The organism is Pseudoalteromonas sp. HL-AS1 (assembly GCF_031198785.1).
In the GTDB taxonomy this organism is placed as follows: domain Bacteria; phylum Pseudomonadota; class Gammaproteobacteria; order Enterobacterales; family Alteromonadaceae; genus Pseudoalteromonas; species Pseudoalteromonas distincta.
In genome coordinates this window covers 115343-230685 of record NZ_CP133569.1, presented here as the reverse complement: position 1 = coordinate 230685, position 115343 = coordinate 115343, and the positions used below count along the sequence as shown (strand labels likewise).

The 115343-nt window shown below is 39.8% G+C and carries 101 protein-coding genes, 4 tRNA genes, 4 pseudogenes, 1 riboswitch and 1 other annotated feature (2 of these 111 running past the window's edge); of the genes and pseudogenes, 57 read left to right on the top strand and 52 right to left on the bottom strand.

The genetic code is table 11. The annotated features are described in order from the left end of the window. Positions 1 to 280: the 3' portion of an IS66 family transposase gene (locus RB214_RS01110; protein ID WP_002963282.1), read on the top strand. Its footprint begins 1202 nt before the window's first position; 280 of the gene's 1482 nt are visible here — the last part of the coding sequence; its start codon lies beyond the left edge, outside the window; the stop codon is at positions 278 to 280. Positions 281 to 461: 181 nt separating this feature from the next. Continuing rightward, positions 462 to 738: pseudogene (locus tag RB214_RS01105) on the top strand (integrase core domain-containing protein); the annotation flags it as partial. Between the two features lie 82 nt (positions 739 to 820). Here RB214_RS01105 and RB214_RS01100 read toward each other — a convergent pair. The 7 genes from RB214_RS01100 to RB214_RS01070 all read right to left on the bottom strand — a co-directional run bounded on the left by RB214_RS01100 (position 821) and on the right by RB214_RS01070 (position 7750). Beyond that, positions 821 to 1192 carry an MbcA/ParS/Xre antitoxin family protein gene (locus RB214_RS01100; protein WP_138578992.1) on the bottom strand — a complete coding sequence of 124 codons (372 nt, stop codon included), beginning with the start codon at positions 1190 to 1192 and terminating at the stop codon, positions 821 to 823. 55 nt (positions 1193 to 1247) lie between these two features. Then, on the bottom strand, positions 1248 to 3746 hold the full coding sequence (mobF, locus tag RB214_RS01095; protein ID WP_309168008.1) for a MobF family relaxase: 2499 nt from the start codon (positions 3744 to 3746) through the stop codon (positions 1248 to 1250). Beyond that, positions 3746 to 4027: a hypothetical protein gene (locus tag RB214_RS01090; RefSeq protein ID WP_138578987.1), complete on the bottom strand. Its 282-nt coding sequence runs from the start codon at positions 4025 to 4027 to the stop codon at positions 3746 to 3748. Before RB214_RS01090 ends, mobF begins: the two co-directional genes overlap by 1 nt. Positions 4028 to 4194: 167 nt before the next feature. Next, positions 4195 to 4401, bottom strand: coding sequence for an AlpA family transcriptional regulator (locus RB214_RS01085; protein WP_138578985.1), 207 nt, complete (start codon positions 4399 to 4401; stop codon positions 4195 to 4197). 953 nt (positions 4402 to 5354) lie between these two features. Further along, positions 5355 to 5768, bottom strand: coding sequence for a hypothetical protein (locus RB214_RS01080; protein ID WP_309168003.1), 414 nt, complete (start codon positions 5766 to 5768; stop codon positions 5355 to 5357). 351 nt (positions 5769 to 6119) lie between these two features. Continuing rightward, positions 6120 to 7076, bottom strand: a complete 957-nt coding sequence (locus RB214_RS01075) for a hypothetical protein (protein WP_309168001.1) — start codon at positions 7074 to 7076, stop codon at positions 6120 to 6122. A gap of 113 nt (positions 7077 to 7189) precedes the next feature. Further along, a complete protein-coding gene (locus RB214_RS01070) occupies positions 7190 to 7750 on the bottom strand; it encodes a hypothetical protein (protein ID WP_309168000.1) in 561 nt (186 codons plus the stop codon). A 314-nt stretch (positions 7751 to 8064) separates the two neighbouring features. On the opposite strand from RB214_RS01070, the gene RB214_RS01065 reads away from it, so the two are divergent. Beyond that, a complete protein-coding gene (locus RB214_RS01065) occupies positions 8065 to 8688 on the top strand; it encodes a tyrosine-type recombinase/integrase (protein ID WP_309167998.1) in 624 nt (207 codons plus the stop codon). A gap of 85 nt (positions 8689 to 8773) precedes the next feature. Here RB214_RS01065 and RB214_RS01060 read toward each other — a convergent pair whose 3' ends face one another. Further along, entirely contained in the window at positions 8774 to 9256 is a 483-nt protein-coding gene (locus RB214_RS01060; RefSeq protein ID WP_010552961.1) for a hypothetical protein, read from the bottom strand. Beyond that, on the bottom strand, positions 9256 to 9978 hold the full coding sequence (locus tag RB214_RS01055) for a hypothetical protein (protein WP_309167996.1): 723 nt from the start codon (positions 9976 to 9978) through the stop codon (positions 9256 to 9258). Before RB214_RS01055 ends, RB214_RS01060 begins: the two co-directional genes overlap by 1 nt. Positions 9979 to 10384: 406 nt before the next feature. Here RB214_RS01055 and RB214_RS01050 point away from each other — a divergent pair, with 406 nt between their 5' ends. Further along, positions 10385 to 11893 carry an ISNCY family transposase gene (locus RB214_RS01050; RefSeq protein ID WP_008467871.1) on the top strand — a complete coding sequence of 503 codons (1509 nt, stop codon included), beginning with the start codon at positions 10385 to 10387 and terminating at the stop codon, positions 11891 to 11893. Between the two features lie 137 nt (positions 11894 to 12030). Here the strand turns inward: RB214_RS01050 and RB214_RS01045 are convergent, their stop codons facing one another. Further along, positions 12031 to 12735: an HNH endonuclease gene (locus RB214_RS01045; protein WP_138578977.1), complete on the bottom strand. Its 705-nt coding sequence runs from the start codon at positions 12733 to 12735 to the stop codon at positions 12031 to 12033. 330 nt (positions 12736 to 13065) lie between these two features. On the opposite strand from RB214_RS01045, the gene RB214_RS01040 reads away from it, so the two are divergent. The 6 genes and pseudogenes from RB214_RS01040 (at position 13066) to RB214_RS01015 (ending at position 17951) form a co-directional block, all read left to right on the top strand. After that, complete coding sequence (locus tag RB214_RS01040) at positions 13066 to 13386, top strand: transposase (RefSeq protein WP_024604194.1); 321 nt, start codon at positions 13066 to 13068, stop codon at positions 13384 to 13386. Further along, positions 13344 to 13460 (top strand) — a sequence feature (AL1L pseudoknot). It overlaps the preceding gene by 43 nt. After that, on the top strand, positions 13446 to 13829 hold the full coding sequence (locus RB214_RS01035; RefSeq protein ID WP_225740975.1) for an IS3 family transposase: 384 nt from the start codon (positions 13446 to 13448) through the stop codon (positions 13827 to 13829). It overlaps the preceding feature by 15 nt. 639 nt (positions 13830 to 14468) lie before the next feature. Continuing rightward, entirely contained in the window at positions 14469 to 15992 is a 1524-nt protein-coding gene (gene ltrA, locus RB214_RS01030) for a group II intron reverse transcriptase/maturase (RefSeq protein ID WP_008109360.1), read from the top strand. A gap of 68 nt (positions 15993 to 16060) precedes the next feature. Then, positions 16061 to 16561, top strand: a pseudogene (locus RB214_RS01025) (IS3 family transposase); the annotation flags it as partial. Between the two features lie 344 nt (positions 16562 to 16905). Then, positions 16906 to 17319, top strand: coding sequence for a nucleoside diphosphate kinase regulator (gene rnk / locus RB214_RS01020; protein ID WP_024606506.1), 414 nt, complete (start codon positions 16906 to 16908; stop codon positions 17317 to 17319). A gap of 200 nt (positions 17320 to 17519) precedes the next feature. Continuing rightward, positions 17520 to 17951, top strand: coding sequence for a VOC family protein (locus RB214_RS01015; protein WP_024606507.1), 432 nt, complete (start codon positions 17520 to 17522; stop codon positions 17949 to 17951). Positions 17952 to 17973: 22 nt separating this feature from the next. On the opposite strand, the gene RB214_RS01010 is transcribed toward RB214_RS01015, so the two are convergent. Continuing rightward, positions 17974 to 19449, bottom strand: a complete 1476-nt coding sequence (locus RB214_RS01010) for a bifunctional ADP-dependent NAD(P)H-hydrate dehydratase/NAD(P)H-hydrate epimerase (RefSeq protein WP_024606508.1) — start codon at positions 19447 to 19449, stop codon at positions 17974 to 17976. Between the two features lie 239 nt (positions 19450 to 19688). Between RB214_RS01010 and gmk the strand changes: the two genes are divergently transcribed. The 5 genes from gmk to RB214_RS00985 all read left to right on the top strand — a co-directional run bounded on the left by gmk (position 19689) and on the right by RB214_RS00985 (position 25101). Further along, the gene (gmk, locus tag RB214_RS01005) at positions 19689 to 20309 is read left to right on the top strand and encodes a guanylate kinase (protein ID WP_024596677.1); all 621 of its coding nucleotides are present in this window, start codon (positions 19689 to 19691) and stop codon (positions 20307 to 20309) included. Positions 20310 to 20433: 124 nt separating this feature from the next. Further along, positions 20434 to 20709 (top strand): DNA-directed RNA polymerase subunit omega, encoded by a 276-nt coding sequence (rpoZ, locus tag RB214_RS01000; RefSeq protein ID WP_002958829.1) that lies wholly within the window; start codon positions 20434 to 20436, stop codon positions 20707 to 20709. A gap of 122 nt (positions 20710 to 20831) precedes the next feature. Next, positions 20832 to 22937 (top strand): bifunctional GTP diphosphokinase/guanosine-3',5'-bis pyrophosphate 3'-pyrophosphohydrolase, encoded by a 2106-nt coding sequence (spoT, locus tag RB214_RS00995; protein ID WP_309167987.1) that lies wholly within the window; start codon positions 20832 to 20834, stop codon positions 22935 to 22937. Between the two features lie 12 nt (positions 22938 to 22949). After that, positions 22950 to 23342 carry a RidA family protein gene (locus RB214_RS00990; RefSeq protein WP_002958826.1) on the top strand — a complete coding sequence of 131 codons (393 nt, stop codon included), beginning with the start codon at positions 22950 to 22952 and terminating at the stop codon, positions 23340 to 23342. Positions 23343 to 23493: 151 nt separating this feature from the next. Further along, entirely contained in the window at positions 23494 to 25101 is a 1608-nt protein-coding gene (locus RB214_RS00985) for a DUF342 domain-containing protein (protein ID WP_024606509.1), read from the top strand. A gap of 39 nt (positions 25102 to 25140) precedes the next feature. Here the strand turns inward: RB214_RS00985 and asnA are convergent, their stop codons facing one another. Continuing rightward, a complete protein-coding gene (asnA, locus tag RB214_RS00980; RefSeq protein WP_024606510.1) occupies positions 25141 to 26136 on the bottom strand; it encodes an aspartate--ammonia ligase in 996 nt (331 codons plus the stop codon). A gap of 197 nt (positions 26137 to 26333) precedes the next feature. On the opposite strand from asnA, the gene asnC reads away from it, so the two are divergent. From asnC to recG, 3 genes are read left to right on the top strand one after another with little or no spacing between them, the layout of a single operon-like run. Beyond that, positions 26334 to 26792 (top strand): transcriptional regulator AsnC, encoded by a 459-nt coding sequence (gene asnC, locus RB214_RS00975; RefSeq protein WP_002958822.1) that lies wholly within the window; start codon positions 26334 to 26336, stop codon positions 26790 to 26792. A gap of 41 nt (positions 26793 to 26833) precedes the next feature. Beyond that, complete coding sequence (gene trmH, locus RB214_RS00970; protein ID WP_007580009.1) at positions 26834 to 27520, top strand: tRNA (guanosine(18)-2'-O)-methyltransferase TrmH; 687 nt, start codon at positions 26834 to 26836, stop codon at positions 27518 to 27520. Between the two features lie 58 nt (positions 27521 to 27578). Further along, positions 27579 to 29660, top strand: a complete 2082-nt coding sequence (recG, locus tag RB214_RS00965; protein WP_290174762.1) for an ATP-dependent DNA helicase RecG — start codon at positions 27579 to 27581, stop codon at positions 29658 to 29660. Positions 29661 to 29856: 196 nt separating this feature from the next. Here the strand turns inward: recG and RB214_RS00960 are convergent. Both RB214_RS00960 and RB214_RS00955 read right to left on the bottom strand, forming a co-directional pair. Continuing rightward, positions 29857 to 31332: pseudogene (locus RB214_RS00960) on the bottom strand (alpha-galactosidase). Positions 31333 to 31549: 217 nt separating this feature from the next. Then, positions 31550 to 32494 carry an aldose epimerase family protein gene (locus RB214_RS00955; protein ID WP_309168934.1) on the bottom strand — a complete coding sequence of 315 codons (945 nt, stop codon included), beginning with the start codon at positions 32492 to 32494 and terminating at the stop codon, positions 31550 to 31552. A gap of 430 nt (positions 32495 to 32924) precedes the next feature. Here RB214_RS00955 and RB214_RS00950 point away from each other — a divergent pair, with 430 nt between their 5' ends. The 3 genes from RB214_RS00950 to RB214_RS00940 are packed head-to-tail and all read left to right on the top strand — an operon-like array spanning position 32925 to position 36559. Further along, complete coding sequence (locus RB214_RS00950; RefSeq protein WP_309167982.1) at positions 32925 to 33503, top strand: TonB-dependent receptor plug domain-containing protein; 579 nt, start codon at positions 32925 to 32927, stop codon at positions 33501 to 33503. Beyond that, the gene (locus RB214_RS00945; RefSeq protein ID WP_309168933.1) at positions 33431 to 35620 is read left to right on the top strand and encodes a TonB-dependent receptor; all 2190 of its coding nucleotides are present in this window, start codon (positions 33431 to 33433) and stop codon (positions 35618 to 35620) included. Before RB214_RS00950 ends, RB214_RS00945 begins: the two co-directional genes overlap by 73 nt. 54 nt (positions 35621 to 35674) lie before the next feature. Further along, positions 35675 to 36559 carry a metallophosphoesterase gene (locus RB214_RS00940; RefSeq protein ID WP_309167980.1) on the top strand — a complete coding sequence of 295 codons (885 nt, stop codon included), beginning with the start codon at positions 35675 to 35677 and terminating at the stop codon, positions 36557 to 36559. Positions 36560 to 36638: 79 nt separating this feature from the next. Here the strand turns inward: RB214_RS00940 and RB214_RS00935 are convergent, their stop codons facing one another. Together RB214_RS00935 and RB214_RS00930 are read right to left on the bottom strand one after the other, a co-directional pair. Continuing rightward, positions 36639 to 37154 carry a sigma-70 family RNA polymerase sigma factor gene (locus RB214_RS00935; protein WP_309167979.1) on the bottom strand — a complete coding sequence of 172 codons (516 nt, stop codon included), beginning with the start codon at positions 37152 to 37154 and terminating at the stop codon, positions 36639 to 36641. A gap of 144 nt (positions 37155 to 37298) precedes the next feature. Further along, positions 37299 to 37697, bottom strand: coding sequence for a thioesterase family protein (locus tag RB214_RS00930; protein WP_024593444.1), 399 nt, complete (start codon positions 37695 to 37697; stop codon positions 37299 to 37301). Between the two features lie 33 nt (positions 37698 to 37730). Between RB214_RS00930 and RB214_RS00925 the strand changes: the two genes are divergently transcribed. Beyond that, positions 37731 to 38435: a 2OG-Fe(II) oxygenase gene (locus RB214_RS00925; protein WP_165743502.1), complete on the top strand. Its 705-nt coding sequence runs from the start codon at positions 37731 to 37733 to the stop codon at positions 38433 to 38435. A gap of 20 nt (positions 38436 to 38455) precedes the next feature. Here the strand turns inward: RB214_RS00925 and RB214_RS00920 are convergent, their stop codons facing one another. The 6 genes from RB214_RS00920 to RB214_RS00895 all read right to left on the bottom strand — a co-directional run bounded on the left by RB214_RS00920 (position 38456) and on the right by RB214_RS00895 (position 46996). Continuing rightward, positions 38456 to 39691, bottom strand: a complete 1236-nt coding sequence (locus RB214_RS00920) for a cysteine desulfurase-like protein (protein ID WP_309167976.1) — start codon at positions 39689 to 39691, stop codon at positions 38456 to 38458. An 11-nt stretch (positions 39692 to 39702) separates the two neighbouring features. After that, the gene (locus RB214_RS00915) at positions 39703 to 40335 is read right to left on the bottom strand and encodes a 2OG-Fe dioxygenase family protein (RefSeq protein ID WP_002958808.1); all 633 of its coding nucleotides are present in this window, start codon (positions 40333 to 40335) and stop codon (positions 39703 to 39705) included. Positions 40336 to 40535: 200 nt separating this feature from the next. Beyond that, entirely contained in the window at positions 40536 to 43133 is a 2598-nt protein-coding gene (gene acnB, locus RB214_RS00910) for a bifunctional aconitate hydratase 2/2-methylisocitrate dehydratase (RefSeq protein WP_002958806.1), read from the bottom strand. Between the two features lie 292 nt (positions 43134 to 43425). Next, positions 43426 to 44490, bottom strand: coding sequence for an OmpA family protein (locus RB214_RS00905; RefSeq protein ID WP_309167973.1), 1065 nt, complete (start codon positions 44488 to 44490; stop codon positions 43426 to 43428). Between the two features lie 389 nt (positions 44491 to 44879). Further along, the gene (locus tag RB214_RS00900; protein WP_309167971.1) at positions 44880 to 46289 is read right to left on the bottom strand and encodes a protein adenylyltransferase SelO family protein; all 1410 of its coding nucleotides are present in this window, start codon (positions 46287 to 46289) and stop codon (positions 44880 to 44882) included. Between the two features lie 8 nt (positions 46290 to 46297). Next, the gene (locus RB214_RS00895) at positions 46298 to 46996 is read right to left on the bottom strand and encodes a DNA-3-methyladenine glycosylase I (RefSeq protein ID WP_309167970.1); all 699 of its coding nucleotides are present in this window, start codon (positions 46994 to 46996) and stop codon (positions 46298 to 46300) included. A 191-nt stretch (positions 46997 to 47187) separates the two neighbouring features. Continuing rightward, positions 47188 to 47388: riboswitch (Lysine riboswitch) on the top strand. 190 nt (positions 47389 to 47578) lie between these two features. Here RB214_RS00895 and dapA point away from each other — a divergent pair. The 5 genes from dapA to RB214_RS00870 all read left to right on the top strand — a co-directional run bounded on the left by dapA (position 47579) and on the right by RB214_RS00870 (position 52964). Continuing rightward, on the top strand, positions 47579 to 48463 hold the full coding sequence (dapA, locus tag RB214_RS00890; protein ID WP_309167969.1) for a 4-hydroxy-tetrahydrodipicolinate synthase: 885 nt from the start codon (positions 47579 to 47581) through the stop codon (positions 48461 to 48463). A gap of 15 nt (positions 48464 to 48478) precedes the next feature. After that, positions 48479 to 49219, top strand: a complete 741-nt coding sequence (locus RB214_RS00885; RefSeq protein WP_002958799.1) for a 2,3,4,5-tetrahydropyridine-2,6-dicarboxylate N-succinyltransferase — start codon at positions 48479 to 48481, stop codon at positions 49217 to 49219. Next, positions 49219 to 50424 (top strand): PLP-dependent decarboxylase, encoded by a 1206-nt coding sequence (locus RB214_RS00880; protein ID WP_165743511.1) that lies wholly within the window; start codon positions 49219 to 49221, stop codon positions 50422 to 50424. The genes RB214_RS00885 and RB214_RS00880 overlap by 1 nt, the downstream gene beginning before the upstream one ends. A gap of 5 nt (positions 50425 to 50429) precedes the next feature. Next, positions 50430 to 51551 (top strand): M14 family metallopeptidase, encoded by a 1122-nt coding sequence (locus RB214_RS00875; protein WP_309167967.1) that lies wholly within the window; start codon positions 50430 to 50432, stop codon positions 51549 to 51551. 378 nt (positions 51552 to 51929) lie between these two features. Beyond that, positions 51930 to 52964, top strand: a complete 1035-nt coding sequence (locus RB214_RS00870; RefSeq protein WP_165728327.1) for a phospholipase A — start codon at positions 51930 to 51932, stop codon at positions 52962 to 52964. A 72-nt stretch (positions 52965 to 53036) separates the two neighbouring features. Here the strand turns inward: RB214_RS00870 and RB214_RS00865 are convergent, their stop codons facing one another. Beyond that, positions 53037 to 53930, bottom strand: coding sequence for a bifunctional GNAT family N-acetyltransferase/hotdog fold thioesterase (locus RB214_RS00865; RefSeq protein WP_309167964.1), 894 nt, complete (start codon positions 53928 to 53930; stop codon positions 53037 to 53039). Positions 53931 to 54176: 246 nt separating this feature from the next. Between RB214_RS00865 and RB214_RS00860 the strand changes: the two genes are divergently transcribed. Further along, positions 54177 to 54884: a methyltransferase gene (locus tag RB214_RS00860; RefSeq protein ID WP_309167962.1), complete on the top strand. Its 708-nt coding sequence runs from the start codon at positions 54177 to 54179 to the stop codon at positions 54882 to 54884. On the opposite strand, the gene dtd is transcribed toward RB214_RS00860, so the two are convergent. Both dtd and RB214_RS00850 read right to left on the bottom strand, forming a co-directional pair. After that, the gene (dtd, locus tag RB214_RS00855) at positions 54881 to 55318 is read right to left on the bottom strand and encodes a D-aminoacyl-tRNA deacylase (RefSeq protein WP_002961132.1); all 438 of its coding nucleotides are present in this window, start codon (positions 55316 to 55318) and stop codon (positions 54881 to 54883) included. The genes RB214_RS00860 and dtd overlap by 4 nt on opposite strands. Continuing rightward, entirely contained in the window at positions 55319 to 56224 is a 906-nt protein-coding gene (locus tag RB214_RS00850) for a virulence factor BrkB family protein (RefSeq protein ID WP_002961130.1), read from the bottom strand. It lies immediately after the preceding gene. An 87-nt stretch (positions 56225 to 56311) separates the two neighbouring features. On the opposite strand from RB214_RS00850, the gene RB214_RS00845 reads away from it, so the two are divergent. The 3 genes and pseudogenes from RB214_RS00845 (at position 56312) to RB214_RS00835 (ending at position 58907) form a co-directional block, all read left to right on the top strand. Next, positions 56312 to 56968, top strand: a complete 657-nt coding sequence (locus RB214_RS00845; protein WP_149594446.1) for a DUF2959 domain-containing protein — start codon at positions 56312 to 56314, stop codon at positions 56966 to 56968. Positions 56969 to 57042: 74 nt separating this feature from the next. Continuing rightward, positions 57043 to 58111 (top strand): annotated as a pseudogene (locus RB214_RS00840) (MBL fold metallo-hydrolase). Between the two features lie 67 nt (positions 58112 to 58178). Further along, positions 58179 to 58907, top strand: coding sequence for a CBM9 family sugar-binding protein (locus RB214_RS00835; protein WP_165743520.1), 729 nt, complete (start codon positions 58179 to 58181; stop codon positions 58905 to 58907). A 161-nt stretch (positions 58908 to 59068) separates the two neighbouring features. Here RB214_RS00835 and RB214_RS00830 read toward each other — a convergent pair whose 3' ends face one another. Then, a complete protein-coding gene (locus RB214_RS00830) occupies positions 59069 to 59386 on the bottom strand; it encodes a hypothetical protein (protein ID WP_165743522.1) in 318 nt (105 codons plus the stop codon). A 214-nt stretch (positions 59387 to 59600) separates the two neighbouring features. After that, positions 59601 to 61424 (bottom strand): translational GTPase TypA, encoded by a 1824-nt coding sequence (typA, locus tag RB214_RS00825; RefSeq protein ID WP_002961123.1) that lies wholly within the window; start codon positions 61422 to 61424, stop codon positions 59601 to 59603. A 507-nt stretch (positions 61425 to 61931) separates the two neighbouring features. Between typA and glnA the strand changes: the two genes are divergently transcribed. From glnA to RB214_RS00800, 5 genes are all read left to right on the top strand, one after another. Then, positions 61932 to 63338, top strand: coding sequence for a glutamate--ammonia ligase (gene glnA / locus RB214_RS00820; RefSeq protein WP_024603879.1), 1407 nt, complete (start codon positions 61932 to 61934; stop codon positions 63336 to 63338). A gap of 113 nt (positions 63339 to 63451) precedes the next feature. Beyond that, entirely contained in the window at positions 63452 to 63973 is a 522-nt protein-coding gene (locus RB214_RS00815; RefSeq protein WP_138489940.1) for a DUF4124 domain-containing protein, read from the top strand. A gap of 82 nt (positions 63974 to 64055) precedes the next feature. Then, a complete protein-coding gene (gene glnL, locus RB214_RS00810) occupies positions 64056 to 65126 on the top strand; it encodes a nitrogen regulation protein NR(II) (protein ID WP_309167955.1) in 1071 nt (356 codons plus the stop codon). A gap of 14 nt (positions 65127 to 65140) precedes the next feature. Beyond that, on the top strand, positions 65141 to 66526 hold the full coding sequence (gene glnG, locus RB214_RS00805) for a nitrogen regulation protein NR(I) (protein WP_309167953.1): 1386 nt from the start codon (positions 65141 to 65143) through the stop codon (positions 66524 to 66526). A 29-nt stretch (positions 66527 to 66555) separates the two neighbouring features. Continuing rightward, positions 66556 to 67014: a cyclic nucleotide-binding domain-containing protein gene (locus tag RB214_RS00800; RefSeq protein ID WP_182674046.1), complete on the top strand. Its 459-nt coding sequence runs from the start codon at positions 66556 to 66558 to the stop codon at positions 67012 to 67014. A 145-nt stretch (positions 67015 to 67159) separates the two neighbouring features. Here RB214_RS00800 and RB214_RS00795 read toward each other — a convergent pair whose 3' ends face one another. Continuing rightward, on the bottom strand, positions 67160 to 67447 hold the full coding sequence (locus tag RB214_RS00795; protein WP_309167950.1) for a hypothetical protein: 288 nt from the start codon (positions 67445 to 67447) through the stop codon (positions 67160 to 67162). 245 nt (positions 67448 to 67692) lie between these two features. On the opposite strand from RB214_RS00795, the gene RB214_RS00790 reads away from it, so the two are divergent. The 4 genes from RB214_RS00790 to RB214_RS00775 all read left to right on the top strand — a co-directional run bounded on the left by RB214_RS00790 (position 67693) and on the right by RB214_RS00775 (position 71928). Then, complete coding sequence (locus RB214_RS00790) at positions 67693 to 68076, top strand: RNA-binding S4 domain-containing protein (protein ID WP_309167949.1); 384 nt, start codon at positions 67693 to 67695, stop codon at positions 68074 to 68076. Positions 68077 to 68174: 98 nt separating this feature from the next. Further along, positions 68175 to 68603: a hypothetical protein gene (locus tag RB214_RS00785; protein ID WP_182674042.1), complete on the top strand. Its 429-nt coding sequence runs from the start codon at positions 68175 to 68177 to the stop codon at positions 68601 to 68603. 205 nt (positions 68604 to 68808) lie between these two features. Beyond that, positions 68809 to 71553, top strand: a complete 2745-nt coding sequence (acnA, locus tag RB214_RS00780; protein ID WP_309167947.1) for an aconitate hydratase AcnA — start codon at positions 68809 to 68811, stop codon at positions 71551 to 71553. A gap of 120 nt (positions 71554 to 71673) precedes the next feature. After that, on the top strand, positions 71674 to 71928 hold the full coding sequence (locus tag RB214_RS00775; protein ID WP_309167945.1) for a hypothetical protein: 255 nt from the start codon (positions 71674 to 71676) through the stop codon (positions 71926 to 71928). Here RB214_RS00775 and RB214_RS00770 read toward each other — a convergent pair whose 3' ends face one another. The 5 genes from RB214_RS00770 to RB214_RS00750 all read right to left on the bottom strand — a co-directional run bounded on the left by RB214_RS00770 (position 71929) and on the right by RB214_RS00750 (position 78405). Continuing rightward, a complete protein-coding gene (locus tag RB214_RS00770) occupies positions 71929 to 72477 on the bottom strand; it encodes a DUF4124 domain-containing protein (RefSeq protein ID WP_309167943.1) in 549 nt (182 codons plus the stop codon). 118 nt (positions 72478 to 72595) lie between these two features. Beyond that, positions 72596 to 73906, bottom strand: coding sequence for an IS4 family transposase (locus tag RB214_RS00765; protein WP_309167426.1), 1311 nt, complete (start codon positions 73904 to 73906; stop codon positions 72596 to 72598). A 141-nt stretch (positions 73907 to 74047) separates the two neighbouring features. Then, positions 74048 to 74788: a phosphoadenylyl-sulfate reductase gene (locus RB214_RS00760; RefSeq protein ID WP_002961106.1), complete on the bottom strand. Its 741-nt coding sequence runs from the start codon at positions 74786 to 74788 to the stop codon at positions 74048 to 74050. 43 nt (positions 74789 to 74831) lie between these two features. Further along, a complete protein-coding gene (gene cysI, locus RB214_RS00755; RefSeq protein ID WP_309167942.1) occupies positions 74832 to 76529 on the bottom strand; it encodes an assimilatory sulfite reductase (NADPH) hemoprotein subunit in 1698 nt (565 codons plus the stop codon). A gap of 61 nt (positions 76530 to 76590) precedes the next feature. Further along, entirely contained in the window at positions 76591 to 78405 is a 1815-nt protein-coding gene (locus tag RB214_RS00750; protein ID WP_101216850.1) for an assimilatory sulfite reductase (NADPH) flavoprotein subunit, read from the bottom strand. A 303-nt stretch (positions 78406 to 78708) separates the two neighbouring features. Between RB214_RS00750 and RB214_RS00745 the strand changes: the two genes are divergently transcribed. Further along, on the top strand, positions 78709 to 80334 hold the full coding sequence (locus RB214_RS00745) for an endonuclease (protein WP_309167941.1): 1626 nt from the start codon (positions 78709 to 78711) through the stop codon (positions 80332 to 80334). Between the two features lie 88 nt (positions 80335 to 80422). Here the strand turns inward: RB214_RS00745 and RB214_RS00740 are convergent, their stop codons facing one another. Next, on the bottom strand, positions 80423 to 81409 hold the full coding sequence (locus RB214_RS00740; RefSeq protein WP_309167940.1) for a hypothetical protein: 987 nt from the start codon (positions 81407 to 81409) through the stop codon (positions 80423 to 80425). Between the two features lie 416 nt (positions 81410 to 81825). On the opposite strand from RB214_RS00740, the gene RB214_RS00735 reads away from it, so the two are divergent. Then, positions 81826 to 83325, top strand: a complete 1500-nt coding sequence (locus RB214_RS00735; RefSeq protein ID WP_039488646.1) for a DUF3360 family protein — start codon at positions 81826 to 81828, stop codon at positions 83323 to 83325. A 93-nt stretch (positions 83326 to 83418) separates the two neighbouring features. Here the strand turns inward: RB214_RS00735 and leuD are convergent, their stop codons facing one another. The 5 genes from leuD to fabR form a co-directional block, all read right to left on the bottom strand. Next, the gene (gene leuD, locus RB214_RS00730; RefSeq protein ID WP_010555450.1) at positions 83419 to 84018 is read right to left on the bottom strand and encodes a 3-isopropylmalate dehydratase small subunit; all 600 of its coding nucleotides are present in this window, start codon (positions 84016 to 84018) and stop codon (positions 83419 to 83421) included. Then, positions 84018 to 85418 (bottom strand): 3-isopropylmalate dehydratase large subunit, encoded by a 1401-nt coding sequence (leuC, locus tag RB214_RS00725; RefSeq protein ID WP_309167939.1) that lies wholly within the window; start codon positions 85416 to 85418, stop codon positions 84018 to 84020. Before leuC ends, leuD begins: the two co-directional genes overlap by 1 nt. A gap of 60 nt (positions 85419 to 85478) precedes the next feature. Then, entirely contained in the window at positions 85479 to 86555 is a 1077-nt protein-coding gene (leuB, locus tag RB214_RS00720; RefSeq protein WP_309167938.1) for a 3-isopropylmalate dehydrogenase, read from the bottom strand. Beyond that, positions 86552 to 88105 (bottom strand): 2-isopropylmalate synthase, encoded by a 1554-nt coding sequence (leuA, locus tag RB214_RS00715; protein ID WP_002961090.1) that lies wholly within the window; start codon positions 88103 to 88105, stop codon positions 86552 to 86554. The genes leuB and leuA overlap by 4 nt, the downstream gene beginning before the upstream one ends. A gap of 405 nt (positions 88106 to 88510) precedes the next feature. Then, entirely contained in the window at positions 88511 to 89134 is a 624-nt protein-coding gene (gene fabR, locus RB214_RS00710) for an HTH-type transcriptional repressor FabR (RefSeq protein WP_010555448.1), read from the bottom strand. A gap of 126 nt (positions 89135 to 89260) precedes the next feature. Here fabR and RB214_RS00705 point away from each other — a divergent pair, with 126 nt between their 5' ends. Together RB214_RS00705 and sthA are read left to right on the top strand one after the other, a co-directional pair. Beyond that, positions 89261 to 90394, top strand: a complete 1134-nt coding sequence (locus tag RB214_RS00705) for a fatty acid desaturase (RefSeq protein ID WP_008138662.1) — start codon at positions 89261 to 89263, stop codon at positions 90392 to 90394. A 13-nt stretch (positions 90395 to 90407) separates the two neighbouring features. Next, positions 90408 to 91838, top strand: coding sequence for a Si-specific NAD(P)(+) transhydrogenase (sthA, locus tag RB214_RS00700; RefSeq protein ID WP_024604169.1), 1431 nt, complete (start codon positions 90408 to 90410; stop codon positions 91836 to 91838). Between the two features lie 107 nt (positions 91839 to 91945). Here sthA and hemE read toward each other — a convergent pair whose 3' ends face one another. Further along, the gene (hemE, locus tag RB214_RS00695; RefSeq protein ID WP_002961084.1) at positions 91946 to 93010 is read right to left on the bottom strand and encodes a uroporphyrinogen decarboxylase; all 1065 of its coding nucleotides are present in this window, start codon (positions 93008 to 93010) and stop codon (positions 91946 to 91948) included. 530 nt (positions 93011 to 93540) lie between these two features. On the opposite strand from hemE, the gene rsd reads away from it, so the two are divergent. Continuing rightward, positions 93541 to 94011: a sigma D regulator gene (gene rsd / locus RB214_RS00690; protein ID WP_138489928.1), complete on the top strand. Its 471-nt coding sequence runs from the start codon at positions 93541 to 93543 to the stop codon at positions 94009 to 94011. 65 nt (positions 94012 to 94076) lie between these two features. On the opposite strand, the gene fkpA is transcribed toward rsd, so the two are convergent. Further along, a complete protein-coding gene (gene fkpA, locus RB214_RS00685; RefSeq protein WP_004335950.1) occupies positions 94077 to 94823 on the bottom strand; it encodes an FKBP-type peptidyl-prolyl cis-trans isomerase in 747 nt (248 codons plus the stop codon). A gap of 215 nt (positions 94824 to 95038) precedes the next feature. On the opposite strand from fkpA, the gene RB214_RS00680 reads away from it, so the two are divergent. Both RB214_RS00680 and RB214_RS00675 read left to right on the top strand, forming a co-directional pair. After that, positions 95039 to 96037: a hypothetical protein gene (locus RB214_RS00680; RefSeq protein ID WP_309167937.1), complete on the top strand. Its 999-nt coding sequence runs from the start codon at positions 95039 to 95041 to the stop codon at positions 96035 to 96037. Then, entirely contained in the window at positions 96024 to 96239 is a 216-nt protein-coding gene (locus RB214_RS00675) for a SlyX family protein (protein WP_004335946.1), read from the top strand. Before RB214_RS00680 ends, RB214_RS00675 begins: the two co-directional genes overlap by 14 nt. A gap of 32 nt (positions 96240 to 96271) precedes the next feature. Here the strand turns inward: RB214_RS00675 and RB214_RS00670 are convergent, their stop codons facing one another. Beyond that, positions 96272 to 96475, bottom strand: a complete 204-nt coding sequence (locus RB214_RS00670; RefSeq protein WP_007378899.1) for a YheV family putative zinc ribbon protein — start codon at positions 96473 to 96475, stop codon at positions 96272 to 96274. 132 nt (positions 96476 to 96607) lie between these two features. On the opposite strand from RB214_RS00670, the gene RB214_RS00665 reads away from it, so the two are divergent. The 6 genes from RB214_RS00665 to RB214_RS00640 all read left to right on the top strand — a co-directional run bounded on the left by RB214_RS00665 (position 96608) and on the right by RB214_RS00640 (position 103241). Next, entirely contained in the window at positions 96608 to 98530 is a 1923-nt protein-coding gene (locus tag RB214_RS00665) for an ATP-binding cassette domain-containing protein (RefSeq protein WP_309167936.1), read from the top strand. Then, complete coding sequence (locus tag RB214_RS00660) at positions 98514 to 98936, top strand: TIGR02444 family protein (RefSeq protein ID WP_309167935.1); 423 nt, start codon at positions 98514 to 98516, stop codon at positions 98934 to 98936. The genes RB214_RS00665 and RB214_RS00660 overlap by 17 nt, the downstream gene beginning before the upstream one ends. 714 nt (positions 98937 to 99650) lie before the next feature. Then, complete coding sequence (locus RB214_RS00655) at positions 99651 to 100640, top strand: hydrolase (protein WP_309167934.1); 990 nt, start codon at positions 99651 to 99653, stop codon at positions 100638 to 100640. Continuing rightward, positions 100640 to 100894, top strand: a complete 255-nt coding sequence (locus tag RB214_RS00650) for a YheU family protein (RefSeq protein WP_004335925.1) — start codon at positions 100640 to 100642, stop codon at positions 100892 to 100894. Before RB214_RS00655 ends, RB214_RS00650 begins: the two co-directional genes overlap by 1 nt. Before the next feature lie 64 nt (positions 100895 to 100958). Continuing rightward, complete coding sequence (locus RB214_RS00645; protein WP_309167933.1) at positions 100959 to 102155, top strand: dipeptidase; 1197 nt, start codon at positions 100959 to 100961, stop codon at positions 102153 to 102155. A gap of 174 nt (positions 102156 to 102329) precedes the next feature. Further along, on the top strand, positions 102330 to 103241 hold the full coding sequence (locus RB214_RS00640; RefSeq protein ID WP_165744994.1) for a hypothetical protein: 912 nt from the start codon (positions 102330 to 102332) through the stop codon (positions 103239 to 103241). Positions 103242 to 103454: 213 nt separating this feature from the next. Here the strand turns inward: RB214_RS00640 and tuf are convergent, their stop codons facing one another. The 8 genes from tuf to murB all read right to left on the bottom strand — a co-directional run bounded on the left by tuf (position 103455) and on the right by murB (position 108009). Beyond that, the gene (tuf, locus tag RB214_RS00635) at positions 103455 to 104639 is read right to left on the bottom strand and encodes an elongation factor Tu (RefSeq protein ID WP_309167932.1); all 1185 of its coding nucleotides are present in this window, start codon (positions 104637 to 104639) and stop codon (positions 103455 to 103457) included. Between the two features lie 129 nt (positions 104640 to 104768). Then, positions 104769 to 104844: transfer RNA gene (locus RB214_RS00630), tRNA-Thr, on the bottom strand. Positions 104845 to 104855: 11 nt separating this feature from the next. Beyond that, positions 104856 to 104930 (bottom strand) — tRNA-Gly (locus RB214_RS00625). A gap of 44 nt (positions 104931 to 104974) precedes the next feature. Then, positions 104975 to 105059 (bottom strand) — tRNA-Tyr (locus tag RB214_RS00620). 40 nt (positions 105060 to 105099) lie between these two features. Next, positions 105100 to 105175, bottom strand: a tRNA-Thr gene (locus tag RB214_RS00615). A 127-nt stretch (positions 105176 to 105302) separates the two neighbouring features. Then, positions 105303 to 106013 (bottom strand): type III pantothenate kinase, encoded by a 711-nt coding sequence (locus RB214_RS00610; RefSeq protein ID WP_197099251.1) that lies wholly within the window; start codon positions 106011 to 106013, stop codon positions 105303 to 105305. Beyond that, positions 106010 to 107002, bottom strand: coding sequence for a bifunctional biotin--[acetyl-CoA-carboxylase] ligase/biotin operon repressor BirA (gene birA, locus RB214_RS00605; RefSeq protein WP_309167931.1), 993 nt, complete (start codon positions 107000 to 107002; stop codon positions 106010 to 106012). Before birA ends, RB214_RS00610 begins: the two co-directional genes overlap by 4 nt. Further along, positions 107002 to 108009, bottom strand: a complete 1008-nt coding sequence (murB, locus tag RB214_RS00600) for a UDP-N-acetylmuramate dehydrogenase (RefSeq protein ID WP_182725058.1) — start codon at positions 108007 to 108009, stop codon at positions 107002 to 107004. Before murB ends, birA begins: the two co-directional genes overlap by 1 nt. A gap of 143 nt (positions 108010 to 108152) precedes the next feature. Between murB and RB214_RS00595 the strand changes: the two genes are divergently transcribed. Next, on the top strand, positions 108153 to 109994 hold the full coding sequence (locus RB214_RS00595; RefSeq protein ID WP_309168932.1) for a M1 family metallopeptidase: 1842 nt from the start codon (positions 108153 to 108155) through the stop codon (positions 109992 to 109994). Between the two features lie 58 nt (positions 109995 to 110052). On the opposite strand, the gene RB214_RS00590 is transcribed toward RB214_RS00595, so the two are convergent. Beyond that, complete coding sequence (locus tag RB214_RS00590) at positions 110053 to 110652, bottom strand: DUF2057 domain-containing protein (RefSeq protein WP_004334921.1); 600 nt, start codon at positions 110650 to 110652, stop codon at positions 110053 to 110055. A 92-nt stretch (positions 110653 to 110744) separates the two neighbouring features. Between RB214_RS00590 and RB214_RS00585 the strand changes: the two genes are divergently transcribed. The 3 genes from RB214_RS00585 (at position 110745) to RB214_RS00575 (ending at position 114312) form a co-directional block, all read left to right on the top strand. Next, a complete protein-coding gene (locus RB214_RS00585) occupies positions 110745 to 111113 on the top strand; it encodes a histidine triad nucleotide-binding protein (RefSeq protein ID WP_004334923.1) in 369 nt (122 codons plus the stop codon). Between the two features lie 219 nt (positions 111114 to 111332). Further along, positions 111333 to 111989: a response regulator transcription factor gene (locus RB214_RS00580; RefSeq protein ID WP_004334929.1), complete on the top strand. Its 657-nt coding sequence runs from the start codon at positions 111333 to 111335 to the stop codon at positions 111987 to 111989. A 166-nt stretch (positions 111990 to 112155) separates the two neighbouring features. After that, positions 112156 to 114312 (top strand): response regulator, encoded by a 2157-nt coding sequence (locus RB214_RS00575; RefSeq protein ID WP_024606307.1) that lies wholly within the window; start codon positions 112156 to 112158, stop codon positions 114310 to 114312. Positions 114313 to 114342: 30 nt separating this feature from the next. On the opposite strand, the gene RB214_RS00570 is transcribed toward RB214_RS00575, so the two are convergent. Next, a protein-coding gene (locus RB214_RS00570) for a mannose-1-phosphate guanylyltransferase/mannose-6-phosphate isomerase (protein ID WP_309167930.1) crosses the window boundary here: on the bottom strand, positions 114343 to 115343 show its 3' portion. It continues 415 nt past the right edge of the window; 1001 of the gene's 1416 nt are visible here — the last part of the coding sequence; its start codon lies beyond the right edge, outside the window; its stop codon occupies positions 114343 to 114345.

Below are 115343 nucleotides of genomic sequence, written 5' to 3'. Positions count from 1 at the left end.
TCAATGGCACAAGCTCATACGCTATGTTGATGATGGCCGACTTAGCATCGATAATAATAGAGCAGAACGCGCGGTAAAACCGTTTGTGATAGGCCGAAAGAATTGGTTATTTAGCCAAACGGCTAACGGTGCCCATGCTAGTGCCACCCTTTACAGCATTGTGGAAACCGCCAAGATAAATGGTCTAATCCCATTTAATTACATCTGTGCTTGCCTTGATGAACTGTGCCAGCCTGAGCCCGATATCGACAGCTTGTTACCCTGGAATTTTAAAACATAGGTGTAGTTCGCTAGACGCTCACAATGCAATTAGCTCATCGCACTATTTAAATATTTAGCTCACCATAGCAGCATTTCGTTTCTCAAAAAACGATAGATTATGTGCATCAATTTAAATGCAAGTATTGTAACAGCAGTTTGAAGATGCGTACTATTTTGAGTTAAAAACTGTCTAGTGAAAGCTGGTGAGTACAGATATCGATCACACAAAAACCAAAGCTATGTCACCAAAAACAAATGGTATCTGCGAACGCTTCCATAAAGTGATACTCATGAATTTTATCAAATTACATTCCGTAAAGCTCGTTAGGGGAATTACAAAAGGATCTGGACGAATCGATGATTTATTATAATAATGACCGAACTCATCAAGGAAAAATGTGCTGTGGCAGAACGCCATTGGAAACATTATTAGATGGGAAATCGATTTGGGCTGAGAAGAATTTAGCTCAAATCTAAAATGACAGTCACCGATTGAAAAACGGGTAACTATCAGATCAAGTCTGAGCTAGTACATCTGAATGTAGTTGTTGCAATTCACCTAAATGATATCTATTAAAGTACGCACATTCTTTAAACCCTCATCTACGTCATCAAGGATGTATTCAAGTGCCGATAATCCATCAAAGTGCTCATTAGGTTTATTTATCCAACTATCAGCTTGTAAGCGGTCATTAAATATTAAGCCTAGCCCTCTATAAATGCCGATGACGTAAGAGATTCTTATTAGTACGTCTTCACTGAGGCTTCCAGCACACCCTTGTTGCCACTGCTCATATATATGAGCACCTTTGGCACCTAGCAATGTTTTTTGCTTATAAGGCTCTATCTGCCAAGCTTTCATTATATTAAAAAAAGTTTTTAATGCCACTTGGGCCGTTCTTTGTAGGTCTTCTTGACGAACTTTATCCATATATATTATTACACCTTAAAAACTTGTTTCTTAATAATAAAAATTTATAACGATGTTAAGCTGTATTGTTCCAATACTCTAAAGCCATTACTTCTGAGCGTTCAGAACTCATATATTCAGCAAGCCTTTTTACTTTAATAGGGTTTTGGTTTTGGACTTTTTCGTTTACTGCATCTAAAGCATTCTGCACATCTAAACTATTACCATCTACAAACCAATGACAACGATCTTTGTGTCTTGAGCCTGCAACATAAGAGGCTGCCCTATCCATTGCTTTGTTATAAAATACAAAAGTGTCGCCATCGATCGTTCTTCCCTGACTACTGTATACCGTAAAAGCATATGCATGTACTAACTGAAGTGCGCCTTGCTCGTTAGAATATTCTGATTTTAAAAATGTAACTTCTTCACCAGAGTCTTTTTTTATAGTAAAAAGAATATCCGAATTGATAGCTTTAACCTCCTTAATAATGCCAAGTTGGCCATTTATCAGATTTCGTTCAGGCGTATTTTTAGTAAACCTGACACGATCGTGGCTTGAAAATTTTTGCAAAAAATACCTCTCAGAAACAACACAATTAGCCTTTATATCTTCTTCACCTAGCAAACCTCTTTGCTGTAATTCACTTCTAATAAATTCATTCAAAGGTTGAATATCTTTCCAGCTATAAGCTATAACTAACCAATCTTTTTTTGGATTCGTATCTACATAGATTGACCAACGTTTTATCAATCTCTCCAAAGCAAGCTCCCTAGTCTCGGCTATATGCAATAGTCCTTTTGCAATCATTATTTTAAGTGCTTTTATTGAGTCACCAGATCTCAATACTGTTACAAGACTTTTAGCCCAATTCTCACGCTGTCTATATATAGTTTGTAACTCTGTAAAGCCATATCTTTTGGACAAGTATAATAAACACCCTCCATGGTTAATAGCACGTAACTGCTCAACTTCGCCTACTAAAACCAATTTAGAACCAGATCTCTTTATTTCCTTTAATAGCGCTAATAAATCTAATGAAGGAACTAACCCAGCTTCATCAATTAATATTACCGTATTAGTAAATTTATTATTTTTATGTTTAATTTCAATCAATAGCTTTTCGAAGGTACAACTATTTATACCTGTTTCGGCTTCCAACTGAGTCGCTGCTGCTTTAGATACTGTAGCGCCCACTAATTTATATCCTGATAGTTCGTAAGCTATACGCAATGCCTTCATAGATGTAGATTTACCAGCTCCAGCCCTACCTTGTAAAATTTCTAATCCTGTGTTGGTAAGCTTCTGTATTGAGCAACTTTGCTCTAATGATAATTTGAACCCCTGCTCTAATTCTTGCTTGCTAATTGCTTGCTTGATAACATTTTCAGAAAGCCGATAGTTATTATTACCTCGCAATGAATCAGCCAAACCAACTAGCTCGTTTTCAAACCGCAACATAGGCATTGTTGTGTAAATTTCCTGTCCGGTTGAATTGATAACCGGCCCTAAAAGTCTTGTATTGTTGAGGATAGCCTCTACAGTATTCAAGATTTCGGATAAGTTCACATGAAAGAACTGAGCTTCAGTTGCTGCTATTTCATATATTTTGCGTATATCTACAATTGCATTTGATAGTGTCAGTTTTTTGATAATTAAAACTACAGGCAAGGCCTCTATAGTCGGTACGTTTTCTGTATTCAGATTTTTATATAGCTCTTCTTCAGTGTAACCTAGCTCGTTCAAAGCCATACGCCAAGTATTTATCTGACTAGTCAAAATCTTTTTTTGTTTTGGTTTTCTTGAATAAAGTGAAACTTTGTTTTTCACTTCAGGGCTACTATCTTCAAGACCCATCTCTTCTAGTTTATTATTAATGCCTTCACTTCGCTTAGAAAAAAGCCTACAAATATCAAGGTTGCTCCCTGAAAATGTAAAACAATCTGTTTCATCTACCCTAATTATTTTAAAGCCTAACTCTCTTAAGCCACTGGCTAATAAAGCTCTATAAACTTGTACAGCGGCTTTTTGCCAGCGGTATATAAGGTGTGAATGCAAACTAGCCCACTTACCATCTTCTCTCAAAGTTAACCGAGAAAGAAGTGCATGCGTATGTAAATGAAAATCCCCCTCCCTTGACTCGTAATGTTTAAACAACAATGCTGCAAAGCCCTTTGTTTTTTTTAGGTTTTTACCTCCCTGCCCAGTTCTAGTAAAAGACACTTTTAACTCCAGAAACTCTAGAGCCCCTAGGACAGCTTGAAACTGGGCTTCGTCTATACGTTTTTGAAATAGATCATCAACTCGTACAAAAGCTTTAGAGATAGGTTTCGGCGCGTTAAAAACTATATCCAATATTTCTACTTTTTTACTCTTTACGGAGCCAATGAGCTGCTTGCCATGGATATCACATCCTGAAAATATATTTTTTAATTCATTAAAATACATTTTTGGCTTAAAGTTCAACGCCTTTGAAACTGCCCCCGTATAAAGAATATCTAAAGGCTTCGTGTTGGTTTGATGATCCTTTTCAATGTAATAATCCAGCCGAGATTGCTTCGATATTGAAATCACTAAAGTTTAATTCCATTTTCAATTAGACGATCAATGGCCTCCTCTTTTTCATCTTCGTTCAAATTTAGCATTACAGAGATTACTTCTATCAAAAGTTGTCTTTGCCTTTGCTCCATTAGAGTTAAGTGGTTTTCTATTTTTTGTTGCTCAAAATAATTTAGGCAAGATTTGCGTATAATACTCGCTATTGTTGTCCCCTCATTTTCTGCTTTAAATTCTAATTTGCTGTAATCATCTCTTGTAAATCTTATAGTTACCGCTTTTTCTAATTTTTCACTCATAATTGAAAACCTTGATTTCTTCTTCTAAATTAATAACTTAAAACTTAATTTTAGTTATTATGTATTACATATCGGTTTTCTTATGTTGTTGTTAAGTTTAGCTTTTTTAATTTTATTTTTTGAAAAAATACAAACCGTGCATAATGTCTAGAGACAAATAGAACTGATTATTTAACTTGCCCCTTCTCAGTCATCTTTTTACGCGTAAGAAGCCACGTATCTACATCTTTTACAAAAAAGCCTACAGAGCGAGAGCCTAGTAAAATAGGTTTTGGAAAGTTAGGGTCTAGCCGCCAGCGCCATAAGGTACTTTTACTAACTTGTAGCTCCTCCCTTAATTCTTTCAAACGAATGATTTTATTTTTAAATTTCATAATTTAACCTTATAGATTAATAATTTACTCTTGCTGAAAACCAACAAGCCAAAGAATAATATAAGGTTTCAAAAGTGTTTACAGGAGATCATTTCAAAAGTGAGAGGTATCTCTCATCAATAGCTAGTCCACTAGATTAGGTGAGTTAATTTTAGATATGGCTAAATCATGCAGGGGCTATATGTATTAAAAGCAGCAGCAATTTAAGTGACGATTTTGAATAAACGACTTAAGTAATTTCAAAAGTAGGATTCAGCTATTCTTATAATTCAGAAGTAAGGTACTAAAGTCCAGCAATACTAATAGCAGGGTTAGTTACCCCCAAGAATAGGTTCAGCTCTAACTCTGGGGTAAACTCAGTTCACCCGGTAGTAAGAAGTAAGGCTAGATTTAAATATAAAAACAACCTCCCCCTTACCGAAGTTAACTATAGCATCCATATGATAAATTATTTTTAAAACGTGAATTAAAACCATATTTAAATATTACAGAAAGAATTCAATATGTTATAAATTAATATAACGATTATAAATAATTATAAAATTATAAATAAAAGTAATGTAGAGAATAAGCTCATTAGGTTTTTTAATAAAAAAACCAAAAAAGTAAAATACTTACGTGTCATGGATGACATGTAACTCGTCATGGATGACATGTAACTCGTCATGGTTGACACGTAACTCGTCATGGTTGACACGTAACTCGTCATGGTTGACACGTACCTCGTCATGGTTGACACGTACCTCGTCATGGTTGACTCGTAACTCATCATAATTAGCACCACTCCATAGATCTTTCAAAGTCAGATTATATAACTACATAACCACACAGTCTTTTTGAATAAGTATTAACTTTATCTGTCAGCTTTGACTGTTAGGACTTAATCAAATCTGACAGTCGCAGAAGTGCCATTTGCGGACTTTCGTAGCAGCACCGTCACTTGTAGATAATTTCTACTTACTAAATATATTTAAAATTTGATCCCAATTATTTAAGTAGCGTTCGGCAGACTCTGAATTTAATTTAAACAAAGGTACTTTAGAATTCCAATTTACTGATTCTTTTACATAGAGGCTAGGAACAATAAATAATTCTGGTTCACAATAGAGATCTTCCCATATGTTACAGAACACATAAAAGAAATGATTAGAAGCGCTAGGCTGTTTCTTTCCCACTATCCATTGGCGAGGCTGAGATTTACCTTGTGATGATTTAACCTGAATGCTAACTACATTTTCACCATCATCTGTGGCTAGAATATCAACTCCCTTTGCACCTGCATTCATTAATGCGGCAGCGATACCTCTTCGAGATAGACAGTACGAAACCAGATACTCTCCAGCGTCACCAATAAGATTGCTATTCATAATTTTCTCCTTCACTATAATTAACTTAACAGGTATATATGTGAGCACTTTGTCTATTAGTACACGTAAATGACCTTACTCGATGAGATGACATAAATAGCAAATAGTGGAAATAATCTCATAGTATAACTTTTGTAGAGTCAACTTAATTAACTAAAACCTTCATGTTTACTTCATCGCTCATCAAAGCCAGAGACATTCTTAAATTAAATAAATTGCTTGCACTAAGTGCCATTTCCGGACGTTCTTAATACCCAAACAACAGGCTAAGTAATGGTTGGCTAAATTAGGAACGAAGTGACGCAAGCCAAGCTTTTTGCGTCCTTTGTTGAGGCGCTTGTTAGCAGTACTTTATCCCGCCATTACTTTTGCCCACATATGTGCACAGTAGCCACATAAGTCACCGTCTGAAATTTCTTCAGGGGGAATGCTATCGCCACATCTTGAGCATTCATGCGTTGCTGAACCACCACATGCAACACATACACCTTCATGAAAAAGATAACTTCCCTCAAAACAAGAAGGGCAATCTATAACTGGGGTGTCGTCACCATCTTGATGAGATAGGTAAACATTATCAGTAAAATAATCATTGATGGCTTCATTTACTATATTTTCATAGTGAAACTCGCTGCCGCATGAGCGACATTTGAATGAAGTTTCCAAAGCTTGACCTGTATCGGATGTTGATTCTAATAACCCAGAACCACACTCAGTACAGTTATATGCTTGTAAAGCATGCAAAATTTCATTACTAAAATAGTCTAACTTTTCTAATGAAGAGTCACACTCTTTTTTTTCTTTTTCGTAAACTTCGTTTACATCGACCAATATTTTCCAATATTCATCGCCTAGTAATTCTTTCGGATCTTCTTCGAGTTCATCAACTATAAAGTTACGGATAATGATAAAAGAATCAGATATCAATTGTTGAACGGATTCGTTATTCATCGTGCTGTAATAATGCTCAATATCATTACGGTATTTATTAATTCTTTCTAATCTTTTCCACTCTACATTTATCCCGAGAGATTCAAAGCGATCCTTAATATTTTGAACATCAACAGTTTTTTTGCCTTTACCAATCCAGTTAACAGCGCCTGTTGCATCGAATGCGGGTAGTACTCTTTGTTTTATTAAAGCTTCATCGGAAGCCTCAGGGCTAAGCTCGCACAGTCTATGTTTAAATAGGAGCAATATTCCAGCAAATATATTTCTTGTCGAGGATACGATTCTTCTTTCGTCTGTAGATTCAAAATCTTCTAAACCAATAGCTATAGAATCAATCGCATTTTTCAGAATACTCATAGACTTCCTTGTACTGCTAACGCCGCAAATAAACGGCAAAAAATAGTTGGCTAAAATTTGTGAGGTACGAACAAAGCCAACTGTTTTTTGTCCGTACTTTTTAATTTGCCTTGTTAGGTATTGATGCCATAGATCTCTTTAAGCCTTGCTATTACCACTTTTCTCGGCTGCTCGGCCTTCTTGCTAAGGTTATCCATAGATCCGGACAGCTCTAATACTTCATAGTGTTTCAGGTCACCGCTACCAATTACATTGGACACGATGTCGAATAAAGGTCGATATGCGTCTTGCACCATAGTAATAATTTCGTCTTCAATATAAAGTCCTTCTTTGTGTAGAAGAGCGTTTATTTCAAGATATTTTTCAGCGAACTTGTTATTCCGATCTTCAATGCCCTTATAGTATTTCGATGCGACATTGAAATAGAGCGTTTTTAACTCAAAATCAGCTTCAGTCATCAATTCATTTAGCGTGGCACATATTTCGAGTTTTTTAGCATAGTTATGCGTTTGCTGAACAGAAGACTTAGCAACCTCTTTAGCTAGTTCACTTTTAAACTTCTCCAGCTTTTCGTTTAAGGATAAGCTCAGTCTTTTGTCGATCCAGAGCTTTAATAGAAAACCTAGCGCACCTAGCAAAAGCGCATTGGAGATTATAATTTCAGCTCCGTTCATTGTGATACCTAACCAATTTAATAGTGCGCTCGTCGCGCATATTTCTACCGACTCCACGCTCATTTATCTACTTTATATAGTTTTAACAAATTACCTAAGGCATTACTATCACTAAGTTTTCTAAATTTTTTAGGTAAAGTTAAACGAATCAATATGCGCGCAGCGCTCATTTTCATGAATATATGCGCAAAGAGCAGTTTAACCAATCAATTTACGACGATATTTAGCCAATCTCAATGACCGGTTATCGCTCATACCCGAATTGTTTTGTAGCGAGCTAAGCTTAAAACTCCATAAACACCGGAGTACAACTAATGCACCAGTTAACTATATATCAGCCTAAAGAGCCTTGGAATAAAAATAAGCTTGTAGGACAAAAGTTACCTCTAAAATTACAGCAAATATGGGCTATCCGAATACGACTGGAACTTTTTCATAAAATAAGAGATCTAGCGCTATTCAACCTAGCCATAGATAGCAAACTAAGAGGGTGTGATTTAGTATCACTAAAAGTTAATGACATTGCACATGGTAAAACAATCCAATCACGGGCAATAGTCGTTCAAAAAAAGACTGGTATGCCTGTTCAATTTGAAATTACTGGAAACACAAGGAAATCAATTATGGCGCTCATAGAGCAATTTACTCTCAGTTCTTATGATTACTTGTTTAAGTCACGAATTCATTCCTCTGAACACCTTTCAACCCGTCAATATGGACGCATAGTTGATTCTTGGGTCACCTCAATTGGGTTAGATAAGACTCAATATGGCACTCATTCTATGAGACGTACTAAACCATCGCTAATTTACAAAAAAACTAAAAATTTAAGAGCCTGTCAGCTTCTACTTGGCCATAGAAAACTAGAGAGCACTGTCAGATACTTGGGAATAGAAGTTGATGATGCGTTAGAAGTATCAGAACAGATCGATGCTTAAGTTTGAACCAATGCCAGACCTGAAGTAAGCGTCTGGCATTGGTTTCTAAAAAAATGTTAATCCACGCTACTTTGTTCTAAGAAAATTATAATGGAGCTGTATCAATATTGATTTGATAAGGCTTACTGACAAACTCAGCCATTTTTATACACTCCTTAACTGCAAATCCTCGTCCTTTGTAGTTTGCGAAAGCAATATGAGTATTATCAGTTAACACTGCATATAATCTATAGTCATGTGTGTAGCCTTTTCTAGGTATAGCTTTAAAGCCTTTAATATCTGATAGTTTATACACACGTTTAAAAATAGTATATAAACTACTCGACTTTAATTCCAAGGTTTGCTTTGCGAGATCAAAACGACATACATAGCCACCAAACAGACCACTCCACCCTAGCCAGCATATAAACCCAGATACCCATATCGGTAATGATTTTGCTTCATCAGAATTGAACACATTAATTAGTCCGATAAATAAAAAGAAACCACACAACAAAACTAGCAATAATCTAGTTAACCTTGGTTGTCGATAAATAGCTAGCTCACTAGATAGTTCTTTAAAATACATTACAGCACTCCGTATTTAACTAAGCCCGCAATGGCTGTAAAAACAAAAAATGGCAGGGATAGTTTTATTAGCGATTTGCGATCCCATATTTCAATGAAAACAGGATCTTCACTATTAAAATCTACATCTTCCAGATGAGATTTTGAATTAGCTTTTTTAGTACCATGAGTAATTTGAGGTGAGCTATATAATTCACTTTGAGCAAACTTTATCGGTGTTTTATTTGGCCAATCCGATATGGATTCAACAGCAGTAGTATTATATTTTGTATTTAAAAACGAAATGAACATCTTAGCATCTGTATACTGTTTAAATTCATATAACTGATCAACAAACTTAATTTGATAAGGGCCTTGCGCGCCTATACTACTCAATTCAAATGATAGTGTATCAAACGATGTAACAACTTTACTTCTTTGAAAGCAACCCCATAATGCGGTTTTTAAATTAAGCTGTTTTTCTGTCACGTTAAACTCTAAACGGCTCTTTCGACCAAAAAGCAATATAGATATACTTAAAAAGAAGCTTGCAGAAGTCGCGAAGAAAATACTTTCCCCTCCTTCGCTTGCAACTGTCATCACAATGCTGATAATTCCAGGAATAAGCATAATAAACGCAAAAATTTTGCTTGTCATTTCGCGTCTTGAGGGCATTGATGTATTACCACTTTGATCTGTTTTGAGGACTTTTTTTATAAGCTTGGATAGATTGTTATATTCCATTACTTCAACCTTAAAATTAATTATTACCTTATTTACATTAACATAAAGTAGCTAAGTAAACCTTATCTCACGATACTCATATCGCTCCTTATACAGGAGCAAAATTATTATTTACAAGACAACAGTTAATCCAAGTCAGGAAAACCTTAAATGCATTTGATATAAAAAGATGACCGTCCGGTTATCGCTCAAAGCCGCCTGTCAGGCGAAGTCTAAACTCGCTCTTTTAAACTGTAAGATCGGATATGAGCTACTACATCTCTTTATGTTAACACCAAGCGACTTTGTCGTATCTTAATTACCAAGCAATTCTGTCGTAATTGCTAATTACCAAGGGAAACTGTCGGTCTCTTTTTTACATGTTTGTTAGTGTTCTTGTTTTTGAATACTAGAAGGCATGTTGAGGATGATTGTGATGGATTCTAAAGCTCAACTAACCGTTGATATAATTGCCAAAGTGGTTGAAGGCAGAATAACAATTGCCAATGCTGCTAAGTTACTCAGTAAGTCTAGACGTTCAATAGAACGCTATGTGAAGAGATATCAGAAAGTCGGTATTCAGTTTGTTGTGCATGGTAACAGTGGCAAAGCCCCACCCAACAAAACGCCGGTATCAATAAAAAAAGCGGTTCAAAAATTGATTCAGGAAAAATATTACGATTTGAATCTGTTGCACTTGGCTGAACAATTAGCTACGAATGAGAACATTGTTATTAAGCGTGAAACCCTTCGCGGTTGGGCACATGATATTCATCACGTTAAACGAGCCAAACGAAGACGTAGCAATGTTCGAAAACGCAGAGAGCGTATGGCAGCGCCGGGCTTAATGATGCAGATGGATGGTAGTCCCCATCGTTGGTTTGGCGATAAGAAGCATTGTTTGATTGCGATGATTGATGATGCCACCAGTGAAGTACATGCAGAGTTCTTCCCATCTGAAACCACCGCTGGTTGTATGAAAGTCATGCGAGATTGCATCGAAACTAAGGGCGTGTTTAAAACGCTGTACGTGGATAGAGCGGGTATCTTCGGCGGCCCTAAGCGTTGCAACTTCTCACAAATGCAGCGTGCATGTGAAGAATTGGGTATTGAGATTATCTTCGCCAATTCGCCTCAAGGTAAAGGCCGTGTTGAACGTGCCTTTGATACATTTCAAGACCGTCTTGTACCTGAGCTAAGGCTTAACAATATTAAAGATATAGCCAGTGCTAATGCATACCTGAAACATGTATTCATCCCACAATTCTGGCAGTCTAGAATTCAAGTGAAATCAAAGCAAGCGCCTGAATTTACACCATTATCGAAACACACCAACCTTGATGATATCTGCGTCATTAAAGACCATCGTAAGATCCGCAATGACCACACCTTCAGCTACGGTAACAAGTTCTATTTGATTGATTCACCGCTAAAACATTCCATAGCTAATCAGAAAATTGAGATCCGAAACACCAGCAAGAAAGGCTTCACCGCACACTTCGCAGGGCGGCAACTCAAGGTATCTGAAGTAAATGAGCCAAGTAAGCTTGAATCAGAAGACTTAGCAGTACAAAAGAAACTAGAGGTGTTGGCATTAATCGAAAAGCTTGGAAGTATCAGTGCAGCTTCACGACAAAGTGGCGTCTCACGAGACACTATTCACCGACACTTAAGACTGGTTAAGCAAGGCGGTCCTGATGCCTTAAAACGCCAAGAAACTCCCGATATAAGACATAAAAACTGTGTAGATAAAGCCATCGAAGATGCAGTCGTAAAATTCTCCGTTGAGCATCCCCACCTTGGTCAACAGAAAGTGGCCATCAAGCTGACTGAAGCCCTCGGTATTGATATTAGCGCAGGCGGTGTGCGTAGCATGTGGTTAAGAAACAATTTGAATACCACTGCACTGAGAGTTGCAAGGTCGCAAGCGTTGTAAGAATAGGCATAAATCATAGCCAGTTTAACAACTGGCTGATATGCTATTTACGACAAAGTCGCTCGGTAATTAGACCGACACAATCCCTTGGTAATCACACTACTACATCTCTTTAGAGGCAAGAATTTAAATTACTATTAAACTTCTTCTCTATGATATTTGACTAAAGCTTGATCAATTTTATGTTCAGCTTGAACTGTCAATTTTATTTCTTTGCCTTGGGGGCATGTTATAAACTCCACTGTATAATCATCATGAATAACAATAGCTTTTTTATCAAAAAGCGCATGGTGATTTGGACAAAGGCACAATAGATTTTCTTTAGTATCTGGACCATGATGAGGAGAGCCTAATGGCTTTATATGTGCCCCTTCAGCATAAAACCCCTTTGGTGTTTCTAATACTTCGTCACATATCTGACATTTGTGACCATATAGTTCTTTTATATCTTCTGCGATCTGTGAGTTCCTAATGATTCGGTTAACGAATATTGGAGCTCTCTTTGGCTGTTCTGCAATTAATTCAGCAATGTCTTCAGGTACTTCGCTATCAACGCCAGAGTAAACAGAAAAGCCCAAACTTTCCAATATAGGTTTTATGGATCCTTTAACACCGCTAGTACTCGTATTTTCTAAATGTTTACCAAATTGATGAAAGTATGCACCTAGAAAAATAGGCTTACATTCATACAATAGACCTTCGTAGCAAACAAAGTAGGTAAAGCTGTTGGATGCTGTAGCTTTACCTCTATACTTCATAAGATACTCTTCACGCCCTAGTGACCTGTATTCCTGTATCGCATGTATAATAGCTTCATAACTATTAAAATCTTTATAACTCATAATGTAATATTTCCTTTTTAGATTATAGTGGCTACCCTAACTGCGGCTTAAACTGGCCATTAAATTGATACTCTTAAATAATCGCTCACTGCTTAAGTACACAGCTTCATATTATGAGGTCAGTACATATATAACACACGAAATTAATTAGTACCTTTAAATAATGCAGTCAATACTTTATTAAGAATACGCATTTTTGATATTTAGAACGCTAAGAGCTAATTATAATAATGGGGAATATCATTCTTTACTTCTCTCAGAAAAACTGATTTCATAGGTATGAATCGCCCCGTGTTTGCCAGAGACTCAATAACTTGAGAAACTGGAACTATGAAAAAATCAAATCGCTATACATCAGAATTTCGTGAACGTGCAATTAGGCTTGTTACCACACAACAGCATGAATACCCTTCTCTTTGGGCTGCGCTAGTATCGATTTCAGATAAACTGGGATGTACCCCAGAAACACTTAGAGCATGGGTCAAGAAATCTCAAGCTCAACCGTCTAAACCCTCTTCTAATACGCCATCAACTGAAGAACGCCTTGCCATCTTAGAGCGCGAGAATAAAGAGCTCAAGCGAACGAATGATATCCTGAGGCAAGCTGCCGCTTTTTTCGCCCAAGCGGAGCTCGACCGCAAACAGAAGTAATAGTGGATTTTATTGATGCTTGCAGAGAGCATTACGGTGTCGAGTCAATTTGCAAGGAATTGCCGATTGCACCATCAACGTATTATTCTCATAAACAGATACAAAGAGAGCCTGAGCGACTGTCTAACCGCAAAAAGCGTGATGCTGAGCTGATAATACTCATTCGCGAAGTGTGGGAGGATAATATGTCAGTTTATGGTGCAAGAAAAATATGGAAGCAGCTACAGCTTGACGACCATCAAGTCGCCCGCTGTACAGTCGAACGATTGATGCGAGTTATGGGAATTCAAGGTGTTCGTCGGGGTAAAGCACATAAGACAACGATACCTGACGAGCAACAAGATAAGCCACTTGATTTAGTTAATCGTCAATTTACTGCTGAGCAGCCAAATCAACTTTGGGTAGCTGACATCACCTATGGTGTGCCCGGAGTTCAGCACTAGCAAGGAATGCTTTAATGAACCACGAGTCTATCTGAAATACATGAGCAATACGGTAGGAGCCAAATTGTTTATGGCACTATCTGGTTGTGCAGATAGTTGAGTCTGAGCGGCAGTGACTTATCGTATGCTGATAAGGTGATGGAACTCGCTGACAACGGGGAGTGAGGCGAATTCGTTACGCCAAGATGCTCTTCTAGACTAAGTATTGGACGGATGAAGTACATGAACCGATTAACCCGCATCTATGGGCTGAAACGTCGCCATTGCCTACACGAATTAACAGGCAATATGATGCTGCAATAATACTAAATGTATGAGTATTATTGCCGACTTGATAAATCACACGTAGGTATTTATCAATGGATAAACGCTAAATCACAATTCAGCGTTTAAGTATTATCACCTTACAGCACGATAAGGTTAAAGACTGCGATCGGCATCCACCCCAATATGTTCGAGTTCAGATAGGTAAACCGGGGAAGGTTTGTTTGAATGCTAAGGGAGCACGACCCCGATGACAAACAAGCTGGCGGAGCGTTCGTAGTAGTCTGAGATGGGGAAAGCCCATTACATGGCGAAGGGGCGCAGTTTAATTGATTTGCGCAAGCAAATTACCTGACCTTAATGAGGTGAAGACCTGTGATAATCAGCGAACTGCAACGTAAATTAGCAACATGGACAGCAACAGATAAAGCGCGTCGCGTTAATCGATTACTGCGCCTTATCAGTCACCCACAATGGCTTTGCCAAGCGGCTGAAGTAACGCTTTCTTCAAAAGGTGCCAAAACACCTGGCGTTGATGGAATAACTAAAATTCACTTACAGGATAAGCTGACTGATTACTTAGATGGGATCAGAAATGATTTACTCTCGGGTAATTATCAACCAATGCCTGCCAGACGAATTTATATTCCTAAAGCGAATGGAAAGCAACGCCCTTTAGGCATACCCACCTTAAGAGACAGAATAGTGCAACGTGCCATGCTCATGGCAATGGAGCCGATATGGGAAAATGATTTTCATTCACTATCCTATGGTTTTAGACCTGAACGCAGTGTCCATCACGCCATTAGAACTGTTAAGTTACAAATGACAGGCTCAAGTGAACCACGTGGGCGCTGGGTAATTGAAGGGGATTTATCAAGTTATTTTGATACAGTCCACCATCAATTACTGATGACATGTGTGCGTAAGCGTATCAATTGTCGACGATTTAATGAATTGCTCTGGCGGTTCATCAAAGCAGGACATATTGAACGTAATCTATTCTGTGCAACAAGCGAAGGCGTACCACAAGGTGGTGTCATTTCTCCATTATTGTCAAATATCATGCTCAACGAATTTGATCAGTATTTGGATAAATGCTACTTGAGCAAGAAAGCACGTAAAGATCGCTGGTACTGGAATCGTACAATCCAAGATAAGCGTACCATTGCACTAGAGGAAAATAGACAATGGAAACCTGGGGTTGCTTATTGTCGTTATGCCGATGACTTTCTTGTGATTGTCAAAGGTAACAAACAACAAGCAGAAGCCATTCGTGATCAGTGTCGAAATTTTCTTGAAGGTAAACTTAAACTCACACTTAACATGGAGAAAACCCATATTACGCATGTGAATGATGGATTTATCTTCCTTGGTCATAGGATCATAAGGAAACGTGGTCCTAAAGGGAATATGCGTGTGGTGTCTGGTATTCCACATGGTAAGGCTAAAGCATTTTCTCATTCCTTGAGCCAAGCTTTATCCAGTGATCACAGTTGTAGCAAGATAGACAAAGTTGAACAACTCAGCCGCAAGCTTAAAGGCTGGGCGCAATTTTATCGTCATACTGATTATACCGCTAAAGTTTACAGTAAAATTGATCGTATAGTTTTCTGGAAATTAGCAAAATGGCTAGCGCGGAAATATCGTTGCTCCGTTAAGTCATTAATGATGAAGTGGATAAAACGACCGACGCCAAATCAGGCCAAGACTTGGGTATTATTTGGTAAAAGCAATCGAGGTAATTTATGTAGCGCTTCACTATATCGACTGGTGAGCAGTCCTAAGTTGCCCTTCCGTTGGCGATTACCTGAATCAAACCCTTATCTTAGAGATGAAATGAGAAATACTGTCACATCTCGCTACAGCGATGTTGTAATGGCTGTAAGCCACAATTAAGCGGAGAGCTGTATGCGCTGAAAGGTGCACGTACGGTTCGGAGAGGAGAGGCAGAAAAATAGTTCGACTACGTTCTGCCTCTTACTCTACTTGCCACATGGAGTGGGTTTGTTTATGTCGCTTTCGTGATAGATGTTTTTTCACGATACATTGTAGGTTGGCGTGTATCAACGACAATGCACACAGAGCTTATTCTTGATGCGTTAGAGCAAGCTATTTGGCATCGTGGCAACCCCGAAGGGTTAATTCACCACAGCGACAGAGGCAGCCAATATTTGTCTATACGATACACTGAGCGACTTGCTGAAGCTGGAATTCAAGCGTCTGTAGGCAGTGTGGGTGACTCTTATGACAATGCATTGGCTGAAACAATAAATGGATTATTTAAAACAGAGATTATTCGCAGAAATGGCCCGTGGAAGAATGTTGATGCTGTTGAATACGCAACGTTAGAGTGGGTCAATTGGTTTAATAATCAACGCTTATTATCTTCAATTGGGTATATTTCACCAGCTCAATATGAAACAGACTACTATGATAATTTAAACGAGTCAGGTAAAGTGGCCTGACTTAAACAAACTGGTCTCCGATGAACTCGGGGCGATTCAGTATGAACTTACAACAATGCACCCATACAAAAAGTGGGGTATAAGTTGGGGTATATTTTAGAAATTAAGCTTTCACCCCTTTAAAAACAAGCTAATGGGCGGCATGATGTGATCATCCCCTAAACACCTAGCTCAAATAAAAACCCAGCTTCGGCTGGGTTTTTAGCTATTGGGCACAAATAAAGTAAAAGCCACAGGTGTGGCTAATTAATAAAATGACTTCGCGTATCCCTTTGCTTCTTAAATGCATGCCAAGCCATACTCAGAGTTAATTTTATTTATTAAAAATTATTAAGGATATTAAGATGAATAAAAAACCTGAACTAATCATCTCATCACTCGATGCAGATAGATTGTATGACTTAATGGAATCATTGCCTGCAGGTAGCTTTGCTAATAAAGAAGAATTGGAAGCTGAACTGGCACGAGCGGCAATAGTCGAACCTAAAGATATGCCATCGTCAGTTGTAACAATGAACTCAACTGTAAACTTTATTGTTGAGTCTTCTAAAGAAGAATTTACGTTAACCTTAGTGTACCCAAAAAACAGTGACTCTAGCGGCGATAAAATATCGATATTATCCCCCGTTGGTAGCGCATTACTTGGGCTAAACCAAGGCGATGAAATTGAGTGGCCTAAACCGAGTGGCGGCTTAATAAAGGTAAAAATAAAAGAAGTAACCTATCAACCAGAACGTACTGGCGAATTACACAGATAAACATTTTATGCATTTAACGCTAAAACTCGACTTAAAGTAAACCCAGCCTCGGCTGGGTTTTGCTTTTTATTATAAACCAGATTGTTACTGTTTAATTTATACCTATAAATAAGCTACATACTGCGAGCATATACCCTACTTGATCGTTTACTAAATATGATAAAAAGTACATTTATTTAATAGTACGGAGTAAACCAAACATGACTAACGTTCAACAGCATATAAGCGGCATTGCATTAGTTGTTAAGGACTACGACGATGCCATTGAGTTTTATACTCAAAAGCTCAACTTTGAGTTAGTCGAGGATACTGATTTAGGAGATGGTAAACGCTGGGTATTAATTTCACCTCCAAATTCAAACGGGGCTTGTTCAAACAGAGCTAATTCGAGCAGGACTAATCTACTGCTTGCTAAAGCCACAACGCCCAAACAAATTAGCGCTATTGGTAATCAAACGGGTGGTCGCGTGTTTTTATTTTTGCATACTAATGATTTCTGGCGAGATTATAATTTAATGCTTTCTAAAGGTGTTACATTTAACGAAGAGCCTAGAGTAGAACCCTATGGCACCGTAGTGGTTTTTGAAGACCTATATGGTACAAAATGGGATTTACTGCAGCTTAATAATTAGTTATGTAAAGTGACGCTTAAACTCACGTCACTTTATTAACTAACTCTCTTACAATTGCGAATAAATCACTGGGTAGCATTCCTCTTTGCCCATCTTGCTCACTTGCGGTATCACCAGCTTTAGCGTGCAGTGTTACACCATAACGTGCTGCTTCATCAATAGTTAAACCTTGAGCAAGTAATGCCCCAATAATACCAGTGAGTACGTCGCCACTGCCGCCAACTGCCAGTGCTGGGTTGCCATCTTCACATACCCACGTGTGCTGGGCATTATCTATTAATGTTCCAGCGCCTTTTAATACACAAGTCGCGTTATAGCGCTTGGCGCAAAGGCGGGCATAATTAAAGCGGTCTGATTCTATGTCGCTGGTACTAACACTTAGCAGTCGCGAAGCTTCGCCTGGATGTGGCGTAAGTACGCATTGCTCTAACATATACGATGAGGCTTGCTTAGCGAGTAAATTAAGGGCGTCTGCATCTATAACCAATGGCATTTTATTGTTTTGGCAATATTGCATTACTTCATCGAATGTTTGTTGTGCCCACTCGTCTTGCCCAAGCCCTGGGCCAATAACAACACAGCTTGCCCACTCTAGCGCTTGATGTAGGTTATTACTGCTTACCATAAGCTCTGGTCTGCCAATACTAATAGGTGTTATTGAGCTTTCGTGTGTATACACCCTTACCATGCCAGCACCCGTTCTAAGAGCTGCTTCACTACTTAACCTAATTGCACCTGCAGTACCTTGATTACCACCAACACATAAAAGCTTGCCATGGCTGCCTTTGTGACTATTGATTGCCCGCGTGGCTATTCCTTTAAAGCTATTAATATTTATCAAGGTTCCTGATGACTGAGCTATACAAGTAAACGCATCACCAATTGCTAAATCATCAAAAACTAACTTACCGCTATGTTGTTTACCTGCCGTCGTTGTGAGCCCTTGCTTTATACCTACAAAAGTAACGGTTGAAGTAGCTTGTACTGCGCACCCTAAAGGCTGTCCTGTATTTGCTTCAATGCCTGATGGAATATCAATGCTTATTACGGGCTTACCACTGTTATTTACAGCGTTAATTATATTCGCAAAATTATCGCGCACGGCGCTATTAAGCCCAGTACCAAGGAGCGCATCAATAACGATATCGCACTCATTAAGAGCATCTTTTGTAAAATGAGAAACCACCCCACCCGCTTCTATCCATAGCTGCTGCGCTTTTGCAGCATCACCGTTTAATGCTTTATCAGGTTCAGCAGCGCATACTGTTACCTTTTTACCTGCTTGCATAATAAGCCTAGCTACAACGTAACCGTCTCCAGCGTTGTTACCATGGCCAACAATGACTAATGTATGCTGTACATCAAATAACTGCCATTGCTTATATACAGCCTCGCCTGCTCGCTGCATTAGGGTAAATAAATCGCAATGACTATTTTTAGCCGCTAAAGCTTCATTATCTCTTACTTGTTGTGCGGTAAATAAGGTTTTATTAAGCATAAAGGCTCCTTTAATAGGTGATACTTCACCTTATCAAATACTTATATCTAGCGGCTAGTTCTGTTGGCAATTTTAAATTGCAATTTTATTTAAAGTCTAACACTCCCACTTCAATTTGGGCATGGCTCACTTGAGCACGTCTAACTTGAGCAAGGTGAGCTAATTAAAGTACAATGCAGTTAATTAAAGGCTTGGTTTACTTGTAATCCAAGCCTGTTTATTTTTAGGTAGAGAAAAGCATGGCACAAACTCGCGGTAACTTATTTATTTTATCAGCCCCTTCAGGTGCTGGTAAATCAAGCTTAATCAATGCGTTATTAAAAAAACACGCTGATATGAAAGTATCTGTATCACATACAACTCGCGCCCCTCGCCCAGGCGAAGAAAATGGTGTGCATTATCACTTTGCATCTACAGATGAGTTTAAAGCGCTTATTGCCAAAGATGACTTTTTTGAATGGGCCCAAGTGTTTGACAATTACTACGGCACATCAAAGCAGGCTATTGAGTCGCAACTTGATGCGGGTATTGATGTGTTTTTAGATATTGATTGGCAAGGCGCGCAACAAGTGCGCGAAATAATGCCAAGCGTAAAAACTATTTTTATACTACCTCCTTCAAAAGAAGAGTTAGAGCAACGCTTAAATAATCGTGGCCAAGATTCGGCTGAGGTTATTGCCTCTCGTATGGCAAAAGCACAATCTGAAACATCACATTATAACGAATACGACTATGTAATTGTTAATGATGACTTTGAGAGCGCGCTTGGCGACATAGAAATGATTGTAATGGCTCAGCGCTTAACCCTAAAAGCGCAAGAAGAACGCCATCAAGTTTTACTAAATAGCCTGCTTAAATAATTTAAGTCTATTTAAATCAGGCTTAGACAAGTAAAACTGATAAAAATTGAACACTGGCTATTGGCGAAAGTGGCTGCTTGCAGTAAACTACGTCTTTGATTTAAATTATTTTTGGAGTGCTGTGATGGCCCGCGTAACAGTTGAAGATGCAGTAGATGCAGTTGGTAATCGTTTTGACTTAATTTTAGTTGCGGCTCGTCGTGCCCGCCAAATTGCTGTTGGTGGTAAAACTCCACTAGTAGACCCTGAAAACGATAAGCCAACGGTAGTTGCTTTACGTGAAATTGAACTAGGTTTAGTTGATAGCTCTTCAATGGACTTAATTGACCGTGAAGAACAACAACACCAAGAAGCAGCTGAATTAGCTGCTGTTGCTGCTATTGTTGGTGGCAACCAATAATCGACCTCCCGGTCTGATTTAGCCAACGGCGCAGTATTTCTACTATAGCCGTTGGCAATCCTCTCTTTTCATCGTATATTCGTAACTTACCTAATTTGCTTCACTAGAACATTGGAGTGTGAATGTATCTTTTTGAAGGTCTTAAAAAGAAAATCTCAGAATACTTGCCCGCTGCTGATGTAGAGCTGGTTCAAAAATCTTACGTGGTAGCCCGAGAGGCCCATGAAGGACAAACTCGCTCGAGTGGCGAACCTTACATAACGCACCCAGTAGAAGTAACCCAAATTCTTGCAGGCATGCATCTTGACCATGAAACGCTCATGGCCGCGCTAATGCATGATGTAATTGAAGATACTGATTTTAGTCAGCAAGATTTAGCCGAGATATTTGGCGAAACTGTTGCAGAGCTAGTTGAAGGTGTGAGTAAGCTCGATAAGCTTAGCTTTAAAAATAAAAAAGAATTCCAAGCTGAGAACTACCGCAAAATGATTATGGCAATGACTCAGGATATTCGAGTCATTTTAATCAAGCTTGCTGATAGAACACACAATATGCGTACTTTAGGCGCATTGCGCCCAGATAAGCGCCGCAGAATAGCACGTGAAACACTAGAAATTTACGCACCAATTGCAAACCGTTTAGGTATTCACGATATTAAAAATGAGCTTGAAGACTTAGGTTTTCAAGCGTTATATCCTATGCGTCATCGCGCACTTAAATCGGAAGTTGCTAAAGCACGCGGTAATCGCAAAGAAGTTATTACTAATATCCAGCATGAAATAGAAGCACGTCTTGAAGAATCAGGCATTAAAGCAACTGTGTCTGGCCGTGAAAAACATTTATATAGTATTTATAAAAAAATGCTTAATAAAGAACTGCTATTTAACGAAGTTATGGATATTTACGCGTTTAGAATTGCAGTTGACTCTATGGATACGTGTTATCGTGTATTAGGTGTAGCTCATAGTCTTTATAAACCTATTGAAACACGCTTTAAAGATTATATTGCAGTACCAAAAACAAACGGTTACCAATCGCTTCATACTTCATTAGTTGGTCCACACGGTATACCTGTTGAAATTCAAATTCGTACTCACGATATGGATCATATGGCCGACAAAGGTGTAGCGGCGCATTGGATGTATAAAAAAGCAGGTGATGGTGCAGGTAATACTTCGCAGCAACGTGCTCGCCAGTGGATGCAGAGCTTATTAGAGCTTCAGCAAAGTGCGGGTTCATCATTTGAATTTATTGAAAATGTAAAAACTGAGCTATTCCCAGAAGAAATTTACGTATTTACACCAGATGGGCGTATTGTTGAGCTACCGATGGGTGCTACCGCAGTCGATTTTGCCTATGCCGTGCATACAGATGTAGGCAACACCTGTGTAGGCGCGCGCGTTAATCGCAAGCCGCACCCTTTAAGTAGGCCCTTAGATACAGGGCAAACTATAGAGATAATAACAAGCTCAGGTGCCCACCCTAATGCAACATGGCTAAACTTTATTGTTACTGGTAAAGCGCGTTTGGGCGTTCGTAATTACCTTAGAAGCCAGCATCATGAAGAAGCTATGCTTTTAGGGCGCCGCTTACTTGATTCAGCGTTAGGTGAAAACAAACTAGATAGCATTGCTGATGAAAATATAGCGAGAGTACTTGAGGAGCACGAACTAACAACGCTCCTTGAATTACTTGTAGAAATTGGCTCTGGTAACCTAATGAGCATGTTAATTGCCAAACGCCTATTACAAAATGACAGTGACGACTTAACTGATATTACCAGCCAAGCCAAAGCGACCATTATTGGTACTGAGGGCATGCTAGTTAATTACTCTAAGTGTTGCCGACCTGTACCTGGCGACGCTATTACAGCTCATGTAAGCCAAGGTAAGGGCCTGACCGTTCACCGCCAAGAATGTAAAAACATCCGTGGCTGGGAAAATGAGCGCTCTAAATACTTAGTTGTAAAATGGGACGACAACCCAGAGAAAGAATATATTGCAGCTCTGAGAGTTGAAATTATTAATCATCAGGGGGCTCTGGCTAAATTAACCAATGTTGTTACTACAACCCAAGCCAATATTGTAGAAATTACCACCGATGAAAAAGAAAGTAATTTATACGTGATAGATTTAGGGGTTACCGTTAAAAACCGTATCCACGTTGCTAACATCATGCGCCGCATTCGCGTTATGCCTGATGTACAAAAAGTCTATCGTAAAAAGTAAAATAGGAAACACATGAATAAAGCATTTATCTCTACCGACAAAGCACCTGCTGCCATTGGCACTTACAGCCAAGCAGTTAAAGTAGGCACTGCTGTTTATTTATCTGGTCAAATTCCATTAGTGCCAGAAACGATGGAAATGATTTCAGAAGACTTTAGTGAGCAAACGCATCAGGTATTTAAAAATATCACTGCGGTATGTGAAGAGGCAGGCGGGCAAATTCAAGATTTAGTGAAAATAAATATTTATCTAACTGATTTATCTAACTTTGCTACTGTAAATGAAGTGATGAGCCAATACTTTAAGCAACCTTACCCAGCGAGAGCTGCATTAGGTGTTCGTGCACTTCCAAAAGGTGCACAAGTTGAAATAGATGGAATAATGGAACTTCCTTCTACCAATTAAGTATTACAGGCTATAGAGCCTCTCTATAGCCTTTCTTTCCCTCTTAGCACTTCGTTCTCTGTGACCTCTTGACTCAAATGTAAATTTCTAGCAATCTGTAGTTGTGTTTTAAAAAACAAACTTAACTTAAGTAGTAAAAAAGGATTAACTCGTGTTTAAGCTTGCCAACAATGGAAATGTTTTACTTGATGTAAAAGAACATATTCCTCCCAGCGCTGCATTTATTTTAGAGGCTCTCGAAAAGTCAGCTTTTTACGACTGCAAAATAGATCATGACGCTATTAATGATTTTTTTAAAAACGAAAACACACAACACACTCTGGTTGTAGCAACAAAACACAATGCCACTTTAAATGTAACAATTAGCGACGATAAAATGTTGGCCATTGGCGAGCTAACCCTTGCCCAAGGCGGAAAATTATTAAGTTTAGAAGATGCAAAAAAACAACTCGTTAAAGCAGGAATTGTGCGTGGCTATAAGCAAGCATTTTTAGAGTTGCTACTGCAAAAACAGTTTGAGCATACAGCGGGTTCTGTCGTTAAGGGAGTATTAGCTAAAGGCAGACTCCCAAGTGATGGTTTGGCCACTAAACTAATAACAACCGTAGAGACTTTAAAAGACCGTTTAAAAACCCCCAAGCTCAAAGAAGATGGCAGCGTGGATATGCGCGACTTTGGCAAGCTTGCAAGCGTAGAGCCAGGCTCTGTGCTTATTCGCCAACAACCAGCAACCCCTGGTAAAGAAGGCTTCACCGTAATAGGTGACATACTGCCCGCAAAACCCGGAGAAAATAAACAATTAGTGGCAGGCGAAGGCACCGAAATATCAAAGCTGAATCCGCTTGAACTAGTCTCTACTATTGCAGGTGTTCCGGTTGAAATTAATAATGGTATGCGTGTCGACGATATTTTTACCATTTCAGATGTAAACGTAAAAAGCGGCCACATAGACTTTCAAGGCAGTGTTATTGTTACCCGCAATATAGACCCTGGAATGAAAGTAACAGCCAAAGGCGATATTACTATATTTGGCACTGTTGAATCAGGAGAGCTTACCGCAGGCGGAAACATCACCGTTAAACAAGGCATTATTGGCCATCAAAAAGCCGACGAACAATCACTGTCTTGTAAGCTTATTGCACGAGGTGATATTCACGTATCCCATTCACAGTATTGCTACCTAGAAGCAAATAATATTTTTATTGATCGCCAAACAAGCCACTGTGTAATGAAAGCTAAACGCTTACTGCAAGTTGGTCAATCCGACTTACCTAAGGGTAAAATATTTGGTGGCGAAATACTTGATGCAACGACCCTCATTGCTGGCGAAATAGGGAATGAATCAGGTGCTAAAGTGATTATTAACCTAGCTGCTTCTGGCGCCGAAATAACAGCAGATACTGATAATTGCTTTAAAGACTTAGCTAAAACAGATGCACAGCTAGACACGTTGCAAGCAGCACTAGAAAAAACTGATTTAGTGAAAGATGCCGAAAAGAAAAAACTATTAATTACTAAAATTGGTGCTACTCAAAAGCATTATTGTGAGCAGGCAGAGCAATTAGAAAAACGTCTTTCAAACTTAGATCACGACTTACACGATTTACTTAACGACGCTAATTTAGCGGTAAATTCTGTTTTGCATTCAGGTGTAGAGATTCATATTTTTGATAAAGTACTTAAAACAATCCGCAATTACCCTCCGTGCAACGTTAAGCTTTTGAATAACAAAATTGAAATAGAGTTCAAAACAAGCTAATAACTGAGTGCTCTATTGAGCACTCAAATTTATTCACATTTAAAGTAAACCGCTTACCTCAGCATGTGTTTGCTGCGGCCATACACCCACTTGTACTTGACCAATATGCTGCTTTTGTAGCAAGAGCATAGCCAAGCGCGACTGCCCTATTCCACCGCCAATTGTTTGCGGAAATTTACTTTGTAGTAGCGCTTTATGCCAATCAAACTCTAAGCGGTCTTCATCTCCAGTAACCCTTAACTGCGCTTTTAAAACTTCAGGACTTACGCGTATACCCATTGATGAAATTTCAAAAGCGTCTTCAAGTACTGGATTCCATACTAAAATATCACCATTTAAACCCGTGTATTGCTCGCATGTCGGCGTAGACCAATCATCGTAATCTGGGGCTCTTACATCATGGATTTTGCCATCACCAAGCGCGCCACCAATACCAATTAAAAATACAGCACCATATTCTTGTGCAATGGCTTTTTCGCGTTGTTTAGCGCTAAAGTCAGGGTACATTTTACGTAGCTCTTCACTGTGCACAAACTTAATGTCGTCCGGTAAAAAAGGCGTCAAACCATAAGACTCACTTACAAAAGCTTCCGTCTCTTTTATCCCTTTATAAATAGATTGAACAGTTTGCTTTAGTGTTGCCAGCGAACGCTCTGTGGTTTCGTTAATTACTTTTTCCCAATCCCATTGATCAACATATACAGAATGAATAGGACTTAATGAATCTTCATCTGGGCGCAAAGCTTTCATTTGAGTGTAAATACCCTCACCAACACCAAAGCCATAAGTTGCGAGTGTTTTACGTTTCCACTTAGCTAATGAATGCACCACTTCGTAGCGACTATCTGTAATCGCTTTTACATTTACAGCAACTGCGTTTTCATGGCCGCTTAAGTTATCTTGCGTGCCGTCACCTACTTTAGCCAAAATAGGGGCTTGAACCTCAACCAGCCCAAGTTGGGTTTCTAGTTGCTGTGAAAAAAATTGCTTAACTTTACTTATTTGCTGCTGTTGCTGCACATAGTGTGAACTCATAATAATTGGCCTCATTCCCAGTTATTGTTACTTGCTTAATTGATAAAAAGCGCCCTAATGAGCGCCTTTAATGAGGTTAATGTAACGATTTGATTAATTAATTCAATATCCCACAATAAAAATAGCTTTAAGATATTAAAACCATCAATTAAGTGGTATAAAAATCATATATTCGATAATTTTATAAGAAAAATATAATGGAAAATTATTTAATCGATAATCTCGATAAACAGATACTTCATGCATTAATGGCAAATGCCCGTACTGCGTACGCCGAATTAGCAAAAAGATTTAATGTAAGCGCAGGGACGATTCACGTAAGAATTGAAAAAATGAAGCAAGCAGGGATCATTACAGGCACCCAATTAACGATTAATACTAAACAGCTAGGCTACGATGTGTGTTGCTTTATAGGTATTAATTTAAATAACGCACGTGATTACCCACAAACACTTATAAAGCTAGAAGCATTGGAGGAAGTGGTAGAGGCTTATTACACAACAGGTAACTACAGTATATTTATAAAGGTAATGACAAAGTCCATTGATCACTTACAAGATGTGCTGATTAATAAGATACAAGCAATAGAAGCCATTCAATCAACAGAAACACTGATTTCTCTACAAAATCCAATTAGCCGTACGGTAATGCCTTAACTGCAAAAATCTCGTATAATTGCCGAAAAAAGAGGATAACCATGCAGCAAACTCGCTACCAAAGAATCGAAGACGTACTTTCGCGCCGTCAAACAGACTTAACCGTGTGCTTAGAAGACGTGCACAAACACCATAACTTATCTGCAATAGTACGAAGTGCTGATGCGGTTGGTTGTCATCACGTACATGCTGTATGGCCTGAAAAGCAAAAATGGCTAACAAATAATACCTCAGGTGGCAGTAAAAACTGGCTAGAGACGCACTTACATAGAAATATTGATGATGCTGTTACTGCAATGCGTGAACGCAATCCAGAAATACAAATATTAGCGACTCACTTATCAGAAGATGCCGTTGATTTTAGAGAAGTAGATTACACCAAGCCAACGGCTATTATTGTTGGACAAGAAAAAACGGGGATCTCAGAAAAAGCCCTAGAATATGCCGATCAAAATATTATTATTCCAATGCAAGGCATGGTGCAATCACTAAATGTTTCAGTCGCTGCTGCGCTAATATTGTTTGAAGCACAGCGCCAACGCGAGCTGGCTGGTTTATATAATAGAGATATGTTGAGCGCCGAAGTTAAACATCCACTTTACTTTGAAGGCTGCCACCCTATTATCGCAAGGCAGTGTAAACAAAAAAAATTACCCTACCCCGCACTTGATGAAAACGGCGAAATAGTCGCTGACGAGCAATTTTGGCAAGCTTTAAAACATACTTGATGGACTAAAGCTCTGTAAGTACACTTAACTTATTCACAAATAATAAGATTGATATAATTTGTCTAAACCTAGCTTAAATCAATACCCAATTACAGAGCTCAAAGGGGTCGGCCCAAAAATGGCTGAGCGTTTGTTAAAGCTAGGTATTTTAACTGTGCAAGATATGCTTTTTCATTTGCCACTTCGCTATGAAGATCGCACTCGCTTATACGCGATTAATGAGTTGTCACTACATAGCCACGTGAGTGTTGAAGCAACAATTGAAACAAGCCAAATTACGTTTGGTAAAAGGCGCATGCTTGTTTGCCAAATCAATGATGGTACTGGCAGGCTAACACTACGATTTTTTAATTTTACCGCTGCACAAAAAAACGCATTTAGCGCTGGTAAAATAATACGTTGCTTTGGTGAAGTGCGCCGTGGCCGTGTTGGCTTTGAAATGAGTCATCCTGAATACAGCATCAGCGATACCTCTAACGAGCAGCCGGTAGCGACAACATTAACGCCCGTTTATTCAACTACCGAAGGTTTAAAGCAACTATCGATTAGAGCTTTAAGCGAACAGGCTATTGATTTACTAAATAAATACTCAGTAGAAGAACTACTGCCTTCACAGTGGCAGCCATCAAATATGCCACTAAGTGACGCCTTATTATTACTGCACCGCCCACCAAATGATGTTGATGTAACTGCATTAGAGCAAGGTACTCACCCTGCTCAACAGCGCCTTGTATTCGAGGAGTTACTTGCTCAAAACCTCAGCTTATTAAAAGTGCGAGAGCAAGGGCAACAAGTTAAAGCCGTGGCATTAAATCCGGTAAACACATTAGAAAGCCAATTTTTAGAGCAACTTCCTTTTGCACCCACAAATGCGCAAAGCCGCGTAGTTGCTGAAATTAAAGGTGACATGCAACACGCGTATCCCATGATGCGTTTAGTACAAGGCGATGTAGGCTCAGGTAAAACCCTAGTAGCAGCACTTAGTGCACTAACAGCCATTGCTCAGGGCTTTCAAGTCGCTTTAATGGCTCCTACTGAAATTTTATCAGAGCAACATGGTGTTAATTTTACAACGTGGTTTAATCAACTAGGCATAACAGTTGCGTGGCTTGGCGGTAAAACAAAGGGCAAAGAGCGCGTAGCAACACTTGAAAAAATTGCCTCTGGTGAGGCGCAAATGATTGTAGGTACTCACGCTTTATTCCAAGATGAAGTTAAGTTTAATAACTTAGTGCTCATCGTTATTGACGAACAACACCGCTTTGGTGTCCACCAGCGTTTATCACTACGCGAAAAGGGTAAGTTTGGTGATTGCTACCCCCATCAACTAGTTATGACCGCAACACCTATCCCACGTACACTCGCTATGACCGCCTACGCCGACTTAGAAACTTCTGTGATTGACGAGCTGCCACCAGGGCGTACGCCAATCACAACAGTGGCACTTCCTGATACTCGCAGAGACGATATTATTGCTCGCGTTAAATTAGCGTGTAACGAGCAAGGCCGCCAAGTTTATTGGGTGTGTACACTTATTGATGAATCTGAAGTACTGCAGTGCCAGGCAGCGGAGGACAGCGCACTGCAGTTAAAAGAAGCGCTACCAGAGCTAAACGTAGGCTTAGTACATGGCCGAATGAAATCAGCTGAAAAACAAGCCATTATGAGTGAGTTTAAAGCAGGTAATATACATGTTTTAGTTGCCACTACGGTTATTGAAGTTGGTGTAGATGTCCCCAATGCGAGCTTAATCATTATAGAAAACCCCGAGCGCTTAGGCTTAGCACAATTACATCAATTACGTGGGCGAGTTGGCCGTGGCGCTACGGCATCGCATTGCGTGCTTTTATACCACGCACCGTTGTCTCACACCGCTCAAAAGCGATTAGGAGTACTACGCGATAGTAACGATGGTTTTGTGATAGCTGAGCGCGATTTAGAAATTCGTGGCCCTGGTGAAGTACTTGGTACAAAACAAACAGGGTTAGCCGAGTTTAAAATTGCAGATCTTACCCGTGATAAGCACATACTTAATCAAGTTAGGCCGATTGCACAGCAAATGCTTAAGCAACACCCTGAAGCTGTTGACCCACTAATTCAACGTTGGTTGGGTAATAAGCAAAATTACGCGCAAGCGTAACCACTCTATTTTCGATACTTTGAGTTTACTAAGTTAATTTACTAAATTAGCTTACTAAGTTAGGGATGCTAAATTTATTTGTTAGCATTTACAAAGGATATAAAAAAGTCAGCTCTAAACAATATAGAGCTGACTACTGATATCTAAGCTAAGCAGCATAAAAGCGATTAGCGCCTTTTACTGCTCTTAGTTAAATTTAAGCTTTGTTAAGCTCAAATATAAGCGATGTTTGCGGGAATGATATTGGCATTTGTAAACCAAACTGCATTAGCGCTTCACCTGTAAATGTTTGACCATTTACCGCAGCAATAGAAGATGGGCGATACTCTTCAAATTTTACCGGCCACACTAAATTAAGTGTGTACTGCGCATCGCCATCTAGGCCAACAAAACGTAATTTATTAGGCGCTGTACGCGGTGTTTCACGAACGCTGTTATACGCAAATAACGCTTTTGTTTTTTGCTCATCGATTAAACCAAAGTTAATTGATAAATCGTCGCTATCTAAGCGGTATAAATCGGCGCTATGAATAAACTCACGATGCTCTTTATGAAGTGCTATTGCCGCTTTAAGTGCATTGTATTCGTGATCGTTCAGTTCACGTGGGTCCATTTCAATGCCCATGTGGCCAAACATTGATACCGCAGCACGCATTTCAATACTTACATTACGCCCTGTGATATGACAATCGCGTGGGCCTACGTGTGCACCCATAACCGACGATGGGAAAAAGAACGAACATCCACGCTGTATTTCAAGGCGGTCAAGCGCATCGTTTGAATCTGACGTCCATACACGGTCTGTGTGTGCAAGTACGCCGTAATCTACACGTGCACCACCTGACGAACAGCTTTCTATTTCAAGCCCTGGGTGCGCCGCTTTAATACGGTCAATTAAACGATAGAGTGCTAATGTTTGCTGGTGCACTGCTGGCTTACCATCAAAATTACCCGCATGGTTAATATCGCGGTTCATGTCCCATTTAATGTACTTAATAGTTGGGTATTCAACTAAAATATCGTCGATGGCTTTGTATAGGTACTCAACAACCTCAGAGCGCGTTAGATCAAGTACTAGCTGATTTCTAAAGCTTAACTGTTCGTTGTTTTCAGATCCTAAAACATGTAAACCGCCAAAATCAAAAGGACGTGCTGTAGTTACGTTAACCGTACCACCAATGCCGCCTTCTTGAAGCGTTGCTGTATTACTTTTATAAATATCAGCACCGGTGATTTGATCTGCCGCTAATACATCAAAATTGAATTCACGACCTGCACTGTCTGTCGCAATTTGACGACCATTAACAAGTACAGTATTAAATTGTGGACCAAAACCACGAATAGTTACCGCTTGGCCTTCACCACCACTACGGTCAATTGCTACACCTGTAATACGTTACAGAGACTCTGCTACGTTTAAATCAGGAAATTTACCAAGATCTTCTGCTTTAATCCCGTCTGTAACAACATTAGATGCTTTTTTATCTAACATTGATGAACGTAAGCTGCTGCGGATACCCGTTACTGCGATAACTTCAACATCTTCATTTACTACTGTAGGCGTATTGCCTTCAGCGCCTTGAGCTGCAACGCTTCCGCTTGCCAATATACCAGTGATAGCAATACTGAGCGCGGTTTTCTTGTTGAACGATAACTTATTGTTAATTATCATTTTTTAAAAACTCCTGATTGTGTGTAGTCGTTGTGCCGTTGTGGTAGTGCATATAGTTTCAAATACTATTTATATTATAAATACTTTAAACCAGCAAAAAGTGCAACCTTTTCCTGAATTATGGATAGCATTTAATCACTATATTTTTGCTTTTAATTTTCTTTAAATTAACATTAGAATACTGTATTCACTTAGAAAAAGAGTAAATAATAACCTGTTAGTAATCCTCTCCCGGCAATAAATTAGCTTTTGGAAAATTTTCACGATTTGGCGCATCTGGCCAATTTTGCGCTTCAAAACACAAAGCTTGCCGTGCTTTAAAAGGCGCACCTACAAAGTTAGCGGTGTATAACTGCATACCAGGTTGAGTGCTCTTAAGGGTTAAATTAACCTTCGTGTGTGGCGAAGTTAATGTAGCCATCGTCTTTAAACTGCTGTCATCATTAAAAATATAGCAGTGATCAAAGCCATTTCCAGCTTCTAGTTGAGGATGAACGGCGCTTAATGCCTTACCAACTTGAGCTGGCTTAGTAAAGTCAAAGCAGGTACCGCAAACTAAAGCGGGTTCATTAAGTGGAATACTTGTTGTATTGATAGGAAGGTAACGATCGGTATTAATTTGAACAAGATGCTCATTAATTGATTCACTGCCATCAAGATTAAAGTAGCAATGGTTAGTAAAGTTAACGAGCGTTTCTTTATTCGTTATCGCTTTAAAGTGCAGAGTAAGCTCGCCGTTTTTAGCGCTAATCGTTTGCCAAACCTGCAACTCCCCAGGAAAACCTTGTTCGCCGTCGGGCGAGCAATAATAAAGCTCAACTTCACTTTCAGTTTGTTTACTTACTTGCCAAAGTACTTTATTAAAGCCTTTAACGCCGCCGTGCAGGCTATTAGGACCGTTATTCGCCTCTAGTTGATACTGCGTACCAGATAAGCTAAAACGCCCCTTTGCAATGCGATTAGCGTATCGACCTACTGTAGCACCTAAGTAAAATGGATTTTCAAGATAGTATTGAGGGTCATCGACGCTAAGGGTCATTTCTTGTTTTTTAAATTTAATACTTTTTATTATTGCGCCAAATGGCAAAATTTCAGCTGTTAAATTTTCACCATCACTGAGCTGAATAACTTGTAAAGGTTGGTTATTGCCAATAGATGTCACACGCATTCTCCAATCAAATTACCGAATTAACATTTCCTGTTATAACGGCGCAACAATATATAATATAAATAACATATAATTGAGGCCTGTAACTCAATCTAAATGCGTTAAAAAATCACGACAAAAATTTACAGCTGCCATTATTTATTTACACAAGGCGAGTAAATTAAATACTTATTTTTTAATCCTCTAAAAATCACACCTAATTAACTAACACGTAAAAATAAACAAAAAGATCAATATAATTAAATATTTAAGAACACCCAACCAATCGGCATATGTTAAAGTTTTATTAAAACACTCTTTTATTTGGAAAATTTTCAGTCTTACTTTGTTTAGTTGATGTCTGCACCATTTAATCCAGCTTAATCGCTGCGCGTGCACTTTGTTTTTAGTATTTATAAACATTAACTGAGAGAAGAAAGGAATTATGATCCCATTTAAACTTAATAAACTGAGCATATTAGTTAGCGCTGTATCTGGCACATTCATATTAGCAAGCAGCCCTATACATGCAGCTCAAAGTGATAAAGTTCAGCAGGAAATGGAAGCGATCACGGTAACAGGCTACCGTTCTAACCTAGCCCGTAGTAAGGAACTCAAAAAAAATGCCATTGGCTCGCAAGACAGCATATTAGCTGAAGACATTGGCGAATTCCCTGATGCCAACTTAGCTGAGTCATTACAGCGTGTACCAGGTGTATCTATTTCGCGTGACTCAGGTGAGGGTCGTCAAATATCGCTACGTGGCTTGGGTCCTAATTTTACACGCACACGCTTAAATGGCATGGAAGCACTTTTTACAAGCGATTCAGGTATTGACCAACGTGGTGGTGCATCTCGCTCTCGAGATTTTGATTTCAGTATTTTTGCCTCAGAACTATTTAATCGCGTAGATGTGTACAAATCGTATGATGCGTCATTAGATGAAGGGGTATTGCCGGTACTGTTGATTTACATACTGCAAAACCTTTTGATAATTCTGAAGAAGGACTACAAGGTACTGTAAGTGTAAAAGGTATTTATAATGATAGAACAGAGCATTCAGACCCTCGCTTTGCTGGTTTGTTATCAAATACTTGGGGGAATTTTGGTGCGCTCGTATCGGTTGCTTATTCTGAAGTAGATACAATTGAAGAAGGCTATCATGTGTGGTCTTGGAAACAAGCGAGCTTTGGTGATGATAATGTTGCAGATTCAGTTGATGGCGATATCAAAAACCGTTTAGTTAACGCCACGGGCAATGACCGAGTGTTTGTATCTCGCGCTAATAATATTGCATCTTGGGCTAATACACGTAAACGTACCGGTATTACCGCTGCACTTCAGTGGCAACCTTCTGATGCAATGTCTTTTGATTTAGATATTTTATACGGAAAACTATCTAACGATCGCATTGAAAATCAATTATCAACAGCGGGCACAAACGCATTTACTGGCGATGTGACAGCAAATCAGTTACTCGTTGATGCAGCTATTGAAGGTGACGATTTAGTATACGCCTCATTTGAAGGTCTTGATTTACGTACCGAGTCAAAAGTAAGTTTTGGCGAAACTGATTTTCACCAAATATCACTCAGTGGTAATTTTGAACTAACCGATAAACTATACATGACAACCATGTTTGGTTTATCAAAATCTACTTTTGAGCAACCTATAAACGATAAAGTTTTTAGTGAATCTGTCGATCATGCGTTTTCTGTTGATTGGCGCAATGCTAAATATGGTCAAAATACTTACGACTTCGATATTACCGACATCGACCAGTGGGCATTAATGCGGACTGATGTCCGCGAAGATGAAATAAGCAATGAATATAACACGTATCAAGTTGATTTTAATTACGAACTCAATGATGTGCATTCATTTAAGTTTGGTCTTCAGTCTAAAAACTATCAATCAGATGGCTTTGAACGCAGAGACCGTGTCGATTGGGAAAATGACCCAAATTCACCTGAAGCTGTTTTTCAAATAACTAGTATTCCAACTTTGCATGACTATGTTATTGCAGATAACCAAGCTACTTTTGAGCGTGTTGTTGCGACAGGTTTAATTTCTCGCGAGTTAAACGCCTCTCATAATCGCCCTGGTACTGTATATCAAATTGAAGAAGATACTATTGGGGTTTATGCACAGTATGTATGGAACACCGAAATAAGCAACTTCCCAATTAGAGGTAATTTAGGCTTACGTTGGTACGAAACTGAACAAACATCGAGCGGGGAAGTTAATACTGGATCAGGTTTTGAGCAAATAGAATTTAGTAAAACCTATTCCGATTTACTACCAAGCTTAAATGTTGTTGCTGATATTTCTGATAATTGGTTAGTACGCTTTGGTGCAAATCGCAATATTTCTCGACCTAATTTAAATCAATTAAAAGCGGCTGGGCAAGTGGGTGTTGCAGATCAATTTATCAGTGCTGGTAACCCTAATTTAGAGCGTTTTGTCGCTGATTCATTCGAAACATCATTTGAGTTTTATGGTGATTCGTCAAGCTTGGCTATTGCATTATTCCATAAAGATATGGAGTCATTTATTGTCCAGCAATCAGTGACCCTACCTTATGAGCAAACGGGTTACCCTCTAGAGTTTTTAGATTTTGACCCGCGCGTAAATGCGCAATCTGAGTTTACCGTTTCACAACCTATAAATGGTGATTCTACAGATGTCACTGGTTTAGAAATTGCGTTTCAAATGGACTTTGATTTTTTACCAGAGCCATTCAATTACTTAGGAATGCTCGGTAATGTAACCATTGCTGATGGCGAAACTATTTTATTTAACGAAGGTGAGCGCATCAGCGTTACTCCTCCTGGCTTATCTGAATTGTCTCACAATTTTACCCTTTATTACGAAACGCCGCGTTGGGGCATGCGGGTATCGAGCTCTTATCGTGATGAATATATTACAGGGGAAGGCTCAGAGCAAAACATTGTTGCAGGATACGATGAAACAACGTTTGTTGATTTTAAATCGTTCATGAATATTACAGAGCAAGTAAAAATAACCTTTGAAGCAACAAATTTAACGGATGAAGTAATTCGCCAATTCCTTGATCACAGAACTCAATCTTACTCACAAAGTGGTCGTAACTTTGCGTTAGGTATGTCGTATAAATTTTAGCTCTCACTTCTAAACTGGCTGCTTTTGCAGCCAGTTACTTTAAGGAAAAAAGTTATGCAAAAATACACTGTTTCATTCTTCATTAATTTATTATTGCTTTTAGTTTGCTGCCCATCAATTGCTGCAAATGACTCATTTACTTTAGGTGTTATTGCCGATTGCCAATATGCAGAACAAGCCAATAAAGGTACTCGACACTATACATCTTGCCCTCAAAAGTTCAGCACTGCCGTTGAGCAATTTAATCAACTGCCTTTATCGGGTGTATTACATTTAGGCGACTTTATCGACCGTGAATTTAAAAGTTTTACTCCGTTAAATACAATATCGTCATCGCTTAACGCTCCCCTTTATCATGTATTAGGAAATCATGAGTTTTCGGTAGATGATAAGTTTAAAATGCACATAACTAACACATTAAATATGCCCGCGCGGTACTACAACTTTGAAGTAAACGGCTGGCTTTTTATTGCTTTAGATGGCAACGATGTGAGCACTTACGCATGGCCTAAAAATAGTAAAAAACATCAACAAAATATGGCCTTGTTTAACTCTCAATATAAAGGGCATGAAGATTGGAATGGCGCAATTGGTACAAAACAACTTAAGTGGTTAGAAGAAAAACTAAAAGTAGCGCAAGTAAAAGAGCAACCTGTTGTGCTACTGAGCCATTTCCCTATTTTTCCTGAGAACAACCATAACCTTTGGAACGCGCAAGAAGTGCTAGCCCTTATTAGCCAGTATTCAGCCGTAAAAGCATGGTTTAATGGTCATAACCATGTAGGTAATTACGCAAAAAAAGACGGTATTCACTTTGTGACTTTTCATGCAATGCTTGATACCGACACAACTGCATTTAGCACTCTTGAATTTTCGCCAACCCAACTTAAAATTAATGGTCAAGGGAGACAGCCTTCAATGATTCTTCCCATTAAATAGCCGTAATAACACTAAGATAACCTATAACTTTATATAATAACGCGCACAAGGTAGGAATTAGCGTGACTATGGAACTTAGTTACGCATTTCTAGCACTTATATAACTATGCAATTGCTCAATAGCACTTTGTATTTGGCGGCTTCTATCGCCTAGGCTAAACCCTGTTGCCACTTTAATTTGTTGATATGTTTCACCATGAATACGACTACGTACTATAAGGTCTCGCTGCTTAGCTGTAAGCGTATTCATCGCATCTGAAATATATTCAATTCGTAAATTCATGCTACATAGATCCTCAGGGCTACCTTGTGTACATAGTAGTTCATCAATATTATCGAGGGTGTCGTCTGACAAATACTGGGGATTTTTAAAACGAGAACGATAATTTAAACCAATGTTAATAGCTGAACGAAGCAGATAAGCTTTCGGAAACTCTATTTTATCAATATGCTGGTGCGACAACATATTACTAAATGCCTCCTGCACTAAATCTTCATGATCGCTAAGGCTTGCCCCAAAAAAATCACGGACTCTACGGTTTAGTTCACTATTGTGCTCGGTATATAATTTTTCAAAAAATGATTCGACAATCATAAAATTGCTTTAACAACCTCTTAGTTCAAAAAGTAAAAACAACTGTATTAGTCGTTATATTTAAGAGGATTAATCTAGCATTCAATTATGCTAAGAATATGACAAACCAAGCGTTTGTCACTAAAAGGTCATTTATTAGCTAAGTTATGACTCAGCAGTAATGTGCTCGTTAAGCGCTGCTTTTTCGTCAATGCTAAGCGCTTGCTTTGATTTAGCAATAAAGTCGTATCTCACCATCACAGCTTTGCCTATTGCGCAGCATTTATCGTGTTGCCATGCTTCTTGCCTAAGCGTAAAAGAACTAGTCCCTATATGCTCTACAGAGGTTTTAACTGTCACTTCGTGGCCATAAAATAATTCGCCTACAAACGACACTTCAACTTTGGCGATAATCAATTTCCAATCATGTGGATTTAAGTCCGGTGTAAAAAACTTAAAAATAGGTCCACGCGCGACTTCAAACCATACAGGGAGTACGGTATTGTTAATGTGTCCGAGTGCATCTGTTTCGCTAAAGCGCGGCATCACTTTTTCAATAAACATAAAAATCCAATAATAATTATATAAAGGTAAACCATGACGGACTTTATACGCGTTATTGATAACGCATTAAGCGATGAGTTTTGCGATGAATTTATTTCCACATTCGCGCAAAGCCCGCATGTAAGACAAGGGGTAACATCGGGCGGTGTCGACTTAAAGAAAAAAGACAGCCACGACCTACACTTAAATAATCACCCCGAATATGCACAACAATTAAAACATATACAACAAACGACTGCACAGCATGTTTTTAAGTATGTTGAAGAGCATATTTTTATGATGATTGGGGCATTTGGCTTAAAGGTTTATCATCCAAAAACAGGTGATGTAGTCGATTTAACCCAAGAGAATTTTGAAGAAGTGGGTAAACCGCAGTTACCCGTTTTAGTTCAGCAAATTTTTAGACTCGGTAACATTCAAGCGCAAAAATACGAAGTAAACAAAGGTGGCTACCCTTACTGGCACAGTGAAGTTTATCCGCAGCTACAGCACAATGAAGCTTTGCATCGCGTGTTGTTATTTATGTTTTACTTAAACGATGTAGAAGAAGGTGGTGAAACAGAGTTTTATTATCAAAACCGTAAAATCGCCCCTAAAAAAGGCACTATGGTAATAGCACCTGGCTACTTTACACATACTCATAGAGGCAATAAGCCAGTATCAAACGATAAGTATATTTTAACCTCGTGGGTATTGTTTAACCGTGCAGAACAAATATATGGTGCGCCTAAGAGTTAGCGCACCAAAATCAGTATTATTTAACCGAGCAGTTCATCAAATAAATTAAACAACTGATCTAGCTCTTCAATGGTGTTGTAGTGCATACAACCAATGCGCACTACGCCGCCTTTATCAAGCACATCTAATTGCTTGCACAACCCTTGCGCGTAAAAATTACCATCCCACACGCAAATATGCTGCTTACCTAGAAATTCTGAAACGGCGCGTGGCTCAAGCCCTTCAAAAATTAAAGCAAAAGTAGGTGTACGCTCATTAAGGCGATCAAAATCATCAATACCAAATAACTTAATACGTGGATAATTAACTAAGCGCGTTAAAAAGTGTTCGCTAAGCGCCATTTCGTGCTGCTTAGTTTTAGCAAAAGCAACGCTTAACTTTTCGCGGCGTGAATGGCTATCGTCAAGTTCGCTAATCGCTGCAATGTAATCAACAGCAGCGATAAAACCAGCCATTGCTTCAAAGCTTTGCGTGCCGGTTTCCCAGCGACCTGGTGCTACGTCTTTAGCTGGCTCAACTTTATAAGGTGTAAACCCGTCTAAATGTTCTTTTTTACCGTAAACCATACCTAAATGCGGGCCAAAAAACTTATACGCAGAGCACGCTAAGAAGTCGCAATCAAGTGATTGCACGTCAACAAGTTCATGCGGTGCATAATGTACGGCATCAACATAAACAAGTGCGCCTACAGCGTGAGCAAGCTCAACAATACGTTTAATATTGTTAATTGAACCTGTGGTATTTGAAGCGTAAGTGACCGCTACAAGCTTAGTGTTGCTGTTTAATAGGCTTTCAAATTGCACCATATCTAAGCTGCAATCAGCTTCGTTAATTAAAGCCGTATTAACTTTAACGCCTTTATCTTCTGCAGCTTGTTGCCACGACGATACATTCGAGAAGTGATCGGCATTGGTTACAATTATTTCATCGCCAGCCTGCCAGTCGCGTGAAATTGCACGACTAAAACTAAACGTAAGGCTGGTCATGTTTGGACCAAACACAATTTGTTGTGAGCTAGGTGCATTTAGTAAATCAGCTGCAGCTTGGCGCGCATTCGCCATCAACTCAACCGTTTTATCACTTGAAAAAAACGCGCCACCTAAGTTCGAATTATAATGACCTAAATAAGCAGTCATCGCAGTAAGCACCGATGTTGGTACCTGCGAGCCACCTGGTCCGTCTAAAAATATTGGCGATTTACCATCAACGTTCTGCATTAATGCTGGAAACTGCTCACGTAATTGCGTTATGTTCATGCCTAACTTCCTTAAGACGTTAATACAAAACAATCCAGGTAACCTGGTTTGCTAGCATCAATTTTGTTCATAGGTGTTGCGTTATGCCACACTTGACGGTCGTTTATTAATGCAAACATGCCGTCTTTTATTTCCATTTTAAAACAAGGCTCAGCTTGCTTGTTTTCGTATACAAGCAGTTCGCCACCTTCTAAATTCTCGTGAGAAACACCGCATATACATACATGGTCAAAACCATCTTGATGCACGCCTTCTGGCGCTGCAGGTGTATCGCTATCGATGGCAAGCATACGGAACTGATGAATTTCAATATCACGCTGCTCATCAATACCGGTAAGTTGGCGAAACTCATTTACAATGCTTTTCATGCCCTCTGACTCAAGTAAACTTTGCTCTAAATTTTCGTAAGTACGCTCTACATTACCTTGAAAAGTATTAATTGAATCATCTTGAACAAATGCTTTGGCTTGCTGTAGCTTTATTTCACCATTTTGCATTTTTACTACTGAATAACGACGTTTACGAAAGGCACCATCTGCATAAAGGTTTGCAGGAAGGTTATCAAAAGAAGGTTTAACCAAATCAATATTTGCTTGGTTAACAAAACGTAGTTGCAATAAATTCTGGTTGTTTAATGCTGTCATAAAATCTCGCCTAAAATAATGAGAATATTGATAAGGATTTTAATGCATTTTGATAGGAATTTTTGCGCGATTAATTACTTTAAAAGCAATTTAAGACTAGAGTTAATACAATAATACAAAAAAAGAAGCATGAACTATCTAATATTTGTTTTAACCAATAAAAAACCCGCCGAAGCGGGTTTTTAAACAAACTCTAAAAGTTATACAGCTTGTTGAATAATCACGTTGTCTGCTTTTTTAGTGTAAGCAGGCATACGGTGGAAGTTTAAGTAACGGTAAGTATCTGCAGCCGTTGCATTAATCTTCGCTGCGTATTCTTGGTACTCAGCTGGAGTAGGTAGTTTACCTAAAATAGCCGCTACTGCAGCAAGTTCTGCTGAAGCTAAGAATACGTTCGCGCCATTACCTAAACGGTTAGGGAAGTTACGTGTAGAGGTAGACACAACCGTTGCTTTGTCTGCAACACGTGCTTGGTTACCCATACATAGTGAACAACCTGGAGTTTCGATACGTGCACCTACACGACCAAAGATACCGTAGTAACCTTCGTCTGTAAGCTGATCTTTATCCATCTTAGTTGGCGGGGCAACCCAAAGCTGAGTTGGGATACGACCTTTAAAGCCATCTAGTAACTTACCTGCTGCGCGGAAGTGACCGATGTTAGTCATACAAGAACCGATGAATACTTCGTCGATTTTCTCGCCAGTAACATCAGACAATAAACGTGCATCATCTGGGTCATTTGGAGCACAAAGGATTGGCTCTTTAATGTCTGCTAAATCGATTTCAAGTACATGTTTGTACTCTGCATCAGCGTCAGCTTCCATTAGTTCTGGGTTAGCTAACCAATCTTGCATTGCAGTAATACGACGCTCAATAGTACGTACATCGCCGTAACCTTCAGAGATCATCCATTTAAGCATAACAATGTTTGATTCTAGGTATTCTGCGATAGACTCTTTAGAAAGTTTAACCGCACAACCTGCTGCAGAACGCTCTGCAGATGCATCTGATAGTTCAAACGCTTGCTCAACAGTTAGGTGTTCAACGCCTTCAATTTCTAGTACACGACCAGAGAATTCGTTAATTTTACCTTTTTTCTCAACTGTTAATAAACCTTCTTTAATACCGAAGTAAGGGATTGCATGTACAAGGTCACGTAAAGTGATACCTGGTTGCATTTCACCTTTAAAGCGAACCAAAATTGACTCAGGCATATCAAGAGGCATAACACCTGTAGCTGCTGCGAATGCTACTGCACCCGAACCTGCTGGGAATGAAATACCTAATGGGAAACGTGTATGTGAATCACCACCAGTACCTACAGTATCTGGTAATAACATACGGTTTAACCATGAGTGAATTACACCATCACCTGGGCGAAGTGACACACCGCCACGGTTCATGATGAAATCAGGAAGCGTATGGTGAGTGTTTACATCGATTGGTTTAGGGTAAGCCGACGTATGACAGAAAGACTGCATTGTTAAATCTGCAGAAAAACCTAAACATGCTAAGTCTTTAAGTTCGTCACGTGTCATAGGACCTGTTGTATCTTGCGAGCCAACAGTTGTCATTTTAGGTTCACAGTATTGGCCTGGGCGAATACCTGGAACGTTACACGCTTTACCAACCATTTTTTGCGCTAGTGTGAAGCCTTTTTCAGAAACTTCTGTCACTGTTGGTACTTTAAATACATCAGTTGGACCTAGGCCAAGTGATGTACGTGCTTTATCAGTTAAACCACGACCAATGATAAGTGGTATACGACCACCAGCACGAACTTCATCTAAAATTACATCAGATTTAAGTTCAAAAGTTGAGATTACTTTGTCAGTACCGTGGCTCTTAACAACACCTTCGTACGGGTAAATATCGATTTGCTCACCCATGTTAAGCTCATCAACATTTAATTCGATTGGTAATGCACCTGAATCTTCCATTGTATTGAAGAAGATTGGAGCAATTTTATTACCTAGACATACACCGCCAACACGCTTGTTTGGTACGAATGGGATATCATCGCCCATGAACCAAAGTACAGAGTTAGTTGCAGACTTACGAGAAGAACCAGTACCAACAACGTCACCTACATATGCAAGTGGTAAGCCTTTAGTTTTTAATTCTTCAAGCTGAGAGATTGGACCTACTTCGCCTGGCTTGTCTGGTGTAATTCCATCACGTTCAATTTTTAGCATTGCTAAAGCATGAAGTGGGATATCTGGACGAGACCATGCATCTGGTGCTGGTGATAAGTCATCAGTATTTGTCTCGCCAGTTACTTTAAATACAGTAACTGAGATCTTTTCAGCAACAGCTGGCTTATTAGTAAACCACTGCGCATTTGCCCAAGACTCAATAATTTGCTTAGCGAATGTATTACCCGCTTTTGCTTTTTCTTCAACATCGTAGAACGCATCAAACATAAGTAATGTATTTGAAAGGCCTTTAACTACGATTGGTGCAAGTGTTTCGTCATCAAGTAGGTCAATCATTGGCGCGATATTGTAACCGCCCAGCATTGTACCTAATAATTCTGCCGCTTTTTCTTTAGAAACAAGTGGAGAATTAGCTTCACCTTTAGCTACAGCTGCTAAAAATCCCGCTTTAATATAAGCAGCATCATCAACACCAGCTGGTATACGCTGAATGAACAAATCTAAAATGAATTCTTCTTCACCTGCAGGTGGGTTTTTTATTAATTCAATAAGATCAGCAGTTTGCTGAGCATCTAATGGCGCTGGTACGATACCTAACGCGGCACGTTCTTCTACGTGTTTACGATATTCTTGTAGCACAATATTGCCCTCTTGGTGACGTGAAAGTATCCGGTAGCGCTTTGGGCGCAAATAAGTTACCCAATACTTATAGTATTCTAACGCGTAATTATAAAGCTTTTATGGATAGATGAAAATCCATCCAGTTGCGCAACTGATTATACCGATTATAAATACTATGAATAGTGGTTGTGGTAAAAACTATTTTCATGAATACTTGTTAAGTAAGAATCATTACCATTAACTAATATTATTTTATTACAGGCATAAAAAAACCCAGCACTTGGCTGGGTTTTTATTACAAACTACTTAATTAACGTAAAACTTTAACGTTTTTGATAGTTTTGATATGCGCTTCTACACGACGGTTTTCTGCGTTTGCAGCTTTAGTGTTTGCATCATTTTTAAGACGCTCTTCACCTAAACCAACTGTAGTAATACGGTCTTCAGCAATGCCATCAGCAACAAGTTGCTTAGCTACAGCGTCAGCACGTTTTTTAGATAACCACTTGTTGTAAGATGCTTTACCTACAGCAGAAGTATGACCTTCTAAAAGAACAGTTGTATCTGGGTACTCTTTTAAGAACTCAGCTACTTTATCGATATCGTTTAAGTACTGTGTAGATACTGCAGATGTATTATTAGGGAAAGTCACTAATAAGCTTACAGTTACTTCTTTATCTTCGTATAAAGTACAACCTGTGCCATCAACTGCATCTGTCATTGGTGTGTTAGGACACTTATCATCTGCATCTGGAATGTTATCGTTGTCGCTATCTACTGGTGCAACTTCAACAATTACTGGCTCTGGAGCTGGTTGAACTGGCTCTTCTGCTACTGAACTTTGACCAAATAAGTAGTTAATACCTAGTTTAGCGTTCACATCGGTATAACCACGGTCAAGACCTTGATAAACAGATGTTTCTGCGTTAACAAATAAGCCGTCTGTAATGAAGTGCTGGTAACCAACACCTGCGTTTAAGAAAGTATTATCTGTTGCTACTTTTACTTCTTTAATACCAAATAAACCATAGAAAGGACCGCCACCAAAGTGGTAAAGTGCATCAACACCAAAACGCTCGCCGTCTACGTCGTTACGATTACCATTAGGAATCGGATTTTTAAGAAATGCATTAAAGTCCATATCTGCATACTCAAGACGTGCACTCCAGTAATCACTGAAACGGTAGCCAACTTCAGCACCCCAACTTGCAGATTCATTAACTTCCAAGTTTTGGTGCATGTTTAAGTTTTTCCAAGATGCATCGTAATAGTCACCGAACACACCAATGTAAAAACCTTCAGTTTTTTCTGCTGCAAATGCCGATGCGCTAGTTGCAGCTAACGCGATTGCGATTGTAAGTGATTTTAATTTCATTGTTTTCTTCCCATTTTAACAATTAAAAAATATAGCTAATTCGTTCTAGCTCAACCAGTTTTATATAGACTAACTGAGCCTTTGTTAATCAATACTTAACGAAAAATAAAGTTTATTACTTTTTTCTATGCCTTGTCACAACACACATCCACTTACTATAGGCGAAATTAAAACTTTATTGAAAAATAAATATAGTAGTTTTTGTAAATTAGTACTTAGCAAGGAAAGTAAGAGCAATTAAATTGAATGCACTTATAAATGCAAAGAAATATTGCTTGCTTTATATTGTGTGCATAATACCACCAGAATTAGCATTCCCCTAGGTATATGCGCATGTTTGATTAAAAAATGACTCTTTTTAATCATGCGGTTATATTTAAAGTTAAGTATTAAGTACCACAAAAAGTCTGGTAGTCATTATCATTAGTCGGTGGAGAGCAAAATTCTGATAATTCTTCACTGTTAGAATATGGATTGCCGGCTATTTTTATAAAGCGCTGTAGCAACTCACTAGACCCAGTAGCGTTATATTGTTCAATTATTTCTTCGATCACATGATTACGCGGTATAACACGAGGATTTGCCGCTCTCATTACTTTATAACTATTATCGTCAGTTAAGCTTACCCACTTAGCTCTCCATTCAATTAGCGACTCAGGTACGCTTTTTTCTCCTTTTAAGGATTCAGTAAGCGCATCAAAGGTGTTGGTGTAGTCGAGCTGATTATCTTTTAATAGCGTTAACAACTCTGCTATTAACTCACCACTACTATCGCTAGATTCATTTAAACCCAGTTTTTGTGCCCACATAGCCGTAAACTCAGCATTAAACTGCTCAGCAAAACTATTAATAAATGGCGTCATTAATAAAACTGCTTGCTCGTCATCATCGCTAATAAGCGGCATTAAACTCTCAGCTAAGCGTGCGCAGTTCCAGTTAGCTATATTAGGTTGATTACCGAATGCATAGCGGCCTTGTTTGTCTATAGAGCTAAATACAGTATCAAAATCAAAGCTATTCATCATGGCACACGGGCCGTAATCAATAGTCTCTCCGCTAACTAGCGTATTATCTGTATTCATTACTCCGTGAATAAAGCCAACACGCATCCAGCTCACAACTAGCTTAACTTGGTTTTTAATCACAGCGCCTAAAAATGCTAAATAGCGCTGCGATCCTGTATCTGTTATTTCTGCGTAGTGTCGCTCTATAGCTAAATCGGCTAAATTTTTAAGCCCTTCAACATCGCCTTGCGTCGCTAAATATTGAAATGAACCAACACGAATATGGCTCGTTGCTACACGCGTAACGATAGCCCCTGCTTGTGGCGGATTACGATAAACCGTTTCGCCACTGCCAACAACCGCTAAGCAGCGTGTGGTTTTAACTCCCAGCGCATGCATTGCCTCGCTCATTACGTATTCACGAATAGCAGGACCAAGTGCACAACGCCCATCTCCCCCTCTTGAGTAAGGAGTAGCACCAGAGCCTTTTAATTGAATATCCCATAACTGGTTTTCATCATCACTAATAGCGCCCAGTAAGTGCGCTCGTCCATCGCCTAAGCGGGGTGAAAAATGTCCAAATTGGTGCCCAGAGTAACCAAGTGCTACTGCAGGAATCGCCTGTTTTTCGTTACCGCTAAAAGTGCTGGCACGCAAATCAGCCGCAACGTTAATATTAAATTGTTTTGCTAAGCTCTCATTCCACAGTAATAGCTGAGGAGAGGCGACACTTGCAGGGAAATCTTCTATTGCGAAGTTTTCCGCAATATCTGTGTATCTTGGCACTAATTTCATGGTAATTCCTATTGTTGCTGACTTATACCAACACGGTTGTCACCTACGCCATAAGCAACAATTAAGCTTAACTCTTGCATACTTAAGCCGCTTTGCTTTTGCATTTCGTTAAAAAAAGCTTGGGCTGCATTTAGTGACTTTTTAGTTTGTAAGCCGCCGTCTATAATTTTATGGGCACGCAAATAATTCTCTACATCGCGTGATAGTAAAAATGTATCTTTACCAAGTGCTCGCAGCGCATAAGGCCCTGTATTTCCGCCTAAACGCGAACCATGTTTTTTTAAATACGCCCACAAACCAATAATATCCTCTGTTGGCCAATTAGCGATAAACTGACTAAAACTGCCATGTTCCCCTGCTATTTCGTGGATCATGTAAGCATTTTCGGTAATTGTTTTTACTTTTTTATAGTTACGAACAATGCGCTCATCCGTTGCTTTTTGTTCCAGCATATCGGGTGGCATCATTAATAACTTGTCAACGCTAAAATCCCAAAAAACCTCTCTAAAGCCCGGCCACTTATTATTTATGACTGACCAATAAAAGCCGCTTTGAAATACTTTTCGAGTAAATTCTTCAAGCCAATCGTCGTCACTTAACGTGCTTAGTTGTTTTTTAGATAGCGGTTTTGCAAGTAATAATTTAAGCATTTTTTCAGAGCCTTTTCGCTCTACCGCTCGCTTATAAATATCGCTAAATTTTTCCATACTAATTAAATACCTCACTACTTATATTGCTAGTGTACGAGAAAAGCACCTAATACGTAACCACCCCTCTTTTCGATGAATTAATCTGTATTTAGTCGCTTGACACCTAGACGGCTAAAATGCTTTAATCGCCGTAATTACCCTATTTAAATTGCACAGGTTTGTAAGTTTTACTCTACAAACAGGTGCAAAGGGCTAGAAGAGGTGCGTTATTCAGGTAGCGTATGTTAGGAGCGCAAACTCCAGTAAGCATACGTGAGGGGAATTAACGCCGAGAAGTAACCACTTTTGCGAGGTGTTTATTTCGGGCGACTAGGTTGAACCCTAGCGACTGTCACCAATAGCTGCTTATAAAAAGCAGCTTGTTAGTTTGGTGGAGAGCTTCTGGTCTTAAATATTAAGGCCGTGCGCCCTATTATTTTAAGCCCATTCGCTCTTCGAATTATTAGTTCGAATGACGTTAATGCGGCTCCTTCCATAAAGCTTTTTAACTCTTCGAATAATACCAATTACATTAAATTAGTTATCGCTAAAATGATCACGTTTTTAATAAAATTGGTACAAATTATAAGTTCGTGAGAGATGATCAACAACTTCAATTTAAACGACTACTCACTGTGGACCGCACTCGTTACGCCATTTGATCAACACGGCGATGTTGACTACAACACGTTAACTAAGTTGGTTAGCGATCAAGAAGCGGTACATAACGGTATTTTGCTACTTGGCAGTACGGGCGAAGGTTTAGCACTAACGCTAAAAGAGCACCAAGCCATTGTTGAGCACGTATGCCAGCTAAAACCAACAGTACCACTCATGATAGCTGTGGGCGGTAGTAACTTAAAGCAACAAATTGAGTGGGTTAACTACTGTAATACACTACCAATTCATAGCTTTTTACTTGGCTCACCGCTTTATGCAAAGCCTGGTGCTATAGGTCAAACTCATTGGTTTGAAAGCCTACTAAATGCAAGCGCTCACCCATGTATGCTTTATAACGTACCGGGTCGAAGCGCTGTTAGCATCCCAGCGGCAACAATTCAAAACTTACAAAACAATAAAAATTTATGGGCGTTAAAAGAAGCGAGCGGCAGTATTGCTCAGTTTGAAGCTTACCGCCAAGCGGCGCCTAATTTAGCTATTTTTAGTGGCGACGATGCGCTAATGCCTTATTTTGCTCAAGCTGGCGCAAAAGGTTTGGTGTCGGTAGCTGCAAATGCATGGCCTGGACAAACTCACGAGTTTGTTAAGCGCAGTTTAAGTGGTCAACACCCTAACTTATTTGCCCAGTGGTCAAGCGCTATTAATAGCCTATTTGCTGTCGCAAACCCTATTCCCGTAAAGGTACTGATGCATTTGCAAGGCCGCTTAAGCAGCCCGCAACTTCGTCCACCTTTAACACATCTTGAGTTAACTCAAACCGATTGCATCACAACTGCAAACAACACCATTTTATCTTGGCATTAAATACAGGTTTTTATAATGAGCTGGTTAGAACTATTAAATAATTTAGAATCGGGCGCAGTACGCGCAGCATCACAAAACGAAAGCGGCCAATGGCAAGCTAACGTAGAAGTAAAGCAAGGCATTTTAGAAGCCTTTAAAAATGGCACTAATACTGAGTTTGCAGGCGGCTTTGTTGATAAACATAACCTAGCTCCGCAAGAATTTAGTACTGATGATGGCGTTCGTATGGTACCAGGTGGCTCAAGTGTTCGCCGTGGTGCTTATGTTGCTAAAGGCACGATTATTATGCCACCAGCGTATGTAAACATTGGCGCATATATCGACGAAGGCACAATGGTAGATAGCCACGCATTAGTTGGCTCGTGTGCACAAGTAGGTAAAAACGTACATTTAAGCGCTGCAGTTCAGCTTGGTGGTGTACTTGAGCCAATTGGTGCCAGCCCAGTAGTGGTTGAAGATGATGCATTTATTGGTGCTGGCTGTATTATTGTTGAAGGCGTAGTCATTAAAAAAGGCGCAGTACTTGCCCCAGGCGTGCGTTTATCAGCAACTATTCCGGTATACGACTGCGTAAACGAGCGCCAACTAGATAAAGGCGAGCCAATCCCAGAGTACGCGATTGTAATACCGGGCTCTCGCCCTGCGTCAAACGAATGGGCGCGCGAGCAAGGCCTAAGCATGTCGTGTGCGTTAATAGTTAAATACCGCGACGAGAAAAGCGATGCATCGTTATTGCTTGAAGAGGTTTTACGATAATGAGCTTTTTGAGCACGCCTATCAAAACCGCTGTAAATACAATTACACAACAACTTGATACCCCTTTTTTTGTTTACGATTTAGATCAACTAAACACGCATCTTGCGCGTTTAGTTGCGCAAACCGATGTAAAACTGTGGTACGCGGTAAAAGCAAACCCACTGTCTAAAATTATTCAAAGCTTAGACAGTGCTGGCTTTAATTTTGACGTAGCAAGTAAAGGTGAGCTTGAGCAAGTACTCGCACAAGGTATTAGCTCGCAGCGCGTGCTCAACACAGGGCCTGCAAAAAGCCCTAAACAAATTAAACACTTTATTGAGCGCGGCGTGCGTATATTCGTAGCAGAAAGCCTCAATCAAGTACGTTGGTTAAACCAACAAGCACAACTACAAAACACGCAGTTACAAGTATTACTGCGAGTGCAATTACGTTGGCCTGAAGGTGAAAAAAACCCTCTGGGCGGCGATAGCCTTACGCCGTTTGGTATGGGTTGTGATGAGTGGCAAGCACTCAATGTAGCTGACTACCCTGCACTTAAATTTGACGGCCTGCATATTTTTCAGTGGGGCAACATGCTTAGCACGCAAAAGCTAAGCGATTTGTGGTCACAAATGATTGCACCTCTTAGCCAACTTGCCAGCGATTTAAATATTAGCCTTAAGATTTTAGATTTAGGTGGTGGTTTAGGTATTCCTTATACACAAAACGAAGCAACACTTGATTGGGATGACTTAATTGCTGCGCTCGCTAAAATTAAAAATGATGCGGGTGTAGAAGAATTATGGATGGAACTTGGTCGCTATGCCGTTGGCGAATGCGGTCATTACGCAAACCCAGTAGTAGAGCGCAAACAAAACTACAATCAAGAACAAGTAATTTTAAGCGGCGGTATAAATCACTTATTACGCCCTGCTGTTACCAGCCAAGACTTTCCTGCTGCATTACTGCGTGAATCCAGTGCTAAAACTCAAGCGGTCACTTTATACGGCCCACTTTGTACAGCGCTTGATTGCTTGGGTGAACATAACTTACCAAGCGATTTAAATGAGCACGACTGGCTAGTGTTTAGCCAATGCGGTGCTTACGGCTTTACCGAAAGTATGCCGTATTTTTTATGCCATGAGCTAGCTGCTGAGTACACCTTGCAAAACGGTACACTTACCTGTGTTCGCCAAGCCGAAAATGCCAGCCATTATTTAAGGTAACAAGTATGAGTAATACAACACACATTAGCCAAGAGAACATTGTAGTAGGGGAAGTTGCAAACGGCTTACCGCTTACAATTCCTGTGTATCGTTTAAAAGGCAATGGCACAGGGCCAAGTGTTTACATTCAGGCCAATATGCATGGCGCTGAAGTGCAAGGTAACGCAGTTATTTTTCAGCTGCTTGAGCAATTAAAACACCTTAACCTTAGTGGCGATATTACCCTTGTACCTTATGCCAATCCGATTGGTTGTAATCAAAAATCTGGCGAGTTTACCCTTGGCAGGTTCGATCCGATTACGGGCACTAATTGGAATCGCATGTATCACTACAATAAAAATTTAGTGGCACAGTTTGCACAAAATCATACTCAGTATGACGACGCTACATTAAAAAGTAACTTCAAACAGGCACTTATTGACGAAGTAGACAGCAAACTTAACGGCCCTGCTTATTTACTCAATACGGGTAAACGCATTGCGCTTAACTTACAAAAGCTCGCTCATCAGGCTGATATAGTACTCGATTTACACACAGGCCCTATTTCAAGCAAGCATCTGTACTGCCCAAGCTATGCAACCGACAGCGCACGTTACTTTAATATTGAACATGTATTGCTTATTCCTAGTGATTTTGACGGCGCTATGGATGAAGCTAACTTTTGCCCATGGTGGCATTTAAGTGATGCACTTAGCGGACAAGGTCGCGAATTATCAATACCTGTAGAAGCATTTACTGTAGAGCTAGGCAGCCAAGAAAAAATAGACTTAAAAGAAGCATTAAACGATGCAAACAGCATTTTAAGTTACTTAAATCACAAAGGCGTATTACAAAACGCACCGCATACGCCAGCTAATATCACTCGTTATGCATGTAATTTAGATGACTACTTTGCCTATTACGCCCCTATTGGCGGCATGGTTGAATACTTAGCCCCACTTGGCGGGCACATTAAAGCTGGTGAGCCTATTGCCAATATTTTACGCATAGAGCGCTACTTAAGCGAGCAGCCACTGCAAACACTCACTCTTGATTGCGATGCAATTGCTATTTTGCACTTTGCCTCAGCGAGTGTTAACCAAGGTACTGAGCTTTATAAGTTTTTTACTAACATATTTGAGCTTTAGCTCACCCTTCTCATTGCGTGAGAGTAATACCAATTGCATTAAATTAGTGATCTATTATAGCGATAAGGAAATAGCTTAATAACAAGGCTAAAATTATGGTACATAGTTGTTCTATATAAATAATTTTTAACGTAGTTAGTGAGTTATTTAATACGCTAGAATGATCATGTTTTTAATAAAATTGGTATAAATTAACTAAAATAGTTAATTTGCATTAGAAAAGCGGCTTAGGCCGCTTTTCTTTTGATCTATACTTACTTTGTATACGTATAGACCTTGTTATAAATGCAAATTCAGTAAAAGTTCACCGTTACATATGTAAAAAGACGTTATAATTAAATTAACGCATACAACAACCCAAACTCACAAGGAATTACAATGAGCTGGCGCCACTGGATAACTCTTTCTGCTTTAATTAGTACCGCTACCTTCGCACAAGAAGAAGTTGCTACAAATGAGCAAGACAACGACATCGAACTTGTAAAGCAGTGTATTTTAAATGAGGTAATTGGCGGAGATGGTAAACAAACATTAGACGATCTTCGTAAAAAGTGTTCAGCTCTTGAAGAAAACAAACAACTTACCGCGCTTGATAAACGCCAAGCTCGTGAAGAAGTAGGTAAAAAAAATAGAAATGTAATTACGCCACATAAGCGTAACTATATTTTGCCTCTTTCGTACGTGTCACACCCAAACGATCGCCCATTTGATGGCTTTGATGCACTAACAGACGATAACGACGGTGAACCGCTCGACAACCTAGAAGCAAAATATCAGCTATCGATAAAAGTGCCTCTTTACGATGATTTTTCGGATAAAGACCAAGCCATATTTTTTGGCTTTACACTGCAATCGTATTGGCAGCTTTATAACTCAGAAATTTCTTCTCCATTTCGTGAGACCAACTACGAACCAGAGATATTTTGGATAAATTATCTCGACCCAGAAAACGTATTATGGGGCGACGAAATGGCAATTGCTTTAGGTATTTCGCATCAGTCAAATGGTCGAAGCCAACCAAACTCACGTTCGTGGAACCGTATTTATGCAGACTTTATCTGGGAAAACAGAGGCTTTGTTTTTAGCTTTAAACCTTGGTACCGAATAGCTGAGGACGAAAAAGAAGATATTTTAGAAGCCAATGGCGACGACAACCCAGACATATATAAATACATGGGTTACTTTGAGTTTAGCGGCGCGTATCGTTTTCATGACCATGAATTTAGCTTTATGACGCGTAACAATTTAAATTCAGATAATCGTGGTGCAATTCAACTCGACTGGTCGTTTCCTTTATGGGGCCGCGTTCGTGGTTATGCGCAATACTTTAACGGTTATGGCGAAAGCTTAATTGATTACAATGCGGATGTAGAACGTATTGGTGTAGGTATATTATTAACCGATCTGCTGTGATACTTCTCTAAGTTTTACGCACAAAAAAGCCAAGCATCGCTTGGCTTTTTTGTGTATTGAACAGCTAAACAGTTATTTTTTTACTACAAACTGCCCTTCAAACTCTGCAACCACGTTATCACCATCGTAAACAGTTACTGGCACTACGTAACTTGCTTTACCGTCGGTTTCTAAATCGCTTAACTTGCCCTTACAGGTTTGTATATCAACACAACCACGTGGGTCGGTAGTAAGCGGTTTTAAGTACTTAATGTTAGCATCGGCTAATACAATATTACCTTCAAGCCCAGCTTCTTTAAGTGCTAAGTACGTAGCCCCCCAACCTGTTAGCGTGGCCAAGCTATAAATAGACCCTGCAAACATAGTGTTATGTAGGTTTAAGTTAGCGTCTAGGTCAGCGCTGGTTGTAAATTGCCAATCAGTATAGCTTTCTACCTTAATACCCATCGCGTCACTAATTGGAATAGACTCACGCCACGTATTTTGTAGTACTTGCGTCCAATTAGGGTGACGAAACCAACCTGGCTCAGACGGTTTTTGCTTTACCATTTTAAAGTGTTGAACATCGCCATACGCTAAATGCGCTTTTTCTTTTAATTCGTAACCGTGGCGTTTATAAAACTCAAGCGCTCGTTCGCGTGCAAACAAAACCAGTTCATCGGCATTTTGTGTCCATGCTATTTTTTCAAGCTCGTGAAGTAATCGGCTACCAATATGCTGATTACGGTTCCCCTCTGCAACTGCCATGTAGCGCACTTGTGCTTGCTCATGACTGTTAAAATGCAAACGTGCTACACCTAGCACTTCGCCTTCTTTATTTTTTATAAAGCGGTGCTCAGAGTCTTGTTCCATATCGTCTTGTTCAGAGCCACGTGGCTCGCCCCAAGGCGCGCGTAATACCTGCCAACGCAATTGGTAATACGCTTGCCAATCTTCGCTACTTTGTGGGGTGCTTACCTGAAACATACATACTCCTGTTATTATATAAGCCGTAAATAAAAGTCAAAAAAGGCTACGGCGCTATACTAATAGTATTGATTATCTACCAAACTAAAAAGCTTAAATAATTAAGTCCGTTGGTATTATTTATGGCAAATACCATACTCCATCTTAAAAAAACTGCAAATACGACTTTGGTGATGGCTGTAAAATAACGTAAAAAATAATGGCAAAGGCCATTGCGCTTTAACGTTGCTAGTTTATGCTGAGAATATGATGGAAAAAATCAATTATATAAATTCACTGACGGGTTTGCTGGGCGATCAATTTATTGAAAATAGCCACAGCATTGGTCAGTTAATCTATTGGCATAAATGCAGTGGCGATCACATTCAAGTACGTGAGCACGAGCCGTTACGCTGGTTACTGATTAACGACACTCTTCAATCTGTTATTGATTTAAATAACCCGGATTTATTACTTTTTCCACATTTATTATGCCTAGGTAAGCATTGGCAGGCTCTTAAGCCGCCACAAAAAGTGTTAGAACTCGGCCTCGGCGGCGGAGCAATTCGTAATTATTTACAACACAAATACCCTAAAGCACAAATAACATCGGTTGAAAAAAACGCCGATATTATTGATTGCTATACCCAATTTTTTTCGTCAAATAAAAATGAGCAACTGCTTTGCGCCGATGCGCAACAGATTTTAAAAAGTGCGCAAAATATTGATTGGATTATTTTAGATTTGTTTAGCCAGATAGATGCACCTCGATTTTTATTTGAAGAGGCATTTTATAAAAAAATTTACTCGGCTTTAAATAACAACGGTGTGCTATTTATTAACTTTTTATCGCAGCATGAGTCGCAATTAAAACAACTTCAACAGCTATTACTCGATGTATTTGGTTGTAACATTAGCCCGCAAAAAATTACGGGCTATGTAAATCATATTGTCGTGGTTACTAAAAAAGTTTAAACAGATAAGTTAAACGTCACGGGCCCATCGTTACACAAGCTTACTTGCATATCGGCACCAAACTCACCTGTGGCTATTGTAAGCCCCAACTCTTTAGCTTGAGCAACAAAGTACTCGTAAAGCTCATTAGCTTGGCTTGGGGTTGCCGCAGATGAAAAGCTAGGGCGCATACCCTTTTTAGTATCAGCCGCTAGCGTAAATTGCGAAACCACCAGTAACTCACCTTTAATATCTTTAAGGCTTAAGTTCATTTTGTCGTTTTCGTCAGTAAAAATACGATAATTACTTACCTTGTGTAAAAGCTTATCGGCCGTTTGCGTATCGTCGTGCTTTTCAACGCCCAGTAACAACAATATACCTTGGCTAATTTCGCCTACCACGTGGTTGTTAATTTCTACTTTGGCATGCTTTACGCGTTGTATTAAACCTTGCATTTAAACTGTGTCCTTTACTGCTGGTTCATCATCTTCTAGTTCAAGTTCTGGTGTTTCTGGAATATCATTTGGGCTAATACACGCAGTAAATTCAGCGCCAAGCAAAACAACTACCCACGATAAATACACCCATACAAACAAAATAGGAATGGTTGCTACTGCCCCGTAAATAACTTCGTACGACGGAAAATGACTAATATAAAGTGCAAACCCTTTTTTAGTCAGCTCAAACAAAAGTGCCGCAAAAAAAGCGCCAGGTATTGCTGCTCTGAAAGATACACGCGTATTAGGCACTAAGGTGTAGAGCATAATAAAGCCCACCATCGAAATCCCATACGGCAATAACTTTAACAAAAACCCGCTAAACCCAGGAATACCCTGATCAGCAAACGATACCAAAGATACAATATAAGAGGTAACCCCAATACTCGCTCCGAGTAATACAGGCCCTAAGCTCAAAACCATCCAATACACAGCAAATGAGATCATCATCGGGCGTTTTTTCTTAATTCGCCAAATTCGATTTAGTGTGGCATCTACATTACGTATTAACAGCAAGGCTATTGCAGCTAAAAAGCCAATACCTACCGCCGTCATTTGATTAGCGTTACCGGCAAAGGAGCTAATGTGCTCTCTAATAACATCGGTAGAGGTAGGGACAAAGTTGGTAAACAAAAAGCTCTCAATTTCCATGCGAGTAGATTCAAAGCCCGGAAAAGCTGAAAATATAGCAACACCCACCGCAATTAATGGCACTAACGAAAGAAGGGTTACGTAAGCAAGGTAACCTGCATTAACCGTTATTTGATCGTCTATACACCGATTAAAATACTGCATCCACCAACCAGGCTGCTGGCGTATAAAGGACTTAACTTGCTGTTTGTAATGTGAGAGCTTATCATTCATACAATTGACTTGTGCTTATTTAGTTTTGATTATAATAACAATCAGCGCCATAATTTACAGCACTAACGCTCGTAAACAGGAATTCAAATGAAAAAACAAACATTACTCAGTGTTTCAATGCTTGTAGTAACACTTACTTTAACTGGCTGCCAATCAGCTTATTATTCTGCGATGGAAAAAGTGGGTGTTCACAAACGCGATATTCTTATTGACCGCGTAGAAGAAACCAAAGACTCTCAGCAAGAGTCACAAGAAGAATTTAAATCGGCACTAGAGCGCTTAACGACTCTAATCGATTTTAATGGTGGCGAACTACAAGACACTTATAATCAGTTAAACGACGATTACGAGTCGAGCTTAAATGCCGCTAACGAAGTGTCAACTAACATCAATAAAGTAGAAGACGTGGCAGAAGCCCTGTTTGATGAGTGGGGCGATGAGCTAGAGCAATACAAAAGCGCGTCACTTAAGCGTGAAAGCAGCAAAAAGCTAACCGCGACTAAGCGTCAATTTGATCAGCTATTACGCTCAATGCGCAGCGCAGAGAGTAAAATGGAGCCAGTATTAACCTCGCTTCATGATAACGTTTTATACTTAAAGCATAACTTAAATGCACAAGCGGTATCGGCTATTAAAGGTGAATTCACTAACCTTAAGCGCGATATTCAATTGTTGATGAACGACATGAACAAGTCGATTGCCGATTCAAATAAATTTATTGAACAAATGAATAGCGCTGGCTAATCATTTGTTACTTTAACAAGCCTGCTTAATTGCAGGCTTTTTTATGTTAAAGGGAATGCTAAAAAGGATTTACAATGAAACGCTTTTTAATCGCAGCAATGCTCTTATGTATATTAACGGCCTGCGGTGCACCTAATAATAGTAATCGTATTACCAGCTCTGACTCAGTTGTTGTTATTAATGATAAGAACGGCCGTTATAAAAATTTATACATAGGTGAAAAAACATATCCCACCACCTGTACTGAAAACTGCTACCCAGCCCACCCAGACTTACTATGCAAAACCGGCAGCGAAAACTGCCAGTACCAAGGCCAGCAAACTAAACCACAACTTAGCACTGGCTATACAGTACGCTGGCTTGGTCACGCTAGTTTTGTAATTAACACCCCAAATGGTCAAAATGTGCTGTTTGATCCGGTAAAAAATCAGTTTGATTCTCCAGTCGCACTTGGCTTTAAACTCAGCGGTGGCACTTATCGTAAAGCAGGCGCTTGGCCTAGTGAGCAAGAACTGGAAAATATTGATGCGGTAATGTATTCGCATATTCATTACGATCATTTTAATAAAGCCGACATACAAAGCATTGGCAATAAACCTCGCTATTTAACACCACTCGGGATGGCCGACAACTTCCCTACCGGCGGTTTTAATATTAGCGAAATGCCGTGGTACTCAACAACCAACATTGACGACTTAGTTATTAACGCCCTGCCAGCTCATCATTTTAGCGCTCGCGTATTAGTGCCCTTTCTTTACGAAGATAACAATAAAGACTTATGGAATGGCTGGCTGCTTGAACAAAACGGTAGCACCTTATTTTTTGCAGGCGATACAGGCTACTCAAAACACTTTAAAGACATATGGCGATATAGATGTATGCTTAATCCCAATCGCTTCTTACTACAGTAAAGACGATCCTAACTGGTACCGTTACGTGCACACCACACCTGAAGACGCGCTCAACGCAGCACAAGAGCTTAATTGTAAAGTAATGATACCGTGGGGATACGGTAACTCAAGTTGGAAAATGGGCGACCACAGCAGTCATTCAGCCTTACTTCGCTTATTGCATATGTACAATAAAATGGATTCAAAAGTACCGCTGTATATTTTAAACGAAGGCGAAAGTATTTCACTGTAACTATTTACTTAGCTGTTTTAAGATTGTTATTACATTAAGACAAATCGACAATAAAATTGAGAGATTAATGAAGAAATTAGCACTCGCCTTAAGCTTTTTATTAAGCACGCCAGCAATGGCTATTGATGTTGAACATACATCAACCCCAATTACTATTGATGGCGTATCAGAAAGCGCATGGGATAAAGCCGCTTGGCACGACATGCCTTATCTAATGGATGGCACACTGCCATCAAACGATGCCGACTTTAAAGGGCGTTATCGCTTATTGTGGGATCAAAACTATTTATACCTACAAGCCGATATTGTGGATGATGTTCTAATAGATAAACACGCAGATCCAACCTATAAATATTGGGATGACGATGCGCTTGAAGTGTTTATAGACAGCGACGCATCGGGCGGAAACCACCAATTTAATCACACCGCTTTGGCGTACCACATTGGCCTTGATAACCAAGCCGCCGATTACGGCCCTGATAAACAAGCCCACTTGTATACCGACCACCTAACAAGTAACTGGAAGCGCAATACCACCGCACCTTTTAACATTACGTGGGAAGTAGCAATAAAACTCTACCCTAATGATTATAAAGAAGGTGCTAAAAACACCCCAATTACACTTAGCGAAAAGCAAGTAATAGGCTTTATGTTAGCGTATTGCGATAACGATGGCAGTGACGTGCGCGAGCACTTTATGGGCTCACACGAAGTACAACCAATAAATGGCGACAGAAACCGTGGTTTTATAGATGCCGACGTATTTGGCAAAATAACCCTACTTCCTAAAAAGTAAGCCACCCCCATCAAGAAGAGATACAAGGTTGGGTTGAGCGCAGCGAAACCCAACGACCCCACCACCAACAAACACAGATACTTTGCATTATCGATTATTTAATTCTCAAGCACGTTTTTGCTTAGACAAAGAGCGCGCTGCGCCCTAATATAAAGCTAATTTCAGCCACCCTTTTGCTCATGTTTAATAATTTTAAGAAGCAAATCAATTCTGCGATTTGTTTTTTTGGTTTGCTCCCTAATCATTCCCTGCACCACAGCTGAAGCAAGGAAAATAAAACATATTATTTGAAATAATTCAGTTTCAATATCATAGAAGCTATTAGCAATTGATAACAAAACAAACGGTAAAAAAATTAATATGAGATCTTTCAAGCCCCAATCATTTTTTCCTAACGTTTCAAATTCATCTTTATATTTTTGCAGTTCAGCAATATGTTCTATCTCTAGTTTTGCCTTAATTACATTTTCGGTATTCACACTAGCTTACTCGCACATATTAAATATAGCTTTGATAATAACTTAATACCTTTTTTAGGTTCAATATTAAAAACTGCTTAACAGTATCGAACCAACCGCGATGTTCTTCCAACCTGAGAGCTTACAGCTCTTCTCTCGCTAACTATTGTTCACAAAAAAGCCGCTGTATTTTTCAATACAGCGGCTTTTAAAATCATTATTCTAAATTAATAGATTATGACTTAGGTGCACGACCCGCACGTTTACGTTCGTTTTCTGTAAGGTGTTTCTTACGGATACGAATGTTTAGTGGAGTAACTTCAACTAGCTCGTCATCATCGATGAACTCAAGCGCTTGCTCAAGTGAGTAGTTAAGGTGTGGAGAAAGCGTTTGCGCTTCATCAGTACCAGATGCACGTACGTTAGTTAACTGCTTGCCTTTAAGGGCGTTAACTGTAAGGTCGTTATCACGGTTATGAATACCGATAACCATACCTTCGTATACTTCAACACCGTGACCGATGAATAAACGGCCGCGCTCTTGTAAGTTGAATAATGCGTTAGTAAGTGCTTTACCAGTTGCGTTTGCAATCATTACGCCGTTCTTACGAACACCGATAGCGCCACCTTTATGAGGACCATAATGATCGAACGTATGGTACATAAGACCAGAACCCGAAGTAAGCGTCATAAAATCAGTTTGGAAACCAATTAAACCACGGCTTGGGATCATGAAGTCTAAACGCATACGGCCTTTGCCATCTGGAGTCATGTTAGTAAGTTCACCTTTACGTAGGCCAACTTGTTCCATAACAGAACCTTGATGCTCTTCTTGACAGTCAATAGTCACTGTTTCAAACGGTTCTTCTAGAACGCCATCTACAGTACGTAAGATAACTTCTGGACGAGAAACTGAAAGCTCGTAACCTTCACGACGCATGTTTTCGATTAAGATACCTAGGTGTAATTCACCACGACCAGAAACACGGAAGCTATCTGGGCTTGCAGTATCTTCAACGCGAAGTGCTACGTTGTGTACTAATTCTTTGTCTAAACGCTCACGGATATTACGTGACGTTACAAACTTACCTTCTTTACCACAGAAAGGTGAGTTATTTACAGAGAATGTCATTGTTACAGTTGGCTCATCAACACTTAGTGGTGGTAATGCTTCAACGTTTCCTGGGAAACAAACTGTATCAGAAATCTTAAGCTCACCAATACCTGTTACAGTTACGATGTTACCAGCGTAAGCTCTATCAGTTTCGATACGCTCAAGACCTAGGTAGCTTTGTACTGCACCAATTTTACCATTACGTGTAGTGCCATCAGCACTGATAATAGTAACTTGTTGGTTAGGAGCAACAGAACCACGTTTTATACGACCAATACCAACTACACCAACATAAGAGTTGTAATCTAGTTGAGAAATTTGCATTTGGAAGTCACCTTCAGGATCTGCATCCGGTGGTGATACTTCTTCAACGATCATCTTGAACATAGGTTCCATGTTGTCTGATGGTTCGTCTAAATCTAGTGTTGCCCAACCGTTGATTGCTGAAGCGTAGATTACTTTAAAGTCTAACTGTTCGTCAGTCGCGCCAAGGTTGTCGAATAAATCAAAGATTTGATCCATAACCCAATCTGGACGAGCGCCTGGCTTATCAATTTTATTGATAACGACGATTGGCTTTAAGCCTTGCGCGAATGCTTTTTGCGTAACGAAACGCGTTTGCGGCATTGGACCTTCTTGAGCATCAACAAGTAATAATACTGAGTCAGCCATCGAAAGTACGCGTTCAACTTCACCACCGAAATCGGCGTGTCCCGGGGTATCTACGATATTGATATGGTAGTCATTCCAAGAAATGGCTGTGTTTTTAGCCAAAATGGTAATACCACGTTCTTTCTCAATGTCGTTTGAGTCCATCACGCGCTCTTCGTTACCGCCGCGTGTTTCTAATGTACCTGATTGCTCAAGTAGTTTGTCAACCAGTGTTGTTTTACCATGGTCAACGTGCGCGATAATCGCTATATTTCTTAACTGTTCGATGCTCATATATTTACTCAGAGAAATTAAATTCTCATTGATCCTGCAAGATCTACGCACTCATCCACGCTTTCGCGAGATGTCCCAGCATAGGATTTAAAAGGGCGCATATTATCCCTCATTAATGACATGGATGAAAGTTTATCCAATATAAATTTCAAAACTTTCTCAATACTTTTACTAAGTATCTGTTTTATATATGACAATTATATGAATTAAATTTCAAATTTTTTTTGAAAAACAGCCTTTTTGGCTATTTTGCTGATCTTTTTGGTACTCTTTTGCATTTAGGTTATGCTATTTCCGAGCGATTAAATTAGCAGCAAATTGTGCCCTGTAAATTTTGCACCAAAAAGGAAAATTTACGCACCAATATAGTGCATTTGTACATTCCATTTTGATGCAACGATATTTTTTTAATTTATAAACAGCTAGTTATAAAAATGGCACAAAATCAGCTTAGTAAATCCCAAAGCAATTATGCAGTAATAACAAAACCCAATAGTTGGAGGACACATGTCACAATCGGTTTTAGATTTTATTAAAGAAAATGACGTCAAGTTCATTGATTTACGCTTTACTGACACTAAGGGTAAAGAACAACATATATCTATTCCTCATCACCAAGTTGATGAAGACTTTTTTGAAGACGGTAAAATGTTTGACGGTTCTTCAATTGCAGGCTGGAAAGGCATAAACGAATCAGACATGGTATTAATGCCAGTTGCTGAATCAATCAAACTAGACCCTTTCACTGAAGAATCAACATTAATCGTACGTTGTGACGTAGTAGAGCCTTCAACACTTCAAGGTTATGAGCGCGACCCGCGTTCTGTTGCTAAGCGTGCTGAAGATTACATGCGCTCTACAGGTATTGCAGATACAGTTTTATTTGGCCCTGAGCCAGAGTTTTTCGTATTTGACGACGTTAAATACAAATCAGATATGTCTGGTTCTATGTACAAAATTGATTCTAAGCAAGCTGCTTGGAACTCAGATAAAGAATATGCAGATGGCAACACAGGTCACCGTCCAGGTATTAAAGGCGGTTACTTCCCAGTTGCTCCTGTTGATGACTTCCAAGATTGGCGTTCAGCTACGTGTCTAGTTCTAGAAGAAATGGGTCAAGTAGTAGAAGCACATCACCACGAAGTTGCAACAGCAGGTCAAAACGAGATTGCTACTCGCTTTAATACAATGGTATTAAAAGCGGATGAAATCCAAGAAATGAAATATGTTATCCATAACATGGCTCACTTATACGGTAAAACAGCAACGTTTATGCCTAAGCCAGTTGTTGGTGATAACGGTTCTGGTATGCATTGTCACCAGTCACTTGCTAAAGATGGTGTAAACCTTTTTGCTGGTGATAAGTACGGCGGCCTTTCTGAAGATGCGCTTTACTACATTGGCGGTATCATCAAGCATGCTAAAGCAATTAACGCTTTTGCAAATGCCTCTACTAACTCGTACAAGCGTTTAGTACCAGGTTTTGAAGCACCAGTTATGCTTGCATACTCTGCACGTAACCGTTCTGCATCAATCCGTATCCCAGTGGTTCCATCTGAAAAAGGTCGTCGTATTGAAGTACGCTTCCCAGATCCAACAGCTAACCCATACCTTGCTTTCTCAGCAATGCTTATGGCTGGCCTTGATGGTATCAAAAACAAGATCCACCCTGGCGATGCTATGGATAAAGATTTATATGACTTACCAGCTGAAGAAGCAGCAGAAATCCCAACTGTTGCAGCATCACTTGACGAAGCACTATCTGCACTTAGCGCAGACCGTGAATTCTTAACTCAAGGTGGCGTATTCACTGATGACTTAATCGATGCTTACATCGAACTTAAATCTAAAGAAGTTGAAAAGCTTAACATGACAACTCACCCAGTTGAGTTTGAAATGTACTACAGCTGTTAATTAAGCTGTATAAAATATGTGTGTTCTCAAGCCCGCTTTGCGGGCTTTTTTAATGGTAAAATTAATCAATCTCCACTAAAGTTAAGTTACCGACAAAAATGCAGGGCTGCAGAGTGAACAACAAGATATTATTACTATTAATTGCTTTAGGATTAAGCAATTATGGTTACGCTGGTGAAACAAAGATATACGCTTGGAAAGATAAAAATGGCGTATTAGTGTTCTCTGACACCCCTCATAAAGGTGCTAAAGAGGTAAAGCTTACCAGCCAAGATCTTAATATGCCTGCAACAAATACTGACATTTTTGACGAGCAACCCCAGCCTCAACAAGCGGGCTTTAGTATTGCCATTTCCTCACCTGATCATAACCAGACTATTCGTGAAAATACCGGCACTGTTTATGTTACTAGCCGAATAAAACCACGCTTTGAAACTGGTTTTACTATACAACTTTTTATTGATGGCAAAGCACATGGCCCAGCCAGTGACAGTTCAACCTTTGCAATAAGAGATGTAGAACGTGGTGAGCACACACTACAATTAAAGCTTTTTAATAGTAAAAACCAAGTTATTGCTATAAGTGAGCCCTGCATATTTTTTATGCACCGAAAAGGGCTAAACCTAAGTAACTAAATTGGGGCATTACTAAACGTGCAGCAGTGTATTTTACTATATAACTTGCTTGTAAATATCAACGCACTAAAATGGTGCAGCTATGATTAATAATAAAAACTTTAGCCCTGAGCTACTCGATGCTATTTGGCAAAATCAAACAACCGCTATCATGTTGCTTGATAAAAACTTCACCGTTGTCTATGCCAATACCAGTACTAGCGAACTGTTTGGCCTTGGTAACAAGCGCCTATTAGATCAGCCTTTCGACAGTCTTTTTAATTACCATTCAATCGATTTGCAGCGTATAGAACAATACTCATTAGTTGAAGGTGTAGATTGCCAGCAGCACAGAGCTGACGTGGTTTTTAGCGATTCTCGCCATGCAAAAGTAGCCGTAAGTACACGACAAATTAAGTTTGATGGCTCACTTTATATTTTATTTGAGTGGCGCCAAACTGATGACGAAATTAAGCACGACCAAGCGTCTAATCAAATGCATCAATACCAAGCAGCCCGAAATCTAATAAGAGGCTTAGCTCACGAAATTAAAAATCCTTTAGGTGGAATTCGCGGAGCGGCGCAGTTATTGCAGTATGAGGTTGATCAACAAGAAAGAGACCAATGTGCTGAACTTATCATTGAGCAAGCCGACCGATTACGTGAATTAGTAGATAGGCTTTTAGGGCCAAATCAGCTTCCGCAAAAATCGTATGGCAATATACATCAATCACTTGAATCAGTTGCACGACTAAGTACGTTAGATAATTGTTCTAACATTAGCTTGGTTAAGGATTACGACCCAAGCATTCCTGATGTATACATTGATCAAGGTAAAATTCAGCAAGTAGTATTAAACATTGTTCGAAATGCTCAACAGGCGCTTGTAGATGGCGGTGAAATAACAATAAAAACCCGCATTAATCATCAGCATCGTCGCCCAGGTAAAGCACCTAAAAAAGCCTTGTTGATCCAAATATCTGATAACGGACCAGGTATTGATCCCAGTGTACGTGAAACACTGTTCTACCCTATGATCACCAATAAAGAAGATGGCTCAGGGTTAGGACTCTCAATAGCGCAAACGCTGATAGATCAACATGATGGCTATATAGAATGTGATAGCTGGCCTGGACATACTGAATTTAATATCTATCTGCCCTTTGCAGATTAATGTTTGGAGTTTGCATGAAAACAGTTTGGCTTGTAGATGATGATGCTTCTATTCGATTTGTACTTGAAAAAGCACTAACCCGTGCAGGGTTTAACGCAGAAAGCTTTGATAATGCGCAAGATGTATTAAGCGCATTAAAGTTTAGTCAACCTACTGTTTTAGTTTCGGACGTACGAATGCCTGGTATGGATGGCATGGCGTTGCTTGAGCTTATAGCAGAGCAAAACCCTGGGCTGCCAGTTATTATAATGACTGCCCACTCAGATTTGGACTCTGCAGTTAATGCATTTCAAAAAGGTGCTTTTGAATACCTAGCTAAGCCGTTTGATTTAAACGAAGCAGTGGCGCTAGTCGAGAGCGCATGCAGAGCAAACTCCACTAAAAAAACTAAGCGAAAGCAAGCTCCACCAAAAAGTGCCCACATTATTGGTGAAGCACCCGCTATGCAAGAAGTGTTTAGAGCGATAGGTAAACTATCGGCCTCAAGCATGAGCGTATTAATAAATGGTGAATCTGGCACAGGTAAAGAACTTGTCGCCAGCGCCCTGCACAACCATAGCCCACGTAAAGAAAATCAATTTATTGCACTTAACATGGCGGCCATTCCAAAAGAGCTTGTTGAGTCAGAGTTATTTGGCCACGAAAAAGGCGCATTTACGGGCGCCGATAGCGTACGTAAAGGCCGCTTTGAGCAAGCCAATGGCGGTACACTATTTTTAGATGAAATTGGTGATATGCCACTTGATGTGCAAACACGTTTATTACGCGTTCTTGCCGATGGTGAGTTTTATCGCGTTGGTGGCCATCAAAGTATAAAAGTGGACGTACGCATTATTGCAGCTACGCACCAAAACCTTGAAGATTTAGTTAAACAAGGCAAGTTTAGGGATGATTTATTTCATCGTCTTAATGTTGTGCGCCTACGTTTACCCGCTCTTCGAGAGCGTACTGAAGATATAGAAAGCTTATCGCAACACTTTTTACATAAAAGCGCTAAAGAGCTACAAGTAGAAAGTAAAGTACTGAGCCCTAAAGCGACTGAGCAATTACGTTTATTTAATTGGCCAGGTAATGTACGCCAATTAGAAAATACGTGTCGTTGGCTGACAGTTATGGCACCGGGTGAGCTTGTAAGCGAGCAAGATTTACCGCCGGAGATTCTGGATGCTTCACCAACCCAAGAAGAAGGTGATTGGCTCGATTCATTCCAACAATGGCTTAATCAAGAGCTAAAAAAAGGCAAAGAAAATATTTGGCCTGACATTCAAGCTCAACTAGAGACTCGCTTAATAAAAACAGCCCTGGCTAATTGCTCTGGTCATAAGCAAGATGCTGCTATAAAAATTGGTTGGGGACGCAACACGTTGACCCGAAAATTAAAAGAGCGCAATATTAGCTGATTAAACGCTTTTAACACATTTGGTTATTGATGAAGCTAATCGAACATATTCCATTATTCAAACAAATGGAAATTATAAACAGGCTGCACTTTTTTAAAGAATTTACGCTCAGCGAGCGCCAAGTCTTATTGGAGTCGTTCGGCCTGTTATATTTAGTAAGTCAGCATCAATTTTTATTTAAGCAATACGATAACGACAAGCGCTTGTACATTGTACTTAGCGGCGCATTATTAGTATTTAAGCATAACCATTTACTAGAACTTGGCACTATAGAGCCCGGTGAATTTATAGGTGAAGGTGCCTTTATAAATAACCGAGAGCGCAGTACCAGTGCTCGCGCTAAAACCGACACCATAGTACTTGCCATTACCCCTGAAGCACTCACCCGCTTACCTAATGTTATCCGCGAAAAAATTAAAGACCGAATTATTGAAGGTATGAGCCTGCGCATTGCCAAATTAAGCGAGCATATAGAAATCCACGGTTAGAGACTGTTTATATCCCCAAGTTGATTCTAGCTGCTACTTTTGAGTTGCACTCAACGTTTATGTATAAATATACGCAGTCGGTTACTGACACGTACTTAATAAAATGGCTAAGCACACTAAAACTATATTTTTGATAAATAGCAAATCACCTAATTTGGCTATCTAACCAAGCATCAACACTTTTGCGAGTATATAAAACTTCTTTAAATAAACGATGACGTTCAAATTCAAGTTTTGTTTTTCTCGTGGCATCACCACTAGCTAAACGGCTATGGGTATCATTGAATTTTGAAATTACAGAAAAACCGCGCTCATCTTGATCAGCTTGCTTTTTTACAGAATTAGCAAGGTGCTCTCTAACATCGTCAGCAGTTAACATACCTGAATTATCTAATCCCATTAGCTCTTTTTTCATTGCTAATCTTACGCCCATTTCCTACTCCATTTAATGAAAAATATTTATTCCGCCAAAGTTTTAGCAATTAGCAGGCCATACGTAAAATTAACTGCTGCAAAGATTACTCTTCAATTGCTTCAGTTTTTTTAAAGACAGATAAAATACATAAAAACTTTCGTCGTTATTTCCCTATTACAATTAGCTAAAGTTACTTGCTTTGGTGCAAAAGTAGCTGCAAGCCTTTATACTACAGCTTGTGCGTTACCCCACCGAGAGCAAATATGAACGAAGAATACATAGAAATAGAATTAGAAGAAGAGCCGATTGAGCTCTGTAAATTATTAAAAGTACTAAACTTAGTTGAAGGTGGCGGCCAAGCTAAAAACCTAATTACTGAAGGCTATGTGGGTGTTAACCATGAAATTTGTACAATTAAACGGAAAAAATTATACAGTGGTGATGTACTAGAGTTTGATGGTGAGTTTTTTAAACTCTCACTAAGTGAAGATGCAATCCCTGTAGAAAAACCTACGGTACAAACTCAAGCAGAGTCAAAGCTAGCTACACCACAACCAACAAATCAACCAGCTAAAAGTAAGCGTAAGCGAACTAAAAAACCAAAAGTAGATGATAAAACAGGTCGTCGTCCTATTTCATTTGGTTAAGCATTTAAAAGCACTCTTTTTATATAAAAAGGCCAACTTGTATAGTTGGCCTTTTTACTCTTTAATAACCTAATTAATAATAAAAACAAGGTTATAAAATGTCTGTAAACACACCTAAAAATTGGTTTAAACCCGTTGTATGGGCGGCACTCGTATGGAACTTACTTGGCGTTATTGCATTTGCTATGCACATGATGATGACACCAGAAATGATAGGTAAACTTCCTTTAGATCAACAAGCTGCCTACTCTAACATCCCTCTTTGGTCCACCATTGCATTTGCTGTAGCTGTATTTGGAAGCACTTTGGGTTGTCTGTTTTTACTTGCTAAAAACGCGCTGGCAACACCTACTTTTGCGCTATCGCTCGGCGCTATTTTAATTCAGCAATATTATAATTTTGTGGTCATAAATAGTATTGAGCTACTTGGCGCAAGTGCGGTATTTATGCCTATTTTTGTAATCATTATTGCCATCGCTTTACTTTGCTTGAGTATTAAAGGTAAGCAACAAGGCTGGTTACAGTAATTAATAAGGGTCGAAATAACTTTTGACCCTATCTCTTCTTTTAAATCATCTCTTGAAATTAAATTTTTCAGCATCATCTCTACTATAATAACTGTATAAAATTCGTTCTCTAAACGCGATTTTTTACACTGGTATGTACTTTGCAACTCGAACACTACAGAGGTCACTCTTCAAAACATTTTTATAATTCATAAAGGGGCAAATAATGAATAATAGTTTCGATACCCAACATCAGCTCACAATAAATGGTGAGCAATATCATATTCATTCTCTAAAAGGACTTGGCGACAAAGCGAAACGATTGCCCTTTTCCTTAAAAGTACTACTTGAAAACCTTCTTCGTAACGAAGATGGCGTAAATATAAAAGAACAAGACATTCAAGCCCTCCTTAATTGGGATCCTCAAGCAAAGCCTGCATCTGAAGTTGCCTTTACTCCCGCCCGCGTTGTTATGCAAGACTTTACCGGCGTACCCGCTATTGTAGATTTAGCCGCGATGCGTGACGCAATGGAAAAGCTAGGTGGGGATCCTGCAAAAATAAACCCGTTATCGCCTGCTGAACTTGTTATTGACCATTCGGTGCAAGTAGATGGCTACGGAGACGATGGTGCATTTGATTTAAATGCAAAACTTGAATACGACCGAAATAAAGAACGTTACGAATTTTTACGTTGGGGACAAACCGCTTTTGATAATTTAAAAGTAGTGCCACCAGCAACCGGTATTGTCCACCAAGTAAACCTAGAATACTTAGCGCGCGTTGTTTTTAATGAAGAGCGCGACGGCAAAAAATTCGCTTACCCAGATACGCTTGTAGGGACTGACTCTCACACCACAATGATTAATGGCTTAGGTGTGCTTGGTTGGGGTGTTGGCGGCATTGAAGCTGAAGCAGCCATGCTTGGGCAGCCAATTAGCTTACTCATTCCACAAGTAGTAGGTATGAAGCTAAGCGGGCGTTTACCTGAAGGCACTACCGCAACCGATTTAGTGTTAACAGTAACCGAAATACTGCGTAATCATGGCGTAGTGGGTAAATTTGTAGAATTTTATGGTGACGGCCTTGCCGACCTACCACTTGCAGACAGAGCTACCATAGCGAATATGGCACCAGAGTACGGTGCTACATGTGGTATTTTCCCAATTGATGATGAAACTATTAACTACCTTCGCTTAACAAACCGCGACGAAAAGCAGCTAAAAGTAATTGAAGATTATGCTAAGCATCAAGGCTTATGGCGTAACGATGGCGACGAAGCTAGCTACACCGATACACTTGAACTTAAATTAGATGATGTTGTACCGAGCCTTGCAGGCCCTAAACGTCCACAAGATAGAATTGCCCTAAACGAAGCTGGCAAAGTTATTGGCGATCATTTAAAAGGCTTTCAGGATGAGCGTATGGCTCGTCGTGATAAAAGCGATGAAGAACAAGCTCGTATTGAGAGTGAAGGGCCGACAACAAATCCAGATGAACCAGTTAACGAAGCGCAGTTTATGGGTGCCGCTAAGGTTAAATTTAAAGGCCAAGAGTTTGAGCTAAACGATGGCGCTTGTGTTATTGCCGCGATTACCAGCTGTACCAACACCTCTAATCCAAGTGTTATTTTAGCTGCTGGTTTGGTTGCTAAAAAAGCGAAACAGTTAGGCATTAATGTAAAACCTTGGGTTAAAACATCACTTGCTCCAGGCTCAAAAGTAGTTACCGACTACCTAGAAAAAGCAGGCCTGATGGATGACCTAGAAAGTCTTGGCTTTAACTTAGTTGGCTACGGCTGTACTACGTGTATTGGTAATTCAGGGCCACTTGCAACTGAAATATCAGACGCGATTCAAAAACATAAATTAGTAGTGAGCTCTATTTTATCGGGTAACCGTAACTTTGAAGGGCGTATTCACCAAGATGTTAAAATGAACTTTTTAGCCTCTCCTCCGCTTGTTGTAGCTTATGCCATTGCAGGTAGAACCGATATTGACGTATACAACGAACCCCTTGCTCAAGATGCTAACGGTAACGATATTTACCTTAAAAACATTTGGCCAAGCGTTAAAGAAGTAAGTGACTTAGTTAAAGAAACCGTAACTAAAGAAATGTTTGAAAAAAGCTACGCTAACGTTTACGAAGGTGATAGCCGTTGGCAGCAAATTAAAATACCGGATGGCAAACTTTACGATTGGGATGATGCATCTACCTACATTAAAAAAGCACCCTTTTTTGATGGTATGAAAGTAGAACCACCGGGCATTCCTTCTATTGAAGGTGCACGCTGTTTAGCTAAACTTGGAGATTCAGTAACCACTGACCATATTTCTCCAGCGGGTGCTATTAAAGCAGAAGCGCCAGCAGGTTTATACTTGCAAGAGAAAGGTGTAGACAAAGCGCAATTTAACTCGTACGGCTCACGCCGTGGTAATCACGAAGTAATGATGCGTGGAACGTTCGCTAATGTGCGTCTTAAAAACTTACTAGCTCCTGGTACAGAGGGCGGCGTAACACGTACTCAACCCGGCGATACGCTAGAGAGCATTTATGATGCAGCAATGGAGTATCAAAAAAATAATACTCCACTCATTATTTTAGCGGGCAAAGAATATGGCACGGGTTCATCTCGTGACTGGGCTGCTAAAGGTTCACTTTTATTAGGCGTTAAAGCCGTTGTAGCACAAAGCTATGAACGTATTCATCGCTCTAACTTAATTGGTATGGGTGTATTACCTCTGCAATTTAAAGAAGGTGAAAGCTACGAGTCACACGGGTTAACAGGGCAAGAACAATTTGATATTGATGGCCTGTACGATAAAACCGATGAAGTTACCGTTATTGCTACAAATGCCGAAGGTAAAAAAGTAACCTTGAGTGCAGACGTACGTATTGATACCCCTAAAGAGTGGGATTACTACAAACACGGCGGCATTTTACAATATGTACTGCGTAATATGCTCGACTAACAAAGACAGTAGTTAATACATCTAAAAGCCCAGTTTAGTAATAAGCTGGGCTTTTTTATATTTGCTGTTTGTTGTCTTAAATCAATGCTAAGCATTTAAAGCGTGCCTACTGAGGTAACTATGTCGCAAACAATGATAATTAGGCTGCTTAAAACATCAATAGTGCTTGGGTTGTGCCATATCGTGACTGGCCATACGTTAATTGTGTCGAACTACTTTACTGTCGAGCATGGTATTAAAGGAATAACTATAGCGGCGGCATGCATTGCTGTAGGCGTGCTGCTGTCGCTTCCCACTAAAATATATTTAACAGTATTATTGATGGAAGCCGAAAAACGTTATTTAAAAAACCATAAAAGCACTCACTCTAAATAATTAAAGTGCACTTAAATTATTAATTTCTTTATTACGTTTTTCTAGTTTGTCTTTTACATTTTCGGCGTCATTAAATAGCTTTTTAACCGAATCTGGGTTCAAAATACTGATCCCCTCTGGTGCAGCCGACATTGTGTTTGGAGTTGAAGAGGTATTTAAAATAGACGTGTCTTCTGCAGCAATAACAGTAATATCTTTAGGATCGAGTTTTACTTCAATACTTTTTGCATGTGGGTTAGGTGTATCAGAAAAGTGCCATTGGCCTGTTTCGTCTTGCCACTTAAAAATTTTACCACTTGAGGTAGCATTTGCAGCAATTGGTTCATCAGAAATACTGCTCGCAATTTTATCGCCAGCTTGCTGAACGCCCTGCACTGCTTGGTCCAAAGTACTGCTAGATAGCGCGACCATTCTTTCTTTAATTTGCTGAGATTCACTGCTAATTGATGATGCAGAAAGCCATGTTTGACCATCGGGCTTTTTTAAATAAAACAAAGAGATGACTGCAATAGCCATAATTGATATAGCTAAGTAGGTAAAGTATTTCATAGCGTTCCTGCTTTAATTAATCCTTTAATGCCTTGAGTCTAATAAAAAATACTTAATTAGGCAATTTTTTGTACCCGAATAAAAGAAAATAAAAACGCAGCCGAAGCTGTAATGCCGTTCACTTAAGGTGAGCGGCTTTTTTATTTCTAGCGTACCGCTGTGGTCTTGGCTTGACTGCACGAGGAAAACCTCGATCCCTTCGAGGCTCTAGAATTAGGCTTTCTGCCATCGCATAAAAGTATTTTAATTGACGTGGTATGGCTCCAGGTGTTGAATAAGGTAATCCAACAAGCAACCTCATTATTTGAGCTAAACTACCATTGAAACTCAGTTGGTACGGTAAATAATCACCTTTTAATGTGTGGCACATTTTTACCATCTGATATCGCACCATATTATAAGTAAGCAACACTCCCCACAGCTCTTGCTTTACAAGCGCTGGTAAGCGACTTCTTAATGTTAATCGATTGCCCAGCATATATTGCTTTTGTTCCCGATAACCAAGCTCTATCTCCCAGCGGTGACTGTACAAATCACCTATATCGGCTGATAGATATCGCATCGGATCTGTCATAGATGTCATCACACTATATGATTTCCCCTTTATTTTTCGAGTCACTAACCTCGCGATTAAGGTGTTAGGCAGCGTTGGCCACATCTTTCTTGCTCTTGGGTTGCTGCTAAGTTGGACTAATTTATCATTACGCCCTAATGTTTGAATAACTTCATATTGCACATTTTTTTTCAGGGGGATTAGCCAATGGCGTTCACTGCCAGTTGTTTGCCATTTATGTAAAAGCCCTAAAGAATAGAAACCTTTGTCGAATAAAGTGAGACTGTTATCGGGTGTGGTTTCTATAAGCTTTTCAGCCAGCACCATTTCATTGACCTTGTAATCATCAAAAGCACTCCCCGTGATTAGGTGGCTGCTTAGCTCCATTTGACACACCATTCTGACCTGTGGGTATTGTGTATTAGTCGGTTTTGTAAAGGCTTCATTGTTTTGGGGTGAGTCATCCGTACGCCAAACGACACCATCGACACCAAGCAAGGTAAGCCCATTCCAATGAGGATGATTAGCGTCATTATTCCAATGCCTTTGGGTGCATTCAAATAAGGCTTTCATGGCGGCTTCACCTAGGTTTTTACGACGCTGAGTTAAAGCACTTGGCGCAACAAATGGCTTACCATCGCGGTCAACAATGTCGAGCATATTAACGACATCGGCCATCGATTTGTCATTATAAATAACCATCCCGATCAACAACCAAGCCATCGATTCTAGGGTTAGTTTTCTTTTTCGTAGTGTAACGGTTTCGGTCAGTGCATAGGCTTCTTCGATAAGAGATAAAGGGAGTAAGTCTGCGAGTGTTTCAACGTCATTAGGTTTGATGTTGTTAATAATATCGAGAGCATTAGAAAGTTGCATAAAAAAATCCGAATTCTACAAAAGAATTCGGATTCTTACATACCTAGAAGATCGTTCAAGTGCTATTAACTAATTCTTAAATGATCGGCATTACAGCCGAAGCTGCGTTTTTATTTGCGATTTAACTACATCGTAGTGACGTTAAATACCGTCACCATCCATGTGTAGTCCACATTCTCGGTTTAAACCAAAAAAGCGAGTTTCTTCCTCTGTCATTCCTGGTTCTAACTTACGTGTTGTATGTACGTCACCCATCGACACATAACCTTGTTCCCATAATGGGTGATAAGGTAAATCGTGCTTAGTCAGGTATTGATACACGTCGCGGTTAGACCATTCAATAATCGGGTACACTTTAACGGTACCACGGCTTATTTCTACAAACTGTTTATCAGCACGTGTAGATGATTGATCGCGACGCAAACCACTAAACCACGTGCCCGCTTCTATCTCTTTAAGTGCGCGGGTCATCGGCTCAACTTTATTAAGCTGGTTATATTGCTTAATGCCGTCCTCGCCTTGCTCCCACAACTTACCAAACTTAGCTTCTTGCCATGCTGGGCTTAGCTGCGCTCTATACACCTTTAAGTTTAGTGATAAACGCTCACTCATTTGTTCAATAAACTGATACGTTTCAGGAAATAGATAGCCTGTATCGGTTAATACAACGGGAATATCTGGACGTTGTGAGGTCATTAAATGCAGCATTACTGCCGCTTGAATACCAAAGCTAGATGATAAAAAAGCCGTATTAGGCAAGTTATCAAGCGCCCATGCAACACGCTGTTCTGCGCTCATATTCGCTAGCAAACCATTAGCATCAGCTAACATAGCCGCCTGGCTTTGCTTATCTAGCTGTAAAATGTTTTTAAATTCACTCATGGTAAATTCCAAACCTCACCAGCGCCAAAGCGCTGGTATTTAATTAAGCGTGAAAATCGGTTACTGATACTTTTACTTCAGCAACTATGCCTTTGCGTATAACAAAGTCACCAAAACACTCACCTTCGTTACGCTCTTTTGCCCATTGCCCAATGAGCTTATCGAATGCTTCTAGGTAAACGTCTTCGCCTACGTTCTCAAGGTACAATTTAGGAATACGTGTACCTTCTAAATTACCACCTAGGTAAACGTTGTACTTACCTGGCCCTTTACCCACTAAACCAGCTTCTGCAAGCATTGCGCGGCCACAACCGTTAGGGCAACCTACAACGCGCATAATAATGCTGTCATCTGGTATACCGTGCTTAGCAAGTAATGCTTCAGTTTTTTCTACTAGGCTTGGTAAGTAACGCTCTGCTTCGGCCATTGCAAGTGGGCACGTTGGCAGTGAAACACACGCCATAGAATTTTTACGCTGCTGCGAATCTTTGTCATCAATTAGGCCATGGCTACGTGCAATTTCTTCAATCACGGCTTTTTGATCTGCAGGTACGCCAGCAATAATTAAGTTTTGGTTTGCCGTCATACGCATGTCACCTTGGTGAACTTCTGCAATTTTACGACAACCTGTTTTAAGCGGCTTGCCTGGATAGTCTAAAATACGACCACTTTGAATAAATAGCGTTAAGTGGTGCTTACCATCAATGCCTTCAACCCAACCAATGCGGTCGCCACGATGAGTAAACTCAAACGGACGGCTTGGTGCAAACGTAACGCCTGAGCGCTTTTCAACTTCGGCTTTAAATACATCAACACCTACACGGTCTAATGTGTATTTAGTTTTTGCATTTTTACGGTTTGAACGATTACCCCAATCGCGCTGCACAGATACAACATGCTCTGCAATTTTTAAGGTGTCTTCTAGCGTAATAAAGCCAAAATCATCAGCCTTACGCGGATAAGTTGCTGTATCGCCGTGCGTCATGGCAAGGCCACCGCCCACTAATACGTTAAAACCAACAAGTTTGCCGTTATCAGCAATTGCCACAAAGTTTAAATCGTTAGCGTGTACATCAACTTCGTTGTTAGGTGGAATAGTCACCGTGGTTTTAAACTTACGCGGTAAGTAGTTAGATCCTAAAATTGGCTCTTCTGTGGTTTCTGCTTTTTCGCCATTTAACCAAATTTCGGCATACGCTTTCGTTTTTGGTAATAAATGTTCAGAAATTTTTGCAGCCCAGTCGTAAGCTTCTTGGTGTAACTCAGACTCAACTGGGTTAGTAGTACAAAGCACGTTACGGTTAACGTCACCCGCTGTAGCAATAGAGTCTATACCTACGCTATCAAGCATTTGGTGCATGCCTTTAATATTAGGCTTTAACACTCCATGAAACTGAAACGTTTGACGCGTAGTTAAACGAATACTGCCGTAGCTTGTTTTGTCATCTGCAAACTTGTCGATTGCTAACCACTGCTCTGGCTTAATAATACCGCCAGGCATACGTGCACGTAACATTACATTATGCAGCGGCTCTAGCTTTTGCTTAGCGCGCTCACCACGTATATCGCGGTCATCTTGTTGATACATACCGTGAAAACGAATTAGCTGAAAGTTATCGGCTGTAAAGCCACCGGTAATTTCGTCTGTTAAATCTTTTTCTATGGTGCCACGTAAAAAGTTACTTTCTCTTTTCAAACGTTCGTTATCAGAAAGTTTTACGTTTTTATCTTGTTCGCTCATTTTAAATCCTAAATTTGTTACAGTGACGGCTGCTAGCTGTTAAATAAAATAAGAAACGTGATTAATACACGTCTTTCTGATAGCGGTTTGCGCTACGCAAATCTTTTAAATATTGCTCTGCGTCTTCGTTACTCTTGCCTGTGTTTTCTTTAACAATATCAAGCAAGGCGTTGTGTACATCTTTTGCCATGCGATTTGCATCGCCACAAATATAAAAGTGAGCGCCAGCTTCTAACCATTCAAACACGTCTTTACTGTTACTGCGTAATTTGTCTTGTACGTATACTTTTTCTGCTTGGTCACGGCTAAATGCAACATCTACTTTGTTAAGTAAACCCGATTTTAAATAACCCTGTATTTCTACTTGGTATAAAAAGTCTTGAGTGAAATGTGGGTTACCAAAGAACAACCAGTTTTTGCCTTGTGCTTCACGTGAATCACGCTCTTGTAAAAATGCACGGAACGGCGCAATACCCGTACCAGGACCAACCATAATAACAGGTGTATCATCGTTAGTTGGAAGGCGGAAATTGTCGTTGTGTTCGCTAAATACTTTAACTTTACAACCTTCTTCTGCACGACGAGTTAAGTAACCAGTACAACCACCTAAATGCTCGCTATCAAATGCATCAAACTGCACTAGACCTAGTGTTAAATGTACTTCGTCTTCAACCTCAGCTTGGCTAGATGCAATTGAGTACAAACGAGCTTGTAGTTTACGTAGGCAATCTACTAATGTTTGCGCATCAATTTTTGCTGGGTTTTGGCGAATCACATCAAATATTTGGCGAGGTTCAATATACGCACGCATTGCCGCTTTATCTTCTACAAGCTTTAATAATTCAGGCGTACCTGTTGCTGTTGCGTATTTTTCTACAAAACCTGGGTACGACTGAGTCAGCTCTAGCTTTTCAATAAGTGCATCACGTACGCTTAGCTCTTCATCACCTACTTTTACAATACTTGTTGCATCTATTTGAGTAAGTGTAAGTACTTCATCAACTAATACATCGTCATTTAAAAAGTATACACCTAATGAATCACCTGGCGTGTAAGTAATGTCAGAACCTTCAAGCGAAATTTCAACGTGGCGTACATCTTTAGTCGAGTCGCGACCGGTAATTTTTTGAACAGTTAATAGCTCTGCTTCAAATGGATTTTGTTTTGTATATTGGCTTGCTGCAGAGGTTGGAGCGCCAAATGGCATTGATACAACTTGACCACCAGCGGCTTCTTGCTGCGCTTTTAAATCAGGTTCGAATGCATCAACTGCACCGGCAATCCATGTTGCAGCTTCATCTTCGTAATCTACATCTAAATCAGCACGTTGATAGATAGTTTGTGCACCGAGTTTATTTAAACGCTCTTCAAAATCTTTTGCTGTTTGGCAGAAAAACTCATAGCTAGAATCACCTAAGCCAATAACCGCTATTTTTACATCGTCTAGTTTTGGCGCTTTTTTAGTGGCTAAAAATTCGTGAAGTGTTTCTGCGTCTTCAGGTGGCTCACCTTCGCCGTAAGTAGATACAACGATAGTTAAAAACTTTTCTTTTTTCAGGGCTGTTGGTTTGTAATCTGACATGCTAACAAGCTTAACTGCTAAGCCTCGCGACTCAGCCTGCTCTTTCATTTTGGTAGCTACACCTTTTGCGTTACCTGTTTGCGAACCATATAAAATAGTTAGCGCTGCTGCATCACCCGCAGCCGGTACGCCTGCCGTAGGAGCACCTAACGCAGCCGAATTAGCATTTGCAGCTAAGTAACCACTTACCCACGCTTGTTGAATTGGATTAAGTTCAGCCACTAAACCTTGCAGCTTTTGTACTTGATCTTGCGATAGCGGGCTTGCCGCAGCATTTAGTTGACCTAACAACATGAATCGATTCCCCATAACCCTGAAAATTAAACACAACACACTTTGTGTATTGTTAAAAATGAGTTTTACCTCATCCAGAGCGTATCTGTTGAGGTTTTCTAAGTATGTAGGATAACGGGCTCTGCATAGATAAAAAAAGAATAGAATCTGCTTTGATATTCCATTTAGTTATTAATTTATAAAAATACCTTCAAAAACAGATTAAAGGACGATTATTGCTTTTTACAGCACTTTAAATTAACAATTTTGCAACCTAACTAATGTAGGGTATATTCCTCATTCAAAATAAAAATAGGAACAACTATGTTACACGGGAAATATAAAAATAAACTACTTAGTACCGCTTTGTTACTTGGCTCATTACCTGTAATGGCCAATGTAGCTAATGGCGGATTTGAACAATGGTCAGGTAATACGCCTAGCTCTTGGAGCACTATTGATAGCGGAATCAGCTTAACGCGCTCAACTAGTACAGTTAAAAGCGGTAGTAGCTCTGCTGCTGTCAATGTAACTACAGGATCGCAAAGTAACACTGATTTACTACAACAAGTTGCTGTAGAAGCGGGTAAAACCTATAACTTTTCGGCTGATGTTTACCACACCGAAGGTAAAATTAAAGCTCGCTTGTATGTAGATGGTTATCAAGGCTATTCAAATCAAGCACAAACTAACCAATGGCAAACAGTTAGCCATAGCTATACAGCAAGCAGTGATAAAACAATTAGCGTAGGGCTTAGGTTTTATGATGTAAGTGGATTTGATGGCAGCGAAACCGTATACGTAGATAACTTTTTACCAAACGCTGATGGCAGCGCATCAACAAGTTGTACCGACAATAGCCTTACACTAACGCTTAATACCGATAATTACGGTAGCGAAACTAGCTGGGCCGTTAATAACAATCAAGGTAGCGCTGTTGCTAACGGCAGTGGTTACGCATCAAACTCTCAGTATGATGAGCAAATATGCCTAACTGATGGTACTTACACACTTGTTATTAGCGACAGTTACGGCGATGGCATGTGTTGTTCAACAGGTAATGGCAGTTATGCACTTAAGCAAGGCTCTACCACATTTGCTAGCGGTGCAAGTTTTAATAATACAGACAGCACGGCATTTACTTTAGGTAGTGGCTCTGGTGATGGCGGCGGGACCAACCCAACACCCACTGGCTATTATGTTACTGCTCAAGGGCTATCGGGTTATGCACTAAAAACTGAGCTTTATAATATTATTAAAGATCATAATGCACAGGGTTACTCGGCTATTTGGAATTTTTACGACTCATCAGCACGTGATACATACTTTGAAAACGATAACAGCATTTTAGATATGTATAGCGAAAAACCAAACGGCTCAGATAGCTACAATTATGCTGCGGTGAGCGATCAATGTGGTAACTACAGTGGAGAAGGCGGCTGTTACAACCGCGAGCATTCATTCCCTAAAAGTTGGTTTGGCGGCACTATTGAGCCAATGAACTCAGATGTGCATCATATTTACGCAACCGACGGTTATGTAAACTCAAAACGTAGTAACTTCCCATTTGGTGAAGTAGCAAGCGCTTCATTTACATCAACTAACGGAAGTAAATTAGGTTCTGCCTCAAGTTCATTAAATTACTCAGGTACTGTATTTGAGCCAATTGACGAATTTAAAGGTGACTTTGCTCGCGCTTATTTTTACATGGCAACGCGCTACGAAAATGTAATAGGCACTTGGCAAACCAAAACGACCTCAAGTAATGCAGTGCTTAATGGTTCAAGCAACCAAGTGTTTGAAAGCTGGGTTGTAGCCATGCTGCTTAACTGGCATAACAGCGATCCTGTAAGCCAAATGGAACTTGACCGTAACCAAGCAGCCTTTGAATTTCAAGGTAATCGTAACCCGTATATCGACCATCCTGAATTTGTAGAAATGATTTGGTAAAAGTTAGCAGTTAAAACATAAGCCTTTGCAATTGCAGAGGCTTTTAACCTTTAGTGTGTAATATTTTTTAAAAATATGATGATTTAAGCTAATTATAAGAAACAGTTGCGATAAGTGACTTTTCAGCTCTGTTTTTCATTAACGCTAAAAGTGAATGATGGAAATCTTGAAATATCACCTCTCCCCATATTCGTGAATAAATACCAAAATTTGTATTGTCTTGCACGGTCGTTTTTAAAGTTAAAATTGTATTGCCGCTTTTATCTTCACTTAGCTGATAACCACCGTAAAGTGGAGAAAAGTATTCACCGCCAAGTTTTACGTGTTTATCGAGAGCGTCATCGGGAATAGTATCTGGGTCTATGTCAAATCTATAAAGCATCTGTTTATTTGGTTGCCAATCTGTAATAACTTCTTTAAATATAACCCCTTTTTGCCAAGTACTTGTGCGAACAGCGCCTATACCGCTTGCATTCATACTTGCCTTTAATGGCTTTGGTACACCAATTAATTGAGTGAGTGAAAAAGGCACTTCCTGTGGTTTTATATCACTCACATTAGCTAACTGTTGCCACACAGCATTGATGGGCGCGTTAATAGTTATTGAATTTGTTACTTCGTATGTTTTTGATAAATTTAAAAAATTAACTTCAATAGGTGAGAGCAATATAGGTAACAACGCGATTGATAATAAAGAACTATTCGCTTTTTTTATTTCACGCTTTCTAACAAAACCCGCAAGTAATCCACCAATGCTGGCAAAAAACATAAAAGCAGGCAAAGCCATAGCCACACAAATACTGCCTTCAAGTAAAGTAATTACACTTACAAATAAAAAAACAAAAATAGGCTGCCAAGCAATCGTGACCATTTGCCTTTTAGTTAATGTTTTTGATTCATTGTACTCAAAGTGAACACGAATATAACCAATTGCAACGGGCACTAAAAACATAAATGATATAGAGACTAGGCTACTTAAATTGTAAGCATTGACTAGCTCTATAAACAGCCGCATAAATATGCCGTAAAGCGTACCAAGTAAAATACCAATTGATTTAGGGGAGTTGAGTTGCATGTCTATTCTTTATTGTTATTAACAATCAGAAAGTAACAGAAGTATTATTCCACCACAAATAAAACAATACTAACGGCTCCTGCAAGCAAATAGCTTGAAATAAAACGGCTTTCACAGCCACTAAGACTAAAGGATAATAACCTGCCGTTAACACTATACTATTAAGTAAATAGTGCTCCGCCTCCTTAATAACACACTCAAGATTATGATTTGTAACAACTTTTAATCACCTTCTGTAATTTCATAATTTTTAGTGTAAAGCAGTTTTTTAAATTAACTGTATTAAAAACAACCATGCACGACCTTTTGCCTATACATAGCAGCCTAAAAGCTGATCTACCCTGCATATTCAATATTCATTTGCTTTAACAAAAGCCGTATTTATTTGATTAAGCAACAATGTTGCAGGAGAACGCATGCAAACTACACCACCCGGTGATGCACCATCAAACACGCACAAGAATGCTCAAAGCTACGAGCAGCTTCACAAACCGAGTTCAGAGTTTAATACTCGCGACGAGTATCTCGAACATGAATTACAGATTATGCAGCCTAAACGCTGGCGTCCTAATTTACCGTTTAGAGATTACCGATTTGAATTTGAAGACACCATTCCAGCAATGGCGGGCACTATTGGTAAAGTCGTTATGGTGGGTGCTATTGCAGCAACATTTGCAGCGCCTCTTGGATTAAGCGATGCCTTTGTTTTAGAAAACGTGCGCTACGAATTACTCATTGTTTCTATTTTTATCATCTTATTCTCAGGCTTTATTTTACCAACAGCTAACTTGGCTGGTACTCATGGCCCGCTTATACCGTTAATTCCTATTGTAGTTGCAGCTGGCGGCCACCCTATGGCGTTTGGCTTACTCATTGGTGCCTTTGGTTTTATTTTGGCCATAACCAAAGGAGGAAGTATGCTCGCGCGCCTAACCAGTAAAGGTGTATGTGGCGGGCTACTCATTTATTTAGGCTTTATTGGTACTATTTCGCAGGTTAAAAAGCTGTTTGCCTGGGCTGAGGCCATTGATATGGCGCATATTGCGTTTATTGTTATTTTAGCCACCATTTTATTGTATGCGCTATTAGAGCACTTTAAAAAGCGCTGGTTAGCTGTGCCGTTAAGCTGCCTTATTGGTGGCGTGGTTGCCTTTGCTTTAGGTGCACCGTTTGAGTTTCATACAGCTCCCGGTTTACCAAATATGAACCCAGCTTACTGGTGGGGCGAAAACACGGGTTGGATGCTTGGCCTGCCAACACTTGAAAGCTTTGTGGTTGTACTACCATTTGCAGTGCTCGCCGTTGCTATGTGGTCACCTGATTTTTTAGGTCATCAAGTATTTCAAAAAATAAGCTATCCGCAACGTACTGAAAAAGTACAAATGAATATCGACGACACCATGCTGAGCGCATCGGTTAGACAAACATTTGGCTCACTTGCCGGTGGTGCTAACTTTACCTCATCGTGGGGAACCTACATTGTACCTGCCGCTATTGCTAAGCGCCCTATTCCGGCTGGCGCCATTTTAACAGCCGTATTTTGTATTATTGCTGGTTTATGGGGTTACCCTATGGATTTAGCCATTTGGCAACCTGTGCTTTGTGTAGCGCTTATTGTAGGTGTGTTTATTCCGCTACTTGAAGCTGGCATGGAAATGACGCGCGAAGGCAAAACAACGCAATCAGCCGCTATTGTGGTGTTTGCCTCAACCTTGGTTAACCCGGCTTTTGGTTGGTCGCTTACTATGTTACTTGATAACTTAGGGCTTATTGGCTGTAAAGAACGTAGCGCAGAGCTAACTAAAATGAGCCGCTGGGTGATTCCACTTATTATGTTTGTGTTACTTACTACTGTAATGGCAATTGTAGGCATGTTACCTGGTATACCGGCGTTAATGGCTGACTTTAGGCATTAACCTTTAGCTACCACATCTAATATTTACCCACAAAAAAGCACGGCAATTGCCGTGCTTTTTAATACGTGATTTTTAATACACACGGTTAAGCAATTACTGCCAAGAACGCTCAGTCGCTAGTTGTTTTTCAAACGCATCAATTTGTGGGTTTAGCGTTTCGGTTACACCAATAAAGTCTAAACCACTTAACAAACGCTCTTTTACCTCTTTACTAATATCAAAACTAATTGGTGCAAACTTACTGCTTGTTAGTGTTTGATTTTCAAGATCGATTTCAATGTTAATATCGTCGTGCTGCTCGCTAAGTACAAACAATTGCTCAAGCGTATCGGCAGGTAATGCAATGGCTAACATTTGGTTGTTACCACAGTTATTAAAGAAAATATCTGCAAAGCTTTCAGCTAAAATAACTTCAAAGCCATATTGCTTCAGCGCCCATGGCGCGTGCTCACGAGATGAGCCACAACCAAAGTTGTCGCGCGTTAATAATATTTGCGCGCCTTGGTAGCATGGGCGGTTTAAAATAAAGTCAGGGTTTGGCTCGTCGTTATCTAGGTAACGCCAATCATAAAACAATGCAGCATCAAAGCCTTCGCGGCTAGTTGATGTTAAAAACTGCTTAGGAATAATTTGGTCAGTATCTACATTGTTTTTATCAAGTGGGGCCATTAAGCCACTAAAAAATACGCTCATTAGGCTTCTCCTCTAATATCAACAAAGTGACCATGTATTGCAGCAGCTGCGGCCATTGCAGGGCTAACTAAATGGGTACGCCCGCCACGACCTTGGCGACCTTCAAAATTACGATTAGACGTAGATGCACAGCGTTTGCCCGCTTCTAAGCGGTCGTCGTTCATTGCTAAGCACATTGAACAGCCTGGCTCGCGCCATTCAAAACCTGCCGCTTTAAAAATATCGGCTAAGCCTTCGTCTTCAGCTTGTTTTTTAACTAAGCCAGAGCCCGGTACAATTAACGCCTCTATGCCGGCAACAACATGTTTGCCTTCAACAATTTTTGCAGCAGCGCGCAAGTCTTCAATGCGGCTATTCGTACATGAGCCAATAAATACCGTGTCTACTTTCGCGCTTGATAATTTATCACCCGCTTTTAAATCCATGTACTTAAGCGCGCTGCGAATAGCATCGGCTTTAATTAAATCTGGTTCTTGGTCTGGATCGGGTATGCACTCATCAACACCAATTACTTGCTCTGGGCTTGTGCCCCAGGTAATTTGTGGCTGAATGTCGTCGGCATTTAGCTCAACAACTAAATCAAAGTGTGCGCCTTCATCTGTTTTTAATGTTTCCCAATATTCAACGGCTGCATCAAAATCTGCGCCTTTAGGTGCAAACGGACGACCTTTTAAGTAATCATAAGTAATTTGGTCAGATGCAATTAAACCCGCTTTTGCACCCATTTCTATGCTCATATTACATAGCGTCATACGGGCTTCCATTGAAAGCGCTTCAATGCCTTCACCACAAAACTCTGCTACATAACCTGTGCCACCAGCAGTACCTAACTTGCCAATTACCGCCATAATTAAATCTTTAGCCGTAACCGTTGGACGCAATACACCATTAATTTGAATTTTTAACGATTTCGCCTTTTTTTGCTGTAGCGTTTGCGTTGCTAATACGTGCTCAACCTCAGACGTACCAATACCATGCGCTAATGCGCCAAACGCACCATGCGTAGAGGTATGGCTATCGCCACATACAATGGTTGTGCCAGGCAAAGTAATACCTTGCTCTGGGCCCATTACGTGCACAATACCTTGATTAATTGAGTTTAAATCGTAAAGCACAATACCAAACTCTTTACAGTTTTTATCAAGCGCCATTAATTGGTTTTTAGATACTTCGCTTGCCGCATCAAGTGATCGGCTCTTAGTCGATACGTTGTGATCCATCGTTGCAAAGGTTTTTTCTGGGCAACGTACAGTACGGTTTTTTTCACGTAGACCAGCAAAAGCCTGCGGAGAAGTAACTTCATGCACTAAATGGCGGTCAATATAAAGTAAGTCGGTTTGCTCATTTATGCTGGCAACGGTATGTGCTTGCCAAATTTTGTCGTATAACGTTTGGGCCACTTGCTAATTCCCTAATCTGTTTGAGTTGCAGCATAACGGTGCTGCAACTTTAATATGTTATTAAATGCGTGAAACGATAGCGGCTGCCACATCGCTTGTGCTGTAACCGGCATTTGGATATATATCTGGCGTGCCTACACCTGCTTCTACAGCTTCTGCTACTGCTTTTTCAATGGTGCGCGCAGCTTCGTCTTGCCCTAGCGAGTAACGTAACATTAATGCGGCACTTAAAATTTGTGCTATTGGGTTTGCAACGCCTTTACCTGCAATATCTGGTGCTGAACCGCCTGCTGGCTCGTACAATCCAAAACCCGATTGATTCAAGCTTGCCGAAGGTAATAAACCCATAGAGCCTGTGATCATGGCGCACTCATCTGACAAAATATCGCCAAATAAGTTATCGCAAAGTAGTACGTCAAATTGGCTAGGCTGTTTAACTAACTGCATAGCGGCGTTATCTACGTAAATGTAATCTAGGCTTACTTCTGGGTAGTCTTTGCTTACTTCGGTGACTACTTCGCGCCATAGTACGCTTGATGCAAGTACGTTTGCTTTATCAACAGAGGTAACATGGTTACTACGTAATTTTGCAGCTTCAAAAGCAAAACGAGCAATACGTTCAATTTCTTTACGCGAGTATGCTTGCGTATCAAAAGCAGCTTCTTCAGCGCCTTCGCCGCTACGGCCTTTTTCGCCAAAATAAATGCCGCCGGTTAGCTCGCGCACACATAAAATATCAAAACCTTTTTCGCTAATATCAGCGCGAAGTGGTGACGCTGCACTTAATGCAGGTAATAACTGTGCAGGGCGCAGGTTACAAAACAAACCAAAGTGCTTACGAAGCGGCAATAACGATGCGCGCTCAGGCTGCTCGTTTGGTGGTAGGTTTTCCCATTTAGGACCGCCTACCGAACCAAATAAAATAGCGTCAGCGTTTTCACACGCTGCAAGTGTGCTCTCTGGTAATGCTTTACCAAATTCATCAATTGCTGCGCCACCAATTGCATAATGCTCACGGTTCAGGGTAAAACCAAACTTATTGCTCACAGCATCAAGTACTTGTTCTGCTGCTGCCATCACTTCTGGACCAATACCGTCGCCAGCTAATACGGCAACGCTGTAGTTTGTTTTACTCATCCTGCTTTCCTTTGTTGTTTTAAATCAGACACTTTTTGTGCACGATAAATTAAGTTATAAACACGGATCATGGCGCGTACCGACGCTTCAACCACATCCGCTGCAATGCCCGCACCGTGGTAAGGTCGGCCATCGTATTTAGCTATAATATTTACTTGGCCTAATGAGCTTGCACCTTGACCTGTCGCTTCTAAGTTATATTCAATCATTTCAACGCTCATACCGGTTAAGCGCTCAATGGCTGCAAACGAAGCTTCAACTGGGCCATTACCTGTCGCGGCTTCTTGTTTAGCTTCGCCATCAATTCGCATTCCAATCGTAGAGCTTGCTACCGATTGTGAGTTAGAAGCTGAGTTAACAAATTCTAATTGGTATTTTTCGTCTTTGTCGTTAATTTGATTAAAGTAAATCATCGCCTCAAGGTCGTAATCGTATACTGTGCCTTTTTGGTCAGCCAACTCAATAAAGCTTTTATATAAGCCATCCATATCGTAATCAGATTTTTGATAGCCTAACTCTTCTAAGCGATGTTCAATAACATGGCGACCCGAACGCGAAGTCATATTTAATTGGTTACTTGGCACACCAACGCTTTCTGGCGACATAATCTCATAAGTATTTTGCGCTTTTAATACACCGTCTTGGTGAATGCCAGAACTATGCGCAAAGGCGTTTTCGCCAACAATCGCTTTATTTGGTTGTACTGGCATATTACAAATTTTAGCCACTTGGCGAGATGCGCGGTAAATTTCTTCACTTTTAATATCTGTGTATACTTTTAAATGGTCTTTGCGCATTTTCATGATCATCGCCACTTCTTCAAGCGAGCAGTTACCAGCCCGCTCACCAATGCCATTAATAGTACACTCAATTTGGCGTGCACCGGCTTGCACTGCAGCCACCGAGTTTGCTACTGCTAAACCTAAATCGTTGTGGCAATGCACACTTAAACGCGCTTTATCAATATTTGGCACGTTATTCATTAAATGACGGATCATTGCGGCGTACTCATCTGGCGTTACAAAACCAACGGTATCTGGCAAGTTAATAGTTGAAGCTCCGGCGTTAATTGCCTGCTCAACAATTTTACATAAATCCCAATGCGGGGTACGACCGGCATCTTCACAAGAAAATTCAACATCATCAGTATAGTTACGTGCCAATTTAATTGATTTAACAGCCATTGCCGTTGCATCGTCTAGGCTCATACGTAATTTATGTTCAAGGTGCAAAGGGCTTGTAGCAATAAAAGTATGAATACGGCTTTGTTGTGCTGTGCGAAGTGCTTCGCCACAGGCTTCAATGTCTTTGGCAACAGAGCGTGCTAAACCACAAATAATCGGACCTTTTACCTCGGTTGCAATACGTTGCACCGAGCGAAAATCAGCAGGGCTCGAAACCGGAAAACCCACTTCCATCACATCCACATTCAAGCGGCTAATTGTATGTGCTAATTGAATTTTATCATCTTCAGTAAGGCTTGCTTTAAGCGCCTGTTCGCCATCACGTAAGGTGGTATCAAAAATCCATACTTTATCTTGCTCTTGCATAACTGCCCCTCATTCCTATGTTACCCAAATTTCAATTAATCCCAGCCGCGAGATAAAAAAAACCCCGCAATTGCGGGGTTTTTAGTGTTCAACTCGATGCAAACACACTAATCCCCGCTCACTGACCATAGCAGTAAGAGGTTAAGTTTTAGTGTAATTAAACGAATAATATGCATCTTGTTTTCTTGTGTGTGTGTTCAGTGAAGCCTATTTTTAACATTACAAAGCGATGGAAGCAAGCATAAAAATTCTACAAAACAGATTTAAAAACGATTCAATTGGGTTTTTTAATTCAAACAAGGCACCCATTGAGAATTAAAATAACAAATACATGACTAGTGACGCTTAAATTAATAAGCACTGCAATATACCGTGCTTATATTAACTTTTTGCAATTTTTTTAAGCTATGCTTCTTTATTCGTTTCTCTTACGTAATGCCCGGCTCCACGAGTAATATAACGCAGCTGCCAAATAACGCGCTCAATCAATTCGTCGCGTTGCAACCCTTCTATATCGAGCGCCTCTGCACCCGCATTAAATACGAGCGTTACCATAGATTCAGCCTGAATATAGGCATGCATAGCATTACATTTAGTTTCACTTTCTAAATAATGAGCCAGCTCTAAAATAAAATGTTTTACCTCGCGGGCTACAGCGGCTCTAAATGCTTTAGAAGTCCCAGAGCGTTCTCGCAGCAACAACCTAAATTGGTTACTTGAGTTATCAATAAACTCCATAAAAGTAACCACTGAGGTATTTATAACACTGCCGCCATCGTTTGCTATTCGTCTGCGTGCTTGACGCATTAGTTGACGAAGGGTTAAACCGGCTTCGTCTACCATGGTTAAACCTAGCTCATCCATGTCTTTAAAATGACGATAAAAAGAAGTTGGGGCAATACCAGCTTCTCGTGCTACTTCGCGTAAACTTAAATTCGAAAAACTATGATCAGCACTCAGCTGATTAAATGCCGCTTGAATTAACGCCTGTCGTGTTTTTTGTTTCTGTTGCGCTCTAACACCCGACATCAACAGCTCCCTGAATTATTTTATATGAATATTTAGTGATATTAGCTCAATTGTCCAGTCTAATACTTGACGACGAGAGTTTGAAATACTATTTTAGCTTACAGTTGTACGCTGAGATTGAGAATTATGAATAAACCACCGATTATTTGGACAAACGTCCTATTTTTTAGCCTAACCTTTTTGGCGGCTGCCACACTTGTACCTTGGTACGCCATTAGCTACGGATTTACCAGCGCGCATTGGATTGCTTTTGTTGGCTGCATGTTTTATGCAGGCTTATCAATTACTGCTGGCTACCATCGATTATGGGCACATAAAACCTATAACGCACACCCTGCTGTTGAATTTATTTTTGCGCTTGGCGGTGCTTTTGCACTACAAAACAGTGCTTTGCATTGGAGTAGCGATCACCGTATACATCACGGTCAAGTTGACGACCCAATAAAAGACCCTTACGCGGCTACCAATGGTTTTTGGTATAGCCATATCGGCTGGATGTTACGTGACTACCAAGGCGATAGCTACGGTGATTATAGTAATTGTCGTGATTTACAGCGCAATAAAATAGTTATGTGGCAACACAAACATTACTTAAAGCTTGTGATTGCTATGAACGTAGGCTTGCCTCTAGCACTTGGTTTATTGGTTGGTGATGTGTGGGGGATGTTAATTCTTGCAGGTTTACTACGCTTAGTACTGAGTCAACACTTTACCTTTTTTATAAACTCAGTTGCACATATTTGGGGCTCTCGCCCATACACCGAAAAAAATACGGCACGTGATAACGGCTTTCTAGCGTTATTTACATACGGTGAGGGGTATCACAACTTCCACCATATTTTTGCAAGCGACTACCGTAACGGTATTAAATGGTTTCATTACGATCCAACAAAATGGATGATCCGCTCTTTAGCAGCTGTTGGTTTAGCTAATAAATTGAAGCGTACACCTGTTGAACGTATCGAAAAAGCAAAGGCCGAAACGCTCATGAGTAAAACGCAAACGCGTCTTGCAAAATTGCCTTTAGCACAAGATAAGATTACATTATTACAACAAGAGTACGATTTACTGCTGAAAAAACTGCAAAATTATTGTTCACTACAAAAACAAGTGTTAGAAGTTAAAAAAAATAACATGGCAAAGCAGTGTGAACGCTCAGCATTAATGGCACAATACCATGAGTTGGAAGCCGCCTGGGAAAATCAAAAACAGGCATGGCTAGCACTTAATGCGAGGTTATTAAAAGCCTCTTTTAATTAATTTAGGAGTGGCTGTGGCCAAACAACCAGAACAAAAAAAAGTACCCGTGACATACCAATATGATGCAATAATTATTGGCACGGGACCTGGCGGTGAAGGTACCGCCATGAACCTTTCAAAAAACGATAAAAAAGTAGCGGTTATTGAACGCCAAGAATCAGTTGGTGGCGGTTGTGTACATTGGGGAACAATTCCTTCAAAAGCGCTTCGCCACTCTGTTAGCCGCTATATTGAATACAAAGCAAATCCGTTATTCAATGTTGGTGAGCGCCCTAGCCGCTTAACATTTCCTGATATTTTACGTCACGCAAGTTCTGTTATTTCTAAGCAATCTAATTTACGTAGTAGCTTTTACGATCGTAACCGCATTCATATGTTTCAAGGTGATGCGAGCTTTGTAGATAAGCACACAATTGAAGTAAAAAGAAATGATGGTTCAACTGAGCGACTGACTGCTAAAACGATCGTTATATCAACGGGTTCACGCCCTTATCGCCCACCAGAGGTAGATTTTACGCATTCTCGTATTTACGAAAGTGACACAATACTTGGCCTTGAGCATGACCCTCATCGTGTACTGATTTATGGTGCAGGTGTAATTGGTTGTGAGTACGCGTCAATATTTAAAGGTTTAGGCGCTAAAGTTGATTTAGTTAATACACGCGACCGACTACTTGCTTTTATGGATGCTGAAATATCTGACGCACTTAGCTATCACTTTTGGAACAGCGGTATTGTTATTCGTCATAACGAAGAGTTTGACCGAATCGAGACGCGTGACGACTGCGTTATAATGCATTTAAAATCAGGTAAACGCGTAAAAGCTGACTGTATTTTATTTGCTAATGGTCGTACTGGTAACACTGATACACTAAATCTTGAAGCCATTGGCTTAAAAGCCGATAGCCGTGGCCAATTAAAAGTTAACGAAACATACCAAACAGAAATTGATAACGTTTACGCTGTAGGTGATGTAATAGGCTATCCAAGCCTTGCAAGTGCTGCGTTTGACCAAGGTCGTATAGCTGCTGATGCAATTGCATGTGGTAACTGCGATGACAGGCTGATTGTTGATATTCCGGCCGGTATTTATACCATCCCAGAAATGAGCTCAGTAGGTAAAACCGAGCAAGAGCTTACAGCTGCTAAAGTACCGTATGAAGTTGGCCGTGCTCAGTTTAAGCATTTGGCTCGCGCGCAAATTGCTGGTACTGAAGTAGGTAGTTTAAAAATATTATTCCACACCGAAACCAAAGAAGTACTTGGCGTACATTGTTTTGGCGAACGTGCCTCTGAAATTGTTCACATTGGCCAAGCTATTATGGAACAAAAAAATGGTGGCAATAATATCGACTACTTTGTAAATACCACATTTAACTACCCAACCATGGCTGAAGCCTACCGTGTTGCGGCATTAAATGGCTTAAATCGCTTATTTAAATAACCGCTTAAATAAGTAGTTTTAAAAGCCTTTATAAATAGGTAACAAAAAACCCGCAACTTAGCGGGTTTTTTACTTTTAAACAGTTTTAAAGCTTGTTTAAGTGACTATTACTTATGGTACTTAGCACTTAGCTCATGTACTGCATTAATGAATACGCCAGCATTTTCAGGGTCTACATCTGGTGTAATACCGTGGCCTAAGTTAAACACGTGGCCATTGCCTGTACCAAAGTCTTCTAAAATAGTGCCTACTTCTTGGCGAATACGCTCTGGTGTACCGTGTAACATAGATGGGTCCATATTACCTTGTAGAGCTACTTTATCACCCACGCGGCGCTTAGCGTCGCTGATATTAATAGTCCAATCAAGACCGATTGCATCACAGCCTGTTGCTGCAATAGCTTCAATCCATTGACCACCATTTTTAGTGAACAAAGTAACCGGTACTTTACGACCATCGTATTCACGAATTAAGCCATCTACAATTTTATGCATGTATTGTAGTGAAAATTCGTTGTAATCGCGCGGGCTTAATACACCGCCCCATGAGTCAAATACCATTAGCGATTGCGCGCCAGCTTTAATTTGAGCATTTAAGTAATCAATAACTGAATCAGCTAACTTATCGAGTAATAAATGAAGTGTTTGCGGCTCTGCAAACGCCATTTTTTTGATTTTACCAAATACTTTGCTGCTACCGCCTTCAACCATATAAGTTGCTAGCGTCCAAGGTGAACCAGAAAAACCAATAAGCGGTACTTCGCCTTTAAGCTCACGACGGATAGTGCTTACTGCGTTCATTACGTAGCCAAGCTCGTCTGTAGGGTCTAACTTTGGAATTTTTTTAACATCAGCAAGAGATGAAATAGGACGTTCGAACTTAGGGCCTTCGCCAGTTTCAAAGTAAAGACCTAAACCCATCGCATCTGGAATCGTTAAAATATCACTAAATAATATAGCGGCATCTAACGGGTAGCGACGTAATGGCTGCAGTGTAACTTCACATGCAAGCTCAGCATTACGGCACAGGCTCATAAAATCGCCCGCTTGTGCACGTGTAGCGCGATACTCTGGTAAATAGCGTCCTGCTTGGCGCATCATCCATACCGGAGTTACATCAACAGGTTGTTTTGCAAGTGCACGTAAATAACGGTCGTTTTTTAATTCGCTCATGGCGTAAATGATCCTAAGACTTGTATAAATTGTGCAAGATTGTACCACCATATTCTCCGACCCTCTATTGCTTAGGGACGAAAACAGCTTTACCTAGAGGTAGATCAATAGAATGGAGTTTTTTAATCCCTTTTGACTATAAAATAAACAAAAATAAATAACATTTAAAACTTTTCATTAATACGTTTGCAACATTACAAAAACCTTGTTATTGTTTGTCCCGCGTTAACAAAAACAATAATAAAAATCTTAAAACAATAAAAATAAATGTTTTAAAATAATAACAATAAAAATCATCTCATAAAAATAAGAAAGCTTGTTATAACAAGTCACTGAAAGAAATTAGACCACCGTAACTGGTGGTTTTTTCTTGCCTAAAATAAAATCTCTCGCCTTAGATTATATAAAAAGGTACACCCCTCAAAGTAGCTCAACTTTACTTGTTGATATACGCGCAAATTAAATATATCTTGATGTACATAAACTTATTATATTCTAATTGAAAGACCAACCCAGCTAGGAGAACAGTTATGCTGACGCGTGTAGAAAAAGCTCAACAAAAATGGGGTGGTAGCCACACAGTAATTGATAAATGGCTAAACGAACGCCAAGAACTTATTGTACTTTACTGCAAAATTGCAGGCTTTACGCCGTACGAGAAGCAAGATCAAGCATTGCCAGAGCCAAAACTAATTGAATCATTTTGCCAGCTTTTAATGGATTACCTATCTGCAGGCCATTTTGAAGTATATGACGATATAGCAAAAGCATGCGAAAAAAAGGGCTTACAAAGCCAAGAGCTTGCAAACTCTATTTACCCGCGTATTTCTAGCACAACCGATGTGGCGTTAGATTTTAATGATAAGTACGCAGAAGTAGACAAAGAAGACTTATTAAAAGACTTTGATAATGACTTATCTGTTATTGGTGAGGCATTAGAAGCACGTTTTGCACTTGAAGATGAGCTTATTGATAACTTGTTTTCTAATCACACGAATTAATACGTTACTTACACGTATTAAAAAAGGGACCTAGGGTCCCTTTTTGCATTTACACAATAAGCTTATTACTGTGCTGGTGCTTCTTCATTTTGAATTTCAAGTAATTCAACTTCAAATACAAGTGTTGAATTAGCTGGAATCTTACCTAAGTCACGGTCGCCGTAAGCAAGTTCTGAAGGTATAGTGAACTTGTACTTAGAACCCACTGACATAAGTTGTAAACCTTCAGTCCAACCCGCAATTACGCGGTTAAGAGGGAAAGTTGTCGGTTCGTTACGTGCATATGAGCTATCAAACTCAGTACCGTCTAATAAAGTCCCTTTGTAGTGTACTTTAACTACATCAGTTGCCACTGGCTTTTCGCCATCGCCTTCGCTAAGTACTTCGTACTGTAGACCCGACTCAGTTACTGTAACGCCTTCTTTTTTAGCGTTGTCAGCTAGGTATTTAGCGCCTGCTTCTTTACTTTTTTCAGACTCTACTTTAGCTTTTTCTTCTTGCTTAGTACGTACTGATGTATCTAGTGCAGTTAATACTTCGCGAATTTTTTCTTCGTCAATTTTTGCATTGCCAGCAAGCGCATCTTCAAAACCACGAATTAAAAGTGCTTGGTCTAGTTCAATACCAATTTCTGTTTTGTCTGCTAGGTCTTTATTTAAAAAGTTACCTACAGATGCACCAATACCGTATGCTTGTTGCTGTTCTACAGTGTCTAATTTAACTTCAGCTTGTTCTTTTTTTGCTTCTTGATTACAAGCTGTAAGCGCTAAAACTGACGCTGCAATCAATGACAATCTAATCGTCTTTTTCATTTTAAATCTCCGACATACTTTGCAGTTGTCATTTTAATGTATTATTACTAGTGAAAGATTAACGGCCCACATGATAGGCTGCTTGTTTAATGACTAAATTCCATATTGTTAGCTAAACTAAAAACATATCCAGTGATTAGACAAACAACCTAGGCATTTAACGCGTCCTAGTCTAACCTCTCAGTCACTAAGAGTTAAGGGGAAATACCTGTAATATGTCGATATTTCGTACTTTTTTAATCGTATTTAGCTGTTTTTTAGCCTTCGCCTGTACCGATAAAAAACAACACGCTGTAGCAAGTTACGAACATGCTGCACAAGGTGCGTTTTCATCAACAGCTTCAAACGATGGTAAATACAGTTTGATCTCCTCTATCAACCATGGGGTCGCCCTGTGGGATAATCAACAGCAGGTGCTAAAATACCAATGGTTTCAGCAGCAGTCACAAGACAGCCTAGTGTACGCTGTTGCCATTGCTTTTGATAACAGCGTGGCTGTTACCGCCGAAAAAACCACGTTTGCTGTGTGGGATATAGCCACAGGCAAAAATCAAGGTTATTACAAAATACAAAAAGCCAGTATTTGCGATATTGCTATTAGCAATCAAGGCCGTAGTGTTTTATACGGCCGTAGCGACGGCGTTGTCGTATTTGTAAACCTAGAAACTGGGCGTCGTATTGAGTTTTTAGGTCATCAAGATAAAGTTAACACCGTTGACCTGTCACCTAACGGACGCTTTGCCTTAAGTGGTTCTAACGATTATGTTGCTTACTTTTGGGATACACGTACCGGACAAGTAATTCATCGTTTTAATCACCCAACGCGTGTTACCCAAGTAACGCTCGATCCACAAGGTCGCTATGCGTTTACGGCCGATAGTATGGCACAAGCAAATGTATGGAAGCTGACTACAGGTGATCTTGTGAGTAAACTGAAGTATATTGCGCGTCAGAAAATTTTTACTGCTGTGCGCTTTAACGAACAAGGCACTTTGCTTGCAACCGGCTCGCCAAATAAGCGTGTAGATTTGTGGCAAATACCAAGCGGTGAAAAAATTCAAACTTGGCAGGTTACCCCGCGCGAAGGCAGTAAGCCTAAATCGGCGGTGGTGCTAGATGTGACATTTACAGATAACGGTAAGTCGTTGTTAACCGAAAGCTCCAGCGGGATCGCAGAGCGATTTATTATACGAGAGAATAATGAACACAATTGAACATCGCTTAATGGAACTTGAAGCCAAAGTGGCTTTTCAAGACGAAACGATTGAAGTCTTAAATGATGAAATAAAAGTGCACCAACAGCTGTTAGCAAAAATGAAACGCCAAACCGAGCTGCTAGCAGAAAAAATTAAAGAGTCGCAGTCATCATCATCTATGATGTCTGAAGTACCTGAGCCGCCTCCACCGCATTACTAAAATCGGTAAAAATTAGGCAATAAAAAACCGGGTTAGTCGCCCGGTTTAAATACACCAATTACTTGTTCAAATTGGCGAGTAGACGCCTGCACAGCATTATCGGGTTGCGCCATTTTATGACCACACTCAACACACTCTACTTTTTCAACATCATGTTCTCTGTATAGCATCATAGTATCCATGGCTTTGCAGTCAGGGCACGATGCACCAGCAATAAATCGCTTCTTTTGTCTCACAACATTTTTCCTGTGGTTTGAACTGCTGTCATTTTATCGTATAACTTCACTTGTTGATACGCTTGATAAGAGCATTAAGTTCTATGTTATGATAGCGCCAACTTAACAAGGGCACAGCAAAGTAACACATTCATGATCCAAATCTCAGAAATAGAACTACTTCGTGGCGGTAAAGCCTTATTAAAAAACGCATCAGCTACGTTATTTCCAGAACACAAAGTAGGCCTTGTTGGCGCTAATGGCTGTGGAAAATCAACGTTATTTGGTTTACTAAAATCAGAACTACAACTAGATGCCGGTAACTGCAGCATTCCAAAAGATTGGTCTATCGCCTCTGTTAAGCAAGAGACACCTGCCCTTGAAATAAGCGCGATTGATTATGTACTTCAAGGCCACCCAGAATACTACGAAATGCGTATAGCACTGCGTGAGGCCGAGAAAAACAACGATGGCGACACACAAGCTAAAGTACATATTCAGCTTGAAAACATTAAAGGCTATAGCATTGAATCAACCGCAGGTGAGCTATTACACGGCTTAGGCTTTGCCAATAACCTTATAGAAAATCCTGTAAGCTCGTTTTCGGGTGGTTGGCGTATGCGTTTAAACCTTGCCCAAGCATTAATACGCGACGCCGATTTACTATTACTCGATGAGCCAACAAACCACCTTGATTTAGATGCCGTTTATTGGCTTGAACGCTTTTTGCGTGCTTATACCGGCACCCTTGTACTTATATCGCATGACCGTGAGTTTTTAGATGCGGTGGTTGATCAAATTTGGCATGTAGATAAGCAACTTATTAACGTGTACAAAGGTAACTACTCGCAGTTTGAGCGCCAAAAAGCTGAGCGCTTACTACAACAACAAGCAATGTTTGATAAGCAACAAGATCAAATTGCTCACCTTGAGCAGTTTATAACGCGCTTTAAAGCAAAAGCCAGTAAAGCTAAACAAGCACAAAGCCGTGTGAAAGCGCTTGAACGCATGGAAAAACTAGCGCCGGCACATGCCGACTCGCCATTTAACTTTGAGTTTGCAGAGCCAAAAGCATTACCAAACCCACTAATGACAATAGATAAAGCCAAAGCGGGTTATGGTGACGTCACTATTTTAAATAATATAGAGCTAAACCTTGTACCAGGTAGCCGAATTGCTTTATTAGGTCGAAATGGCGCAGGTAAATCAACGTTAATTAAACTGCTTTCTGGTGATTTAGAGCCGCAAGCGGGCGAAGTTGTTCAGCATCACGGATTAAATATTGGTTACTTTGCGCAGCATCAACTTGAATCTCTTGATTTAAAAGCCAGTGCAATAATGCACTTACAACGCCTCGACCCAAAAGCCACTGAGCAATCACTACGTGACTTTTTAGGTGGTTTCGCCTTTATTGGCGATAAAGCACTTGAGCCTGTAGCCCCTTTTTCGGGCGGCGAAAAAGCACGTTTAGTACTTGCCATGTTGGTATATCAAAAGCCAAACCTGCTGCTTCTCGATGAGCCAACTAACCACCTTGATTTAGAAATGCGCCATGCACTTGTTATGGCACTGCAAGGCTTTGAAGGCGCTATGGTTACCGTATCACACGACCGCCACATGCTTAAAAATACCGCCGATGAGTTTTACTTAGTAGATGACGGCAAAGTAACCCAGTTTGGTTACGACTTAGATGCGTATTACCAGTGGTTACTTAATGCCAATAAAGAAGCGGTTAAAGCGCAGCAAAGCGACGAGCCTAAAGCAAATCCGGGTGTTAACCGTAAAGAGCAAAAACGCTTAGAGGCTGAGTTTAGAAAGGCCACTCAACCACTTAAAAAGCAAATTGAAAAGCTTGAAAAGCAACTCGATAAATTCACCGCCGAGTTAAGTGAAGTTGAAGTGACCTTAGGTGATAACGAACTCTACAACGACGACAACAAAGCCAAGCTTAAAGAGTTATTAGCCAAGCAAGCAACCCTTACGCCTAAACTTAACGACGTTGAAGAAGAGTTACTTATGGCACTTGAAGAAATGGAAGAAAATGAGCAGGCATTCGCCGATGAACTTGCTCAATAGCGACCATTTTTGGCAATTTGCGTGCACTTTGTACGCAAAGCCAGAGCAACAAACAACCTTGCTGGCACTACAAAACCAGCAAGGAAAAAATGTTAATTTATGCTTATTACTGCTTTATTTAGACTCATTAAATTTAAGTATTAATACCCAACAGCTAAACGAGTTAATAAACGTAACTAGTGACTTTGATACTTATGCATTACAACCTCTGCGCGCCGCTCGAAGCTATTTAAAAGCTAACCAGAATGCGATAAGTGATTACGCCACAATACGCGCAGAGTTACTAAGCGCTGAGCTAAAGCTTGAAAAACAACAGCAACATATGTTGATTGAAACAGTAAATGAGCATGAATTAGTTAAGCTTTCTGAGCCAAACAACATTGAGCTATATGTGAAAGCTACTTAGGGTATTAGTTTTTATACCCTCCTCCACTTCTTATTTTCTTTGTGCAAAAAAACCTTCAAGTAATTTACTCACAAAGAGGTTAAGAGGCGCTTCGCTTTTAGAGGAAAACAAACTAAATTACTTAGATATAAATATTGAGCAGTTTGTTGCTCTACCCTCATTTACTTCTCATTCTTTTCTCTTTGTGCAAAAGGTCTTTAAGTACTTTATTCACAAAAAGGTTAAAGCGTTTCGCTTTTAGATAAAGTGAAAAAAAATGAGTTACGATCAGCTCACTATTTTAAGAGAAAACTCTCTTAGCTCTCAGTGATAATAACTTACCAACCCTTAAAACATGATCTAAATCAACTTAGCGTCACTCCTACAGCTGCTTAGAAAAATAACTTGATCTCGATCACGTTGCGACCTGCAAACACCGCCTATGATTAACCCATCAACAACGAGGGGAGCAACTCATGAACGTATTCTTTAGAGACTTTTTTACAGATCCAGTTTTATTTATGTCTTTTGGGTTTTTAACCATCGTTGTTTCTTTGTGTATCTTTTTTGCTTTTTTCTTTTTGAAAAAAATACATGACGCAGAAATTCCCGAACAAAATTAAGCACGACGCACTAAAGCGCCTTATTAGTTTACTAGTTAGGCGCTTTTTATTTTCTGAAGCGAAAAATTTGATACACTAGCTTTTCGTTTAATACAAAGTGCGTAGTACAAACATGATCTCTCAGTTCAAACCAGCATGGTGGATGACCAATCGTCACGTTCAGACCATAATGCCGCGTTTTTTCCGCCCATTTCACAATACGTCCTACGAACTTGAGCAACTTGATACACCTGATGGTGACTTTATTGAGCTTGCATGGTCACTTCCACATAATGAAACCGCACCACTTGCTGTTGTTTTGCATGGCCTTGAGGGCAATATAAATAGCTTTTATGCCAAAGGCATGATGAAGGCATTAAAAAAACAAGGTTATGCAGTTGTGCTTATGCACTTTAGAAATTGCTCAACCGAAGTAAATCGCCTACCACGTGCTTATCACAGCGGTGACACCGCCGATTTAGCTTTTTTTATAAATCACTTAAAGCTGCAATTTCCTAAGCGCACTATGGTCGCTGTTGGTTTTTCATTGGGCGGTAATGTACTTGCCAAATACTTAGGTGAAGAACGCGAAAAATGCCCATTAAGTGCAGCAGCGGTGGTATCTGCTCCTTATGATTTGTCGTCATCGAGCGATGTTATTCGTAAAAGCTTAGGTAAAATTTACCAAAAATATCTGCTCGATCGGATGAAAAAATCAATGCAGCGAAAGCTGCCACAAATTAAGCAGCAAATTTCATTAACGCCAAAACAGTTAATGAAAATTGACGATTTATTAGAGTTTGATAATCAGTTAACAGCCCCTCTACATGGTTTTGAAAACGCACACGATTACTACCGTAAAGCCAGTGCTATGCCGTATTTGAAAGATATCGCTGTACCCACACTTATTATTCATTCCAAAGACGACCCTATGCTCTCAATTAAAGCCGTACCGAGTAGGCAAGACGTAAATGAGCATGTTACGCTGCGCATCTCTGACAAGGGCGGGCATGTTGGTTTTATTAGCGGTAAAAATCCGTTTAAACCTATATTTTGGTTAGAAAAAGCCGTCCCTCATTATTTTAGCCAGCACGTATCAAATAAAGCGAGTAACAAGTATTAATGATTATCCCTTTTGAACAACTCGATCAAGACACTCTTTATAACTTAATCGAAAGCTACGTATTACGCGAAGGTACCGATTATGGTGAAGTAGAGGCAAGCATCGAATCTAAAGTAAGCCAAGTAAAGCTGCAGCTTAAAAATGGCGAAGCGATGGTGTTTTTCTCAGAATTACACGAGTCTGTAACTATAATTTCAAAAGGTGAATTTAAAGCGCTGCAAAGTGAAGAGCATCAAGCACAGTCGTTTGATTAGGGCGTAGTACTTGTAACTTTTGAATTGAACGTACACAATGGCTTTTTACCCAAAGAGCCAAAACATGATAAAACTCAGCACTCTAGTGGTAGCCATATCACTAGCTTTAACTAGCCAAGCCCAAGCAGAACAAACAATAACAGCATCTGATAAGGCAATTAAACTCGCTAAAGATACCATTTTAATTGATACCCATATTGACGTACCTTATCGAATTCACGAAAGCTGGGTTGATGTAACCAAAGCAACTAGTGATGGCGATTTCGACTATCCTCGCGCTGTAAAAGGCGGTTTAAACGCACCGTTTATGTCGATTTATATTCCTGCGCATTTAGAGTTTGAGGGTAAAGGAAAAAGCTACCAGCTAGCCAATCAAATGATTGATAGTATGGAAGCCATAGTCCAGCGCGCACCCAATAAGTTTGCTATTGCTAACTCAAGCTCTGATATTGAAGAGCAATTTAAACAAGGTAAGCTGTCTATAGCCATGGGTATGGAAAATGGCTCTCCAATCGAAGGTGATATGAAAAACCTTCAGCACTTTTACGACCGTGGCATTCGTTACATCACGCTAGCGCACTCGCAAAGCAACCATATTTCGGATTCGTCTTACGATATACGCCGTAAATGGAAAGGCTTAAGCCCATTTGGTAAAAAGCTTGTCACTGAAATGAATAATATAGGCATGCTAATTGACGTATCGCATATTTCTGATGATGCGTTTTATCAGGTTATGGAGCTCTCTAAAACGCCAGTAATTGCCTCTCATTCATCACTTCGTAAATACACGCCTGGCTTTGAGCGTAATATGAATGACGATATGCTATTAGCGCTGAAAGAAAATGGCGGTGTTATTCAAATCAATTTTGGCTCAAGCTTTGTTACCGCTAAAGCAGGTAGCTGGGGCAAGCAATTAAAAAGTACAAAAGAGTCAGCTAAAAAAGAAGGTACTAAGTTAAGTAAAGATTTTGATGCTGCGTACCGTGCTAAAAATCCGTATCCATTTGCAAGTCTTGAGCAAGTACTTGACCATATTGATCACGTAGTTGAGCTAATTGGTATTGGTTATGTAGGTATTGGCTCTGATTATGATGGAGTTGGCGATTCATTACCTATCGGCTTAAAAGATGTATCTAGCTACCCAAATCTAGTTCAAGGTTTGATAGACAGAGGTTACAGCGACACCGATATTAAAAAGATTTTAAGCGGCAATACACTAAGAGTGTGGAAACAAGCTGAGCAATACGCAAAATCGCATTAAGCTTTACGCGCTAGGCTTAGGTCTAGCGCTTATAGCCAATTTAAACACCGTATTTCGCCACTCACGCCCCGCCTTCTTAATTAACCCGTATATTTCATCCTCATTTAACACATTTTTTAACAGACTTATATTTCGAAAACAGATAAATTACCCATTTTAGAGGCAGATTATTTTATGACTATAAACAAAGGAACTATTGCGATTACTATAGCAACACTTGCCTTGGTAATTTCATGCTACGGAACATTTTTTAAAGATCAGTCCAGTTCGCTTAATAAACCCAAGCAGCAACAGCTAAGCCCCACAGTTTCTATTAGTACTCCTGCAGAATATCAGCAATCAAATGAAGCCTTAATTGACGAACTAAGCAAGAAAGTAAGTTCGCTACAACGCAAAGTAGCAAACTTAACACTGCACGCTAATGGCTCTTATCAAGAACAAGATACCGACGAATTTAAGGAACTTGTTCTTGACGTACTAGAGGAAAAACAGCAGCAAGAAGATGAAAAACGACGTGAGCAAAATCCTCTTTATAGCTTTTATGCAGACTTACCAGAAGACTATGATTTAAGGATCAAATCAGAACCTGATTATGCTAAACAAATAAACTCTCAATTAAGAGAGCAAACTTTAGATCCAAGCATCTCTGATTTAAATAGGTTAGCTGCACTGAGCCAACTGCAAATGAATATGTTTATCTTGAATAAATCGAGTATGCCTGAGTATGACTATGAAGTAGTAGGTAACATTTTAAATTTAGCGAACAACAGTAGTGACGAAAAATTTAAAATTCAAGCTGTTGAGTTAACAACTCAAACACCGGTACTTGATTACCGCCTTGCAGAGCAATTTACAAACTTGTTAGAGCAAGACACGAATGATTATATCCGTCGCTTAGCTGCACAAGGGTTGATGGCGCAATACTACCAAGCTCAAAATAAACAAGATGGTTATACGAAGCAAATGGCGCAGCATCTACTTTCAGTTTATAACAATAGTTCTGACAATGCAGTCAGGACAACGCTTGACGAAATGATGGGTAACCAAGATATGCTTGATGAGTTACGTAAGAATGCTGGTTACTAACTGATTAAGTTCATGCTCCTACTCTGTTACAGCGATAACATTAATACTTTTAATGCTTAATGCATTACAACAGTTGATTACTCAACGATAGTTGCTACAAAGCACCGATGCCTAAGGTAAGAGAGCCACCTTCACATTACATAAATTACAGGCATTAAAAAACCCGAGACTAAGCTCGGGTTTTTTTAATGCTTAATGCATTACAACAGTTGATTACTCAACGATAGTTGCAACAACACCAGCACCAACAGTACGGCCACCTTCACGGATAGCGAAACGAAGACCTTCGTCCATCGCGATTGGCGCGATTAGAGTTACTGTCATCTTGATGTTATCACCAGGCATTACCATTTCTACGCCTTCTGGTAACTGTACGTCACCTGTTACGTCAGTTGTACGGAAGTAGAACTGTGGACGGTAACCTTTGAAGAATGGAGTATGACGACCACCTTCATCTTTAGAAAGTACGTATACTTCTGAAGTGAATGTTGTGTGTGGGTTGATTGAACCATGCTTAGCTAGTACTTGACCACGTTCAACGTCTTCACGCTTAGTACCACGTAGAAGTGCACCAATGTTCTCACCAGCACGACCTTCGTCAAGAAGCTTACGGAACATTTCAACACCAGTACAAGTAGAACGAGTTGTATCATTGATACCAACAATTTCTACTTCGTCATTGATGCGGATGATACCAGCTTCAACACGACCAGTTACAACAGTACCACGACCCTGGATTGAGAAAACGTCTTCGATAGGCATGATGAATGGCTTATCGATGTCACGCTCTGGCTCTGGGATGTAAGAGTCAAGTGCGTTTGCAAGCTCAACAATCTTATCTTCCCACTCTTTCTCGCCTTCTAACGCTTTAAGCGCAGAACCAGCGATTAGAGGTAAGTCATCACCTGGGAAATCGTATTCAGAAAGAAGTTCACGAACTTCCATTTCTACTAGTTCAAGTAGCTCTTCGTCATCAACCATGTCACATTTGTTCATGAATACGATGATGTAAGGAACGCCAACCTGACGAGAAAGAAGGATGTGCTCACGCGTTTGTGGCATAGGGCCATCTGTCGCAGCAACTACTAAGATCGCGCCGTCCATTTGAGCAGCACCAGTGATCATGTTTTTAACATAATCGGCGTGACCAGGACAATCTACGTGTGCGTAGTGACGTGTAGGTGTATCGTATTCAACGTGAGACGTTGAAATAGTGATACCACGTTCGCGCTCTTCTGGAGCGTTATCGATTGATGCGAAATCTTTAGCAACACCGCCGTATACTTTTGCAAGTACGTTAGTGATTGCTGCAGTTAGTGTAGTTTTACCGTGGTCAACGTGGCCGATTGTACCAACGTTTACGTGCGGTTTTACGCGTTCAAACTTTTCTTTTGCCATGACGGAACCTATCAGTTTTGTGTATCTAAATTACATATGAAAATAATCCACCAAAGGTAGATTAAGTTAATCTTTTTCAAATAGTATTTTCTGACAGATAAAGGAAGTAATCAAGGAGATTCTTAGGACTGGTGCTGATAGGCAGAGTCGAACTGCCGACCTCACCCTTACCAAGGGTGCGCTCTACCAACTGAGCTATATCAGCAACACAAGAACTGGAGCGGGCAGCGGGAATCGAACCCGCATCATCAGCTTGGAAGGCTGAGGTAATAGCCATTATACGATGCCCGCATAAAAATCTGTTCTTAAACTACCTCTAACCGTCAAGAATAAAGTGGTGGAGGGAGCTGGATTCGAACCAGCGAAGGCTGAGCCGTCAGATTTACAGTCTGATCCCTTTGGCCGCTCGGGAACCCCTCCACGATAATTCTCTACTAATTCACTTCCGGTAAAAGGAAAGTGGTGCCGACTAACCGAGTCGAACGGTTGACCTACTGATTACAAGTCAGTTGCTCTACCAGCTGAGCTAAGTCGGCACTGCTTTAGTACGGGGCGAGATATTAGAGTAAGGTTTATTGGGATGCAACTATAAAATTAAAAAAAGTGTAAATTTTTAGTTTAAATGCTCAATATTCACGCGAAAACACGTTTTTTTGCACTTTTTTATGTTGTTTTGCTTAGCTGGTGCCAGTAATTTAACCCCTTCATTACGAGTAATGAATCAAAAATACTTCCCTCAAATTGCTGTTGTAAAAGCAAGCCATAGCCACCAGCAAAAATTAATTGTACTTTTTTCTCTGTTTTTTTATCCATTAAGTGCAACTTAGCTTGCTCAATTGCTCCAATGGTTGCCACTAAAGCACCATTTTTTAAACCATTAGGCGTATTTTTACCCAGTTCATTGGTAAATGGAGTTTTACCATCATCAAAAACACGTTGAGTATTTTGTGTAAGTGATGAGGTCATTAAATCAAGCCCAGGTAAAATCCAGCCACCTAAATGCAACCCTTCACTACTAAGCACATCAATTGTTGTCGCAGTACCCGCATCAACAACAATGCATGCTGTGTTTGGATATAACGTAAATCCAGCAATAAGCGCAAGCCACCTGTCTATGCCTAAGTTAGCTACATGCTCGTAAGCGCATACAAGATCTCCAAGCGTTTTGGTTACCTTGGCTTCAAAACAAATAATATTATTGCTAGCCGCTTGCGCGAGAATATTGTTTAGTAAATCACTGCGCCCTACACATGCATAAATCACTTCGGTTATTTGTAACCAAGGCAGGTTATTTATATCTGCCGGTTGTGCTTGCTCGTTATGCCACAATACAGCTTTTAATGATGTATTTCCTACGTCGATCAATAATCTCATAATTGCGCCTTTCTAAGGGAGATTTCCCCGCCGTAATAACTTTTTACTTCCCCGTCTTGGCGAATTCGTATTCCACCTTGTGCGTCAATACCTTCACATATTCCACGCCAACTTCGGTGTCCTGTATTTAGTTCAACATATTCACCAGCAAACGCATTGAGCGAATTCCATTGCTCATACATGGCTTGCAAACCCGTTTGACGATACTGCGCTAAACGCTGCTCTAAATGGTGAGTAAGAGAAGCCACAAGTTGGTTTTTATCGAGCTTTTGAGTATGTTGATTTAAGTCGGTCCACGCTTGGTCTATATGCTGACTAAAGCTCTCAGGCATTTGTAAATTAATACCGATACCAATCACTAACTGACAAGGTCCTTGCGGTTGTCCATCTAATTCAACCAATACACCTGCAAGTTTTTGCTTATTTATATAAATATCGTTAGGCCACTTAAGTTCTACGTCAACTTGGTATAACGCTTTAATAGCATCATAAACAGCAAGACCTACTGCAATTGATACGCCCATTGCAGCTTGTAAGCCGTCATCTAAACGCCAAAAATAACTGTAATACAGATTAGCGCCAAATGGGGACTGCCAAACACGGCCGCGTCTACCACGTCCTGCTTGCTGCATTTCAGCAACAATAACAGTGCCAGACTCAAGCGCTGTTTTGGCCTGTATACGGCGCATAAGCTCGCTGTTAGTCGAATCAATAATAGGGTGTACTTCTACATCGGCAGTATTTGCACCTAGCGCTTTGTAGTGCTGATCAATTTGCGTTTTATTTAAAAGGCCCACCTGACTATTCAAACAATAGCCTTTGCCAGTCACTTTAAAAATATCCAAGCCCATTTCTTGTAACGTTTTAATATGTTTACTTACCGCAGCTCGGCTAATACCTAGCTTTTCACCCAAGGCTTGACCAGATACAAACCCTCCTTGGTTGAGTGCATTTAAAATAGCGAGTTTGTTTCCATCAGGTGCTTTCATTACTTAGGCTCCGCGTTAATATGGCATTCGCTGCGTGCATCCATTAAACGTACTTCGTGCTCTAACATAATGTTGTAACGCGTATAAACAACTTGCTGAATGTGTTTAATCATTTTTATTAGGTCGCTGCCTTCACTATTTCCGTGATTAACAAGTACTAGAGCTTGGTGTTGATGCACTTCTATACCTGCCTCGCGGTGCCCTTTTAAACCACTTTGATCGATTAACCAACCTGCCGCGACCTTGTGATGACTTTGCCCATATTCGTAATGAGGTAAATCGGCAAATTGCTTTAATAGTTCAGCTAACTGCTGGTTGGTTATTATAGGGTTTTTAAAAAAGCTGCCCGCATTGGCAAGTGTATATGGGTTAGGTAATTTGCTATCACGCGTTTTTATAACCTGATCGAATACAGCTTGCGGGGTGATGCTTGAGAGCTGCTGCAAAGGGCCATAACTTAATGCTGGTTGCCATTTTTTTGGGAGCGCTAAGTGTACTTGCGTGATCACCGCTTTATTTTTAAGGGCATGTTTAAATATTGAATCTCTGTAAGCAAATTCACATTGCTCGTTATTTAATGAATGCATAGTGTTAGTGGTTATATCAAAGTACTCTACCAACTCAACAAATTTAGCTATCTCAACGCCATAAGCACCAATGTTTTGTACCGGCGATGCGCCAACAGTGCCCGGTATAAGTGCTAGATTTTCAAGCCCTGGTATATTTTTCTCTAATAAATAGCTAACTAGTTGATGCCAGTTTTCGCCTGCGGCAATACTTATTAGTGTGTCGCTCTCGCGCTCGGTAATTTTAATACCTTTTAAAGCTATTTTTATAACCGTACCCATGTAGTCATTTAAAAATACGGTATTACTGCCCTCGCCCAGCAAACAAAACGGGGCACTAAAATTTTGCGTTTTAAGTTGCTCAAGCTGAGTAATTTCAACAAAATTTTGGCATTGGCTGTTTAATGCGAATGTATGTAAGGAGTGTAATGAATGCGCCACAAAGCTCTCTAAAAATACCGGTAACTAATCGCAATAGTTTACCTCATCGTCGCAAATGTGGCACTAGATTGTAAAAATCACTCAACCCGCCGTGTCAATCGTGATATAAAACCAGCACTTTTTTATTTGTGTTCAGAGTAATGATGAAAATTAAACCTCTTTTTTTAAGCCTCGCTATGGCGGGTATGTGTTCGCAAGCAATGGCTAATGCGATTGACCAAAACTCGTATGCTAACCTTGATGATGTTGTTACTACTCACTTAAACCTTGATTTAGATGTCGATTTTGCCGACAAGCAGTTAGAAGGTTTTGTAGAGCATATTCTTCAGTGGAACAACAGCAAAAGTAGAACTCTCGTACTTGATACCCGCGACTTAGACATTGATAAAGTAATGTACAAAGAGCAAAGCGGCAACTGGAAAAAAGCGACTTTTGATTTAGCTAAGCGAGATGACGTTAAAGGTTCAAAGCTTACTATTGTGTTTAAAAACCAAGCTGAAGTAGTTCGTATTTATTACAACAGTCGTCCAGAAGCTTCAGGCCTGCAATGGTTAACACCAGAGCAAACGGCAAGTAAAACGCATCCATTTATGTACAGCCAATCGCAAGCAATTCATGCACGTAGTTGGATCCCAGTGCAAGATACACCCGCAATGCGTGTAACTTACTCTGCACGAATTCATACACCAAAAGATATACGTGCTGTAATGAGTGCCGACAACAAAGATGCGCTTTATAAAGATGGCGACTACATTTTTGATATGCCACAAGCAATTTCACCTTACCTAATTGCTATTGGCGCAGGTAACTTAGAATTTAAAGCAATGTCGCATCAAACAGGCATATTTGCTGAACCGACAATTTTAGATGCCTCAGTTGCTGAATTTGACGACACCCAAGCCATGATCGATAAAACAAACGCGATGTACGGCGAATATGCATGGAGTCGCTACGACTTATTAATGCTACCACCAAGTTTTCCGTTTGGTGGCATGGAAAACCCACGCTTATCATTTATTACTCCAACGGTTGTTGCCGGTGATAAAAGCTTAGTTAACCTTATTGCTCATGAGCTTGCTCATTCTTGGTCAGGTAACTTAGTAACTAACGCAACGTGGGAAGATTTATGGTTAAACGAAGGTTTTACCTCGTACGTTGAAAACCGCATTATGGAAGAAGTATTTGGCCGTGACCGTGCGGTTATGGAACAAGCACTTGATTCAGCGTCTTTACGCGCACAACTTAAAACAATTGATGCACCAGATACACGCCTTAATTTAAAACTTAACGGCCGCGACCCAGACGATGCATTCAGTTCAGTGCCTTACACTAAAGGTCAATTATTTTTAATTTACCTAGAAAACAAATATGGTCGCGATAAATTTGACCCGTTTGTAAAAGCGTACTTTAAAGAGTTTTCGTTTAAATCACTTACTACCGCGCAATTTGTTACTTACTTAAAAGCTAACTTAATTGAAAAGTATCCTGATGTTGTAAGCATGGATAAAGTAAACGAATGGATTTTTGAACCTGGATTACCAAGTGATGCGCCAAACCCTACTTCTGATGCATTTGATAAAGTAGATACTGCAACAGCAGCATGGCTAAAAGGCGACACAACTGCAGCTCAACTGCCAACAGCTGATTGGTCTGTGCATGAGTGGCTACACTTTTTAAATAACTTACCACGTGATTTAAGCCAGGAGCACATGGTAGAGCTTGACTCAGAATTTAACCTAACACAGTCAACTAATGCTGAACGTGCGTTTGCTTGGTTTATGCTAGCAGTAGGAAATGGTTATCAACCAATTTACCCTGCACTTGATAAGCACTTATCAGGCATTGGCCGTCGTAAGTTAATTGTACCGTTATATAAATCCCTTATCACTAACGGTAAAAAAGAGTGGGCACAAAGCGTGTACTTAAAAGCACGCCCGGGTTACCACCCACTTGCACAAGGCACTATTGACGCATTATTTGAATAAATAGCGTTAACTAGAAACTAAAAAGGGCCAAATTTGGCCCTTTTGTTTTGCTATTTTTCTACTTTGTCACTTTTTCTAAAAAAGCTTTACGCTCTGCAGTTGTGGCTTGTTGCCACCAAAAATCAAGCATTTGCGGCGCACTTGGCATGCCTTTACCTGTAATGGGTGCTATCGGCTTTATTGGCTGACTAGGACGAGAAGGTCCTGCAGGCATTGTATTTTGCATTACCGGTTTATTGCTTGCTAGCTGCGTGTTAGAAATAACACTTAAAGGCTTAGCAACAGCGCTACTTTTTGCTTTTAAACTAACTTGTGGTGCTTCTGCAAATACTTTTGCAGATACTGCATTTTCAGCACGATTAAACACTAAGGTATAATCTTTACCTGCTTCAACAGTTACACTTACCCAAAATGGTTCCGACTCCACAACTTCATGCGTGTCATAATCATCTTCATATAAATCGGTATATTTTAGCCTAAGCTGGTAAGTTCCTGGCGCAAGCTCTACATCATCAATACGGCTAAACAAAGAGCTTTCTAGCATTTTATCACCCACTTGTAGTGGTACAATTTCTTCTGGAAAGTGAATGTTTTCAGCATTAGCCGAAAAACTAAGTAGTAATGCAACTGCACTACTTATTAAAATTGGTTTAAGCATATTAACTCCTTTATTTGATTTCAGTTTGACACTGCTTTGAAAGTTTGTCATTAGTGAGCTTAAAATTCATAACACTTAATTAGGAACACACTATGAGCCAAGAGACTATTTTTACCAAAATAATTAATCGTGAAATTCCGGCCGACATTGTCTACGAAGATGAAGACACCCTCGCATTTAAAGATATAAACCCACAAGCGCCATTTCATGTGTTAATTATCCCCAAAAAAGCAATTGCTACTATAAATGATATAAATCCTGAAAACTCACATTTAGTAGGCAATTTATACGTTGTTGCGGCAAAATTAGCTAAGCAGCACAATTTTGCTGAGGACGGATACCGCGTGGTCATGAACTGTAATGAACATGGTGGACAAACCGTTTATCACATACATTTACATATGCTTGGCGGTAAAGAAATGGGATGGCCACCTTACCAAAATGTAAAAAAAGTAAATTAATTAAATATTTTTATCTAACTATTCTGCTCAACCAATTAGTTACAAACGTTATGATTTTTCATGGTTATAAAGAGTAAATGGTTACTTATTTGCAACATTTTATGTTTAAATAATCATAAAATCGTATTTGTTATTGAGTGCTTCAGCGACTTTCTAATACAAAAGGTGCGGAAGTCGTGATAAACTTAAACAGTCAGCTTTATAAAAGAGTATAAAAACATGAGCAGTTCAGCCTTTTTGTTATTAGATCAAGAGCCAATTAACACTATTGGTATTAACGTTTTAGAACCTTTGTTAAAAACGCAAGGCCTTGACGTAACCACGGGTACTAATATTTTAGATATACCTGAAGGGACTCGACTTTTGTTTATCGAAACATCTAGCAAGGATGCATGGGGAAAACTAAAAGAACAACTAGTAAACCTACGTATTAAATGCGATATCATATTATTTAATCTAGACGAGAACCCTGAGCTTGCTAATCGTGCATTGTTGAGCGGTATTCGTGGCGTATTTTACACAACAGATAACGCCGATGTATTAATGAAAGGTATTCGTTTACTACTTGAAGATCAGCTTTGGTACCGTCGCGATATTATGTGTAATGCATTAAATCGTATGCTGCAATTTAATAAAGATGCGCTGCATAAACTAACCGAAGGGGATATTGAGCCTGTTAAACTTACTAAACGAGAAAAAGCAATAATCTCACTAATGAGTAAAGGTTCGAAGAATAAAGAAATCGCAGAAGATTTAAGTATCAGTCCACACACAGTTAAAACACATTTATATAGCGCATTTAGAAAAACTAAATGTCGTAACCGTATTGAGCTCCTATCTTGGGCACAACAAAATATCCCTGATGAAATTCGTTAATCATATATTTAGTTTAAAATTAAAAACAGACACTTAGGTGTCTGTTTTTGTATGTGTTACACACTTATTTAATACCAATTTGCTTGCCTAAGTGATCTGTTTTGATAATTGGTATAAGTGTATACTTTTAATAATCTTAGTTTAAAACTACTTTGCTGGAATATTAATGCTCGACTCTTTCACTCTTTATTTTGCCAGCATCGCCATCATGGTTGTAATGACCTTACTTAACTTTTTAACATGGCGAACGAACAAACAAATATCGGGCACGCTGCTATACATTTTCTATCCCATATTGCTTTTAGGCTCTGTTATTGGTTTTACTCTTGTTGGTGATACACATAATTTAGTAATTATTAGCGCTGCCAGTAGCATGATGTTTGCCGCATCAATAGTGCATTGTTTATCGCTCAGTCAGTTTTTAAATTATCACGGCATTGGTTTTAAATTACTTTGCTCAGTAACCGCTTTTTGCACTGTAATGCTTGGCTATTACACCTTTTTTGACCCATCTCTACACGAAAGAGTGATTGCATCCGATATACAACACATAGCAGAAGCCGGCTTTTTACTCTTTATATTTATTAAGTACGCGCGCAAACCCTACCCTAATGGCAGCATTGTATACATAACCATTTTAACGCTTGTTGCTTTGAGCTTTATCGGCCGCTCGTTATTTATGGATAACATTGAACAAAAAAATCTTTTAGTAAACGGCTGGTTTAGCTCTTTATTATTTTTAAATGGGGTAATTGCGCCCATGTTTTATGCTGCAGGTATGGCGTTATTATGTAATGAGCGCAGAGAACAGCACCTCAATAAACTCGCCGATAAAGCACAAAAAGATTTAGAAATTCGCGGGCTCTTTTTATCAACAATAAGCCACGAAATTCGCACCCCACTAAACGGTATTTTAGGCAGCGCCCAACTTGTTATGAACCAAACAAGTGATACCCGCAATAAAGCCTATTGCGAGGCAATTATAAATTCTGCCGAATCACTTAACTTGTTGGTAGATAAGGTCCTTGATTACGCGAGCCTAGATCAAAGTGACGAAGCGCTTTACGAAGAAGATGTAGAATTTAAAACATGGCTTAATAATTTATGTTTATTACTAAGCCCAATGGCCGAGCAAAAGCAGCTAAAATTTGAGCTTATCTATAATATTCCTGAGCAAGCCTGTTATTACTGCGACCAACAAAAACTTAGACAAATAATTATTAATTTAGTCGGTAACGCTATTAAATTTACAGATCACGGAACCGTTAAAATTCAGGTTGATTTAGTATTAGAAAAACAACTTGAGCACACTATAAAAATTAGTGTCAAAGATTCAGGACCAGGTATAGAAAATGACGAGATAGCCTACTTAACAGAACCTTATGTACAAAGTAGCGCAGGAAAAGAAAAAGGCGGAACCGGCCTTGGTTTAGCTATTACTAGCCGCCTGCTTGAAAAGCTCAGTAGCCGACTCGAAATAGCCAGCCAGCTTGGTACTGGTAGTGTATTTAGCTTTACCGTTACTTTTACTTTAGGTGAATTAAGCCTTGTAGAGCAGCGCCATCAAACTAAAGATTACTTAACAGGTCTTGATGTATTACTGGTTGAAGATTTAGATTTAAATCAAAAAATTGCTATAGAATTCATGGCCGACGATGAACACAAAATTAAGCTCGCAAAAGATGGGAAAAGTGCCATAGAGCTCATGCAAGCTCACCACTTCGATGTTGTTTTGCTTGATATGAACCTACCTGATTTAACAGGCCAAGAAGTACTTAAACGTCTAAAACGCATTGATCATAAAAATCAACGAACGCCTGTACTCGCATTTACTGCAAGCCTTAGCCCTGACGAAGTAAAAGAGTATTTAGAATTAGGAATAAAAGACATTGTAGGCAAGCCTATTAAGCATGAAAAGCTTCGCCAAGCACTTAGTGACTCTCAATCTAATCAAACTGCGAGCATTGCAGTAGAGCTTATTGATACCTTGTATGACAAAACAGCGGCCGAAACACTCACCAGCTCATTTAGTGAAGATGAAGTGTCTTCAATTTATAATGAATTTGTGCTTTCAGCCCGCAACAAGCTAATTCGCTGTCAAAAGCTTATTGACCAACAACCAGAGCAATGCATTAAGCTTTTACATCGCCAAGCAAGTACCGCTCTGCAACTTGGTTTTAATCGCTATGGTATTGAGCTTAAAAAAATAGAGCGCCGTTTACTCGATAAAAAGCCACATAACGATATGCTTGATGAAGCGCTAGATCTGTGGCAACGCAGCTTAGAGCAATATTTAAAGTTTGTGCGTGGGCAGTTAGAGTAATAGTGAATTAGCTTTAAAAAAAGCTAATGATTAGCCTCTTCCATATTTATCATCAAATCGCTCTATATCGCTTTCATCAAGTACAGCACCGGTTTGCACTTCAATGACAATTAACGGGTCTTTTTGATTATTAGCCAAGCTATGAATTTGTTTTGCGGCGATATAACACGATTGATCGTGCGTTAGCGTATGTACTTGCTTATCAATACACACATCTGCAATACCCGAAACCACAACCCAATGTTCAGCGCGATGCTGATGGCGCTGCGTCGAAAGCTTAGCACCACTGTTAACAGTAATTTTTTTAACTTTAAAGCCAGTGCCTTCAACCAAAGTACGGTAATTCCCCCATGGGCGAAAAACCACTTGATGATGATTAAGTTTATCAGCCTGTGTTGTAGCAATTTGCTTAAGCAACAAAGGCAGAGAATCTAGCTCATTTTGGTTTGCAATTAACGTGGCATCATGAGTATGAATAATTGCTAAATTGCTTACTCCAAGCATGGCAATAGTGTGTTCAGCCTCGTTAATAACTAAGTTATTAGTGCTTTTTTGAGCCATATAATTAGCATTTAAACTATTACCGTTTTCATCTTTTTTTGTAAGCGCATCAAGGGATGAAAAACTACCTACATCACTCCATTTTAAATCAACAGGCATAACAACTACGTTATTACTGCGCTCTAAAATGGCGTAATCAATTGAATCGCTTGGGCAGTGTTCAAGCGCACTGTTGCTTGGGCGGGTAAACCCTAAATCTTTAGTAAATTGTGCTGCTGCAGCGACACTCGTTGCTATTTTTGGCGCAAACCGCTCGAACTCTTTTAAATAGGTCGCTGGGGTAAATAAAAACATCCCGCTATTCCAGCTATAACCACCTTGAGCTAAATAACGGTTCGCTGTATCTAAGTCAGGCTTTTCTTTAAATTGAGCAATATCGTAACAACCCGTTCCAGCAATAGCCGCGCCTTGTTTTATATAACCATAACCAGTATGCGGCTCTGTAGGAGTAATAGAAAATGTAACTAGCT

What these genes read in the sequence shown, in the direction of transcription:
- RB214_RS01100 (WP_138578992.1), bottom strand. Translation starts at nt 1,192, where the DNA reads ATGGATAAAGTTCGTCAAGAAGACCTACAAAGAACGGCCCAAGTGGCA.
- RB214_RS01090 (WP_138578987.1), bottom strand. Translation starts at nt 4,027, where the DNA reads ATGAGTGAAAAATTAGAAAAAGCGGTAACTATAAGATTTACAAGAGAT.
- RB214_RS01085 (WP_138578985.1), bottom strand. Translation starts at nt 4,401, where the DNA reads ATGAAATTTAAAAATAAAATCATTCGTTTGAAAGAATTAAGGGAGGAG.
- RB214_RS01080 (WP_309168003.1), bottom strand. Translation starts at nt 5,768, where the DNA reads ATGAATAGCAATCTTATTGGTGACGCTGGAGAGTATCTGGTTTCGTAC.
- RB214_RS01075 (WP_309168001.1), bottom strand. Translation starts at nt 7,076, where the DNA reads ATGAGTATTCTGAAAAATGCGATTGATTCTATAGCTATTGGTTTAGAA.
- RB214_RS01070 (WP_309168000.1), bottom strand. Translation starts at nt 7,750, where the DNA reads ATGAACGGAGCTGAAATTATAATCTCCAATGCGCTTTTGCTAGGTGCG.
- RB214_RS01065 (WP_309167998.1), top strand. Translation starts at nt 8,065, where the DNA reads ATGCACCAGTTAACTATATATCAGCCTAAAGAGCCTTGGAATAAAAAT.
- RB214_RS01060 (WP_010552961.1), bottom strand. Translation starts at nt 9,256, where the DNA reads ATGTATTTTAAAGAACTATCTAGTGAGCTAGCTATTTATCGACAACCA.
- RB214_RS01055 (WP_309167996.1), bottom strand. Translation starts at nt 9,978, where the DNA reads ATGGAATATAACAATCTATCCAAGCTTATAAAAAAAGTCCTCAAAACA.
- RB214_RS01050 (WP_008467871.1), top strand. Translation starts at nt 10,385, where the DNA reads ATGATTGTGATGGATTCTAAAGCTCAACTAACCGTTGATATAATTGCC.
- RB214_RS01045 (WP_138578977.1), bottom strand. Translation starts at nt 12,735, where the DNA reads ATGAGTTATAAAGATTTTAATAGTTATGAAGCTATTATACATGCGATA.
- RB214_RS01040 (WP_024604194.1), top strand. Translation starts at nt 13,066, where the DNA reads ATGAAAAAATCAAATCGCTATACATCAGAATTTCGTGAACGTGCAATT.
- rnk (WP_024606506.1), top strand. Translation starts at nt 16,906, where the DNA reads ATGAATAAAAAACCTGAACTAATCATCTCATCACTCGATGCAGATAGA.
- RB214_RS01015 (WP_024606507.1), top strand. Translation starts at nt 17,520, where the DNA reads ATGACTAACGTTCAACAGCATATAAGCGGCATTGCATTAGTTGTTAAG.
- RB214_RS01010 (WP_024606508.1), bottom strand. Translation starts at nt 19,449, where the DNA reads ATGCTTAATAAAACCTTATTTACCGCACAACAAGTAAGAGATAATGAA.
- gmk (WP_024596677.1), top strand. Translation starts at nt 19,689, where the DNA reads ATGGCACAAACTCGCGGTAACTTATTTATTTTATCAGCCCCTTCAGGT.
- rpoZ (WP_002958829.1), top strand. Translation starts at nt 20,434, where the DNA reads ATGGCCCGCGTAACAGTTGAAGATGCAGTAGATGCAGTTGGTAATCGT.
- spoT (WP_309167987.1), top strand. Translation starts at nt 20,832, where the DNA reads ATGTATCTTTTTGAAGGTCTTAAAAAGAAAATCTCAGAATACTTGCCC.
- RB214_RS00990 (WP_002958826.1), top strand. Translation starts at nt 22,950, where the DNA reads ATGAATAAAGCATTTATCTCTACCGACAAAGCACCTGCTGCCATTGGC.
- asnA (WP_024606510.1), bottom strand. Translation starts at nt 26,136, where the DNA reads ATGAGTTCACACTATGTGCAGCAACAGCAGCAAATAAGTAAAGTTAAG.
- asnC (WP_002958822.1), top strand. Translation starts at nt 26,334, where the DNA reads ATGGAAAATTATTTAATCGATAATCTCGATAAACAGATACTTCATGCA.
- trmH (WP_007580009.1), top strand. Translation starts at nt 26,834, where the DNA reads ATGCAGCAAACTCGCTACCAAAGAATCGAAGACGTACTTTCGCGCCGT.
- RB214_RS00950 (WP_309167982.1), top strand. Translation starts at nt 32,925, where the DNA reads ATGATCCCATTTAAACTTAATAAACTGAGCATATTAGTTAGCGCTGTA.
- RB214_RS00940 (WP_309167980.1), top strand. Translation starts at nt 35,675, where the DNA reads ATGCAAAAATACACTGTTTCATTCTTCATTAATTTATTATTGCTTTTA.
- RB214_RS00935 (WP_309167979.1), bottom strand. Translation starts at nt 37,154, where the DNA reads ATGATTGTCGAATCATTTTTTGAAAAATTATATACCGAGCACAATAGT.
- RB214_RS00930 (WP_024593444.1), bottom strand. Translation starts at nt 37,697, where the DNA reads ATGTTTATTGAAAAAGTGATGCCGCGCTTTAGCGAAACAGATGCACTC.
- RB214_RS00925 (WP_165743502.1), top strand. Translation starts at nt 37,731, where the DNA reads ATGACGGACTTTATACGCGTTATTGATAACGCATTAAGCGATGAGTTT.
- RB214_RS00920 (WP_309167976.1), bottom strand. Translation starts at nt 39,691, where the DNA reads ATGAACATAACGCAATTACGTGAGCAGTTTCCAGCATTAATGCAGAAC.
- RB214_RS00915 (WP_002958808.1), bottom strand. Translation starts at nt 40,335, where the DNA reads ATGACAGCATTAAACAACCAGAATTTATTGCAACTACGTTTTGTTAAC.
- RB214_RS00905 (WP_309167973.1), bottom strand. Translation starts at nt 44,490, where the DNA reads ATGAAATTAAAATCACTTACAATCGCAATCGCGTTAGCTGCAACTAGC.
- RB214_RS00900 (WP_309167971.1), bottom strand. Translation starts at nt 46,289, where the DNA reads ATGAAATTAGTGCCAAGATACACAGATATTGCGGAAAACTTCGCAATA.
- RB214_RS00895 (WP_309167970.1), bottom strand. Translation starts at nt 46,996, where the DNA reads ATGGAAAAATTTAGCGATATTTATAAGCGAGCGGTAGAGCGAAAAGGC.
- dapA (WP_309167969.1), top strand. Translation starts at nt 47,579, where the DNA reads ATGATCAACAACTTCAATTTAAACGACTACTCACTGTGGACCGCACTC.
- RB214_RS00885 (WP_002958799.1), top strand. Translation starts at nt 48,479, where the DNA reads ATGAGCTGGTTAGAACTATTAAATAATTTAGAATCGGGCGCAGTACGC.
- RB214_RS00880 (WP_165743511.1), top strand. Translation starts at nt 49,219, where the DNA reads ATGAGCTTTTTGAGCACGCCTATCAAAACCGCTGTAAATACAATTACA.
- RB214_RS00875 (WP_309167967.1), top strand. Translation starts at nt 50,430, where the DNA reads ATGAGTAATACAACACACATTAGCCAAGAGAACATTGTAGTAGGGGAA.
- RB214_RS00870 (WP_165728327.1), top strand. Translation starts at nt 51,930, where the DNA reads ATGAGCTGGCGCCACTGGATAACTCTTTCTGCTTTAATTAGTACCGCT.
- RB214_RS00865 (WP_309167964.1), bottom strand. Translation starts at nt 53,930, where the DNA reads ATGTTTCAGGTAAGCACCCCACAAAGTAGCGAAGATTGGCAAGCGTAT.
- RB214_RS00860 (WP_309167962.1), top strand. Translation starts at nt 54,177, where the DNA reads ATGATGGAAAAAATCAATTATATAAATTCACTGACGGGTTTGCTGGGC.
- dtd (WP_002961132.1), bottom strand. Translation starts at nt 55,318, where the DNA reads ATGCAAGGTTTAATACAACGCGTAAAGCATGCCAAAGTAGAAATTAAC.
- RB214_RS00850 (WP_002961130.1), bottom strand. Translation starts at nt 56,224, where the DNA reads ATGAATGATAAGCTCTCACATTACAAACAGCAAGTTAAGTCCTTTATA.
- RB214_RS00845 (WP_149594446.1), top strand. Translation starts at nt 56,312, where the DNA reads ATGAAAAAACAAACATTACTCAGTGTTTCAATGCTTGTAGTAACACTT.
- RB214_RS00835 (WP_165743520.1), top strand. Translation starts at nt 58,179, where the DNA reads ATGAAGAAATTAGCACTCGCCTTAAGCTTTTTATTAAGCACGCCAGCA.
- typA (WP_002961123.1), bottom strand. Translation starts at nt 61,424, where the DNA reads ATGAGCATCGAACAGTTAAGAAATATAGCGATTATCGCGCACGTTGAC.
- glnA (WP_024603879.1), top strand. Translation starts at nt 61,932, where the DNA reads ATGTCACAATCGGTTTTAGATTTTATTAAAGAAAATGACGTCAAGTTC.
- glnL (WP_309167955.1), top strand. Translation starts at nt 64,056, where the DNA reads ATGATTAATAATAAAAACTTTAGCCCTGAGCTACTCGATGCTATTTGG.
- glnG (WP_309167953.1), top strand. Translation starts at nt 65,141, where the DNA reads ATGAAAACAGTTTGGCTTGTAGATGATGATGCTTCTATTCGATTTGTA.
- RB214_RS00800 (WP_182674046.1), top strand. Translation starts at nt 66,556, where the DNA reads ATGAAGCTAATCGAACATATTCCATTATTCAAACAAATGGAAATTATA.
- RB214_RS00795 (WP_309167950.1), bottom strand. Translation starts at nt 67,447, where the DNA reads ATGGGCGTAAGATTAGCAATGAAAAAAGAGCTAATGGGATTAGATAAT.
- RB214_RS00790 (WP_309167949.1), top strand. Translation starts at nt 67,693, where the DNA reads ATGAACGAAGAATACATAGAAATAGAATTAGAAGAAGAGCCGATTGAG.
- RB214_RS00785 (WP_182674042.1), top strand. Translation starts at nt 68,175, where the DNA reads ATGTCTGTAAACACACCTAAAAATTGGTTTAAACCCGTTGTATGGGCG.
- acnA (WP_309167947.1), top strand. Translation starts at nt 68,809, where the DNA reads ATGAATAATAGTTTCGATACCCAACATCAGCTCACAATAAATGGTGAG.
- RB214_RS00775 (WP_309167945.1), top strand. Translation starts at nt 71,674, where the DNA reads ATGTCGCAAACAATGATAATTAGGCTGCTTAAAACATCAATAGTGCTT.
- RB214_RS00770 (WP_309167943.1), bottom strand. Translation starts at nt 72,477, where the DNA reads ATGAAATACTTTACCTACTTAGCTATATCAATTATGGCTATTGCAGTC.
- RB214_RS00765 (WP_309167426.1), bottom strand. Translation starts at nt 73,906, where the DNA reads ATGCAACTTTCTAATGCTCTCGATATTATTAACAACATCAAACCTAAT.
- RB214_RS00760 (WP_002961106.1), bottom strand. Translation starts at nt 74,788, where the DNA reads ATGAGTGAATTTAAAAACATTTTACAGCTAGATAAGCAAAGCCAGGCG.
- cysI (WP_309167942.1), bottom strand. Translation starts at nt 76,529, where the DNA reads ATGAGCGAACAAGATAAAAACGTAAAACTTTCTGATAACGAACGTTTG.
- RB214_RS00750 (WP_101216850.1), bottom strand. Translation starts at nt 78,405, where the DNA reads ATGTTGTTAGGTCAACTAAATGCTGCGGCAAGCCCGCTATCGCAAGAT.
- RB214_RS00745 (WP_309167941.1), top strand. Translation starts at nt 78,709, where the DNA reads ATGTTACACGGGAAATATAAAAATAAACTACTTAGTACCGCTTTGTTA.
- RB214_RS00740 (WP_309167940.1), bottom strand. Translation starts at nt 81,409, where the DNA reads ATGCAACTCAACTCCCCTAAATCAATTGGTATTTTACTTGGTACGCTT.
- RB214_RS00735 (WP_039488646.1), top strand. Translation starts at nt 81,826, where the DNA reads ATGCAAACTACACCACCCGGTGATGCACCATCAAACACGCACAAGAAT.
- leuD (WP_010555450.1), bottom strand. Translation starts at nt 84,018, where the DNA reads ATGAGCGTATTTTTTAGTGGCTTAATGGCCCCACTTGATAAAAACAAT.
- leuB (WP_309167938.1), bottom strand. Translation starts at nt 86,555, where the DNA reads ATGAGTAAAACAAACTACAGCGTTGCCGTATTAGCTGGCGACGGTATT.
- leuA (WP_002961090.1), bottom strand. Translation starts at nt 88,105, where the DNA reads ATGCAAGAGCAAGATAAAGTATGGATTTTTGATACCACCTTACGTGAT.
- fabR (WP_010555448.1), bottom strand. Translation starts at nt 89,134, where the DNA reads ATGTCGGGTGTTAGAGCGCAACAGAAACAAAAAACACGACAGGCGTTA.
- RB214_RS00705 (WP_008138662.1), top strand. Translation starts at nt 89,261, where the DNA reads ATGAATAAACCACCGATTATTTGGACAAACGTCCTATTTTTTAGCCTA.
- hemE (WP_002961084.1), bottom strand. Translation starts at nt 93,010, where the DNA reads ATGAGCGAATTAAAAAACGACCGTTATTTACGTGCACTTGCAAAACAA.
- rsd (WP_138489928.1), top strand. Translation starts at nt 93,541, where the DNA reads ATGCTGACGCGTGTAGAAAAAGCTCAACAAAAATGGGGTGGTAGCCAC.
- fkpA (WP_004335950.1), bottom strand. Translation starts at nt 94,823, where the DNA reads ATGAAAAAGACGATTAGATTGTCATTGATTGCAGCGTCAGTTTTAGCG.
- RB214_RS00680 (WP_309167937.1), top strand. Translation starts at nt 95,039, where the DNA reads ATGTCGATATTTCGTACTTTTTTAATCGTATTTAGCTGTTTTTTAGCC.
- RB214_RS00675 (WP_004335946.1), top strand. Translation starts at nt 96,024, where the DNA reads ATGAACACAATTGAACATCGCTTAATGGAACTTGAAGCCAAAGTGGCT.
- RB214_RS00665 (WP_309167936.1), top strand. Translation starts at nt 96,608, where the DNA reads ATGATCCAAATCTCAGAAATAGAACTACTTCGTGGCGGTAAAGCCTTA.
- RB214_RS00660 (WP_309167935.1), top strand. Translation starts at nt 98,514, where the DNA reads ATGAACTTGCTCAATAGCGACCATTTTTGGCAATTTGCGTGCACTTTG.
- RB214_RS00655 (WP_309167934.1), top strand. Translation starts at nt 99,651, where the DNA reads ATGATCTCTCAGTTCAAACCAGCATGGTGGATGACCAATCGTCACGTT.
- RB214_RS00650 (WP_004335925.1), top strand. Translation starts at nt 100,640, where the DNA reads ATGATTATCCCTTTTGAACAACTCGATCAAGACACTCTTTATAACTTA.
- RB214_RS00645 (WP_309167933.1), top strand. Translation starts at nt 100,959, where the DNA reads ATGATAAAACTCAGCACTCTAGTGGTAGCCATATCACTAGCTTTAACT.
- RB214_RS00640 (WP_165744994.1), top strand. Translation starts at nt 102,330, where the DNA reads ATGACTATAAACAAAGGAACTATTGCGATTACTATAGCAACACTTGCC.
- tuf (WP_309167932.1), bottom strand. Translation starts at nt 104,639, where the DNA reads ATGGCAAAAGAAAAGTTTGAACGCGTAAAACCGCACGTAAACGTTGGT.
- RB214_RS00610 (WP_197099251.1), bottom strand. Translation starts at nt 106,013, where the DNA reads ATGAGATTATTGATCGACGTAGGAAATACATCATTAAAAGCTGTATTG.
- birA (WP_309167931.1), bottom strand. Translation starts at nt 107,002, where the DNA reads ATGAAAGCACCTGATGGAAACAAACTCGCTATTTTAAATGCACTCAAC.
- RB214_RS00595 (WP_309168932.1), top strand. Translation starts at nt 108,153, where the DNA reads ATGAAAATTAAACCTCTTTTTTTAAGCCTCGCTATGGCGGGTATGTGT.
- RB214_RS00590 (WP_004334921.1), bottom strand. Translation starts at nt 110,652, where the DNA reads ATGCTTAAACCAATTTTAATAAGTAGTGCAGTTGCATTACTACTTAGT.
- RB214_RS00585 (WP_004334923.1), top strand. Translation starts at nt 110,745, where the DNA reads ATGAGCCAAGAGACTATTTTTACCAAAATAATTAATCGTGAAATTCCG.
- RB214_RS00580 (WP_004334929.1), top strand. Translation starts at nt 111,333, where the DNA reads ATGAGCAGTTCAGCCTTTTTGTTATTAGATCAAGAGCCAATTAACACT.
- RB214_RS00575 (WP_024606307.1), top strand. Translation starts at nt 112,156, where the DNA reads ATGCTCGACTCTTTCACTCTTTATTTTGCCAGCATCGCCATCATGGTT.